We start from the raw sequence: 115,343 nt of genomic DNA, 5'->3' as shown, positions 1-115,343 counted from the left end.
CCTGATTTATTTAAAAATGAAGACGATATAATTAAAGCGTCACTTCTATCAATTGATAGACTCTCAAATATGTTAGAAAATTTAGATTCTTATCCAGATTTAAAGATGAAATACTTATATAGCATATTAATGATAGCTATAGAAAATCTAGAAGATTATAATATGTCAGTAAAATACCTTGTTCAATTAATAAAAATCTCTTCTATTCGAAATCATCTAATAATATACTATCAATCTATTTTTTACAGGGGTTTAGTAAATTATTTAAAAGGTGCACAAGATTTTTATATTGATTTGGACGATTCTCTAATGTATTTTTTCATTTCAGGTAATGACGACTTTTTTAAACATAATACTATGCTTATTAGGAACAAGATAATTAATAATCAATGTACATTTAGTTAATATTATTAATTTAGGGTAATAATATAATTATGACAAAGCTATTTTTAATAAGCTCCACTGCGGGGGCTACTGAATATTATTTTAGTAAAAAACAAATAGAAGACATTTATAAAAAGTATGGCAGAGAAGATGAGATAATTGTCAAGGAGACCAGGTACAGGGGGCATCTTGAAGAAATTGTTAGGTCGTTTTTAGCTTCTTCCTACAAAGATAAGCTTATAATTTGCTTGGGTGGAGATGGAACTATCAACGAAGTTGTCAATATATGCCTAGGTCATGATGTCGCTGTTGGGCTTATACCAACTGGTACTGGCAATGATTTTGCTAAGAATTTTGATTATGAGAATTTTAAGATTGCGGATACTTTTGACATAAGCATTAGACCCATAGATCTGATTAAGGTCAATGGAAAATATTGTGTAAATGTGACTAGTCTTGGCTTTGATACAGAGGTTTTAAAGACTGCTTATGATTATCTTGATAAGGATAAGTCCTTGGGCAAGAGAGCCTATATAAAGGCGGTTGGTGATAGGGTCAAAAACTTGACCTATCAAGATCTTTATATAAATCTGACCTTAGCAAATGACACGACAATTGACTTATCCGATGAGTTTCTTATTTCTGCTATATGTAATGGTGGCTACTATGGGTCTGGTTTTAATCCAGCTCCAGATGCGAAAATTGACGATGGAATTATAAATTTTGTCACAGCCAGGAAGTTTCCAAAATGGCAATTACTTCCCCTAATCTTAAAATATAAGCAAGGCAAACACCAGTCTTCAAAATACCTAGATGAATACCTGATTAAATCTGGTCAAATCAAATCAGCTAAGGATTTCTTGTCAAATATTGACGGTGAAATATTTTCTACCAATAGCCTAGACTTCGAAATAAAAGTCAATGCGATAAATTGGGCATATTTTGAAAAATAAAAGTCTCCCTAGTTAGGGAGGCTATTTTATCTTTTTATGAGAGCTAGTGATTCATAAGGTCTTAGCTTTATTTTTTCTTCTACTTCTACTTCTCCATAATTTCCTAGTAGGTATTCATAGTCTTTTATATCTGTCAGAATTTCAGTTAATGAAAGTTCTACTTCTTTCCCGTAGAAATTGTTGAAGTTGATTAGTTTCTGATTACCATATTCTCTAATATAGGCAAAGATACTTGGATGATCTTCAAGTATTGGCTTATATGATCCATCAGATATGAGTTCCTCGTTTTTTCTAAGGCTTATCAGTTTTTTGTAGTAATAGTATACTGACTTTTGGTCTTCCCTTGCCTTTGCTACATTTACTTTTTTGTAGTTGTCATTGACAGCAATCCAAGGAGTTTCATTAGAAAATCCTGCATTGGCACTATCATCCCATTGCATAGGAGTTCTGGAATTATCTCTTGATTTTTTGGATATTATATTAAATGCATCAGCATCAGATAAGCCTTTTTCCTTTAGCATTTTATATGCATTTTTTGATTCTATATCCCTATAATCATCTATTGATTCATAGCTAGGGTCTGTCATGCCTATTTCTTCACCCATGTAGATATAAGGTGTTCCACGCATCATATGGATAGATTGGGCTAGCATAGTTGCACTTTGATATGGGTAGTTTTTGACATCTCCAAAACGGTTGTTGGCTCTTGGTTGGTCGTGGTTGTTCCAAAATAGAGCATTCCATCCTCCACCTTCTTCCATGCCAACTTGCCAATCATTAAAGATTTCTTTTAATTTCATAAAGTCAAAGCTAGTATCTGTCCACTTATCTCCATTTTCGTAGTCAACCTTTAAGTGGTGGAAGGAAAATACCATAGAAAGTTCTGTGTCATCATTTGACGAATACATTACAGAATTTCTGATATTTGTTGAGCTCATTTCTCCTACTGTGATTATATCACTGTATTTACCAAAAGTATTATTATTTAGCTCTCTAATCCACTTGTGAACCCTTGGTGTGTCAGTATATAGGGCCTTTTCTTCTACAATGTTGCCATTGGAATCCTTTAGGATTTGATCTTTTCCTATGACATTTAGTACATCAAATCTAAAACCCTTGATCCCCCTATCAATCCAATAGTTTACAATCTTAAATAGCTCTTCTCTCACATTTGGATTGTGCCAGTTTAGGTCAGCTTGGGTCTTATCATATAGGCATAGATAATATTTGCCAGTATCTCCAAATGGTGCCCAGGCTTCGCCTCCAAATTTGGACTCCCAATTTGTTGGAAGTGACCCATCTTCTTTCAAATCTCTGATGTAGTAAAAATCTTGGTAATACTTATCACCTGCAAGGGCCTTTTGGAACCATTCGTGGTCTGTGGATGTGTGGTTAAAAACCATATCAAACATGAGGCCCAAACCATTTTCATCGAAAACTTTGATAAGATTATCCAAATCTTCTTCAGACCCAAATTTCTCATCTATGTGATAATAGTCTGCTATATCGTAGCCGTTGTCATTTTGTGGGGAGATAAAAAATGGGTTGAGCCATACCATATCCACCCCAAGCTCTCTAATATAAGAAGCCTTAGAAGCTATGCCCCTAAGGTCTCCTATACCATCATTATTAGTATCCTTGTAAGATCTAGGATATATTTGATAGATTACTTTTTTTCCTAAATTCATTTTTCTTCCTATTTAAAACTTGGTGTTTTGAATTCAATTTTATTTTGGAACATCTTTTTCTTGTTAAATACTACTGTTAGTATAAATGGTACAACTATTGCTATAGCCATGGCAATCAAGAATGTAAGCATTGATTCTGCCTTGATTGATAAGAATCCTGGTATACCTCCAACTCCTATATTATGAGCCATTGTTTTTGTAAGTACAGATAACATTCCTGCAAGCCCAGAGCCAATCATTCCAGCGATAAATGGGAAGCCGTATTTGATATTGATACCAAATAATGCTGGTTCTGTTACACCAAGATAAGCTGAAATCATTGCTGGGATTGAGATTTGCTCCTCAGCTTCGTTACCCTTGTGTAGGTATACTATAGCAAGAACTGCAGAACCTTGGGCTATGTTTGATAGGGCAATCATTGGCCATAGGATTGTTCCACCAAAGTCATTTGCAAGTTGTAGGTCTATAGCATTGGTCATATGGTGAAGACCCGTAATTACTAGTGGCGCATAGAAGAATCCAAATACAGCACCAAATAGCCAGTTAAGACCACTTGTTAGTCCTGCATAAACACCACTTGAAATTGCAGAACCAATCTTCCAACCAATAGGCCCTAGAACTACGTGAGCAAGGATTACTGCTGGAAGTAGTGATAAAAGTGGTACAAAAATCATTGAAACTGATTGATGAATGTGCTTTTTCCAAAATCTTTCAAGATAAACTAGCGAGAATCCTGCAAGCATAGCTGGTATAACTTGGGCTTGGTAACCAATTCTCTCAATTTGGAAAGCTCCAAAATCCCATACTGGAACTTCGCCACCACCTGCAATTGAGTAAGCATTTGCAAGTAGACTTGGTGATACTAAACATATACCTAGTACAATACCAAGAACTTGTGTTGTGCCCATCTTACGAGTAATCGACCAGGTGATATGAACTGGCAAGTAATGGAATATCGCTTCACATATTAGCCATAAGAAGTCATTTGTGCCCGCCCAAAACTTTGAGCTTTCTACTATTGTTTTACCACCTAAACTATCAAATTGAATCTCTCCTAGGATGTTTCTTAAACCTAGTAGAAGACCACCGACAATAATGGCTGGTATAAGTGGGGCAAAGATTTCTGCCAAAACTGATGCAACTTTTTGTAACCAGTTTTGGTTTTTCATAGCATCTTCTTTTACTTCAGCCTTGCTTGCCTCGTGAACGTTTGCAATAGAAATAAAGTCATTATAAAATTGGTCAACATCATTACCTATAATTACTTGAAACTGTCCTGCTTGAGTAAAACTTCCCTTAACAGATGGCAAAGCTTCAATTTTTTCAATATCAGCTTTTTTAGGATCGTTTAGTACAAAACGCATCCTAGTAACACAATGAGTTACAGATGAGATATTGGAATCTCCGCCAACATATTCATGAAGTTTACGAGCATCATCAATATATTTTCCCATAATTCCTCCTATATATTTTAATAATATAATTATATTACATTTTTAAGATATTGACAATATTTATCAATATGTTTTCGTGTTAAATCCATGTAAATTGTTTGATAATGATTATTGGGGCAAATAAATAAGAGAATAGATAATCTATTCTCCTAAATATGTTTGCTATTATTCTTGATTTTCCTGTTCTTCCTCAAGCTCTTTTCTTACATAATCTTCCGCTGCTTGGGTCATTTGTTCATTGTCTATATTTGATCTGTCGATTAATTTGTCTAATCTTTCCTTATCTTCCTTAGAAAAATCTTCATTATCATCCATCTTTTTTCTCATATAATTTCTGATGCCGAGACGTTTGTATTTCTCGTACTTTATAGAAGATTTCTCCCTATACCAGCTTATAAGTAATAAGGCCATCATAAACATTCCTACATAGCCAATGATTGGATAAAATATAGAAACTAGCTTTTTAAATCCTCCAAAGCTTAAAACAAAACCAAGTAGGGTTAATGAAATTAACATAATTCTAAAGCTTTTTTCGCTATCATTTGAAAATCTTCTGGCTAGGGCATAAAAAAGTGAGATTCCAGTATTAAAAATCATTCCAAAGATTACAAGGGCCATCAAAAATCCAAGGACTGGATGGATATCTTTTATTACATAAAGCATTGGAATATCAAGATTTCCAACTTCATCTACACGTATAAAGAGTGTAAATGATATCAAGACTCCTAGTATACCTGCTATGGCTCCACCAAGTAGGCCTCCAATCCCAGCTTCTCTAGGGTCAAGTTCTTCTCCACCAAGGACAAAGCCCATGGAAACCCCACTCATCAAACACATGCCGTAATAATTAAAAATTGCAAAAACTACATTATTAAAATTTGATGGTAAATTTCGAGCAACAGAATCCAAATATGTCCAATCTGGACTATAATTTACAAAAGTATAGATAGAGCCGATCAAGGTAAAGATTAAAATCATTGGGGTAAAAGAACCGATAATTTTTGAAACTTTTTCAAAATCCAACAATCCTACAACTATAATCATACTGGCACAAATAACCTGGCCAATCCATTTTGGAATATCAAAGGCTTGGTTTAAATTTGATCCAGCTCCTGCTATCATTACAAATCCTATGACAAAGCAAGTAAAGATAAGTGCCAAATCCATAAATTTTCCAATAAATTTATTGGTAATTTCTCCAAAGACATCAGAATGGTCTGTAGCCATATAGTGACTTCCTAGTTGGAGAAGTACTCCTCCGAACAATATGTGAAGTAGACCAACTATAGAAATGCCAACCAATCCTGGTATTCCTAGAGAAATAAAATATTGTAGGAGTTCCTGTCCCGAAGCAAGACCTGCACCAGTAACAACCCCTACATAAGCAAACATAATAACTATTGATTTTTTACTCATAAGTCCTCCGAGTATACAATATACTTTAATTATGTCCATACACCAAAGATTGTTAATAAATATATTATAATCTACATATAATCTTCACATACAAAAGAGGCCTTGCTAGTGCAAAAGCCTCTTTTAAGTCAAGTCTTATTTAATTTCTTTGAGCAATTCTCTTAGATACTCGTTGACTCTTTGAACAGATGCGATTTCAACCTTTTCTTCTGGTGAGTGAGCACCTGTTATGTTTGGTCCTATTGAAATTATATCTAGGTTTGGATATTTTTCATAGAAGCAACCACATTCTAGACCAGCGTGGATTACGATAGTTTCGAATTCCTTACCTTCTAGCTTTTTGTAAATTTCTTGAGCTAGTGGTCTAAGTTTTGAATCTTCTTTGTACTCCCAGCTTGGATATTCTGAGTCAATATTATAGGCAAAGTTTGTTTCTTCCAAAACTTTGGCTACTTTCTCTCTCAATTCTTCCAATTTTTCATTGTTAGAAGATCTTAGGGAGATTTCACTTACTAATTTTCCTTCTTTTTCTCTTACTAAGGCAAGGTTGTCAGATGACTCTACAGTTTCATTGTCTTCCATAAGGGAGTTAACTCCTGTAGGCATGTCATTTATCATCTTGATTAGTCTTTGTGATAGATCTTTGGAATAAGATTTGCCTTTTGCCTCAGCAATTTCAACTTCCATGTCACCTAGTAGGTCAGCGTGTTTTTCTAAAATGTCTTTTTTAGCATCTTCTAGAGCTTCTTTGCTTGCTCCATAAACTTTTACGCTTCCTTCTGATGGTATAACATTGTCTAGGTTACCAGAGTTAAATTCACCAATTGTTATATCTTCTTTTATATTTGCTAGTAATTCTCCGATGATTTTTACTGCATTTCCTCTTTTTTCGTGGATTTGCATACCTGAGTGTCCACCTAGAAGTCCTCTTAGTTTGATTTCAAATCCTTCTTTTTCTTCCAAATCTTTTAGTTCTTCTTCTACGAAAAATGTGATTCCACCAGCAGATCCTACTGTAAGGATTCCTTCTTCTTCTGAGTCTATGTTGATTAGGTAGTCACCTTCTAGAACATCGTCAGCTAAGGCTATGGCACCTGACATACTTGTTTCTTCATCTGTTGTTACAAGCAATTCTATTTGTGGTCCTTCGTAGTTTTCATCTTCTAGTAGGGCAAGTCCCATCGCTACTGCTATACCATTGTCAGCACCAAGTGTTGTATCTTTTGCTGATAGATATTCTCCCTCAATTACAGGTATGATAGGGTCTTTTGTAAAGTCGTGGTCAGAGTTTTCTGTCTTTGAGCCAACCATATCCATATGACCTTGAAGTATTACTTTTGGGGCATCTTCATAGCCTGCTGATGCCTTTCTTTTTAATACTACATTTAGTGAGTCATCTTGGTAGGTTTCTAATCCTAGATCTTTGCCAGTAGCTATTAAAAAATCTGACACTTCTTGTTCATGCTTACTTGGTCTTGGAATATCCATTAATTTTTTGAAGTAGTAAAAAACTCTTTGTGGTTGTAAATTTTCCATTATTTTTCTCCTTTGGCATTTGCTAAGATTATGTTCTTGATAACATTGACAGATTTTTCCATTATATCTACAGATACTATTTCGTATCTACCGTGGTAGTTGTATCCACCTGTAAATAGATTTGGTGTTGGAAGTCCCATATATGATAGCCTTGCTCCATCTGTGCCACCTCTGATTGGTTTTACTATTGGAGTGATGCCTTCTTTTTCTATAGCATCTTTCGCAAGATCTATAATTTCCATATGTGGTTCTACTTTTTCCCTCATATTGTAGTAGGAATCTTCTATCTTGATATCGATGATATTACCATATTTTTCATTTAAGAAATCTACTGATTTTTCTAGCATCTCTTTCTTTTGATTAAATGTATCAGTGAAGAAGTCTCTTATTATATAAGCCATATCTACTTCTGCAGATGTACCCTGGATTTCATCTAGCATATAGAAGCCTTCGTAGCCTTCAGTATATTCAGGTCTCTCATTTACTGGTAGCATTTGGTTTAATTCTAATGCTACTAATAGGGCGTTTACCAAAACATTTTTAGCTGAACCTGGGTGTACAGATTTTCCTTCGATATGGATATCAACACTTGCAGCGTTGAAGTTTTCGTATTCTAATTCTCCAACTGGTCCACCGTCTATGGTATAGGCGAAATCAGCACCAAATCTTTCAACATCAAATAGATCAGCTCCCCTACCTATTTCTTCATCTGGGGTAATGCCTATTTTGATATCGCCAAATTTTTGGTCTCTATTTTCCATAAAATATTTGGCAACTGTCATGATGATGGCAATACCTGCCTTATCATCTGCTCCAAGTAGGGTTGTACCATCTGTTGTAACTAATTTGTGACCTACTAGGTCTTTTAAGAATGGGAATTCTTCTTCAGTTAATTTGTACTTATCGTTAAGTACGATGTCACCACCTTCATATTTTTCAACTACTTGTGGATTGACATCTTTGCCTGTTATCTCTAGGGCTGTGTCCATGTGAGAAATAAGTCCTATAGTTGGAGCATCTTTATTGGTTCCCTCTATACTAGCATAAACATAGCCATGCTCATCCATGTGAGCATTGTCTATGCCCATTTCCTTAAGGTCATCAACTAGAACCTTAGCAAGGTCTAGTTGGCCAGGAGTTGATGGACAAGACTCATTCTTATCGTCACTTTGAGTATCGTAACTTACATATTTCAAAAATTTTTCTAACATATATCCTCCATTTCATTAAATCATTGTTTGAACGCCAAGCATCACTACGCTTAGGATTAATATTATACCCATTAATGGCAGTATAAATTTAATCCATTTATTATATGATACGTCAACCATTTCTAGTGTTGCAAGGATTAGTCCTGTTGGAGCAATAATTGCCATCCAACCTTGACCAAAGTTATATGCTGAAACAACTACATCACGACCTATAGAGACTGTATCTGCTAGTGGTGCAATGATTGGCATTGAAAGTGTTGCAAGTCCTGATGATGATGGGATAAATATTCCTAAGAATGAGAATAAAACCATTTGTACTGTTGAGAATAGTACTCCATTCATTCCGCTGATGATATTTGATGCATTGTATAGTAATGTATCAGAAATCATACCATCATCTAGTATTATATTTATCGCTCTTGCCACACCGATGATTAGAGCTACTGAAACTAGGTCTGCTGCACCATCTAAAAATGAGTTTACAGCCTTTTGTTCACCTAGTCCTGATAATATCATAAGTAGTATACCTACAACTAAGAATAGGGTACTCATTTCTTCAAACCACCAATCAAGGTTCATAACACCATAGATCATAACTGGGAAAGCTAGCATAAATACAACCAACATACCAATTCTTTTGAAATTAAATGGAGCTGTATGTTCAGGGTCATAGTTTTCTAGATATTGTTTTCTGATCCTAGGCATTTCTTCAGCTATAATTGACTTAGATGGATCATTTTGAACTTTTTTAGCGTATCTATAGATATAATATAAACTGATAGCTTGGCCAATAAGTAGGGTTATTATTCTTATATTCATACCTTCCTTAAAGCTGATACCAGCAGCATTACTAGCTACAACAACTGAGAAGGCATTTGTTGTTGAAAACATTGTACCTATTGATGAACCCATATATATGGCAGCTATAGTTACCATTGCATCGTAACCTGACGCTAGGAAAATTGGCATAAGTATTGGATAAAAGGCAATAGTTTCTTCTGCCATGCCGAAGGTTGTACCGCCGAGGGCTATCAGTGAAGATATAATAGCTACCATCAAGAACTCTTTACCCTTAGTCTTTCTAGATAGGGCAGCTATACCAGCATCAAAGGTTCCAGTTGTATTAAGAACCCCTATACACCCCCCCAGTAATAGTACAAAGACGATAATACCAATAGAATCTGCTATACCATCTATAGGTGCTCTAGCAACTTCAAAGAAGCCTTGTGGGCTTTGTTCAAGCTTGTGGTATGAACCTGGTATAGCAACAGGTTTTTTGATATCTCCTCTTACAAAGTTTTCAAGTGGTACTGTTACATTTAGTTCATCTAGCACTTCTTGACTAGCTTCTAAGCTTGTTTCTTCGCCATCGCTTCCTATTCTTACAAACTGACTGTTTTCACTATCATATTGCAATCTATCATAGGATCCAGCTGGTATTACATAAGTAAGAACTGCTGCAAGAATTAATACAATAAATAATACCGTAAAAGCAGTAGGAAATTTCCTTTCCTTTTTCTTTTTTTTAGCAACTTCGCTCATAATTGAACCTCCTAAAATTTTATGAAAACGTTAAACGTTACTATTATAGTTTAACATTTATGCAAAGTTTGTCAATTAGTTATTAATATGTAAAAAAATGAATAAATACAAATTGATGATAATGATTGATAAATCTCAGCGAATTTGCTTGAGGTCTTAGAATGAAGATGGATTTATGATAAAAAAAAAGAGCAGACTTAGTGTCCGCTCTTTGCTATTTATTAAATTACTTTATAACCTTTGTTACAACGCCTGATGCTACTGTTCTTCCACCTTCACGTACTGCGAATCTTAGTCCTTCTTCTAGGGCTATTGGTTTTTGTAGGCTGATTTTGAATGTTGCGTTGTCTCCTGGCATTACCATTTCTACGCCTTCTTCTAGTTGGATGTCGCCTGTTACGTCTGTTGTTCTGAAGAAGAATTGTGGTCTGTATCCGCTGAAGAATGGTGTGTGACGTCCACCTTCATCTTTGGTTAGTACGTATACTTGTCCTTCGAATTCTGTGTGTGGGTGTACACTGCCTGGTTTTGCTAGTACTTGGCCTCTTGAGATTTCGTCTCTTTGTACGCCTCTTAGTAGGATTCCTACGTTGTCGCCTGATTCTGCTTGTTCTAGTGATTTGTGGAACATTTCTACGCCTGTTACTACTGCGCTTGAGGTTTTTTCTGTTAGGCCTACGATTTCTACTGTGTCGCCTACTTTTAATGTTCCTCTTTCTACTCTTCCTGTTGCTACTGTTCCACGGCCTGAGATTGTCATTACGTCTTCTACTGGCATTAGGAATGGTTGGTCGTTGTCTCTTTCTGGAATGTCAAAGTAGTTGTCTACTTGTTCCATTAGGTCTAGAATCTTGTCTGTCCAAGGACCTTCTCCGCCTTCTTGTAGAGATTTTAATGCTGAGCCTACTACTACTGGGCAGTTGTCGCCGTCGAATTCGTATTCGTTTAGTAGGTCTCTTACTTCCATTTCTACTAGTTCTAGTAGTTCTTCATCGTCTACTTGGTCTTCTTTGTTTAGGAATACTGCGATTTTTGGTACGCCTACTTGTCTTGCTAGTAGGATGTGTTCTCTTGTTTGTGGCATTGGACCGTCTGCTGCAGATACTACGATGATTGCGCCGTCCATTTGTGCTGCTCCTGTAATCATGTTTTTAACGTAGTCAGCGTGGCCTGGAGCGTCTATATGTGCGTAGTGTCTGTTTGGTGTTTCGTATTCTACTACTGATGTGTTGATTGTAATCCCACGTTCTCTTTCTTCTGGTGCTTTATCAATGTGTTCGTAGTCTACGTATTCACCTGTGCCGTATTTTTTGTTTAGGGCTTGAGTGATTGCTGCTGTTGTTGTTGTTTTACCGTGGTCTACGTGACCGATTGTTCCGATATTAATATGTGGTTTGCTTCTTTCAAATTGTTGTTTAGACATTTTTTTCTCCTCGTATTAATTATTTATTTAGTACTTCTTCTTTTACTGATTCTGGTACTTGAGCATAGTGGTCAAATTGCATTGAATATGTTGCCCTACCTTGTGTTTTGGAACGTAAGTCTGTTGCGTATCCAAACATTTCTGATAGTGGAATGAAGGCATCTAGTACATGGATACCATCTTTTGGATTCATACCATCAATTTTACCACGTCTTGATGAAACGTCACCCATTACATCTCCAAGATACTCATCTGGAGTTGTAATTTCAACTTTTTCAATTGGTTCTAATAGAACTGGTTTTGCTTTTTCTACTGCATTTTTAAGACCCATTGATCCTGCTACGTGGAAGGCTACTTCTGAAGAGTCTACTTCGTGGTAAGAACCATCGTATAGAACAACGTGCATGTCAACCATTGGGTAACCACCAAGGATACCGCTAGCTGCTGCTTCGCGCACACCTTCTTCAACTGGTCTAATGTATTCTTTTGGTACAGAACCACCGACAATTTTAGATTCGAATGTGATTCCAGAGCCTTCTTCTCCTGGAGTAACTCTTAGGTGAACATCACCGTATTGACCAGAACCACCAGATTGTCTTACAAACTTACCTTGTGCTTCTGCTTCAGCTGTGATACCTTCTCTGTAAGCTACTTGTGGGTTACCAATGTTTGCTTCAACTTTGAATTCTCTTAGTAGTCTATCTACGATGATTTCAAGGTGAAGCTCACCCATTCCTGAGATTATTGTTTGGCCTGTTTCTTCATCAGATCTTGTTACGAAGGTTGGATCTTCTTCAGCTAGTTTTTGTAGACCAATAATCATCTTATCTTGAGATGCTCTTGTCTTTGGTTCTATTGCAACTGAGATTACTGGATCTGGGAATTCCATCTTTTCAAGGATAATTTGATTTTCTTGATCACATAGGGAATCACCAGTTGTTGTATCTTTAAGTCCTAGTAATGCTACGATATCTCCTGCGTAACCTACTGGAATTTCCTCTTGTTTGTTAGAGTGCATTTGCATGATACGTCCAACACGTTCTCTCTTACCTTTTGTTGCATTGTAGATGTATGAACCTGATTCTATTGTACCTGAGTAAATTCTTGTATAGATTAACTTACCTACATATGGGTCAGTTACAACTTTAAATGCTAATGCTGCTGTTGGCTCATTATCTCCAGGTTTTCTTTCCATTACTACTTCATCATTTTTAGGATCTGTTCCTGTGATATATGGTACATCTAGTGGAGATGGCATATATTCAATGATTGCATCTAGTAGTGGTTGAACACCCTTGTTTTTGTATGCTGAACCTAGTAAGCATGGGAAAATCTTTTGTTCGATTGTTCCTTTTCTGATAGCAGCTTTTATTTCATCTTCGCTTACTTCTTCTCCTTCAAGATATTTCATCATGATTGTATCATCAACTTCTGATAATTCTTCAAGAAGATTGTTTCTATATTCTTCGGCTGTTTCTTTTAATTCTTCTGGAATTTCTGAATAAACTGGGTGTGCACCAAGGTCTTCAGAGTTATATGTTACAGCTTCCATTGTGATAAGGTCAACAGCACCTTGGAATTGTTGTTCAGCTCCTATTGGAATTTCTAGTGGAACTGCGTTTGCTTTTAGCTTATCTTTAATTGTTTCTACTGCCATGAAGAAATCTGCACCAGTAGCATCCATTTTGTTGATGAAACAAATTCTTGGGATGTGGTATTTGTCAGCTTGTCTCCATACAGTTTCAGATTGTGGTTCTACCCCGCTTTTTGCGTCAAATAAAGCTACCGCACTGTCAAGAACTCTAAGTGATCTTTCTACTTCTACAGTAAAATCCACGTGTCCTGGAGTATCGATAATATTTATTCTATGGTCTTTCCAAAAAGCTGTGGTTGCAGCAGAACCGATTGTAATACCACGTTCCTTTTCTTGGTCCATGGAGTCCATTACTGCTGTACCATCATGAGTATCACCAATTTTATAAATTTTACCAGTATAATATAGGATTCTTTCTGTTGTTGTTGTTTTACCCGCATCGATGTGGGCCATGATTCCTATGTTTCTAGTATCTTTTAGTGCTACTTGTCTAGGCATTTATCCCCCTAAAATTAATATCTGTAGTGTGCAAATGCTTTATTTGCTTCTGCAGCTCTATGCATTTCTTCTTTTCTCTTAACAGCTGCACCAGCGTTGTTAGATGCATCTAAGATTTCTTTAGATAATCTTTCAACCATAGTTTTTTCACCACGAGCTCTTGAAAAGTTTACTAACCATCTTAAAGCTAAAGTTTGTCTTCTTTCTGGTCTAACTTCCATAGGAACTTGGTAGTTAGCACCACCGATTCTACGTGCTTTAACTTCAAGTGTTGGCATAATATTTTCCATAGCTTGGTAGAATACTTCTAGCGCGTCATTGCCTGTTGTTTCTTCAACGATGTCAAAAGCATCGTAAACAATTTTTGTTGCAAGGCCTTTTTTGCCATCTAGCATAACGTTGTTGATAAGTTTTGTTACAACTCTATCGTTATACTTAGCGTCAGGCATTACTTCTCTTTTTGGTATATGTCCCTTTCTTGACACTTTGCTTCCCTCCTTTACCAATTATTAAGTAATATCATTAGTACTCAACTAATCATGTGTTGTTAGTGTGCATGCATATACCGAAATTTATAATCTTTATTTCTATATTATAGGTACATTATGCACTAAGTTTTAGATCCTAGTTTTGGTCTTTTTTAGCACCGTATTTAGATCTACCTTGTTTACGTCCGTTTACTCCTGCAGTATCAAGAGTACCTCTTATGATGTGGTAACGCACACCTGGAAGGTCTTTAACTCTACCACCTCTGATAAGCACAACACTGTGTTCTTGTAAGTTGTGTCCAATACCTGGGATGTAAGAAAGAACTTCAGCACCATTGGTTAGTCTAACTCTGGCTACTTTACGTAAAGCAGAGTTTGGCTTTCTAGGTGTTACTGTTCTAACTGATGTACAAACTCCACGTTTTTGTGGTGATTGGTTAGGAGTTGTTCTACTTTTTAGAGTATTGTAGTTGTAACCCAAAGCTGGAGTGTTTGATTTAGATTTTTCACTTTTTCTGCTTTTTCTAACAAGTTGGTTAATTGTAGGCATAATGCACCTCCTTTTCTTTTAATAATTAATCTTGGCGATTCTCACGCCAATACTTAATAACTTTACTATGTGTAAAGGCCAGTGTCAAATAATTTACTTAATTTATACAAATTTAGGGTAATAATTAGAATAATTAACTTCAAAAATCATAAAGGAGTAAAAATGAACATAGCAGTAGTAGGTTTCGGAGTAGGCGGAGCAAATATTCTAAAAACAATAATCGACCATAAAAACTATAATGACAAGATAAAAATCCATATCTTTGAAAAAAATGAAGAGCTAGGAGTAGGCCTCGCCTACGCAAAGGATACTGACTACAAGCTCTTAAATGTCCATGAAAGATATATGTCCTTAAAAATGGATAATCCTAATCATTTTAAAGACTGGCTTAAGGACAAAAATAAAGATGATAAAAAAATCGAAGGAATGGTCCCTAGAATTGTCTTTGCTTCCTATATAAAAGATACTTTTGGTAAATATATGGAAAATGAAAATGTAATTTTTCACCATGCTAAGGTAAAAGACATATATAAAGAAGGATCCACTTTTAGAATTGTAAGTGATAAAGGAAATTTTAATGAAAAATTTGACTCAGTCTTTCTTTCCATAGGCCAATCTTACTACAAAGATTCCTACAATTTAAAAGACTATAAAAATTATATCCACAATCCTTTCCCATTAAATGAAAAAATAGAGGGAATTAAAGATGGACAAAGTATTGGAATAATAGGAGCAGGACCTACAGCAATTGATATCTATAGGTATCTAAGAAATTTTAAAGATGTAACTTACCCCCTATATTTCTTCACCAAATCAAATGGATTTTCTCCTATAGATATTCCTTATTATGTAGATGATGACATTTGCTCTATCGATGAAAAATGGATAGAAGAAAATAAAGATAATGATGGGATTCTAGAATTAGAAAAAATCAAAAAGCAAATCAAAGACGACTTTGCTAAATACGGCCACGACCTCATAGAAACTTACAATAAATACAAAGATACAGATATCAACGCCTACAATATGGCCCTAAAAGACAATGACCTAGGACTAAGCTTTGCCCAAACATACACCATGCAATTAACAGGCCATGCGGCCCTAATCTATAATAGCTTAAATGGCCTAGATAAGCTAGAAGTTGACAATAATTATCTAGAAATGATTGATTTTATAGTCACAAAAACTCCAACCATCACTATGCAAAATATAGTTGAAGATTATCAAGAAGCGAAGATTAAAGTAATCAAAGGAACTAATGATATAAAAGTAGATTCAGATGGCAAGTTTGTTGTAACAAGTGATAATGAAGAGGAGATAAAGACAGATGTCATTATAAATGCCCAAGGTTTTGAGAAAAACTTATTATCTGCCGTCAACAGCGATATATTATTGGCAAATCTTTACAAAAGAAAATATATAGAAGATGATATTAACGGCAAATTTATAAGAGTGGCCTACACATCATATAAGCTAGTTAATAAAAAATTTGGACTTATGGAAAACTTCTACCTTAACGGCATGTGGGCAGGTGGCACAGACGTTCTAAACAACGACTTAAGATCGATAATAAAATCTGGCCAATTAGCAGCTTGCGATTTTATGGATAAGATATAAATACCACAGCTTTTAGCTGTGGTTTTCTAAAAATGAAATATACTTTAAAATCAAAAAATCATTTACAACATAAAACTGAGCGACTGGGGAAATTTTTGTCCTGCTCTCATATTCAAAGACCTCGTGAGTCACAAAGGGAATGCTGTAGTCAGATATTTGTGATAGTCTATTGTTGGAAAGCTTGGTTACAGATGCTATAATTGGCTTTTCTTTAAGATTATCTATGAAATTTAGTATCTCCTCATTCTCTCCTGATAAGGAGTAGGCAAAGAGTATATCATCCTTTGTTATGAGATCTGTGATAGACTTCGGTGCTGACTTATCAAGCAAAAATACAGCCTTATCTACAGTAAGAAAATTCCTCTTTAGCTCATCAGCCGCATTTCTTTGGGTGTAGCCACTGGCTATGGCAAATATTCTATTAGCCTTATATAATTTCTCATAAAATTCATTCAGATTTAAGGCCATCATCATTGACATAGTGAGATTTATGTCGTTTTTTGTGTATTCTATCTCATTTTCGTCAAAATTGCCCACATTAGAAGTTGACCATTTTACCACATATCTAAGCTCACTAAATCCATCAAGACCGAGTTTCTTAGAAAATCCAACTATAGAAGATGGACTTAAGTCAAGTAGTTCTCCTAGTTCATTTATATTTTTTTCAATAAACCTAGCCTTGTTAATCATAATATATGAATAAATTTTAAGATCGTTTTTATTTAGTTTTTCATAGTTTTCAGTAACTAGTTCAGTTAAAATCATTCTTTACGGCCTCTTGGTATTTTTTAAAAAAATCCTCCAAATGCTTAGTATATAAGCTTAAGAAATTTATTTCAGATTTTGTGTCCCTATAATAGATGCTGTAGTCTGCCTTGTAAGCTTTGGTCTGTGGTAGACCAACATTGATTTTTAGGCAATCTGTATTGGCGATTTGTAGCATTAGTTGCTTGGCCAATGAATCATCAGAAAAATCCACTATAAAAACTCCAGAATCTTCAAGCATTTCCCCAGTAAAGGCAAGAGTCTCTTCCCCACCACTGTATACTTCAGCAAGTATTCCAAGTTCTTCTAGTAAAATTTTGATTGTTTGTTTAATTATATTTTCGTAGCCACCATTTCCATATATCAAAATTTTGTCACAAACATATAATTTTTTAAGAATATTGGCTAAGTCTTCATCTAGACTCTCACCAGGACCGGATTCGTTATTATTATCATTTACAAAGAACTTAAGCTCACTATAGCCAGAAAAACCTAATTTTTTTGAAAATCTCAAAACGCTAGTACGAGATGTATAGCACTTTTTGGCCAATTCATTGATGGACAGGCTATAGTCTATGCCATTATCTAAAATTTCTTTGGCAATTGTAAGATCGGTTGCACTTAACTTGTCTTCATTTTCCTTTATCAAATTTGAAATATCGATACTATCACCCCAAATAAAAAAATCCTATTTGCATATACTATACGCAAATAGGATTTGTGCTTCCATTATTATTAGTTAAGTTCTGGCCAGTATTCTTTGTTTGCTTCTATAAGATCATCTAAGATTGCTTTTGCAACTTTAGCTGATGGAACAGTTTTTGATAAAGTTAGTGCTTGCCATAGTTTTAGGTAAGAACCTTCAATCCAAGCTTCAACAACTAGTTTTTCTACTGATACTTGTTGTTCCATAAGTCCTTTTTGGAATTGTGGGATGTAGCCTTGGTTGATTTTTTCAAATCCATCTTTACCAACTAGGCATGGGATTTCTACCATTGCTGTTGGGTCAAAGTTTGGAACTGCACCATCATTTGGTACTATTAGCAAGAATCTTTCTTTTGTGTTCTCAGCTAATGCGCGTGCTAGGTCTACTATATATGTTGCGTGTGCATCTAGTTCTATTTCAACATCTTTTGCTGTTCCAGCATCGATTATTGATTGGCACATTGAAAATACGTCTTTTTCACGGTGTTCACGTACTTCGTCAACTCTTGTGTGATTTGGATCTGTGTGTTCTAGTACGAAGTCTGGGTAGAAGTAGTATTTCAAATATGTGTTTGGAATTGTTTCTGGGTCAAGGGCATAAACGTCTTTTGCTTTGGTGAATGTTTCCATCCAAGATTCTTCTATGTGTTGGCCGCTTCCTATACCATCAGCAAAGCCTGTTTTACTTACGTGTTCTTTGATTTGTGGTAGTAGGTCATTTCCTTCTTTGTCTTTGATAGCTGTAAACCAACCAAAGTGATTTAGTCCATAGTATGAGAAGTCAAGTTCTTGCCATTCTTTTAGTCCAACCATATCTGCCATCTTGTACATTAGGTCGATTGGCATATCACAGATATTGATTACTTTTGAATCTGGTTTTAGTCTTCTTGTTGCTTCTGCTACTATCGCAGCTGGGTTTGAGTAGTTTAGCATCCATGCATCTGGTGAGTATTCTTCCATGTAGTCGATGATTTCTAATACGCCACCAATTGAACGCATACCGTAAGCTATTCCACCTGGTCCACATGTCTCTTGGCCAAATACTCCATGTTTTAGTGGAATTTTTTCATCCTTGTCACGCATGTCATATTTACCAACTCTAAGTTGTGCTAGGACAAAGTCTACATCTGTAAATCCTTCTTTAGGATCTGTTGTGTATTGGAAATTAATTTCTGGGTGTCTTTCTTTTAGAATAATTTCCATAGCTCCACCAATTTTTGCTTGGCGTTCTTCGTCGTTGTCATATAACTTGATTGATCTGATTGGGAATTTGTCCAAGTTATCTAGTAGCATTCCTATGATTCCTGGTGTAAATGTTGATCCACCACCTGCGATTACGATTGAATATTTATTTGCCATAATTTTCTCCTTTTCTTTTCTACTTATTCGTTTTCTTCTAAATTTTCTCCAAATGCATCTGCAACATATTGGATATCCATTCCTACAATTACATGGACAGAATTACCGTTTTTGGCGGTACCATAAGTTCCAATTTCCTTAAAGTATTCATCACTTTCTACTTTGCTTGGATCTACAACATTGACCCTAAGTCTTGTTACACAATTTGTAAAGTCTTTGATATTATCTGGACCACCAAGACCTATTAATATTTGATCGGCCATGGTTTCAAATTTATCGCCAGTAGCTTTTTTATCAGCTTTGGCCCCATCTTTACTTGTATTGTTTCTTTCTCTGTATTCTTTCTTAGAGTAAAGTTTTGCACTATCCTTATCAGAAGTTCTTCCAGGTGTCTTAAAGTCAAACTTTTCTATAAGGAAAGTAAAGACAAAATACCAAACTGCTATAGCAACTAGGCCTATAACTAGCATGACTAAGTAAGTTTTCCAATGGTTAGCCGCAAGTGGTATCCAGTTTAAGGACGCCATTTCTATAACTCCTCCAGAGTAGATACCGACAACTCCAAAGAGGTTCATTACCATAGATAGTATAGCTGCAAGTACTGCATGGACCACAAACAATTGTGGAGCTATAAATAAGAAGGTGAACTCGATTGGTTCAGTTACACCACTAAGAACTGCAGTTAAGGCTACTGGTATCATAAGACCAGCAATCTTCTTTTTATTCTCTGGAAGAGCCGTCTTATAAAAGGCAAGGGCTACACCTACACAACCAAAGATTTTTGACCAGCCTGTTGCTGTAAGTTGTGCATAAGGAGCAATTTCCTTAAGAGAACCAGTTGCTGCTGCAATCTCTGGTAGATTTTGCGCCCAATAAGCGTAGATGCCACCAGGTACAACCAAGCTATCATAAAACATTGGAGCATATAGTAAATGGTGTAGACCAAAAGGTATTAGTAGTCTTTCTAGTAGAACAAATATACCTACACCAGCTGTTCCAGAGTTTAGTATTACATCTCTAAATACATTCATTCCTGATTGAATCTTAGGCCAGATTAAAACTGCAAGAAAGGCAACAGGAATCATAAGTATAAAGCCAACACCAAGTACAAAAGCTGATCCTTTGAAAACTCCAAGCGCTTCTGGAAGTTTCTTATCAAAGTACCTATTATGTATCCATATAGCTATACCTGAAATAGCTAAAGCTCCCATCATTCCCATATCAAGGGTTTTTATGTTTGCAATCATAGCAAGTCCACTAGCACCACCTACTTCTTGGCTAAAGTCTACACCAAAAGTGCCACCCCAGTGTTTAAGAATTGTAGATACATAGTTTAAGAAAACTAAGTATATTACAAAAGCTTCCATGCTTGCACGAGCATTTTGTTTTCTTGCCAGTCCTATAGGTAGGGCAATAGCAAATAACAATGGCAGTTGATTAAATACAACCCATGCACCTGAGAGAATCATATCCCAGATACCAAACCATATGGTTCCTTCTGAAGCTATAGGTCCCATGATTACTTCTGTTGTAAACAAAGTACCAAAGCCAATTAGTAAAGCTGACACTGCAAAAAGCATTACAGGTGTGAACATCGCTCCACCAAACTTCTGGATTTTCTCCATCATATGTTTTTCCTCCTTTGAAAACGAATTTTATTTACTTATATAATATTATTAGCTTATATAATTGTCAATAAACGTTGATATTTAGGTATTTATGTCCTCATACTCGAAAATATTTTAATTTTGTGAATTTTCACATTAAAAGTATTTTCCTAAATATTTTAAAAATCTGTATATATTTGGGTATAAGTATCAATGGAAACTTTTAGATTAAAGGAGAAGATTAAAAATGGATATAACATTCGCAGGAAACAAAGTAAATTTAATTGGAAACGAAATCAAAGTTGGAGATACAGCTCCAGCATTTAAGGCAACAAAAAACGACCTTTCTGAATGGTCTAGTGAAGACAATGAAGGAAAAGTTGTAGTATACTCAGTTGCTCCATCACTTGATACTAGCGTTTGTGCTTTGCAAGCAAAAAGATTTAACAAAGAAGCAGCAGCTCTAGATGGTGTAAGCGTTGTAACAATCACTGAAGACCTACCATTTGCTCAAGCTAGATTTTGCTCTAACGAAGATATAGAAAATACAATTATGATTTCTGATTACCAAAATCGTGAATTTGGTGAAAAATACGGATTTTTGATGGAAGAAAATAAATTACTTGCTCGTGGAGTTGTAGTAGTTGACAAAGAAGGCAAAGTTGCTTATGTAGAATACGTACCAGAAGTAACAAACGAAGTTGACTTTGGCAAAGCATTAGAAGAAGTTAAAAAACTAATCTAATAAATTATAATAGAGCTTAGGTGTTAAACCATAAGCTCTTTTTTTTATGAAAATCAACAAAAAAGTAATTCCATAAGCTAATCTATATTTGATTTAATTTCCCATCCTTCATCTCATACTGATAGTCAGCCTTTTTTGAAAGGTGTCTATCATGACTTACGATTATTATGATTTTTCCATCTTCTTTAGCAAGCCTATCAAATATGGCATAGATTTCTTCGGAGTTTTTATCGTCTAGATTTCCAGTTGGCTCATCTGCCACTATTATCTTTGAATTTGCCGCAAGAGCTCTAGCTATGGCGACTCTTTGCTTCTCCCCTCCTGATAATTTTTCAGGTAATTTATCAAAGTGGATATCATCAATTGCTACCGATTTTAATTGGTCTTTGGCTTTATCTCTTGCTTCGTTTTTGTTTATTTTATCCAGTAACATTGGATACATCACATTTTCTAAAACTGTTCTTGTAGGAAAAAGCATATAGGACTGGCTAATTGTTGATACTATATTCCTCCTATAGTCCCTCAAATCCTCGACTTCTTTTCCATTATAGGAAATTTTGCCAGCCTTTGGTTTGCTAAAGCCAGATATTATATATAAAAGTGTAGATTTTCCAGCACCAGATTCTCCCACAATAGATGACACAGTCCCCTCTAGAAAACTTGCTGATACATCTCTTAAGATAATTTTGTCAGATTTATTATATACATAGCCAACATTTGATATTTCTAATTTATTCATTTAATCCTCCGTTTTCTGATATAGGATAAAAATATCTTTGTAAATTATTAAAAATAAGCCAGTAATTAATACTATAAGATTTATCAATAGATTTATAGCAAGATCCTTAAGGGAAATATATGATACTCTATTTACAATCATAAAGCTTAATCCATTTATAAGAAGGACTAACAATCCTAGGCTTAAAAAGTATGAAGCAAATACTTTTACTTCACTTTCTCCAAAAATCTTCCTAATCAGTATAGAGATATTCTCCTCCTTGACCTTTAGAACCAATATCAAAGAAGAAAAAATCGCTAGTGCTATTTTTATGATGGAAAGAAGCTTCTCCTCATCTTTTATTTTCTCTTCTAGGGGTTTTACCACGTTATAGAAGTCTTTGGCATTTGTTGGAGCAAGATACTTAGTTCCTAAAATATTATCGATTTTTTCCTTAATTCTTTCATAATCATTATTATATTTAGGATTGATTTTAAAGTTAAAGCCTAAATAAGATCCATAAGCCTCTTTATAAAAGCTATTTCCCATGAGATTATCATCAAACATAGTTTTATTATTTACAATTACAGAATCTAATGCTAGCACCGACTCATTGAGATCTACAAAATCCTTAACCAGTAAATCCATATATAAGTCTTCTTTGCTTTCTATATCCAACTTTAGTCTAAACTTATCATATTTATTTAAAGCGTATTTTTTTGCAAAATCTTCAGATACTAAGGCCTCACCCTTCTCTAACTTTGTATCCCCGTCAAAGAATACAAAATTTCTCTCAATTAGCTTTCCAACATCATTTGATGCGAACACATCTACTCCGCCATCATCTTTAGTATTATTAGTATCCTCGATTTGCTCTTTATCTATAAAACCCTTGGCAAAGGCTCTAGTATAAATTTCTCCAATTTCTTCTTGCAAAAATAAGGGATAAAGATCATAATAATCTAAGCTTACTTCTCCGCCTATACTTGTTGTTTCCTTGACTTGGCCCTTGATTTCAGTATTTTCATAAATGTACTTATACTCGTTTTTATCTGATTTAATATTTTTATTAATCTCAGCCATGCCGTAAAAACCAAGAAATATTAATATTGTATAAAGAATAAGATAAATAGGTTTTCTTAAAAATGTTTTAATCATGATTATTACATCAACTCCACTATGTCTTTTTTCTCTAACTTTTTAATTCTCTTTTGGTTAATAATTAGAGCAATAGCTAGGAATACAAGCCCTGCAAGAAGTAAAATTAAATAGTCAAACTTGTTAAAAATAAGAATCATATCTTTATTAGATAAAAGCTTATCTGCAAAGCCAAAGATTGATCCAAGAGCTATTACAAAACCTATGCAAAGCGCTAATATCAAAGATAGTTTTAAACTTCGATTTATATGGTTTTTATCTCCTGCAAAAATTCTTCTTAGAACATATTCGTTTTTATTTAATGTAGTATTTACAAATACTAAAATAAGTATCCCTACTATGCCAATAGCAAGTCCATAAATAAGATTCTTTACCATGGATTTTTTTATAAGACCAAAGGATGACTCCACCTTAGACCAATTGTTGTCAGCTGACACTAATCTGTAGCCAGCCTTTTCGATTTCTGGTAGGAGTTCTTCTTCAAAACTAGCTATATTGTCCACCCCAATTTTTAAAGACAAGTTATGAGGTGTCACAAAACTTGTGTTTAGCTCTTCCTTAAATTTTGGAATAAATATATCATTTAAGGAAAAAAGCATAGGACTATTTTCTATATTTAAGTCTGTAAAGTCATAGATACCTACTACCTCGAAAGCTCTAGTTTCGTCAAAATCGTAATTACCCTCATCAAGCATAAGTGGAAATGCTGATACATAACCATTATGGCTCTTATATATATCAGAAGATAATTCTATATCTATTTTATCGCCCAGTTTAAAATTGTGTTTTTTCGCTAAATCTCTAGAGATTAAACAAAGGTCTTTACCATAATCATCCTCAGAAATCCATCTACCCTCAAGTAAAAACATATTTTCATTAGCTACTGGCAAGACCATATTCATATCGGAAACAAGCCTTAGAGTATAAAGGTCATCTTGATTTTTGATTTCATTCTTCAAAAAATAAATAAAGTCTTTGTCTAAATCCTCTTCGTCTTCTAAAACACCCTTTGTGTATAAAGATGTAAGCTCTTTTGATTTACCTTCTTCCATCATTAATTTTTCACTAATTCTACTAACCAATAGATACTGACGCATATATCCAAGACTTGTTGGCTCGCAAACACCCATAAACACGTAAGACTTGTCGTTATCAAGCTTAACACGTGCATCCTTGCTCATATTTATAGATAGGCTTACGCTTTCCCCTTCTCTAAGCCAACTATCTTTAGATGCAATTATCTTTTCTATTGTAACGATAGCATTTATGCCTTCTGTTGAACCGAAATCTTGCCTGTCTGTTACTTCTTCAACCTTTCCCTTAAATACCGCTATAGCATTTGTTGCTGCAGCACCAAAGGTAATATTTGCATTATTTGTGCCAGGAATCCTAGCAGCCATAGTATCTCTAATTTCCACCCTATCAACAAGGTCAGACTTATTAATTTCATCAATTAAGTCCTTATCAATCTCTGTATACTCTAAAGGCTTCCCATCTCTACTAGGATTTGCCATAACTATCGTAGAAATTTGAGCATAATTATCTTTCATTCTATCCAAATTATTTCTCGAAGTAAGGAAATTAAAGACCATAAGTAAAAAGGAAAATAGAATTATTGTAGAAATCACTAGCATTATAACAAATTTCCAAGGCTTCCTAAAAATTAATTTAATTTCATCTTTAAAACTCATATCCCCTATCCTTTTGTCTTATTATCGTTGTAGCTATTCTTTCTATTGAATAAAAATCATAATAATCTTCCAACTTTATTATTAGTGAAAAATAATTGCAAAATATTAGATACAATTCAAATATATCATTACCAGACAATCCTATACTAGATCCAGTTAGTGTTAATTTAATATCATTTATTGTTAAGACTTTACCATATTTACTAATAAAATCAATGTATTACTTTATATATGGCTTTATTAAGTAATCTATTAGATCAAAAAATTCTGTTTCTTTAAAAAATAAGCACAGTAATAAATCTTTAAATAGTAGTCATTATTCTTAACATACTATCATCTCCATTTAAATAAATGTTAACATAGAAAAATAATTAAATTAATGTATAATTCCTCTATAGACATTATATTTATTTTTTGTTATAATTATTATTTTGGAGATTTACATGAATAACTCTAATATTATTTTTGGTAAGATATTTAGATATTTTAGATTAAATAATAGACTCACGCAGGAAAAACTATCAGAGTTATCTTATATAAATGTAAAAACTATTTCAGATATTGAAAACGGCAAATACACTATTGATATAGATAAATTAGAAGTTTTTTCTAATATATTAAATGTGGATTTAGTTGAGGAATATTTAAACATATTCTTAGAAGATTCAAAGATAATAGATAAAATTATAGATGATCTTAATGCAAGGGATAATGTAGCAGGTCTTTCTTATGCTAATGAAATAGAAATACTTACGGACATAGAAAACAGTACTTTTAGGAAAATCATCAAAAATAGAGCTAGGAAATTAAGGTTATTTTTCGAAAATATGCAAATTCAAGATGATAAAGCAAAAAGAAAAGCTATCATCATTGAAGCCCTAAATACTGGTAAAACTTTTGATTTTTCTAATCTTGATTCAAATACCTACGATAGTTTAGATTACAGGCTTCTTATGAACTATACACAGGTGATGGATTCGTTCGATGACAAACTTAAAGTATTAATGTTTCTAGAAAATTCAAAGATTAATGACAATAATTTTAATTCTATTTTATTTCATAATATCGCAGTTGCTTATTATAATCTAGATAAGAGTAAAACAGCTCTGGAGTATATAAATAAGGCCATTGAATTAAACTCTAAAGAAAAATCATCTCCAATTATGTTATATATGAAATCCATTATTCTTTATGACCTATCTATAGACTACAAAGAAGTAGCGCAGCTTGCCCTAGAAGAAGCCAAAAAGACTGATAAAAATCTTCATTCATTAATATTGAATAAATACAAAAGAAAATCATACTATCAAAAAAATTTTAAAACGCCATAAAAAAACTCTCCTAAAGTATTGGTTTTATTACAAATTGTTAAGGTAAAAAAATATACCCAAGTACTTTCAATGAGTAGAGTAACTTATCTATGGAAAGTACTTAGATATTTTTTCTAATTTCGAATAATCATTAAATTTTTTATACTAATTCTTTCTTCAAAATTTTCTTGTAAGGTATACCCTAGTTCAAAATTAACTAATCTACTATTGATTTAAATAAAAAATATTTGCACTTAAATTGCAAGATTATTTTATTCTATATCCTGCCATTCTTTCTTACCCATGGCTATGTTCTTGATATAATCAACTATGCCATTATCTTTGATCATATCTCTATCTATGAAGAATACTCCTGCAGCTGCTGCAATCATCTTTATCTGACTTGTGTCATCGTGAGAGTTTGTTGCAACTAACACAGGCTTGGCGTCCATACCAAACTGCTTAGCGTGGTTGTTGATTTCGTATAGGTCTTCATTTCTTATATGTCTTTCAATGGTCGAAATAATTATAGTTGTAAATCCCTTTGTACAAACTATATCTAAGAAGTTTTCAATAGGTAGACTGTCTTCCCTATAATCATCGTAGGCTTTCCATCTTAGGTTTACTCTTAATTTTATCTCGTCAAAGTAATCTGCATATTTTATAAGCTCGAAGTAGGTAAATACTCTAAGTATATTGCCCTTATTGTTATAATTCCTAAAGAATTCTCTGAAAGCTACATCGCCAAATTCGTAGGAAAATACAACAGACTTATCTTTGGCTTGTACATAGGCTTGATCATTTATTCTATTAAATATTCTAACATTACTTAACTCATTTGATAAATCATACTCATCCATTATTTCATTGCTTATCTTGACAAATTCTTTTGGATTTTCCACCTGGTACTCATATTCAAAAGCTAGTTTATCAGATACTACAAAATAGGAGTATTGATAGTTTTTCTTAGCTATTTCTATTTTTACCAGATCAAAGCTTAGATTGTATTCGCATATATTATTAGATATAAATTCTCCCAAGGCCATGGACATCTGATCATTATAAGAATCAATTTTGATCTTGCCTGGATTTATTGGGAATTCATAATTATAAATTATCTCTTCTTTGACCAATTCATCCAATAGATGTTTTAGGGAAAGATATTTGGAAGCGTCGTTTCTTCTAAATTTAAAATCTCCAACTTCTATCAAGGAATGTTCTTCTTCTTTTTCAAATCTATCTAAGTTTAATATATAATCATCTTCGTTATATTTTATTGCCCTAGCAAATTTATCCCAATCATTGGGATCTAATTTTAGATATGTTTGCCAAATCGCATAATAGTGATTAATCAATCTTGTTATATTAGTTAGACTTATATTATCATAGACTTGGGCATTGTTTAGGAAGAAAGTTTCTTCCACAGTAAGAGAAGATCTGCCATTATAAAAGTCCAGAGCCTTATAGCTTCCATTCCATTTGTTTGATCCAATGTATTCTACAAATGGGAGGCCGGCAAATTCAGACCTTTTACCATCTAGGTGGCTATTTAGGGTCAAATCCACTAAAGAATGATTCTTGTTGTAAAGTTTCATTTTACCATAAGGAATCACTTCAATTTTCATAGATTTTTGCAATCTCTTATTTCTCAAAAAGTTTTCTATCCTATTAATCTTGTTGCTATCAACTTTTTCATCTGATAAAAATATGAGTTTTTCTGGGTCAAATTTGATTGCCGCAATGATATTAGCCCACAGATTTTCATCATCATCCAAAAAAGGCTTAAATATAGTCTTTATCTTGTTTGTAGATATAAAAGGTATAGAATCTACTATCATGTAATCTATTGTTCTAGTATCAAATGTTTGATTTCTCTTAATCAGCAAGTTTAAGTCATCTTTAATCTGATAATAATCATTTGTAAGTATGCTCAAATCTGGGTTAGCTTTTTGGAGTATTTCTTCTATTTCATAAGTCAAAATATTTAAAGTATTGTTTGAATAATACTCGTTTTCCATGATGCTATAGGACAATTTTACAAGCTTTACCCACAAGGGTCTGAGCTCTTTTAGATACTGGTTGTCATTCCAGAAAGTATTGTTTAATATATTTAATAGCCTTGATTTTATTTGCTCTTCCTTGTAGATGGTTTTTTCTTGTATCAAATTGTTGATATGAACGGAAATATCAGCTAATTCGTCGTTTTCTCCCTTTTTGACCCTATCTATATGGGTATTGACGATAAGTGGATGGAATTTGTTTTGGAAATCTGCATAGGATTTCTGGTCAACATAGGCATAAGAATTTAGCTCAGCTTCACTTGGAAGCTTAAATCCTTGAGCTATCATAAATCTATTCCAAGAGTGGTGTTCACATTCAGCAAAAATATCTCTAATATTTAATTCATCTTCATCTTGACAAGCCTTTACTACCTTGTTATAAAATAAAGATTCTCTATCATCTGTATTATCTATGCCTGCCATATAAATCAGGTACTCAATTGATAGGGCAACCCTGATGGATGATTTTAAATTGTAGAAATCATCCTTTGAGAAGCTTTCCCATATGCTGTTATAGTCAATCCTCTCACCAAAATTCTCCAAGGCATGCAACCTATATATACTAAATGCCTTGTCTAAAATCTCATCATGGTGATTTTTGTTACTGAAGGTCAATGTTGATGCAAGGTCTAGGTTGTAAAACTCTATGTTTTTTCCATGTCTTATATCCACTTCGTGGTTATTTCTAGAATAGTTTAGGATAATTCTTTTTTGACTGTCATCTTTAAATTCATTGTATATGGCGTCAGCTAAATTGTAATAATCGTAACCAGTCTTATCCAAAATAAGTATGTAAGATTGGTCTATTTTTTCTTTTGATGATAAGAAATTTATATATGCATATGGTTGGTCGGTAATTTTTTCATTAATATTTCTCATGCTTAGCTTGCTATTAAGAGATATTTCTGTAGTTTTGGCCAAGAGTGGGTTTTCTCTTAGCATATCATCATAGAATTTCTTTGGATTCTTGTCATAAAATGATATATTTAAATCTACTCCTTTTACATTTGCAATTGAAAATATAAAAGAAAAGAGAACTCTCGAAATCTCATTGTTGCCAACTATAGCCACATCCATACTTTTCTTGCCGTCTTTGTCGACTATATAATTATATAGTCTCTTATAGTCTAAGAAATATGCAGCTGAAATTATATTAGCAAAATCTTCATTATTCCTAAATCTAAGATTGCTTTCTATATCATCAAGACTATTTTTGAAATCAGATGCACTAATATATCTATGAACTGTCAGTGAGTCTTGCAGTAATTTTATAATGCCATCTGTAGCTTTTGATGTTAGTAGGATTTTGTTTGATTTGTTGCTTAGGGTATCTTCCAGATTTCTCCTCAGATAATCCATATCTTCATTTTCAAGCTCAGTAGGATACCTGCCCATAATCAGTAGGAAAAATGTTACACCCAGCATATAGACGTCAATTTCTTCAGTTATGAAAAAATCTTTTCTATTGGCTATATCTGTTATGAATCTAAGTTCTGGAGGAATAAACGCCCTCTCATTTGGCATAGAAAATTCATTGATATATTCTAGCTCATTAAGGTCAACAGCAGCATCGAAATCAAAAAGTTTCACCTTGCCATTGTTATAGTCATAGAGAATATTGGCTGGTTTCAAATCCATATATATGATGTCTTTGTTGTGGAGGTGAACTAAAATATCGGCAGTCTGTTTTAATATATCTACAATCCTAATCAAATCTAGATTATAATATTTATCAACACTTGTAGCTGTGTCAACTTCATATAGGGAATATAGGTAGGACTTATCAATCTCAACCCTATATGGCCTTACAATTCTGCTTTCCAAATAAGGATCCATATCAAGAATCCTTATATGCTTACTGTAAGCGTCAATAAAAGAATTTCGATCTTTTTTTATCCTCTCTTCGCTTTCAAAATCTACAGAATCAAAATATAATTCCAATCTATTGAGTGGATTTCTTTCTGCAGTTATTTTTTCCTCATCATAATTTGGATAAAACTCTTTCATAATCATCTTCTTTTTTGGTGGGTAAGTATCGTCTACCTCTACCTCATATACTAAAGATGATCCTCCTTGACCGATGAGCTTTTTTACCTCAACCTCATATTTGACCTCACCCATCATGGATATAATATTAAATTTTTCGCCAACAAGCGAAGTTCTTTTACTAGTTTGTTCACTTGTATTAATATTTTCTTGTGAAATCAAAGTGTCCATTTAGAATCCCTCTCATATCTAGGTCGGCAATTTACCCTTTAATTATGAAGTATGTTATAATATAAACATAAGTAAGAATAAATATAGTATTATAACTATTATACAACATTTGACAAATTTAGGATAGGAGGGTACTTTCTTAAGATAAATTATTACTAGGAAAATGTATATTGATTTTTTAGTGAATAATAATTTTCAAAGAGTATAATTAATACAATATATTACTAGGGAGGAAAATATGAAACTAGGGGTCCATGATTTGATGCTCAAATCGCGTGGAATGACCAATCAGGGATTTTTTGATGATACGAGAAAGTTAGTCCACACTTTAGATGAGATGGGATATGAAAGATATTGGTTTGCAGAACACCACGGTTATGAAAGTTTACTTGCTGTAGCTCCAGAAATATTGGCGAGCTACTTTCTATCAGAAACTAAAAATATCCATGTAGGCGCCGGTGGTTGCATGATAATGCATTACTCACCACTTAAGGTAGCAGAAGTTTTTAAAACTATGGCTGAACTAGCACCAGGTAGAGTTGATATCGGTATAGGAAGAGCTCCTGGAACTGGTGTATCAGAATCACGTGCATTAAATCACAAATTCGAAGATAAATCTCCAGAATTATTTGATGAGATTGAAATTATTTTGAATTACCTAGTTGATAAAAAACCAACAGACCCTATCTATAGACACGTAAAAGCTATACCAAACAAAAATGAACAAAAAGTTAATCCTACTATGCTAGGCTCTACTGGTAAGGCTGTGGAAAAAGCCGCAGAATTTGGACTACCATATTCTCACGCAAAATTCTTCTTATTTGAAACTCCAGCTGAAGTTTTCGATACTTACAGGTCAAATTTCAAGGCTTCAGAATTTGCTGATAAACCATATACATCAATGTCCTACAAGATGTTAATCAGTGATGATAAAGATGAACTTGAATACTTAGGAAAATCTTTTGAATACTTCCACATCCAACAAACCAAGGGTGATTGGAGTGGAATCCTCGATCCAGAAGAGCTAAAAGACTACCGCTTTAGCTTAAACGAACAAGCAGTACTAAAAAAAGCCTACGAACAAAGATTCTTACTTAAGGGCAGCAAACAAGAAATAGCTGATATCCTAGAAGATGAAATCGAAACATTCTACCTAGATGAAATCCTATGCTTCGCACCAATCTGGGGCATAGACAACAGAATCGCAACATACAAGGCATTAAAAGAAATATTTGAATAAAATCGAGTAGTGGCTAATTTATATCCCCTCTCACACCACCCGTACGTGCCGTTCGGCATACGGTGGTTCAATATTTTCTTGTATCATATTATTTATTTCTGATGAAACTATTTAACTTTATTCTTTTTGTATTCGAACCTTGAGGAATGAATACGTCATTCCTTGTTTTCCATCAAGTCATAGTGCATCCTTTTCAAATATTACAATGAATATTGTTCCTCCCTTCGCTCCATTTCCATTACAGAAACTTCCTTGCTACTATGGATTCTGCTGACTTCTCATAGTTCGTTGTTACTACTGTGTCGTCTATGAGAACTCACGGGGTTAGTTCTAATACTTTCATCGTTTACTTGCAGAATTTACGCCTTAGGTTTACGGTTACCTTTTGGTTTTTTGCTATCTTTGGCTAGCTTGCCCAACTGTTACGCCTTATATTCTGTTCCTATTCGTCAAGCCACGATTTCGCTACCCGTTCTTCTCTCCTAGATGTTGCCATCTAAAACTTCGGGGGTTGCTATTAGATTCGTTGGTAACTACGCTCTGTAGGGATTTTCACCCCAGCATTAGAACATTCCCGTCATACCAAAAAACCACTGCCAAATTTATTATTAGGCGGTGGTTAAAATATTTTTGAATTTAAATCATATTATTTATCTAATATTTTATAAAATTATTCTTTTCTAAACCATTAAGATATAAGATAAGTCGTTCATATAAAGGTTCTGCTTCATCTTTATATCTACTTTTTAATATTTGTCCAATATCTTTTATAGTATTCTCTCCATCTATAGACTCCCATACTATATTTCCCATGCCTTTAACCTTAACTCGAGTAATTTCTGGTCTATTAAAAAATTTTTGAGCTATCTTATGGTTAAGACCTTTATGGGGCATCAGTATTATATAATTTTTATTATCTTTATCATATTCATAGTCTACATTTTTATTAGGAATTCTATCTAAATCATACATTAACTTTCTCTTTCTTTATAGCTGACTTTGCCTTAGCATAAATTAGTATTGCTAATCCAAAAAATAATACTATAGAAACTTCTTGAGGTAGGCTAAATTTATCAGATATATTTATAGCATCTGCCAAAGTTTTACCATGTGATGGTATAATAGCAAATATTGCAAGTATGATGCCCATTATTCCCTCACCTGCTATAAGACCTGCTGAATATAGCGTTCCTTTTGTTTGTGCATTCTTTTTGCTTTCTTCATCTGCTTTAAATTTATCAACTATTAGTCTAACAGCTCCACCAAACATTATCCCTAGAGAAGTATTAAGTGGTAGATAAAGACCTATAGCAAAAGGTAGAACACTTATTCCTAATAATTCTACCATTATTGCAATCGCAGCTCCTATAAACACTAAGTCCCAAGGAAGATTTCCACTCATTACCCCCTCTACTATCATCTTCATAAGTACAGCTTGAGGAGCTGGTAAATCTTTAGTACCAAAACCTATTGAGGTATTTAATAACCAAAGTATACCACCTATAACTAAAGATGATGCTAGAACGCCTATAATCTCTCCAATCTGTTGGTACTTAGGACTTGCTCCTACAATATAACCTGTCTTTAAGTCTTGAGAGCAGTCTCCTGCTATTGCTGCTATTACGCATATAATAGTTCCTATAGAAATAGCTGCTATCATTCCATCATGGCCAACAAGACCTGTAGCCTTAAGAATAAGTGTTGCTATTAATAAGGTGGCTATTGACATTCCTGAAACTGGGTTATTTGAGGATCCTATAATACCAACCATTCTTGATGATACTGTAGCAAAGAAAAATCCAAATACAACTATAATTATAGCTCCGATAATATTTACAGGAGTAGATGGCATTAAAAATATTAAAATTACAGATACAATTATCAATATCATTGATACCTTAAAGGAAATATCAGTATCTAACCTATCACTACTACTATTATCATCCCTATTTTTTAAATCATTGATTGAATCCTTAAAAGATTTTACAATCATAGGTAAGGATTTCACTAAAGAAATAATTCCACCAGTAGCTACTGCACCAGCTCCTATATATCTTATGTAGTTTGACCATAAATCAGATGGAGCAAGATTTGTAAGTTCTGGACTACCAAAGGCATGAAGAAGTGGCATAAGTACAAACCAAGCAAGCACACCACCTGCTAGCATTATAGCAGAAATATTTGGTCCTACTATGTACCCTACTCCCATCAATGCAGGTAAGGCATCAAAACCTACAGCAGTTCCAGCAAAATTTTTAGCCGATATTTCATAACTAATTTCTTCAGGAAATATTTTTAGTCCATTTGCTAAAAATTTGTAGAGTGATGCAAGTCCTAGTCCTTTAAATACAACACTTGAATCTTGACCACTCTCTTCTCCAGCCTTTAAAACTTCTGCACAAGCTTTTCCCTCAGGATATGGTAGAACACCATCTTCTTTGACTATGAGTGCACGTCTTAGAGGAATCATAAATATTACTCCCAAAACCCCGCCTATCAAAGTTAATAGCAAAATATTTAAGTAAGAAATATAATGGCTATCCCCCCATTCAGTTTCCCATAAAAACGCAGCTGGCAAAGTAAATATAGCACCTGCTGCTAGTGACTCTCCTGCTGAACCTATAGTTTGTACTATGTTATTTTCAAGTATGGAATCACGTTTTAATATCTTTCGAACTATACCCATAGATATAACTGCAGCTGGTATAGATGCAGAAATAGTTAGTCCTACACGTAAACCTAGATAGGCATTAGCAGCTCCAAATACTATAGCAATAAGCATACCTAAGATAACAGCCAATGGCGTAAATTCCCTCAATTCATTTTTTTGGGGTTCATTTTTCATAATAACTCCTTTTCAAGTTTATACAAAATATATAATAAATAATACTTTAATATAGTATACTGCTAAATGCTAAAATTGCTATATTTTAAAATATTTTTTCACACTACATAGGATACATAAAAAGCGGATATAAATTTATACAAATCAGATCAAATTTATTATACGATAGGTTGTAAAATCAAATGCGACACTAGAACAATATAAAAAGCTCATACTAACTTCGTGTAAAATGTTAATAACGACAAAAACACACACGGAGGTCAATATGAGTTATAAACATCTTACCCTAAATGAGAGAAATAAGATAGAGCTACTAAACAAAGAGGGCTATTCTTCTAGAAGAATAGCGATAATTTTAGGTTTCCATCACTCCACAATTTCTAGAGAATTAAAAAGATGTGATAATGAGTATGAAGCTGTCTATGCCCAAAGAGATAAGATAAAAAAATCATCATCTAAAGGAAGAAAATCAAAAGCTGATGATAATGTCACAAAATCCATCTGAAAAACTTCATAAGAAGTGGTCTCCTGAGCAAATAGCAAACACTGTATGCAAAGATATTGTGTGCTTTAAAACAATATATAATTGGATTTATTCAGGGATTATAGACTTTGATATTTCTGAGCTAAGAAGAAAAGTAAAATCAAGAAAGCCAAAAGAAACAAGAGGTAAGTTTAATATTGGTAAATCAATAAACAAAAGACCTAAAGAAGTCAAAAAAAGGAATACTTTCGGTCATTGGGAATTAGATACAGTTGTATCCTCTAGAGGTAAAAGTAAAGGTTGCCTAGCAACATTTGTAGAAAGAAAAACTAGATTTTATATTGCCTTACCCATGGTAGATCGAAGTAAAAATTCGATGTTAGGGGCAATTGATAAGTTAATAAAATCTTTACCAATAGAAACTTTAAAGACATTCACATCTGACAGAGGCAAAGAATTTGCTTGTTATGAAGATGTTGAAAAACGAGGTATAAGTTTTTATTTTGCTGATGCATATTCAGCATGGCAAAGAGGCAGTAACGAAAATTCTAATGGTTTATTAAGAGAATATTATCCTAAGAAAACCGACTTATCTAAAATATCTATTAATGAACTGGTTAAAAACTTAATGGAGCTTAATACCAGACCTAGAAAATGTATAAAATATCAAACCCCATTTGATTTATTTATGCACGAATTTGGTTTGGTTTAGGTGCCGTAATATTATTTGCAATTCATTATCAAAAAGACCCAAAATCGAAAAATTTTGGATCTTTTCATGAAATCATATCTATTTTTGATATTCTTCTTCTGCTTCTCTTTCTTCCAATTCTTTTAGGTTAAGAGCTATGAGTGCATCTTCTGCTTCTTTTGTTTCATAGTCGATTTCTACGTCGTTGTAGCGTTTCATACCAGTTCCTGCTGGTATTAGTTTTCCTATGATTATATTTTCTTTTAGACCCATTAGGTCGTCAACTTTCCCTTTGATGGATGCATCTGTAAGAACTCTTGTTGTTTCTTGGAAGGATGCTGCTGATAACCATGAATCTGTTGCTAGAGATGCCTTTGTTATACCAAGAAGTTCTTGGGTATATTCTGCTGGTTTCTTGCCTTCTTCTATCATTTGATCATTTATCCTATCAACTTCTCTGCGTTCTTGTAGTGAGCCTGGTAGGAATTCTGTATCTCCTGATTCGTCTATTTTTACTTTCTTAAGCATTTGACGGGCAATTACTTCTATGTGTCTGTCGTCGATTTCTACACCTTGGATTCGGTATACTTTTTGTACTTCTTTAGTGATGTAGTTTTGTACACCAATCTTTCCTAGTACATTTAGTACATCGTGTGGATCTAGGGAACCTTCTGTTAGTTGGTCACCTTTTTCTACTACATCTCCATCGTGAACAAGGATTCTTGATCCGAATGGGATGTTGTATTTTTGTGCATATCCATCTTCGGATAGGATTTCAACGTCAGTTTTCTTCTCGTTTTGGATAAGTGTTACTGTACCACTATTTTCTGCAATATAAGCAAGTCCCTTAGGTTTTCTAGCTTCAAATAACTCTTCTACCCTTGGAAGACCTGATGTGATTCCAACACCTGCTATACCACCTGAGTGGAAGGTACGCATGGTTAGCTGGGTACCTGGTTCACCGATTGATTGGGCAGCAATGATTCCCACCGCTTCTCCAATATTTACTGGTTTACCAGTTGCAAGGTTTCTACCATAGCATTTTGCACAAACACCGTGTTCTGCCTTACATTCTAGTACTGAGCGTAGTTTTACTTTTTTAACGCCAGCTGCTACTATTCTATCTGCTGTATCCTCATCGATTAGTTGGTCTTTGTGGGCTAGGATTTCTCCATTTTCATCTTTGACATCTTCAAATGATGTACGTCCAACTATACGAGTGTATAGATTTTCTACTAATTCGTTGCCATCTTTAAATTCATAGGCTTCGACATAGCCATTTGTATGGCAATCATCTTCTGTTACTATAACGTCTTGAGATATGTCTACCATACGACGGGTTAGGTAACCAGAGTCTGCTGTACGTAGGGCTGTATCTGTAAGTCCCTTACGTGAACCGTGTGAAGATATAAAGTACTCTTGTACAGAAAGACCTTCACGGAAGTTTGCCTTTACTGGGATTTCTATTGTCTTACCATCGGCCTGACTCATAAGACCACGCATACCGCCTAGCTGTCTGATTTGGTTGGTTGAACCACGGGCACCAGAGTCGGCAAATATCTTGATGTTATTGTCATCTCTAAGATCTGTTAGTAGAGCATCTGTTACTTTATCAGTTGTAACTCTCCAGATATCGATAACTTTTTCGTATCTTTCATCATCTGTGATAAGACCACGTCTATAAAGTTTTTCATATCTATCAACTTCTGCATCTGCTTCTGCTATTATATCCCATTTTTCTTTTGGAATATTAACGTCAGCCATAGATACTGTAAGTCCTGATAGGGTTGAATATTTATATCCTGTTTGTTTGATGTAGTCTAGAACTTCAGCTGTCTTAATGTTGCCGTGTTTTCTAAAGCACCTATCAACTATGTCTTTTAGGACTCCAGAGTCTGCAACTTGGTTTATTTCAAGTGAGTATGGGTCTTCCTTACGGTTTACATAACCTAAATCTTGTGGAATTCCCTCGTTGTAGATAAACCTACCTACAGAAGATTCTACAATTTTGCCTGGATCTTCATCGTCTTTTTTGATTCTAACGCCAATTTTACTTTGGTATTCTACAACTCCTGCAAGAAGGGCTTTTTTCATCTCATTTGTAGATTCAAAAACCATACCTTCGCCCTTGGCACCTTCTTTGATAGTTGTTAGGTAATATGCACCAAGAACCATATCTTGAGATGGAGTTGTGATTGGTTTACCATCTTTTAGACCCAAGATGTTGTTTGTTGACATCATTAGTAGTCTTGCTTCGATTTGTGCTTCGTTTGATAGTGGCAAGTGGATAGCCATTTGGTCCCCGTCAAAGTCGGCGTTAAATGCGTTACAAGCTAGTGGGTGTAATTTGATAGCCTTACCTTCTACTAGAACTGGTTCAAATGCTTGGATACCAAGTCTGTGAAGTGTAGGGGCACGGTTTAGTAAAACTGGGTGGTCTTTGATTACTTCTTCAAGTACTTCGTATACTCTAGGGTCCTTCTTTTCTACCATTTTTTTGGCAGCTTTAAGATTGTGAGCCATGCCACGATCTACTACCTTGTTCATGATAAATGGTTTAAATAGTTCTAGAGCCATTTCTTGAGGTAGACCACATTGGTTAAACTTAAGGTCTGGGCCTACTACGATTACCGAACGACCAGAATAGTCTACACGTTTACCAAGTAAGTTTTGACGGAAACGTCCAGATTTACCTTTTAGTAGGTCTGATAGAGACTTCATATTTCTGTTTGATGCGCCTGTTACAGCTCGTCCACGACGACCATTGTCAATTAGGGCATCGACAGCTTCTTGGAGCATTCTTTTTTCGTTACGAACGATAATTTCTGGTGCTCCTATATCAAGAAGTCTTTTTAGTCTGTTGTTTCTGTTGATTACACGTCTATAAAGATCGTTAAGGTCACTTGTTGCAAATCTACCACCTTCAAGTTGAACCATTGGTCTAAGTTCTGGTGGCATAACTGGAAGTACATCTAATATCATCCATTCAGGACGGTTGCCACTAGTCATAAAGGCATCAACAACTTCTAGACGTCTAGAAATTCTAACTTTCTTTTGACCTGTAGCATCTTCCAGTTCTTTCATTAGGGTTTCGTATTCTTTTTCTAGGTCAATGTTTGCTAAAAGTTCTTTTACAGCTTCAGCTCCCATTGCAGCCCTAAATTCTGTATCATCTGGGAATTTTTCTAAGGTATCTTGGTATTCACTTTCTGTGATATCTTGTTTTACCATTAGGTCTGTAGAACCAGGGTTGATTACTACATATGATGCAAAATATAGGATTTTTTCTAGTATCCTTGGGCTCATATCCAAGAGTAGACCCATCTTTGATGGAATACCTTTGAAGTACCAAATATGGGAAACTGGAGCAGCAAGTTCGATATGACCCATTCTTTCACGGCGAACTTTTGCCTTGGTTACTTCAACCCCACATTTTTCACAAACTACTCCCTTGTAGCGGATTCTCTTGTATTTACCACAAGAACATTCATAATCTTTTGTTGGTCCAAAGATTTTTTCACAAAATAGACCATCTTTTTCTGGTTTAAGGGTTCTATAATTGATTGTCTCTGGTTTTTTAACTTCACCATGAGACCAGGATCTGATTTTTTCAGGGGATGCGATTTTCATCCTCATCCCATCAAAAGTTTGTAATTCGCTCATAAATCTCCCTATTCTATTTCCTCAATGCTAAATCCTTCGTTTTCAGAATCTTCATATAAATTTTCAAATTCTTTTTCTATTAATAAGTCATCTGAAGATTCAATGTTTTCTTCATCGCTAGCTTTTACAGTATTTTCATTTGTAACTTTTTCAGCGTTTTGACTTAATAATTTACTTTGGGATTTAATCTTTGATGCATCTATTTTATCAACTTGACTAAACCTATCTTGTTCGTCAACATTTTCTTTTATTTCTATAACTGATCCATCATCATCAAGCAATTCAACATCCAAGGCTAGTGATTGTAGCTCTTTTACTAGTACTTTGAATGATTCTGGTGTGCCTGGTTCTGGGATGTTTTCACCTTTTACTATGGCTTCGTAAGTTTTCACACGGCCAGTAACGTCGTCTGATTTAACAGTTAGGATTTCTTGTAGGGTATGGCTTGCACCATAGGCTTCTAGAGCCCACACTTCCATTTCACCAAATCTTTGGCCACCAAATTGTGCCTTACCACCAAGAGGTTGTTGGGTTACTAGTGAGTATGGTCCAATTGATCTAGCGTGGATTTTCTCTTCAACCATGTGGTGAAGTTTTAGCATGTACATGACACCTACAGTTACAGGGTTTTCAAAGGCTTCTCCTGTACGACCATCACGAAGTTCGATTTTGCCTGTTTTGTTGATGTATGGAGCCTTAAGTGCTGCTTCTTCAAGAGCATCTTCTATTTCTGTATCCATTGCCCCATCAAATACTGGTGTTGCAACTTTCCAGCCCATAGTTCTTGCAGCAAGACCCATGTGAACTTCTAGTACTTGTCCAAGGTTCATACGGCTTGGGATACCTAGTGGGTTTAGGCAGATTTGTACTGGTGTACCATCTGGTAAGAAAGGCATATCTTCTCTTGGTAATATACGAGAAACGACACCCTTGTTACCATGGCGGCCGCACATCTTATCCCCTACCATGATCTTACGTTTGGTTGCTACATAAACTCTTATTACTTTGTTAACGCCTGGAGATAGTTCGTCTCCATCTTTTTTGTCATATTCTTTTACATCTACGACAATACCTTGTTCACCATGTGGTACTTTAAGACTGGTATCGCGTACTTCACGAGCCTTTTCTCCAAAGATTGCACGTAGTAGTCTTTCTTCTGGTGAAAGTTCTGTTTCACCTTTTGGTGATACCTTACCAACTAGGATGTCACCAGATGTTACTTCAGCACCGATTCTTATAACCCCGTTTTCGTCAAGGTTTTTCTTCATATCGTCGCCGACATTTGGTATATCTTTGGTAATTTCTTCTGCACCAAGTTTTGTCTCACGAGCTTCACATTCGTGTTCTTCTATGTGAACTGAGGTTAGGACATCATCGATTACAAGCTCTTCGTTAAGAAGCATAGCATCTTCGAAGTTGTAACCTTCCCATGTTGTAAAGGCTATTAGTATATTTTTACCAAGGGCAAGTTCTCCATTTTCTGTTGATGGACCATCTGCAAGGATTTCATTTGCTTCAACGTGGTCATCAAGTTTTACTATTGGTCTTTGGTTGATGGTTGTACCTTGGTTTGCTCTTTCAAATTTTAATAAATTGTATGTTTCTATCTCTCCATCGCTGTCTCTTTTGACTTTGATAGTTTGATCACCTACATAAACAACTTTTCCTGCATTTCTTGAAACCACACAAACACCAGAGTCTTTTGCAGCTCTATGTTCTATACCAGTTGCTATAATTGGAGCTTCTGATTTTAGTAATGGCACTGCCTGACGTTGCATGTTGGCACCCATGAGGGCACGAGTAGAGTCGTCATTTTCCAAGAATGGGATTAGTGATGCTCCTACAGATACAATCTGTTGAGGAGAAACGTCCATGTATTGGATTTTTTCTCTAGGGTAAATATCATTTTCACCATTTAAACCACGACCTGAAACTCTTTCGTTTATAAATCTATCTTCATCATCAAGAGGCTCGTTGGCTTGGGCTATGATATATGAGTCTTCGATATCTGCTGTTAAGTAATCTATCTCATCTGTTACATAACCACCTTCTTTTACAATCCTATATGGTGTTTCTATAAAACCATATTTGTTGATTCTAGCATAGGTTGTAAGAGATGTGATAAGACCGATGTTTGGTCCTTCTGGAGTCTCTATTGGACAAATCCTACCATAGTGGGAATCGTGAACGTCACGGACTTCAACGCCCGCACGGTCTCTAGACAAACCACCTGGTCCAAGAGCTGATAGTCTTCTCTTGTGAGTTAGCTCGCTCATTGGGTTTGTTTGGTCCATGAATTGTGAAAGTTGGGATGAACCAAAGAATTCTTTGATAACTGCTGTAACAGGTTTTATGTTGATAAGTCCTTGAGGTGTAGCAAGATCTGGATCTTGAGTTGTCATTCTCTCACGAACAACTCTTTCCATACGAGCAAGACCTACTCTAAATTGGTTTTGAAGTAGTTCACCAACACCACGAACCCTACGATTTCCTAAGTGGTCGATGTCATCAACTTCACCAATGCCTTCAAATAGGTTGAATTGGTAGTTTACTATGGCAAGAAGATCGCTACGAGTGATATTCTTTGGTGATAATTCTTTCTTTCTCTTAATCATCATGTCAAGAATTTCTTCATTATCACTTGCACTATCAATTATTTCTCTCATAACTGGATAGTATACTTTTTCTGAGAATTCATCTACGTCATAGTCTACATCATGAAGTTCTTCAAAAGAATTTATATCAACAAAGTGGTTGCCCACTATTCTTAAAATTTGGTCTTCGCCATCGTTATTTAATTTTTTGATATCAACTGAATTTATACCAGCATTTTCGATTGCTATAGCAGTAGCTCTGTCGATAGTTTCGCCTTCTTTAACGAAAACTTCTCCAGTTTCACCATCGATTACATCACTTGCTGCAATTCTTCCTTCAATTCTTGGCCACAAAGCTAGTTTTAGGTTGTATTTGTACCTACCAACTTTTGCCAAATCATATCTTCTATCATCAAACAATAGGTTGTTGATGAGATTTTGAGAAGACTCTAAACTTGCAGGATCTCCTGGTTTTAATTTTCTATATATTTCGATTAGCGCTTCTTCGCTAGTCTCAGAATTTTCTTTTTCTAGGGTTGTTCTAAGATGAGGAGTATCGCCAAGGGCTCTTATAATCTCATCATCACTTTCAAATAATAGGGCACGAACTAAAGTAGTTGCTGGAAGCTTTCTTGTTCTATCAAGGCGAACATTTACAGTATGGCTTGCATCTGTATCAAATTCTATCCAAGCACCCCTATTTGGTATAACAGTTGAAGAATAAAGCTTATCACCTGATTTGTCAGTTTCTTCTGCATAATAAACGCCAGGGCTTCTAACAAGTTGGCTAACTATTACCCTTTCAGCACCGTTTATTACAAAAGTTGCTGAATCTGTCATCATTGGGAAATCTCCCATGAAAACTTCTTGTTCCTTAACTTCTTCTGTTTCCTTATTAATAAGTCTAGCTTTAACCTTCAAATCTCTTGAATAAGTTGTATCCTTATACTTTGCTTCTTGGATAGAATATTTTGTTTCATCATCAAATTCATATCCAACAAATTCAAGAATAAGATTGCCATTGTAGTCCTCAATAGGTGAAATATCCTCTAGGATTTCTCCAAGACCTTCTTTAAGGAACCAATCATAGGAATCTTTCTGAACTTTTAGCAAATTAGGTAAATCTAAGACTTGAGGGAATTTAGAAAAACTCACACGCTCAGTTTTTCCAAAATACTCTTTGTGATATTGGGCCATTAATTAAAACTCCTTCACTATAAAAACACAATAAAAACACAAAAGGCTAAGAAAATTAGCCTTTATGAATGAATAAAATCTATATGATTAGATTTCTAGCAATACTTAATTATACCATCTAATCCAGGGTTTTGTCAAATATGATTTGTCAATATCTTATGCTCTTTGCCCTGTAGCAGATCTTGGCTATGGCCAATTATAATACCACTAACTGGATAGTATCCCCTATCTAGCATAAGCTTATCTATGTATTTGGCCTCATTTCCTAGCTTGTTGACTAGGCCTCTGATATAGCAAGATCCTAGGTCTAGGCTAGTTGCTGCAAGACTAATATTTTCCAAAACGCTGCCTGCATCCTCGTACTTGGATGTGTTGTCTTTGTTGGATGAGAAAATTATAAAGACAGGAGCATTATAAAGAGCATCACTATCCTTGCCTGTAAAGTCTTTGTACTCCTGGCTAATCTCTTTGATAAGATCCCTATCCTCTATAACTGTAAGCCTTGAGCTATCGTATTGGCCCATGGCAATAGGGGCTTTGTTTGCAGCATCAAGGAGTATTTTTATATCCTCCTCACTTATTTTTTCATCTGTGAACTTTCTTGTAGAAACACGTTTACTTAATACATCATAAAAATCCATAAATACCTCACTTTACTATTACTATACAAACAAGATCTAGCTTTTCGAGTATAAATTTTAATTATACCACAAATTAATATTTTTACTCTAAATAATTCCTATTTATGTTATAATAAAAGTAACGGAGGACTTATGAAAGAATTAGTTAAATTATTTTCTACTATTACCGGTATTTTTAGATCGGTAGTTACAATTGTTTTTTTGCTAGCCATAGCTTTTGTAGCCCTAGTTGATGTCAACCTTCTGATGGCTGCAGTTGATATAGCAGGATTTCCTAATATAGCAAAAGGACTTATAAAAGCAATATTAATCGGGATTTTTGCGCTTAGTTTTATAATTAATGTCATAATCACAAGACACATCTTTAAGGCAGGGACCACCGGCAAATACCACATATCAAACCTATGCTTCGCCCTTATTTTTATAATAATCGACGCCTTCATATTTGTAATGTTAAGAGATACAAAGACAATCCTTATTTACATTATTATGGCCCTAAACGCACTAATTGTTATAAATTCAATCTTGGGACTTATTGCAAAATCAAGAGGTGCTTATGAAGATGAGCATATCCTAGAAGAAGATGTCAAACCTAAAGAATATATTGAGTTTGAAAATAAAAATGACGTAGTAAAAGCAAATAACGATAAAATAAAAATTGACGATACAAGCAAAATGAAGACAAGTGACTCTAACTACCAACTTTTGGAAAAAGATAAAAAGATGGTTTATGAAAGCAGTCCAAAAACAAATAAAGACCAGGGGCAAACAGTACGAATAGCAAAGAAGAAAGAAAATAATGTAGGAGAAGAACAATAAAATAAAAAAAGGATATAAAAAATAATGTAGGAGAAGAACAATAAAATAAAAAAAGGATATAAAAATGGATGAAAGTTATTACAAATTATTAAAAGAGAACTACAATTCAAAAAGAGAAGTAAGAAACGAACTAATTTCCCTTAGTTCAAAACTATACCTACCAAAAGGAACTGAGTATTTTTTCTCTGACATCCACGGTGAGGCAAGTGCATTTTTGCAACTATTAAAGTCTGCATCAGGCAATATCAGGGAAAAAACATCCATAAACTTTGGCGATACCTTGCTTAAAGAAGAACAAGATAGGCTGACCGAACTTGTTTATAATCCAAAAGAAGTCTTGCACGAATTGGAATTAAAAAACGAGCTTACAGAAGATTTCCTAACTATCAATATCCACAGGCTCATAAGCTTATTTAGATTTGTATCGACCAAGTACGCCAAAGACTATGTAAAGGAAAAATTCGGTGACTTATTCTCACCGATAGTAGATGAGTTGCTCTATACCAACGATTCCGAATACAACAAGAAAACCTACTATGATAAACTCGTAGAAAATGTTGTAAAGTATGGGGCCGGTAAAGATTTTATTATACTAATTTCAACTTTTATCCAAAGAATTAGCGTCGACAAACTACATGTTGTTGGTGATATATTTGATAGAGGACCTGCTCCTCAGGTCATTATAGATGAACTTATAGGGTTCCCAAATATTGATATTCAATGGGGCAACCATGACATAGAATGGATGGGGGCAGTTTGTGGCAATAAGGCTCTAACAGCTGCCTGCCTTGCAAATGCCATCCAATACAGCAACTTTGATATGCTAGAAGATGGTTATGGGATAAATCTTAGACCTTTGTATGAATTCGCTATGACAACATACGGCGATGATCCAGCAGAGATATTCATGCCAAGGGTTTTTGACAAAAACTTATATGACAATATAAACGATGAAGTTGCTGCAAAGATGTTTAAGGCAATTTCTATAATAAGATACAAACTTGACGGCAAACTCCTAGAAAGAAATCCAGAGTTTAATATGGATGATAGGAACTTCCTAAGACATATAGACTACAAAAACATGACCTACAAGGGTGTGGCCCTAAAAGATATAAATCTTCCTACAGTAGATCCAGAGGATCCTCTAAGACTAACAGAAGAGGAAAAATGTGTAATATCTACCCTACAAAAAGATTTTAAACGCAGTGTGAAATTAAACAAGCACATAAAGTTCTTATACGAAAACGGAAGCTTATACAAAGTAGAAAATGGTTCTTTGTTATTCCATGGTTGTATTCCACTAAATGAAGATGGATCTTTCACAGAAATTGAAATAAAGGGCAAAAAATATTGTGGCAAGAGCCTTATGGATAAGCTTGAAAAAATCACTCGTGATGCTTACTACAAAAACGACGAATACTCCATAGACTTTATCTGGTATCTCTTTAATGGCAAATATTCCCCTATTTTTGGCAAATCTCAATTTTCATACTTTGAAAATTTATTTGTAGATGACAAGAAACTAAGAGAAGAAGTCTACAACCCATATTTCTCACTTTGCAACAAGGAAGAAATTGTAGATATGATTTTGGACGAATTTGAAGTCAAAAGTGACAGAAGAAGAATCATAAACGGACACGTCCCTGTAAAAACCAAAAAAGGAGACAGTCCAGTAAAGGCAAAAGGAAAACTATATGTAATAGACGGTGGCATATCCAAACCTTACCAAGCCAAAACCGGCATAGCAGGATACACTTTAGTCTTTAACTCCCACTCAGTTTCCCTGGCAGAGCACAGCAATTACGAATCCATCACAGATGAGGTAAGTTCTTACAAGCCAAATATTAGAGAAGTCGAAGTCCTTCATCCAAGGATGCTAATCAAAGATACTGACGAAGGCAAAACTATCCAAGAAAGAATCAATGTTCTTGAAAAACTATTGGAAAATTACGACAATCTATAGGAGTTAATAATGAAAAGAAAACACTATAACCTAATATCTATAGCCTTGTGGATTGTGGCTTTGATTTTAATTTTCGCCTTTAATAATCCCTTTGCTACAAGTATCACTTGGAATATAGTTCTAGCTATATTACTTGCTGTTGTTGGTATTATATTGTATTTTGCTGCCAATAAGTGTCCATATTGCAATAGTCTAATTAATGATTATTTACTAAAACCAGCTAAATATTGCCCACACTGTGGCAAAGATATTTCTAAATTTTAGATTAATTTTTGATAAAGGAGCTATAAGTGAATTTAAAAAAAGCTAGCCAATTAAATCTAATCTTAGGCTTTATTGGCCTTGCTATTTTAATCTTTGACTTGCTAAACAAGGGAAGGCTATCATGGTATTCAATAATAATTTTTCTAATTATATTTATAATCACAATTATAATTGAGAAAATTTTCTTTAAATGCCCCCACTGCAAGCACCAGATAAAAAGAAATGATTACTTTAGAAAAACTTGCAGAAATTGTGGCAAAGAAATTAATTAAAAAAGACGTTGGTAGAAAATCATCTACCAACGTCTTTTAAATTACATTTTTTCTGGCTCTGGGTAGTTTTCTCCGAAAGTATCAACTGTAACTTTTTTCATTTTTTGTTCTTCTTTTGGTCTATCGGATCTGTCTGTTACAGTTTCTGCAATCTTGTCGACTACTTCCATTCCCTCAATAACTTTACCGAATGCAGCATAGTCACCATCTAGATGTGGACTATCCTTATGCATGATGAAAAATTGGCTACCAGCAGAATTTGGCATCATAGATCTTGCCATTGATACAACTCCAGCGCTATGTTTCAAATTATTTTCAAAACCATTTGACCTAAATTCACCTTTGATAGAATATCCTGGGCCACCCATGCCTGTTCCGTCTGGGTCTCCCCCTTGGATCATAAATCCTTTTATAACCCTATGGAAGATTATCCCATCATAAAATCCCTGATTAACTAAGGATATAAAGTTATTTACTGTATTGGGGGCTATTTCTGGATAAAGTTCAGCTTTTATTATATCGCCATTTTCCATTTCTATTGTAAGTATTGGGTTATTTTGCATATTATCTCTCCTTTAAAGTATTAATTATCAAAGTCTAGATCAGAAAATATGATAGAGCCTGGGTTAAAACCTATGTATTCAGAAATTCCATCCTCAAGTTCTATACGTTTTTTCTCATATATTTTTCTTTGACTTATGCTCTCTGCTACTTGGTTAAACTTCGCTACATCAAAATCTTTGATAATTTCATCTGTCTTGAATTTTTCTTTGAATGAATAATTGTTTTTAATAGTAAATTTATTCTTAGAAGAGTTGTACTTTATAGTTGAACCATTTATGCCCCTGCTGAGAACGAAATGATCATCTTTTTTATTAAAGATTGATTTGTTAATAAGAGATCCTATGAGCTTTTCGTCATAATCATTTTCTTTGATATCTTTTAGGTATTCAATTAGATAATCTTCCAACTTTTTGCTTTCATGATTGTATTCATTTTTTATTTCAGCTTGGAAATTTTCACTAAGTTCTTCAAAATGATCTTCATCTAGTTTATAAACATTAAATAATCTTAGTATTTCGTAGTCTAAGCTTAAAGCTGTTATGGCATCTAGATTTTCTACAGTCTTCTTGCCATTATAGGCTACAATTTTCCTACCTTCTGTATCTACATATACTTCGCGATTTTTATAGTGAAATTTTATCCTAGAACCCTTGTATTCAGCTGTATACAAATCTAGAATAAGGCTAATATCTGTTTCGTCATCAGCTAGTAATTTATTAATTTTTGCATTATCGACTAAATCTCTTAAATAGTAATTAATATCTTGAGACATTCAAAATCCCCCTAATTTTTCATCACTTTGTAACTATTATACTATATATTTGTAAAATCATTGTAAAATCTTTTTTTATTATTAGAATAAGAATCTAAAAGGAAATAATAGAATGACCAATAGTAGAGATATCACTTTCTTAGCTGGGCTAGCTTTTTCATAGGCTTTGCCTGTTGAATTTATGATTTGTCCATCCTTTTTTACAATGCTAGCATCATCTTGGTAATAAGCAAAATCTTTTTTTATAAGCTTGTTAAAGTCTTTTCCATTTATTACTAACATTAGTTCCGTATCAATGTAAACCGACCTCATATCCCAATTAAAACTACCCACAGCTGCAAGATCATCATCAATTGTAAAAGCCTTGCCGTGGTATGAGTTTTCCTTAGAATTCAAAAGTATATTTACACCGAGCGTTTTAAATTTCCTTTTATTGATTAACAAGTCTCCAGTTCCTATCAAATTAGCATTGTTAGCAGCAGAATTGGTAAATAAACTTGTATCAGCGTTATCGGCTATTTGTTCGATTGTTTCATACATTTTTCTATCAGCTATAAAATATGGGCTGTGGATAGTAACATTATCCTTTGCATTTAGCATAAGTTTGCTTATTTCATAAAAAGCCTCTGGCTCCTTGCTATAAAAATCTATAGGGTTTGTTATAAGACTTGCCTTATTAATCTTTACCGCCTTGTCTTTGTAGTTTATTTTTTCGAAATTTCCTGGATTTTGATTTTTATTAGCCTCATATATATGAATTAGTTCCTTTATCAAAGCATCATTGTGCCTATTACTTGCAAATATTGCCACCTGATCTAAATCTTGTCCTTTATTATAAACACTGTAAAAATAATCTGTAAGTTCACTTAATACATCCTTATCTCCAGCTTTTTCCATGTATAATAAAACATCCCAATCATAGCTTTGTTTTTTGTCAGAAATTAAAAATCTATCTTCTAGATTTCTCCCTCCCAAAAATAGAATTTCATCATCCACTATCATGTACTTATCATGCATTCTGCCATTCAAAGACCGTGGTTTTAAGATTCTTATGGGATTATAAATCTTTATATTCACATTATCAAAGCTAGCTAGTGCCTTGTAGTAATTGTTTTTGCCAGCATTGACCCAAAGACTGTTACCATCTAGAATGATGTCTATATCTACTCCTCTTTTAGCAGCTTCTATTAGGCTTGCCATATAGAGCTTGCCAGACTCATCTGACCTTAACCTATATGAGCCTATTATTAACTTATCCTTGGCATTATCAATAGCCCTTATGCGCTCAATTCTAGCCTGGTCATTGTCTCTTATGGGGTAAGCATAGGCAATGGAACTATCATTTTGATAAAATTTACCTATATCAAAGTCTTTTTTATATCCTTCTGATACATCCTTTCGCCATACAAACGGGATAGATGACCCTATTATTATGTATAGGATTATTATTAATATTATCCCGAGTAATTTTTTTCTCATAATTCCTCATTTCTATTTACTATAACTTTACTTTTAATAAATGAAGAAACAAAAAAATCTCCAAACCTATAGGCTTAGAGATTCTAAATTACTTATTTAATTATTAATACCAACCATTAGCTGCCCAGAATTGTTGAGCTGCTTCCCATGATCCGTATCTTTGTGCAACATAGTTATCAGCTGCTGCTTCTTGTTCAGCTGGTGATGCGCCATAGTGAACTAGTGATGGGTTTAATTGGTATCTACCGTAGTAACCACCGTTTGGATTGTAAGCTGTGTATGAACCGTTAGATTCTCTTTGAGCTATCCATTCTTTTGCCCAGCTTGATGATCCTTGGTATGATTGTTGAGATTGTTGTGTTTGTTGTGCTGGTTGTTGGTAAGTTTGTGTTGTTTCTACATATTCATATGTTTGTTTTGGTTGGATAGCTGCTACATTATTATTTGCTTTATTTGTTGTAGCTTGTGTAGCGTATTTGTTTTCGTTAGCTTTTCTAAATGTTTCTAGTAGGTTGTTGTAAACATAACCTTCTTTGTCATTTACTTTTACTTTTACATAACCATTTTCAGCAACTTCTGTAACTTCTACTAGAGTTCCAGCAGGAAGTACGCTTATAACTTCAGAGTCTATTGTTGGTTTGTTTCTAAAGTTTGTATCTGTAATGATTTTATCTTCATCTAATATGTGGAAGAATCTTTTTGCTACATATGCATCCTTACCCTCAAAATCTATATGTAGCCAATCTCCTTCATTAGATTTGATTTCATATGCTTTTTCTTCATTTGAGATAAGGCCTAATACATTATCTCCCATTTTTGCTTGGCTTCTTACATTTACTGCACTTGCTAGTTCTTTGTCGATAATAACCTTAGCTGCATCTGCATCTTTTGCAGAAAATCCAATTACACTTGGAACTATTAATGCTGCTGCTAGGGCGTATTTTTTAAAATTAAACATTTATATTTATATTCCTTTCATAGTCATATTTGACTTACTCTTCTTAATTTCTTACTTTGTAACAAAGGTTACAAAATATTAACAGAATGTTTTTTACAAGAGCTATTATACAGGCTAATTGTGTAGAAATTATGTGGTTTTTAAAAAATGTAGATATTTTGTGAAAAATATTTATTTTATTGTTATTTCAACGTTTTCTCAAGGTGATTTTTTTGAATTTTATGTCATTTATCAGCTATAATACATATTCTTCCACATTTCGGGGCATTATCAGTTTAATATTTTTTGTAACTAGTCAACAAGTTAATTGTTACAATTTGTCTATTTCCAGCTAATTATTTGCCCAGTTTTCTTCAATGTAGTAAAATTTTATATATTAAAGAAGAAAGTGAGATTTATATGATTAATGTCTATTTGCTTTTTGGAGGTCCATCAAGCGAGCACGATATTTCTTTACGAAGTGCCCTAAATATTAGTAAAAACTTAGATAAAAACAAATACAAAGTTAAACTTGTCTATATTGATAAGAAAGGTAATTTTTCTGAATGTTTTTCTTATGTAGATTCAAATGATGAGTTTTCCTTGGTAAAAGAAACAAATGATAACAAAGCAGCTAGCATAGGAGCTTTCCTCCTAGATTTAAAGGAAAATGATCCTGCCAACACCGTAATAATTCCTGCTATCCACGGGACATATGGCGAAGACGGTACAATCCAAGGTTTTTTGGATTGCATAGGCTACCCATATATAGGAAACGGCCTCTTATCTTCTGCTATATGCATGGATAAGGTTACAAGTAATGATATTTTTTACAAAAACGGCTTTAACCAAGCCAAATATCTATACACTTATAAAGAAGGCCTCAATGATGATTTCTTGGAAAAATGTATCAAAGAAATCGGTTTTCCTTTGATTGTAAAGCCATCTGCCAACGGATCTTCTGTCGGCGTAAGCAAGGTTACAAATAAGGATGAGCTAGAAAAAGCAATAAAGCTCGCCTTAGAATATGACGAAAAGGCCTTAGTTGAAGAGCTTATAGAAGGCCAAGAGATAGAAATTGCTGTCATTGCCAATGGGGATAGCATTGACGCATCAAAGCCTGCAGCCTACCTTACAAATCACACTTTCCTAGATTATGATGCCAAATATTTTGACAAGGAAACTGTCGAACAACTTCCATATAAAATGGATAGTGATGATCAAACACGAGCCATTGAATTTGCCAAAAAATGTTATACAGCAGCCGGTTGCCAAGGTTTTGCTAGGGTAGATATCTTTTATAGTAAGGATAAAAACCTATATATAAATGAAATCAACACCTTCCCTGGCTTTACACCTACTTCATTTTTTGCAAGACTTTGTATGCTTATGTATGATGAAAGCTTTTCTCTTATCCTTGATAGGCTAATTGAAGATGGATTAAGGAGATATGATGATAAAAAGAAGACTAGATGAAATTGCTGCCATGGTCGGTGGAGTTCTTTCTGATCCTGACAAAAAAGACCTTATTATAGAAGGAGTTTCCACAGATTCTAGAACTATTGACGAAAATAACTTGTACATCCCTCTGGTTGGAGAAGTTTTTGATGGCAGAATCTTCATCAAGGAATGTGAAGAAAAGGGCGCAAGTGCTTTTTTGATAGATGAGGATTTTAAATTAAATAAAAATATTACTATTCCTTACATAATAGTAGAAGATACCAAAAAAGCCTTAAGAGACTTAGCCAAGGCTTATAGGGACCAGCTTGATATAAAAATCGTTGCTATAACAGGTTCTAATGGCAAGACAAGTACCAAAGACATCCTAGCCCAAGTACTTGCTGAAAAGTACAAAGTTCAAAAGACTATAGGAAACCTAAACAATGACATAGGAGTTCCAAAAACTTTGCTTGAGCTAAATGAAGATACAGAAATTGGTGTAATAGAGCTTGGCACTGACAATTTTGGAGACATATCTCTTACAACAAATCTAGTTTCGCCAGATATTGCAGGCATCCTAAATATAGGCGATAGCCACTTACTTAACTTAAAATCTAAAGAAGGCATAGCAAAGGCAAAGATGGAAATAACAGAAGCCCTAAAAAAAGATGGGGTTTTCATATATAATATAGATGATGAAACTTTAAGAAAAGAAGTTCCAAATTATAAGCTAGACGTAAGAGTTCTTACTTTTGGTATGGATGATAGTGCAGACTACAAGATTGAAAAAGTATCATCTAGCTACCAAGGCATAGAGTTTAGACACGATAGTGATATCTTCTCCTTAAAACTTGTTGGAGACCACCAAATCTATAATGCTGGATTTGCAGCTATGGTAGCTTCATTATTGGGACTAAGTACTGAAGAAATCCAAAAAGGATTTAGAAAATGCCAATCATCAAAAAATAGGGCCGAGCTCATAGAATTAGATGGTTTTGATATCCTAGATGATGCTTATAAATCAAATCCCCAAGCCCTACTAACTGGACTTGATATGACCTATATGCTAAATGGCTACAGCAAAAAAATTGTTGTTTTAGCCGATATGCTTGAACTAGGTGATGATGAAGAAAGTTTACACTTTGAAATAGGAGAAAAAATCAATCCAAACCAAATAGACTACTGCCTATTCTATGGTCCCCTATCCAAACATATGTACGAAGGAGCCTTGCAAAATTTCCCAAAATCTAGAGCCTTTTATTTTGAGGATAAGGAAGATATTTGCAACAAGCTAAAACAATTGATAAGCAAATCTACCCTTGTTTTTGTAAAGGGATCTCACGGTATGCATATGGAAGAAATAATCGAGTGCATCAGAAATCTAAATATATAAGGAGCGACTATGATTTATACTGTAACCCTAAACCCATCAATTGATCTTTTTGTAGAACTTGATGAGCTAACTATGGGTCAAAGAAACAACATATTAGCGGAAAGAACCCTACCAGGTGGAAAAGCCCTAAATGTATCTAGAGTCCTATCTGCCCTTAGAATTCCAACTGTTGCCACTGGTTTTGTCGGTGGTTACCAAGGTGAATTCATCAAACAATGGCTTAGAAACGAAGATATTACCGCTGACTTTGTCGAAACTGAGGCAGAGAACCGTACCAATATCAAAATTTTTAAAAACAAGGAAGAAACTGTAATCAACTACCCTGGTAAGAGAATATCAGCAAAGGAACTAGACGAGCTTCTTTACTACCTATCTAGGGTTAGAGAGGGAGATGTGCTAATCTTTGGTGGTTCTGTACCTCCAATGGAAGAAAGCCAAAGTAGAGACATCTACGATAGACTTGTATCAGTAGCAACATCAAATAAGGCCAAATTTGTTGCAGACGTGCCAAGCCAATATTTGATGAATGTTGTTAAGGCAAAACCTGCTCTAGTAAAACCAAACGGCGAAGATATAGAAAGAATTTTCGGTGTAGAAATCGCAGATAGAAATGATTATATACCTTATGGCAAAAAGCTTAGAGAAATGGGAGCGGAGAATGTAATCATCTCCTACGGAGCCCAAGGCTCTATGCTATTTACCGGAGATAAGGTCTATGGATCAAATGAGATAGACGATGGTAGAGAGATCATAAATACAACAGCTTGTAGAGATTCTATGATTGCTGGTTTCTTGGGATCCAAGGTAAAAGATGGCAGCCCAGTTGAGGCTTACAAGATGTCAATTGCTGCAGCATCTGCTACAGCCCGTGTCCTAGACTTGCCAACTCACGATGAGATTATAGGCATGCTAGATTACGTTAATATTGAAGAAATAGAATAAATTAAAAAATTACTCCTAAGCTTAACTTTGTGCAAAGCTTAGGGGCAAATTTTTGCTAGAATTTTCTCTTATCTTTTTCTATTAGTTTTCTCAAGGCTTCAATGCCTACTTTGATAGCCATTTCTGTGTCATGGACTACTGGATTTTCTAGGCCCTGTTTTTCTCTTTCTTGGTTTGCCACTACTAAAAAGCAGGATCCTGCTCTAACTCTTAGGTAGTTTGCTACTGTAAAAAGGGCTGCAGATTCCATTTCACTTGCAAGAGTTCCCATTTTTACCCAGGCATTCCACTTATTTTCTAGTTCATAGGAAATAGGCATTTTGTCTGGTTCATGTTGGCCATAGAAGCTATCCTTGCATTGAACTACTCCAACATGGCAGGTTTGCTCTAGTGAATTCGCAGCATCTTTTAGTGCACTTGTCACTTCAAAATTACTCACTGCTGGAAACTCTATTGGAGCGTATTCGCGACTAGTACCTTCTGCCCTTATTGCTGCATTGGCTATTACCACATCGCCACTTTTTACCTCTGTTTGCATGCCACCACAGGTTCCAACCCTGATAAAGGTATGGGCTCCTGATTTGACCAACTCTTCCATGGCTATGGCAGCTGATGGTCCACCTATTCCTGTTGATGTTACAGAAACTTTTTGCCCATCAAGATAGCCTGTATAGGTCACATATTCACGTCTGTCAGCAACTAACTTTGGATTGTCAAAATATGCTGCAATTTTTTCACATCTTTTTGGATCTCCTGGCAATATTACATACTCGCCAATCATATCTTCATTTACACCCACATGATATTGGGTATTATCTTCGCTATAATGCATAGTCTCTCCTAATCTAAATCTGGCAGTTCAATCTTTTCATAGCTTATATTATTGCGTTCTAGAAGCTCTATCGCATATTCATCTACCCTGTAAGCCTCTTTATAGTAAATCTGTTTTATTCCTGCTTGGATTAAGCTTTTTGTACAGTTTAGGCAAGGGAAATGAGTCACATAAGCCTTGCAGCCATTTACTGAAATACCCTCCTTGGCACAATACAAAAGTGCGTTCATTTCAGCATGGATGGTTGCTATACAGTGGCCATCACGCATGGTATGTCCTATCTCATCACAATGAGGATTGCCTTTTATAGAGCCATTGTAACCTGTAGTTACTATCCTATTATCTTCATTTACTATAACACAACCTACATAAGCCCTATCACAAGTGCCACGTTCTGACACTGTGATAGCTAGATTCATAAAATATTCATCCCAAGTTAATCGATCTTTTGCCATAAAGTTCTCCTTAAAGTCTAAAATTTAAGTCTTACTTTAAATAGAATATCAAATAGTTTTATACTTATCAAGAGTGCAACTACATATATTATAAGCTCTAGTATCATACTTCCCATGCCACTGATTGGAGCTGAACCTATTAAGTATAAAACTGTTGTAAATGATAATATACCCCAAATCTTGGCAACATATTCAACTGGCTTTGATATTATTAGGTAACCAGATTTTTCTGAAGATGATTTGCTGTTGATTAGATAGGCGAGCAAGGTCCAAAGTCCAGCCACAATTATATAACCTATTATAGTTGGATAATCCATCTTTACGTTGATTAGGGAGAAAAATGGCTTTAATACGCCCGGTAAATTTTCAACAAATTTGGAAAAACTACTATACATGCTGCTCGCAAAATTTGGAGCAAAAATTGTCAAAAATACATTAACTATATATCTTAGTAGTTCTATGGATCCTATGGCAATGATGCCAAGACCTGCATGGCCTAGAAAGTTTCCTGCGATCATACCTGTAGATACAGTGATAAAACTTGTGGCAAATATTAATAGGATTGATTGTAAGATAGGATCTCCTAATTTTGAAAAATCCATCAAAGGTGCAAAATCTGATGAGCTAATCATTGCTATATTTAAAAGCAAATTGATTAAAAACATAGCTAGGCCAATTATAAATACAACTAGAGCCTTCATCCAAACCTCATCTCTTTTCTTCCATGGAAACATCAAGGTGAAATCATAAAAGGACAATGACTGTTCTAGTGAAGTTATAAGCATAGCCAAAATAGCAACTAGAACTACTATACCAAACGCAGTGTCTTCAATATAATAAGTAAAGATATTAGAAACTTCTAAGTTGGATTCTTTGATATTTTGAAAAGTCCTATAATTTGATTCATATTCCCAAAACTTGGACCCATACTTATTTATGGCCTTATCAGAATAATCATTCCAATCTTCATCAGCAAGATTTTTCATTTGATCATCTGTAAGGATTCCATATTTTTCGGCATACTTATCAGCTATAGTAGAAGCCTCATCCAAATACTCTTTTGTTATTTTACCTTCATTATCGATGCTTGTATCCAAATCTTCAGCCATGACATTTACAGAACCCCTTAGATTTTCTGCTTCATTTTTTAGCCTTGCCCTAGATTGTAAACCGTATGTCATGGCAATCATTAAGGATATCAATAATATCCAGATTCCATATCTTTTTACGGTAATCTTAAATAAGTTTTTAAAATCACTCATTTTCTAGCTCCTTCTTCTAGGTAGAAGTAGTCTTCCACCTTTACTTCTAGCTTGTCATATTGGACTATATCAGAATCAGCCAAAAGTTCATCTAAAAATTCGCCCTTAGCATCAATAAGTATGGTATAGACCCTACCAATATTTGATATAATGACCGATTTATTTCTTATATTTTCAGGCAATTTATCCTTTACTACAACTTGTAGCTTATTTAGAGAAAGTTTCTCATCATCATGAGTCTTGTTAAGTACTCCCTCTTTTGATAGGTAGTAAATCTCATCACAAATACCAGATAGATCAGATAGTTCGTGGCTTGATGCAAAGACAGCACAACCCTTGTCCTTAGCATCCAATAAGTATTCGATGATGCGACGTCTATTTAGGATATCCATCCCATCTAAAACCTCATCCACCAAGATGACCTTGGCATTTGATGCAAGGACACAGATAAGACCAAGAAGGTTTTTCTCGCCCTTTGAAAGGTTTCTTATATTTGCCTTAGGATTGTAAGAAAATTTGGCTATTTCGTCATTGAAAAAATCTTTGTCAAAGGTTGGATAAAGTATTTCATAGTATTCTGGAAGCTGATCAATCTTGTAATAATTGAAATAATCAAACCTGTCTGGCAAATATGCCAAATTTTCTATGGTTCTTGGATTGATGTCCAAAGACTTGCCATCTATTTTAATTTTGCCTGAATCTTCTTTGTATATACCTGCTATTATCTTAAGTAGGGTGGTTTTTCCACTACCATTTCTACCAACAAGTCCTGTTATGATTCCCTCTTCTAGACTAAAAGTGACATTGTCCAAAACCTTGTTGTCATCAAAGGACTTATTTACATTGATTGCTTCTACAATCATAAATCTTTACCTGCTCTTTCGTATAATTTTATAACATCATCCAGGGTAATGCCTAGATATTTTGCCTCTATAAAATCATCTGTTAATTTCTTGTTCAAATCATCTATTCTATCTAGGAATTTCGCGTCATCAAAGGATATAAATGTACCTATTCCTGCCTGAGTTTCGATAATTCCTTGCCTATCCAACTCTTTAAATGCCTTGGTAACTGTTGCTTGGTTAACTAATAGTTCTCTCGATAGCTCCCTAACTGATGGGAACCTATCGCCATTTCTAAAATATCCCTTTGCAATAGCTAGCTTTGTTTGATCAACTATCTGCATATAAAGAGGTGTGTCCAAATTTGTATTTAATTCAAACAATTTATCCTCCTTTTGGTGTAGGGTATGTTGCCATACACCTTATAAATAAATTATAGCATCTTTATATCATTTGTCAATTTATCAAAGAAAAAAGAGCACTATAAGTGCTCAATTAAAACAAGGTTGCAAATGGTTTTGCTACATATCCCACTGCCTTAGTTATCAAAGGTCTATTTTGGGCATCTTCTAGACTTATTGGGCTTCCTATAGAGAAAAATACATCAAAGTCTTCTTTGATTTGACCAATAGCAGATGTATCTTTCATCCAAACCCCACACTCAAAGTTTAAGTATAAGGCTCTGTAGTCAAGATTGATGGTGCCGACAAAGGCACTTGAGTCATCAGATAGCCAAACTTTGGAGTGGCAAAAACCAGGCGTATATTCATATATTCTCACGCCATTTGATATCAAATGTACATAGTGACTTTTTGCCAAGGCAAAGGCTATTTTCTTATCCGGTATATGAGGCATACAAATCCTAACATCTACCCCCCTTTTTGTAGCATTAGTGATGGCATTTATTATCTCATCTTCGAGGATTAGATAAGGCGTCATAAAATATACATAGTCTGTGGAATTGTTTAGCATGGTTAGGATGGAATTTTTAGCAAAGTACTCATCATCCATTGGACTATCAGAAAATGGTATGCATAAGCCAGCTCCGTCTGGATCAGATTTTCTTGGCAAGTATCTAGCAAAAGTATCCACTTCTTCAGGAGAATCAGACCACATTTGTAGAAACATCAAGGTGAGAGATTCTACTGCAGCTCCCTTTAGCCTTAGACCACAATCTTTCCAATGGCCAAACCTTTCATATACATTTATATACTCATCAGCCAAGTTTATCCCGCCTGTAAAGGCGTATTCATTATCAATGACAAATATCTTCCTGTGGTCTCTGTTGTTGTAGTAGGTTGATACGATTGGAATCATTGGTGAAAATACCTTGCACTTTATTCCAAGCGAATTCATCTCTTCAACAAAGTTAGACTTAACCCTTACTAGAGAATTGGTCCCATCAAATAAAAGCCTAACTTCTACCCCCTCTTCAACTTTTTTAACTAGTTCTTCAAGGATGGTTCCCCACATATAGCCGTAGGAGATTATAAAAATTTCTATAAAAATGAAGTCTTTGGCTCCTCTTATAGCTTTTATTATATCAGCAAATACATCCTCACCAACTGGATAATATTTTGTGGATGTCTTATCATAGGTCACAAAACCACCCAAATCATAAAAGTAGTTTTGGTAGTTGTATAAGTCTTTGTCGTTTTCTTTTAGTTCATATACCAAAGATAAATCTCTGTTATAAAGTTTCCTAGAAACTTTTTCTAAGTCCAGGACTCTTTTTTGCTCTTTTTTATAACCAACGCTTAAGTGGTCGAGCAAAAACACAGCTGTAGATAAACTTGGAAAGATTGCAATTAGTATAAACCAAGAATTTTTATAAGAAGGGTTTATGGAATCCATATTTAGAATTATAAGCATTATAACTATTCTTAGTACCGTATCTCCTCCTATCAATAAAGATACATCGATATTTATGTAATGGTAGAGGTATATCATAAATCCTATTTGAAGAAGTATCAACAAAATAAATACACCTGCTCTACTAAATACTAGGGAAAGCAAGGATTTTTTTGTTTTTTTAACATACTTATTTCCATTTATTTTTTCCATTATCTTTACATATTCATTATTCATAATAATATTATAGCAAATTTCCCCCTTTAAGTTAAAGAAAAAAATAGGATAATGAATACTATAGAATAAGGAGTAAAAAAATAATGAGTCAAATATTACTTATAAATGATTTCGTATCAAGGGGTAAGATAGCTGGCAATATGGTTGATCCTGTTCTATCCCATGCAGGCCACGATGTTTACTTTCTGCCCACCGCTCTGATTTCACATAACTTTTCTCTGGGCAACGTTGCAGTACTTGATACTAATAAATACATAAAAGATTGCTTAAATGTATGGAAGAAGTTAGATTTTAACTTTGACCTTGTTTTAATTGGATATATAGAAAATATAGAGCAAAAAAATATCATAGTTGATTATCTAAAATCTATACCCGATGAAGTTTTAGTCATCTTGGACCCTATTATGGGTGACGATGGTTCGCTTTATCCAGGACTTGGTGATGAGAAAATACAAATATATAAGGAAATTCTAGCATACGCTGATATTATTCTTCCAAATTATACCGAAGCAAGCCTCTTAGGCTTGAATAATTTTGATGATTTGATAGAAAACGACAAAAAATATGTCATAACAAGTATAGAAGAAGATAATAAATCCTACACTCTAGGCATTTCAGATAAGCTTCATAGGGTTTATTATGAAAAATTAGATGCAAAATACGCTGGAACAGGTGATCTTTTTGATGGCTTGTTTATTAATTATTATCTAGATACTTGCGATTTTAATCTATCAGTAGAAAAAACAGTAGAAGATATGAGCAAGATACTCAGTATACAAAATGAGGACTATAAGGATAATATTTCAATAGCAATTGAAGCAATCCTTCCAAAGATTGGAGGAGCTTGCCATGCTTGATAAAAAATATTACCGAAGAGCCCTATCTATAGCTTGGCCAGCTGTATTTGAATCCTTTTTTATAGCACTAGCAGGTATCATAGATACCTTTATGATTTCTGGCCTTGGACCTTCAGCTGTAGCTGCCATAGGTCTTACAACTCAGCCAAAATTCTTGGCTCTTACTGTATTTTTTGCAATAACTAGTGCAGTATCAGCTCTAGTTGCTAGGCGCCAAGGAGAAGGAAATAGGGAAAAAGCCAACCAAACCCTAGTTACTTCTCTACTCATATCTATGATTTTTGTCATCATAGTGACAGTCGTAATGGTGGCATTTGCCGATCCTATCCTAGAATTTGCAGGATCCACAGAAGAAACCCACGAAATGGCCAAGGAATATTTTGTCATAATAATCCTTGGAACAGTTTTTAATGCTATATGCTGGTGCATAAACTCTGCCCACAGGGGTGCTGGCAACACACAGATTGCCTTTGTAACAAACCTTGTAGCATCAATAGTAAATATTATATTCAACTACCTACTAATCCAAGGAAACTTAGGCTTTCCTGCCCTAGGAACAAAGGGAGCTGCTATAGCTACAGTCCTAGGTACAGTTGTAGAAATGATTATGTGCTTCTACTCCCTAAGTAAGCGCAATTCCTACCTAAACTTTAGAGAGATGAAAAAAGTTCCTATGAAAATTGATAAGACAATTTCTAAGGAAATCTCTAGACTCGGGGTTAATATTTTTATTGAAATTATGTCAATGAGAATTGGATTTTTCGTTACAGCTCTTACAGCAGCAAGGCTAGGAACAGAAAGCTTCGCCCTCCACAATGTAGGCATGAACTTACTAAGCTTATCATTCTCCTTTGGAGATGGAATGAGTGTTGCTGTAATCACCCTCACAGGCAACTCCCTTGGAGCTGGCAATAAAGATGAGGCCATAGTCTACGGCAGGGCCTGCCAGCAAATAGGTCTTATAATGAGTTTAACCATATCTGCCATATTCTTTATATTTGGTAGATCTATATTTGGACTATTCTTTTCCGACCAATCCTTGGCCGACCAAAGTCTTATCATTATAAAATATCTTGGATTCATAGTTATAATGCAAGTACTCCAAGTTATCTTTGGTGGTTCACTAAGGTCAGCAGGAGATGTTAAATACACCTTGGCAGTAGCTATTGTATCTGTATCCATAATCAGAACTGCAGTAACATTGATTACTGTAAATATGTTAAAACTAGGCTTAGACGGAATCTGGATAGGTATTTTATCAGACCAAACCAGTAGATTTATCGGTCTAAGACATAGGTTTAAGCAAGGAAAATGGGTAGACCTAAAAATCTAGAATAAAAAAATGACCTAGTTTAGAGAAGGCAAAATAGGCTCTATGTCAAATAGTGTTGGTAAATAATAATTAACCAAATACTCTTCCATGGATAGGAATTACTATCCATGGAATTTTTTTACATAAGTTTAATAAATGTTTCTCAAATGACCTACTTTTAATCAACTTGCATTAATAAATTTTCTAGTAAGAAATATTTTAATTCTTTAACTAACAAGTAGTCTATAGTCAACAACTACTCTTTTTAATACAATAACATAGTTGTTAATACTTCAAATTAATCCATTTGAGCATTCATAAATAAAAAAAATTAATAAAACCAATATATTTTAAGATGTTTTCAGTAACAAAAAAATCGCATCAGAAGAAGTTTCATAACCTCTTCTAACACGATTTATCGTACAACCCTTTTATATATAATAGACTAAGGTGTTAAATTTTTTTCACGAGCTATACAAAATATATCCTTTATAATATTTTAGTATTTTGAATTATCATAAATAGATTACAAAATGTACTAATACACTATATTATAATTTTATAAACTATTTACTACCATAAAATTCTATAACTCTCCATGTGTATTCATATTTAGTAGATATCCCAATTTTTCAAAAACTTTGTAAGTATTTGAATTAAGTTCTTTGTCTTCTTTAGAAACATACATATCAACATGCCAATATTCAGTCTTTTCAAATTTTTTCATTATTATATCATCATCTAAATTGTACTCATAATAAAAATTTTCTGGCAGTATAGTAATAATATCTTCATTAATTGGGAGCTCTATTAACATCTTATCTGAGGATAGTGTAAAAATATTTTTTAGCGTAATTTTTTTATTATTAATCTTTTCCATAATCATACGATACGTCTGACTTGATTTTGTAGGAGTAGCTATTTTCATATTTTCAAGATCATGCCATTTAATTTTATTATTATTCCCCAAAATATGATTTTTATTCATTATAGCAACATATTCACTCGTAGCTATTCTAATTGAATAGTACTCGGACGAGTCTAATTCATTTAATGAAAGAATTACAATAATATCTATTTTTTTATTCACAAATTCATTAATTAGATACTCTATATCTCCTTCGACAAATTCAATTGATAAATCGTTATTCTCATAAAGCTTATAAATATTGTCTTTCATGAGAATGTCCAAAACCTTTGGTGAAACACCTATTTTTATATCTTTAGAGTATCCCTGTTCTACTTCAGAAACTTGCAATTTTAATAAGTTGTACGAGCTTACTATCTCTTGAAATCTGCTAAAAATTATCTTACCAGTTTCAGTTAATCCTATAAATTTCCCTCTATTTTTTAAAAATATGTCTGTGTTAAATTCATCTTCCATTTGATTAATCATCTTACTAAGTGCTGGTTGTGAGATGTTTACCTTCTCGCTGGTCTTAGTTACGTTATAATCATTTTTACATATTTCTATAAAATTTTTCATGTTTTCTATATCCATATGCTACCCTCTATCTTCATTTATTATATAGTACTTATAATATTATATCCTATAAAAGTAGTTAACAATGTAGAGAATATTATCATCAATACGCCTGAGAAAATAATTAGTTTGCTATTTGAATATTCATGAGAATGTAGCAAAGCAATTGGTGCAAAAGATGATGGTAGTACAAAAGCAAGAGATCCACACATTGTTGTTGTTATAGCCATTGCAACTGGATCTATCGGATTATTACCCATAGATATGGTGACAGCGACAGTAGTCATTACAGTAATTGTAGTAACATTTGATGCAAAATTAGTTAAGATTAAAGTTACAAAAGCTAATAATATTATTATCAAAACTGATGTCGTATTAGCAAGTACTGGATTTAATTTTTCAATGATAAAATCATTCAACCCCACCTCTGGTTTAGATACAATTGATCCCAAAACAACTCCTATTGATATAAACAGTATCACCCCCCACTGGAAATTATTTTCAATTGTTTCTTTTAAATTCAATATTGGTTCATCATTTATTCTAATAATGGCAAATAAAACTACAGCCACCACTGCCCAAAAAGTAATAGAAAACCTGGATAAAAATTCTAAAACCAAATTATCCTTAGGTAAAAATAACGACAAAAATCCAGGAAGTATCCACATAATAACTGTTCCAAAAAATATGACTACAGTTGTTTTTTCAACTAATCCCATTTCTTTTCTATTTTTATCTTTTAGAGATTCAATATCAAAATTTTCAAACTTCGATACGTCTGGCTTTATTATAAACCTAACAGTTAAACACAACATTATAAATAATGCTATCCCAACTGGAACGGCATACATCATGTAAGTTAGTAGGTTAATAGTGTCACCAGTGATTTCTTGAAATATCCCAAGACCCAGCATTACAAGCGAGTGTGAAATTGGAGTCATAGCTCCTCCAATATTTACCGAAAATACAGCACCCATTGTAAGAATATGAGAGTACTTATCATCTTTACAATAACCTATTTTATCTAAAACTTCCTTTGAAAACATCAAAAAAAACGCAGTTGCAGGAACTTGGTCCATAAACATTCCTATTATCATCGCTATCGAATAGAATGAAAATGTAAATATCCAGGGGCTCTTTGCTGCAATTTTCCTTGTCATATAGTACATTGTAAGTCTAGATGTAAATCCTGACTTATTTAATGCTGTAGTCATAATAAAACTGGCAATTACAAACGTTATAATCCAACTACCAAGAGATCCTGCTATTACATCATTTATAGTTACAACTCCAGTTAAAGGTAAGATTGCAAAGCAGAAAAAAACAGGCCATACTATATCCACCATAGATAGTAACAAAACTACACCTATAAATATTCCTATAACTTCCATTCCCGATTTTGTTATTGGTTCTATAGGTGGTAATATCCAAAAAATAGCAATTACAGCAAAACAAAAAATGATCTTTCTTAAGTCTTTTGAATTGTATTTAAATATTTCTTTTTCCATAAAGCAAATCACTCACTCTTATATATCTTAACCAGGAAACTTCCAATTTATAAATCTTAAATATGGTTTCGATACCCTCTTTTCAAAATCTTTTGTAAATTCTTCATCCCAAGTATAAAATCCCTTTCCACTCAATCTTCCAAGTTCATCATTATCTACTAAATCTTTCAAAACTCTAGGTGGCTTATCCTGATTACTTAGGCTAGGAAATATTGTGTTGCACACTTCATAATTTAATATCAATCCTCCATTATCAAAATGTTCAAACATTCCAATCGATGTGTATCGAGGACAAAAACTATATTTTAAACAAATATCAATATCTTCTGGATTAGCAATTCCATTTTGAACCAAGTTCAAAGCCTCTCTATATAGGGCAAATTGTAGCCTATTCCCTATAAATCCTGGCACGGACTTTTTAAGAATCACTACTTTTCTATCCATATCCTCTAGCATTCTCTTTACTTCGTCAATTGTATCTTTATCAGTTGATTTACCATAAGCAATTTCAAAATATGGAACATAATGAGGAGGGAAAAACGGATGTGTAACTAATAATTTTTCTTTGTACTTACTCATTTTTTCGTTTAGTTTATCAACTTCAATTGCAGAAGATACTGAACAAATAGCCTTTAAGTCACTTACATTTTCTTCTATTTTTTGATAAACCTCATGTTTTACATCTAAATTTTCTACTACAGCTTCAAAAATATATTGACAATCTTTTAAATCTTCATATTCGTATGTGTATTCTAAATAATTTTCACATCCTAAAATATTATCTGAATCTATAATATCCTCATTTTTAAGTTTATTTAAAAATTTTTTAAATTGTCCTATGCTTTCGTTTTTTAGTTCCTCGTTTACAGCGAGTACTACTGTTTTTATGGAATGAGATGTCATAAGAACTGCCAAACTTGTCCCTATCATACCTGTTCCAATAATTCCAATTTTTTTCATTTATTCCTCCTAAATTTTTACATCATTCCCGTGATTGAAAAAGCTATCAATAAAAGTATTGCCGATATAAAAGACATAAGTGATACTGTTACAAATATCATTGGATAAGATTTCTTATGAGTTGAATTTGCAGCAGTTATTGCCGTATTTACCACGCCATTTGAAGGCAATGTAAATATCATAGTTGAAAGTGCAAGTATTCTAGTTAAAGCATCTACATTCACTCCCAATGGAATGAAATATTGCTTTATTATCGGAAGCGCCATTGATTCTGCACCTGTTCCTGAACCACATATTCCTGCCAAAACTGAAGTTATTCCTGTTGATGCTATTATAGGATTTGCATTGGTTGCAACTACTAAGTTTATTAAATTTTGAAAAGCTGTGGTCTCCTGTATAACTCCGCCAAATCCAACAACTGCACAAGTCGCCATTAAAGCAGATACTCCTGACATAAATCCTTTTTGTAAATGATCCCACATTCCATCTTTATAGGGTAAATGTCTACTATAGATTATTAATCCTGCTATTATACCTATAAGAAGTCCAAATGCAGGGTGTATATTGAAAAATCCTAATGAAACAATCAATATAACCATTGGCAATATTGCCACAAAAAAGTTTGGATAAATTCTTGATTCATTTTGTTCTAAAATACCTAGTCCTTCTGAACCTTCCCACACAATTCCTTTCTTTTGAGTGTACTTTACATACCAGTTACAGAATAGAATCTCGAGTATTATTTGAATAAATCCTACGACAAATCCTGGCCCAGCTGCTGAAAATGTATTAGTTCCTAAACTCTGTACTGGAATTAGTAACTGAATAGATGGAGAGCCTGGCATCCACACTGAAAAAGAGCCTGCTGCTGCCAAATATAGACCTGGAGCAAGAGTTCTGGAAATATTCGCTTTTTCAAACATAGCGAATATTAAAGGATATAGCGCGAAAATCCCTACGAAAACTGATATTCCACCGTATCCCATAATACCACCAGCAATTATTATGGCTGGAACTATAAATTTTTTGCCAATCTTTGCAACTATATAATCAGCTATTGAATTTGCAGCTCCTGAGAGTTCAACTATTTTCCCAAAAATTGCACCAAAAATAAATATAAAGAAGTTACTTTCTATATATTGAGAGAAAGCTTTGACGTATGTAACAGTAATTCCATCAACAACGTTCATTCCAGAAGTAATTAGTACAAATACACTAGTAATTAAAGCACTGTAAAAAATTGGTACACCTTTAATAGCTAAAACTGTTATTAAAATTACTGCTAGTACTAAAAATAAAGTATCCATAAAGTATTCCTTAATTATATAAATTAGAATCTTAAAAAATAATAAATGTCGAAAAAATGGATTTATAACCCACTTAATTAAATATTTATTAAGTGGGCAAATCAATTATTTATTATAGTATCCATTTTCAAGAAGTAACGCTATTCCTTGTCCTCCACCTATACAAGCAGATGCTATGGCATATCTTATGTCAGGTCTATTCTTGAACTCGTATAAAATAGTAGTAATAATTCTTGCCCCCGTCATTCCTAATGGATGCCCTAAAGCTACAGCTCCACCATGTGGATTAAATTTATATTTATAAAAATCTGAATCAAAGTCAATTCCAAGTTTTATTAAACATCCTACAGTTTGTCCTGCAAACGCTTCATTTATTTCCAACACATCTATATCTTTAAATAGATTAAGTCCATTATTTTTGCAAACATTTTCAATTGCTTCAACTGGACCTAGTCCCATGATTTGAGGTTTAACTCCTGTAATAGAATAGTCTACTAATGTTGCCATAACCTCTAGTCCATGTTCTTTTGCATAAGACTCAGTTGTCATTATTTCAAAAGCTCCACCATCATTTAAACCAGAAGCATTTCCTGCTGTTACTGTCCCATCCTTTTCAAATACAGGTTTTAATATTGCTAAACCTTCTAATGTAGTGTCTGGTCTTGGATGTCCGTCTTTTTCTACGACAATAGTTTTTCCCTTTCTTCCTTTAACCTCTACAGGAACAATCTCTTGGGCAAATCTTCCATTTTCCATAGCTTTCTTTGCTTTCATTTGACTGTCATATGCAAACCTATCTTGATCCTCTCTTGGAATATTTAATAATCTAACTACATTTTCAGCGGTATTTCCCATATGATTTACTCCTGAATCTCTTCCAGAAGCAGTTCTGTGACCTTCATCATTAGCATCAATCAATCTAGAATCTCCCATTCTAAATCCTTGAAATCTCGCTTCTTCTGGCAACATATATGGAGCCCTAGAAAGTGATTCTGCTCCACCTGCCGCTATTACTTTTTTCTTCCCAGCACGAAGTTCCAATGCCGCACTAACTGCTGATTGCATTCCAGATCCACAAATTCTATTTACTGTCATTCCAGTAACAGCATTTTTAAGACCTGTATCAATTGCGATAATTTCACCCAAGTTATTTGTAGTTTGAGAACCTGTTACGTGTCCAACTATTACTTCGTCAATTTCATTTTTATTAATTCCAGCTCTTTTAATAGCTTCTTGCAAAGCTATAACTCCAAGTTCCTGAACTTTTACTGTTTTTAAATCTCCTAAATATGCGCCAACAGGAGTACGTGCTGCGCCTACAAAAACAATTTCTTCATTATTTAATTTGATCATTTCTTCTCCTTATTCTGTTATCATTTGTTTCAAATCATCTGCGACTTTTACATCTGCTTCTACTTCATTAATAATATCTTCAATATCAAATATAGGATTATAATGAGTTAGTAAAAGATACGTTCCCTTAACATCAAAAATTGCCTTTTCAGTAACAATTTGTGTAGCTACATTTTTTGCTGTAAGAGGAATTCTACACTCTTTTAAAATCTTTGGTCTTTCCTTATTTGTGTGAGTTGTAGCTATGATTACATTTCTAGCTCCCACGCATAAATCCATTGCTCCTCCCATTCCAACAACTAACTTTCCTGGAATTGTGTAGTTTGCGATATTTCCATGTTGATCAACCTCCATAGTGCCTAGTACTGTAGCACTTAAATGTCCGCCTCTAATAATTCCGAAAGATAGAGCCGAATCGAAAAATGACGCTCCTTCTTTATAAGTTGTTGGGAATCCTGAAGAACTAATTACATCGGGATCAAATGTCTCACCTTTTTTTACATCTCCAGCAGTGCCAATAAGACCATTTTCGGCATGTAATATAATATTTTGCTCTGGCTTGATATAGTAAGCCACTTCAGTAGGTAGACCTACTCCTAAATTTATATAAGAGTTTGGTTCTAAATTCATCGCGATATTTTTAGCAATGATTGTGTTTTTTTGCTCTCTTGAAAGTTCAGTCATCTTGACCTCCATCTACGATATAATCAACAAATATTCCAGGTACTGTAATTTGGTCTGGATCAAGTTCACCAATTTCTACTATTTCATCTGCTTGAACAATAGATACGTTTGCAGCAGCTAACATAACTTGGGAATGAGCTCTGTCACTTCCATGGAATACAACATTTCCCATCTTATCCGCTTGCCTTACTTTAACTACACATACATCAGCAAAAATTGGTTTTTCAATCAAATATTCTTCTCCATCTATTGTGATTTTATCTTTTCCTTCTTCAATCTCAGTGCCTACTCCAGTTTTTGTAATAGCAGCACCAAGCCCATAACCCGCACATCGTATTCTTTCAACTAGAGTTCCTTGTGGAACAAACTCAACTTCTATTTCACCATTTTGAAATTGTCTGCATGTCTCAGGATTCCTCCCAATGTGTGTCACAATTGCTTTTTTAATTTGATGATTGTCAACTAACACACCCACATGATCGTCTAAAATATAAGTATCCCCAGTATCGTTTCCAATTAATATGAGATCTTTAACGTTCTTTTTTTTTATCTCATGTACTACTTTCATAGGATTTCCACTTCCTGCAAATCCTCCAATCATTATTCGATCACCATTTTTGACAATATCAGCGGCATCTTTCGCAGTTATAATTTTATTTTGCATTTCTTACCTCCTTTATTATTTCTTTGATATCAAATATATAATAAAACGTTTACAATGTAAAATATCGTTTTCTTATCTTGTCTATAACTTAAAGTTATCGACTTTCAAAAAACTATACGCTTTAATTTATTAAAACATTAATTTAAATATTAAAAAATATCTTAATGAATTCACGATATCAACGATAAATAACAAAATAAATGTATTTAATTAATACATATATTTAATCTATCTTCGACTAATGTATATTTATAAAGATTATAAAACAGAATAAAAACCTTAAAATATATAAATTTAGCAATTCTAAACGTTAATAATTTCAAAAAAATCATTAACAATTCTAATAAAATAGGAGCTAAACAGTAGCTCTTTTACACCATCATATTTATAGTCTGGCATATTGTGATTTAATTCAAATAATAATCCTTATAGAGGTACTGAAATAGTTTGTGTATAGAACATACTGATTAGGATACAATAAATAGTACAATTTATACTGAAAAGATATAAGAAATACAATAAGTATGGTCACAGATATAATTGGCAAGACATTATAAAAAGTTTTTAAAAAAACAAAATGGATGCTACTTACAGAGTGTAAGTTAGCATCCACTACAACTATTTGATCAAATATTGTACTCCGTTTTACTGATACACAGCATATCAGGATTAAGGCTGATACACAGAATTATTTACAGCGCAACGTAAAATAAATATTGCTTTTCCTAGCAAGGATCATTTTTGTTTGCTATTAATCTTCCATTCTGATTAGAACTGCATCACCTTGAGCTCCACCAGAGCATATTGCTGCAACTCCTAATTTAGCATTTCTTTGCTTCATAGCGCTTACTAATTGCATTATAATTCTACCACCTGTAGCTCCTATTGGGTGACCAAAAGCAATAGCTCCACCATTTACATTTAGTTTATCATCTGGAATTGCAACGATTTGTTGAGTTCTGTTTACAACCGCTGCAAAGGCTTCGTTTACTTCAAATACATCAATATCATCTACAGTAAGGTCATTAGCTTCTAGAAGTTTCTTGATTGATTCTCCTGGTACATCTACTATATATGGTGAATCTTTTGATACCCAAGCTGTATCTACAATTGTTGCAAGAGGTTTGATTCCAAGTTCTTCTGCCTTGTCTCTGCTTGCTATAACTAGGGCTGATGCACCGTCATTTGTTGCTGGAGCATTGCCAGCTGTTACTGTGTTTTCTTTGAAAAATAAGCCAGATAGTTTTGCTAGAGTTTCTTCTGTTACACCTTTTCTAGGTTGTTCATCCTTGTCAACTATGATTGGATTGCCTTTTCTTTGTGGAACTTCAACTGGAACTATATCTTCATCTAGACGACCAGCTTCCATAGCTTCCTCAGCTCTTTGTTGGCTTATTGCAGCCCATCTATCTTGTTCTTGTCTGCTTATCTTGTACCCAGCTGCTGTTTTACCTGCAGAAGATCCCATGTGTTGGTCATACCAAGGGTCCCAAAGTCCATCTGTTACCATAAGGTCCTTGAATTCTGCATTAAACATTCTATGACCCCATCTCATATCCTTACTTGCAAATGGTGCATTGGACATCGATTCCATACCACCCGCAATTGCAAGGTCGATATTACCAGCACGAATCATCATATCAGCAAGTGTTACTGCTGTAAAACTTGATGCACAAACCTTATTGATTGTTTGTGAAGGTACAGACCAATCGATGCCTGCAGCTCTTGTAGCTTGACGGGATGGTATTTGTCCCTCACCAGCTTGCAAAACATTGCCCATAAGCACATAGTCTATATCGCTATCCTTAATACCAGCTCTATCAATAGCTCCACGGATTGCAATACCACCAAGTTCTGTAGCTTCTAGTGGCCTTAATGCTCCCCCAAATTTACCAAATGGAGTTCTCGCATAGGCAAGTATAACACTTTCTCTTTTTTCCATAATTCTTAAGCCTTCCTTATATTTTAAAATTTTTATACAATTAATTAACTAGACAGTTACACTATATTACTAAAATAGTTTTTTGCAAACATTTTCACTTAATAATGAATATTCATAAAATTATGGTGACCTTGTTTATTATCTAACATTATTTAAAGATAAAATAACAATATAAATTCATATAAAAATAGCGAAGTGCATCATATACACTCCGCCATTTGTTAGTTTATTTTATTTATTTGAAAGTCTCCAAATACCAAGTTTTTCAGCTTCTTTTATTAGTTCATCTCTATTATCTGGGTGAGCCAATTCTATTAGAGCTTCTGCTGCTTGCCATGTTGATAGGCCTTTGAAGTTTTTGATACCTTGTTCTGTAGCTATATAGTGGGTGTTACTTCTAACTGCAGTTGCTTGGGTACCTGGCTTAAAGGTAGGAACGATATTTGAAATTCTCTTGCCTTCTTTATCAACTCTAGAAGATTTAAGGGCAACTATTGAACGACCACCCTTAGATCTATAAGCACCTAGGATAAAGTCAAGAGCTCCACCTGCTCCAGAAATATGTCTTGTTCCAACTGTTTCAGAAGAAATTTGTCCCCATAAATCTACTTCCATAGCAGTATTTATAGATACAAAGTTATCTAAGGATGCTATGGCATCTATATCGTTGGCATAATCTACTGGAACTGCCATAAGTTCTTCGTTGCCATCTATATAGTCATAAAGTTCTTGGCTACCTGCTGCAAAAGCATATGTTTGACGTCCTATATCGTGATTTTTCTTTCTACCTGTAATTTTGCCAGCCATTGCCATATCTACAAAGGAATCCACATACATTTCAGTATGAACACCTAGGTCTTTTAGGTCTGATTTAGCAATTTCTGAACCTATAGCATTTGGAAGTCCACCTATCCCAATTTGTAGGCAGTCGCCATCTCTTAGAAGTCCCACAACGTGTTCAGCAACTTGTAGTTCTTCTTCACCAAATTTTGCCTTGCCAAGGGTTAACATATCACTATTTGCTTCATAAACATAGTCAACATCTTTGATATTGATATAGTTTTGATATCCACCTAGAGCAACTGGAACATTTTCATTTACTTCAAGTATAATTTTATCAGCCATTTCAAAAGTAGCCATTGCGTGACTTGCAGATAAACCGAAGTTGAAGTTACCGTGTTTATCCATTGGCGCAACTTGGGTTACAGCGACATTTAGTCTTCCAGCATTTTCCCTTACATATCTTGGAAGTTCACTGTATTTGATAGGAATGAAGAAAGCGCCATATTTGTTATTGTTTATTAGGTTTCTCTCAGTTCCTGATGAGTGCCAAGAATGGTAGATGAAGTGTTCACCTGTTTGATCAGCCTCACCTATAGCAAGTTTATAAGGAACAACTCCGCCTTTTATCTTGACATCGTGAAGTTCATCCACTCTCTTTGCCAAAGCTTCATCAAAAGCTTTTGCTGTTAGAGAGCACCAACCTATATCTACCCAGTCGCCATCTTTAACCATTCCAGCAGCTTTATCTGCTGTAATTAGCTTCTCTTCATACATTTTTTTATAGTCCATAATACTTCTCCTCAATTTAAAATCGTTTTCTTATATTTAAATTATATCAAATTGATATTAAATATCAACAAAATACAATTTGTAACAAAGTTTTATATAGAAATAGATACTTTGGCCATCAAGTGTAAAAACTTTTCACACCTTGTTTTCTCTTGCTGTGGCCTAATAGAAAATAAAGTAATTTGTTCGTTCTATACTTATTACTTCATCTCAGATATGACAGGTTATAAATCGGCCACCCAAAATGCTCGTCCTCTCGATGGCCACTGCGTGGCTTCCACTAAAACTCGATTCTACGAATCTTTTTCGCGCTTTCGCACTAGTTTTTGGCATAAATGTCCGTTTATAGGACATTTATGTGCTTAGTTCTGCGGATTCAAAACTAGCCTGTCCGGCTAAGTGAGGACCCTCCACGGAGTGGTCGAAGGGCGTAGGCCCGAGAATAGCCCGTCCGGCTCGGGGAGAACCTACGCTTCTACGTTCGTCTCGAAAATGAAAAATGGTCCAGGAGATCGGACACACCTTGCAGTTTCCACCCAAGATGCTAGAGTCCTCTCGAAAACCCTCTTGGGGTTTTCTCGCTTAGTTCTGCGGATTCGCATCTAGCCCGTCCGGCTCGAGGAGGACCTTCGCAACTTCGCTTATCTCGCAGATGAAAAATGCTTCGCATTTTCCACCCATGAGCGTGGGACTACTTATGATACGGATGTCCATTTATTATCCTGTAGGCTCTGTATATTTGTTCTGTTAGTATTACTCTCATTAGTTGGTGGGGGTAGGTCATTTTTCCGAAGGATAGTTTTTTGTTTGATCTTTGGCTTACTTCTTTTGCTAGGCCGTTGGAGCCTCCTATTATAAATACTAGGTTTCTGCCGAATCCTTCGGCCATTTCGTTTTCTATGAATTTGGCAAATTCTATGCTGTCCATTTGCTTGCCTGGGATTTCTAGGCTTACTACATAGTCTTCTTTGCTTATTTTGCCTAGTATTCGTTCTCCTTCTTTTTCCTTTACTTGTTCTAGTTCTTTTTCTGATAGGGTTTCTGCTGCCATTTCGTCTGCTACTTCGATTATTTCTAGCCTGTTGTAAGCTTGCATTCTTTTTAAGTATTCGTCTATGGCTTCTTTGTAAAATTTCTCTTTAATTTTTCCTACTGCTATGATTTTTATATCCATTTTTGCCCTTAGTTCTAGTTGTATTGATTTTGTACGTAGTGGACGTAGGAATCATAAATTTGACTGTAGCCTTCGTTTACTAAGGCATTTTTGACATATTCTTTGATTTCATCTGTTCTAAATACTTTTCTATTTCTTTCTTTCATGCTTTTTTCAACGTCTTTTATCAATATTTCAATGTCTGATGTGTTTAGTTGTTGCTTGTTTTCATCTGCAGCATTTTTTATGGACCTTATTAGCTTATCAAATGAATATTCTTCTATGTTGCCACTTCTTTTGATTACAAATGTCTTATCACTTGTTGAATTGTCTAGATAGTTTTTTATTGCATCAATTTTTAGCTTGTCCATCTCTTCTGCTAATTGATCTATGTTGTAGTTTTTGTCTTTTAGGTATTCGTTTACAATATTACTTAATTCGCTCATTTTGATCCTTCCTTTGTCTTTGTTATTACTTTGCTTTGGCGATTTTCTGCTATTTCTTCTGCTCGTTTTTTGGCCGTTTGCTTTTTATCGTAATAGCCTTCTACTTGGTCTGCTCCCTTTGATTTGACTTGCCACTTTTCCTTATCGTGGTTGTAGGAAACTTCTATGTCTGCATCTTGGAGTCTTGCTCCGCTTTTGCCTTCAGATTTCTTGTGATCTTTCAAATCTTTTTTTCGTATTTGCTCTTTTTCAGATTTGCTGGCATCACTTGCCCAGTCTTTGGCTTGGGCTATGGCTATGGGTATGGCATTGTCTTCGTCGTAGCCATCTTCTAGCATAGCATTGGCAATATCTATTGCCTTATCTCTTATGATCTTGTCCAAGTTTTTCATCGAGTTTGGATAATTTCTTCTGTCAAATACCATCATCTCACCTCTTTTGTTTGCTTTATATATTTCTACCCATTTACATATTATAATGTCTATTTGGTAGGGTTACTATTTCTGTCATATCACTTGGAAGCCCTATATCTTTCTTGAGAGCTGCAAAAGTTATAGAATTTTTGCCGTATTTTTTTCTAATCTTATACAAGCAAGTGTCAACATCTTCACTTTTTTGAAACTTCTCATGGTTTAAAAAAACGTCCATTTGACTGCCTCCGCCCTGACTTCTAAGGTTGATGGCACGAATACCCACTGCCCTGACCGGAAAGGCCCAACGGTATTTTTCTTTGAAAATTTCCATGGCTTCTCTTACTAAAATTATTGATGATTGGCTTGCCATATTTATCTTTTTTGAAAAATTGAAACTTTGAAGCTCGCTATTTCTTACAAACACTTCTACTCCCATGGCCTCAAGTTCTGCCTCTCTAAGCCTTCTTGAAACAGAAAATGAAAGTTCTTGGAGGACGTTGAAGACTTCCTCATCACTATTTAAATCTCTCCTTGTTGTAGAACTATTGCCTATGGATTTGATGGCTTCTTTGTGGTCACGGTCAACAACTGGCCTTATGTCCATACCATTGCAATACTGCCATAGGTAAACACCGTTTATGCCAAGCAAATTTTTCATAAGTTTAATCGGCGTCTGGCTAATATCACCCAGAGTAAAGATGCCAATCTTATTTAATTTTCTCTCTGTGGCAGGACCTATACCTACCAAGTCACGAACAGGAAGTGGCCAGACTTTTTCTCTAAAATTTTCCTCGCTTATTACAGTGGTGGCGTCAGGCTTTTTCATATCGCTGCCTAGTTTTGCAAAAATTTTACAAAAACTTACCCCAACACTTACACTTATGCCTATTTCTTCTTTCATTCTTTTTCTAATCTCTTCTGCTATCTCTTATCCAGATCCAAATAGGTGGACAGATCCTGTCACATCCAAATAGCATTCATCAAGACCAAAGGGCTCTACCTGGTTGGTGTACTCGTAGTAAAGGGCTCTAGCCATCTTTGAGTGTCTCAAATACTCCTCATAATGAGGTGGAACTATGGTAAGGTCTGGACACTTGCTCATAGCCTGCCAAATAGGCTCTCCTGTCTTTACTCCCATCTTTTTTGCCTTCTCACTTTTGGCAAGTATTATCCCATGGCGATTTGCTGGATTTCCTGCTACGGCCATTGGAATTCCCTTAAGATCTGGATTTAGCTTTGCTTCTATGAATGCATAGCAAGCGTTCATATCTGAATGTAAAATTACTCTATTCATTAAAAACTCCTATTGATATTCTTAGACTTTGAATGTATAATATAGACAACAAGCGACTTTCGAGACTATTGTAAGACATTTAGAGTCTTATGTCAACAGGAAATTTTTAGTCATTAAACGACCATAAGGAGAAACAATGCCATTTGCAAAAAAATTAAAAGAATTAAGAGAAAGCAAAAATATGACTCAGGAAGAATTGGCGAATTATTGCCAGGTCTCCCTCAAAACTATATCAAGATACGAATCTGGCCAAAGCAAGCCAAGATATAGGAAGACTTACGATGCCCTAGCAGAAGCCTTGGATACTACCCACGATTATTTGGTGACAGATGAGGAAGACTTCATCCTATCAGCTAGAGAACGCTATGGCAGTGTAGGTGCAAAAGATGCAGAGGAAATGGTAAGGGGAGTAATAGGCCTTATGGCAGGTGGCGAAGTCCCAGAAAAGGACAAAAAGGCAATACTAGATGCCATAAGCGAAGCCTACTATATAGCCAAGACAGAAAACAAAAAATATTCACCAAACAAGGGAAAATAAATGCCTGTATCATATGATAAAATTTATTTGGATACAAAAAACTTAATAAAAAAACACAAAAGTCGAGATCCCAAAGAAATCCTAGAAGATCGCGGAGTATTTCTCTTGCCCTTTTCTACTAGGACAAAGCTTTTGGGCATGTATAAGATTATCAAGAGAAACCGCTTTGTCTTCTACAATCCCTATGTAGGAGATCCAATCATAAATATGGTTTTGGCCCACGAGCTAGGCCACGACTTCTACCACAGGGATGAAGTCAAAGACGGCCTTGCAGAATATCAACTTTTTGATATAAAGACTGATATGGAGATAGAAGCAAATATCTTTGCAGCCCACCTACTTATAAACGAAGATTCCCTCATAGATGATATAAAACAAGGATATACCTACAATGAATTGGCAAGTCTTTATGATGTAAACGTCAATCTCATGATTTTTAAGCTCAATGAAATGCATAGGATGGGTATGCCTATTGTAAAAAATGAAGCAGACTCAAAGTTTTTTACTCAGATTGATGGAAACAATGAAAATTTTGGTAATTACTAATGATTGAAAAAACTACAGAACTTGTAAAAGAAATTATAAAAAGAGAAAAAAATATCAATATTGCTGTAGATATGACAGCTGGCAATGGTTATGATAGTAAGTTTATTTTGGAAAATCTTAATCCAAAAATCCTCTATGCCTTTGATATCCAAAAAGAAGCCAAGGAAAATACAGAAGCTTTCATAGGAAATAGAGATGATTTTAAATTTATCCTAGATAGCCATGCCAATATTGATAAATACATAAGCGAAGAGATTGATTTAGCTGTCTATAACCTAGGTTATCTGCCAAGGGGAGATAAAAATATCACCACAAAAGAAGCTTCTACCCTAGAAAGTTTAGAAAATGTCCTAAATTTACTGGCCAAAAATGGCAAGGTCCTCATTACGGTCTACCCAGGCCACAAGGAGGGTTTCTTGGAAAGTCAAAGCCTAGAAAAATATTTAGGAAATTTAGATCAAAAAGATTTTGTAGTCCTTGAACTCTCCTACAAAAACCAAAAAAATACGCCTCCATATCTATACATGGTAGGCAAAAAATAAGCATATAAAAAGGTTAGCTACATAAATTGCAGGCTAACCTTATTTTTTAGTCATTTACAACCCTATACTTACCATCAATCTCTCTAATAACAGATTTCTTAAGTCCAGTATTTATAGTTGAATTTCCCTTTGGTCTATTGATATCCTCGTCTATACTTCTTGAAGCTTCCATTTCTCTGTCGCTTTTTAGGAAGTAATCATATATTACAAAATCTTCTATATTTTCAACATAGCCATCAGAGAATGTTATGGTTGGATCATCCCATGTTGTATCTATGTTAAACCAATATCCATCTATCTTGACCATATTCCAAATATGAGCTTCTCCAGTTTTCTTAGAAAAACCAGTCGCATAGCGGACGTCAAGCCCTGCCTTGGTTCCTAGCTTGTCAAATAAAGTCGCATAGGCATTGCAAACGCCACCATTGCCAAATAAGATACTTGATGGATGGTGGATAGAATATCCCCCACTCATATCATTGCTATCTCCCCTATTGTAAAAGTTCCTTTTTACAATAAAGTCGTGGATTTTGAGTGCTTTTTGATAGTCGCTGTCACTTGGGCTGATATTTTCGCTGACCCATTGGTTGGCAAAATCTTCAACCATTCTCTCTGATTCATTGCCTTCTCTGTAGATTACAGAATAGGTTGCTGAGTCTACATAAACCTTGCCAGCCTTGGACTTGTTTGGATTGTACTTGGTGGATACATTTGCCTTGTCATACATACTATAGTAAAAATACCAGTCTTCTTTGGCAGTTTCCAAGAACCAGTCTGTTAATTGTTTATTATTTGAGTAAGAGTTGACATTTACGACAAATTTTTCATTTCTCTTGTCAAGATTTGCCTTGATTTGATTCTTTACCCTTATATTTGTATTGTCCTTTGGTCCGTACTTGCTCTTAAATTCGTATACTTCTTTTAAGATTTCTTCGGATTCGGCAAGTAGCCTTTGTATCTTGACCCTAGTTTGTCCGGAAACAGTACGAGGGAAATTTTTGAGCAGGTATTTTGCTGCCGCAACTTGATATTCTAATGGTGAAGGATCAAGATTCTCTGCTAGTTCTTCATTTGATATAGCATAGGCAGGATTTATATTAATTGAACACCAGCCAAAAGCCATGGCCAGGGATAGGGATAAAGTTAAAAGCTTTCTTTTCATATACTTCCTCACTAAATTGTTAATTTTACATCATTATATTAAGTATACAATTTTTGTAAGATTTATAAAGGCTTATCAATAAAAAATCCCCTTAAAAGGGGACTTTTCATGCTAAATTAATTATTTTTTAAGCTCGCTTAGAACTATTTCAGATTCTTTGATAAGTTCTTTGGATTCTTTAATCATTGTTTTTAACTTTTCAGCAACATTTTTTACTGTTTTAGGATAATTTTTTAGTAGGTTTTCTGCAACTTGGATTTGCATTTTATTTTTTTCAATTGAGTTTTCGAGGTCAATGATACGAGCCTTTCTGTTACTTTCTTTTACAAAAGTATCAGCTGCATCTTTAAGATTTACGCTAGCTTCCTTTATCTCAGCATCTGTTGCGTCATCATTATTATAAACATTTAATGCCTTTGCATAAGCCTTACTTAGATTATCATATTCTTTTTGATTGTATTCGCCTACATCAGACTTATAAATAAGGTCTTTAGCTGGGTACATTTGAAGTTTTAGGCTAACTCTTAGTTTTCCTCTTTCTTCTAATGGATTTGTAGTGTCTTCTATTTGATTTCTAGCTTCAAATACTTCTTGAGCTGCAGCTTTAAATTGTTCTTCTGTTGTAGACTCATTTTCTAATAATTCTTTTGCATAACCAATGCTTACTCTGTAGACAGTTTTTTCTCCATCATTAGCATTTTTGTAGGCATCACTTTCTCTAAAAGTACTATCTTCTCTAACAAATCTGCTTATGGTATTTCTATAAGAAAGCTCTCCTTGTGATGCATAGCTAACATTGTCTAAAGAATTGCTAGTAACACCTCCTAGAAAAGAAAATGTTACAACTAATGCTATAGGCAATACTTTTTTTATATTTTTCATATTTATCTCCTTTTATTATAAAGTTTTTAATAAAGCTTGCGCTTCTTTTACAATGGCATTTGACTCTTCTATCATCTTTAAAAGTTGTGGTCTAACCCTTTGTATTGTCTTAGGATAATTTTTTATAAGCGAGTTTACTACTTGCACTTGTAATTGGTTATCGCTTATTGCTTTTTCCAAATCTTTTTTAACTTTGATTTTTTGGGCTATACCTTCTGCTTCTTTATAGATAGCATCTACTGCATCGTTAATCCTCTTTGTCGCTAGCCTTAGATCCTCATATGTGGCATCTTGGCGTGATAGTTGAAGTTCCCCATCAGAAATGGCAGCCTCATATTCACTCTTTAGCCCCTGGCTAGCATAAGAAAAGTAAACTTCAGAATTTACAATCTTTACAGAAGCATCTACTGCCTTTTGTAGTTCTGCTCTTTGGTTTTCTATGGTATTTACAGTTTCTTCTGCAGCATAGGATACGCTGTTAGCATTAAAGCTTGTGGCAGCTGGCACTAAAATAAGCGCCAAAGCCAGACTTAGTATTTTGTTTTTTAATTTCACATTAAACTCCTATCTTAAGTTAATCTTAGGATATTAACCTTGAACATTTTCAACTTCATCAAGGAATTGTTGAGTTTCTTTTACCAAAGCATCAGATTCTTTTAGTAATTGTTCTAATTTAGGTTTTACACTTTGGATTGTCTTTGGTTTTGTTTCTAGTAGATAGCGTAGAGCTTGTGCTTGAATCTTGTGTTGCTCTAGAGATTTCTTAAGTTCAACTATGAGAGCCTTAAGCTCTTTATCCTTTTCGCTATCAACTTTAACTAATGAATCCTTGGCAGCTTTTAGAGCGTCAAGGCTTGTTTGATATTGTTCTTTTGTAGAATTTGTAGAATTTGCTGTAGTTTGTGCTGCAACTAGGGCTTTTTTAAATACTAGGTAAGATTTCTCTGTATATGAAGCCTTGTCAACTTTGTAAGCTTCTTTGATTTCTGCTTCTAGTGCTTCTTTTGCATTGTTGATTCTTTCTGATTCTGCCTTTTCTATTTTATTATAAATATTATTAAGCGCATGGAAAGCTTGGTCGCATTCTTCTTGGGTAACACGTACACTATTTTCCAATATATTTTCAGCATTGGCATAGGCTTCATCAAAAGCATCTCTTTGGCTTTGGCTGGCATTTTTGTAAGCAAAGCTTGCTGTAAAATTACTAGTGTCATTGACTAGACTATTTAACTTTGAAGTATCTGCTGCTACTCCGCTTAGGTCCTTATATTTAGCTTCTGCATATGTCAAGTCTGATCTAATTTTTCTTATAGCTGTTTGATATTCATTTTCCAAAACAAAAGAATTAACATTTCCTGGACTATAGGAATCTAAAGTTTCCTTTAGGATAGTAAGACTTTTATCAAATAAGTACTTCTTGTCAGGATCTTTTTCATTAATATATTTTGGATCATATTTTGCTTTTAATAAGTTCCCATATTTTTCTTTAGTTGCAATGTAAACTGATTCGTATTCTTTCTTAATAGTTTCAAGTTCATTTTCGCTAACACTTGTATCAGCTGCAAATGAAGTTTTCACGCTTGGTGTAACTACTGATAAAGCAAGAGCTAGGGCAAGTGTAGGTTTTAATAATTTATTTTTCATATTCTTCTCCTTTTTAATTAAGAGCTTCTTATAATTTGCTAGCATTATACCTTTTGCTAGCCTAAATGAAAAGATTTTAGTATCTTATCAAATGAGTATACGCTTGTGGTATACGTGGTGGATTTACTTGTAATTTCTCCCCAGTCAAGGAGTAAATCAAATCAGCCGCTTGTAATTTTAGTTCGTGAGATTCTATCAAAAGATTGACCAATTTTTCTTCTTTGCCCTTGATAGTTTTTGGATATTTTTCTAGTATTTCTTCAATAGATTTTACACTTATGTCATTTCTATTAAAAGATTCTTTAAGTTCTGTTATATAAGCAGCTTCTTTTTGAGTTTCTTTTTTGTCTTTAGTTTTGTCTTCACTTGGCAAAACTTCATTTCCTTTACTGTCAGATTTTTCAAGACCAGTAAGCTCACTAATTTGATCCATTTGCTCATGAAGTTGATTTAATAACTTAAGAGCCTCTGTCTCTGAGGCAAAAGAAGTAGATGGGCTTAACATTGCTAGAGATATGGCACAAGCTCCCACTAGTTTTACTGTATTTTTAAAGTTTTTCATAAATTTCCCGCTCCTTAAAATTATATAGATTTCTATTAAAATATTACCCATTATAGTAGCTTTGAAACTTAGAAAACAAAAAAGACCCCAACATTGAGGTCTATCTTTATCTAGGCTATATCTATATCTTCTTTATTGACTGTTTCTATTTGAGCCTTAGTTTTTCCAGCTATTGGACCGTTTTTGGTCACTAGAACTTTTGAATTTACAATCTTATCCATGGCAGTTTTCACTTCTTCATTTGCGTATTCTTCCTTTGGATAATCTATTGTAAGGGATTTGGCGTTTGCTAGGTCGTCTTTGAAATATAATTTTAACTTTCTACTTGTCATCTATATCCTCCTTATAGTCTTTCTTCCTTGATGAGATAAGCTTCATGTTCATTGCCATTATTTAGGCTAGCAAAGGCTTGGGCAAATTCTCTTAGCTGTTCACTTGTAGCTTCTTCATTAATCTTTGAAAATGTCTTTGATACTTTTCTATCAGTATTATCAGCATCTGTTACTTTAAATCTGATTTGTAATTTCATTTCTTCCTCCTAATTTTTTTGTAAGTTGCCTTACACTTATATATAGAATATGAGAAAGAAAATTCCCGATTTATATAAGGAGTTTATTATTTGTAATAAAAAATCTGACCCTCAAATACGCTCGCTAATCAAAGCATTAAAGGATCAGATTTAATTATTTAGAATATAAGCAAATCTTTATGCGATTGTTCTTTTTGAAGCCACTTGGGTTACTGCTTTGACTCTAGGATCACTTAGTTTTTGGTCTCTTGGTAAAAATAAAAACTGTCCAATACTTAGATAGCCATTATAAGCTTTTGCTAATGTTCTTTGTTCTAATACCTATTTTTGTGTATTAGCCCAGCTTAATGTTTCTTTTATAGTTGCTTCTATATCTTCTTCTCTTACCCTAAGTTCATCAAAAGCTACGTCTGTTGGTAGTCTAAATTCCATAGAGTTTGCCCTTAGCATATTCACTTGGCGAATGCCGTGTTCTACGCCCTTTTTATCTGTAAGTTCTTGATCTTCTTTGTAGGCTTCTTCCAATTCTTCAAAGCTCATAATTTGAAGCTTTGTTTTTTCTTCTTGGCCTAGTTCTTCTACAATCTTTTTGTAAAAATCTTCATATGAAATATATCCAGTTGCAAGTGGGTATGTTCTCCTGTGTTGTCCGTTTTCTAGGGCAGATATGGCAGCTTGGCCTACTTGGTTAGCTGTAACTGTAGCAGCTCCACCACTGGTTACAGGCATAAAGTCTTGGCCACGGAGCATATCAACAAACATTGACCATAGAGGAATCTTGCCTTCCATATTTCCAAATATATATGGCAGTCTTAGAACGGATACATTCATTGATCCTTCTCCCCCATACATGGCAAGTTTTTCTTGTAGAAGTCTTGTTTCTACATAAGGTTCTTTGTGGTAGTTATGCTCGCGAAGTTCTGCATTATTTTCGCCAAACTCAGCTGTGTAGGAACCAAATACAACAAAGTTTTTGACTCCAGCTTCTTTAGCAAGACGGGCAAGTCTTTGAGTTGGCAAGACGTTTTTTTCGTAGAAAAACTTACGAGCTGGTTTTTCAGGTACTATCCTCTCGTCAACGCCACCTGCATAAACAAATCCATCGCAGTCTTTTAACATGGCGATAATCTCTTGATCAGAAAGATTGAAGAAGTTTGTAACGATAAATTCAACCTTATCTTCTTCTTTAAATTTCAAATTCTCTGGCAGTTCCACTATATCAACTGTCTTTACGCTATATCCCCTATTTACTGCTTCTTTTAAAGTATGATAGCCCAGAAATCCTGCTCCACCAAGAATGAAAATTTTATTTAATTCTTCCATAAATCCTCCTAGTTATTATTCATATAATCATAGATTATATTATAATAAGCTTCCACAGCTTCTTGTTGAGTGCCCTTTTTTAGTTCTTCTACTGATTCTTTGCCTTTTAAAATCTCAACTAGTCTCATCGCAAGATATACCGTGGTGGCTGCACCTCTACTAGTTGTGATATTGCCATCAGTAACTACGATTTGGTCATCAATATAGGCTCCGACATTATCAATATCTTCTTTCATAGTCGGAAAAGATGTTGCTTTCTTATCTGCCAAAACTCCAGCACGGTTTAAAACTATAGGACCCGCACAAATTGCAGCTATTACTTTGTTCTTTTGATCGAATTCTTTGATAATATCAATTACACGATCGTCATCACGCAAGCTTTCGGCGCCCTTTGTACCACCTGGTATATATAAACCTAGGTAATCATCTGGATTGATATCAGAAATGTGCTTATCAGCGCTTATTTTTATGTTTGACTTTGTTCTAACCGTTAGATCATCCATAACAGAAACAGTATCGACATTGACACCAGCCCTGCGTAAGTAGTCGACAACCGTTAATCCTTCTACATCTTCAAAGCCATCAGCAAGAAAAACAATAAATTTATCCATAGTTATCCTTTCCATTATTTTACATTCTTTTAAGATATATACCCCTTTTGAAATGAAGCTATATATCCTAGCAATAAACTTTAAAGTTTATTAATCGATTGTATTGATTCACATTAAAAGAGCCCCTGCAATCATGCAAGGACCCTCTTACTAACGATAATACTTATTTTCTATCTTTTTAAGGATGATTTAGAATCTTTATTATATATTCCTTTTGTTTTTTCTGTACCTTCTATCCTTCTTTCTGCAAGTCTATTTGCAGCAATGTTTGTTGGAATATCTTCATTTTTGGCAATTTCAAATACTTTTAGGATTTGTTCTCCAATTTTATCAATTTTCTTGTTGGCTCTTTGTCTATTGAAACCACCGTATAGTTCATCGTGGCAATTGATTACTCCACCCGCGTTTACTATGAAGTCTGGAGCATATAGGATACCCGCATCTTTTAACATTTGACCATGGCGTTCTTCTTTAAGTTGGTTGTTGGCAGAACCACATATTATATCAAATTTCATCTTATCAATTGTTTGATCATTTACTGTGGCGCCTAGGGCACATGGACAATATATATCTCCTTGCCAATCCCACATTTTATCAGGGTCAACTATAGTAAATCCTTCTTTTTTTGCATTTTCAATCAATTCTTGGTTGATGTCGCATACGGACACATCAGCGCCTTCTTCTTTCAAAAAATTAGCAATTTCACTACCTACATGGCCAAAACCTTGGATTAAGATTTTCTTATCTTTTAACGAGTCATCGCCGTATTTTTCTTTAGCTGATGCCTTAATAGACATATAAACTCCGCGAGCTGTGGATGGAGATGGGTTGCCACTAGTACCTGGCTTCATGCTTGTTCCAAGTACATAGTTTGTTTCCTGGTATACATAGTCCATATCTTCTTCGCTTGATCCTACGTCTTCAGCTGTGATATATCTGCCTTCAAGAGAATCTATATATCGACCAAGAGATCTGAGCATAGCTTCTGATTTTGGATGTTCTTTATCCACCATTACAACTGTTTTGGCACCACCTGCCCAAATACCACAAGCGGCATTTTTGTAGGTCATGCCACGAGCTAGTCTCATGGCATCTTCAATAGCATCTTCTTCTGAGTCATATTCCCAAATTCTCATTCCACCTATAGCTGGACCTAGAACTGTATTGTGTATGCAGGTAACTGCACGCAAGCCTGTTTGTACGTCATTCATGAATATTAGTTGTTCATAATCATGCTCTTGCATTTTATTAAATATATTTGCCATAGTATACCTTCTTTTTTATTTAATTGTCGCTATTTTCTATTCTTTAGAAAGCTGAATGCGATTGATCAGCCCACCATTGTTCTTGGTGTAGTTTTGTGTGTTCGTCAAATTGATCAAAGTGCATTTTTTCCCATTTAATCAACTCAGTATACAATTTCTTTGATTTTTCTTCTTCTACTTTTTCGCTAGCTTTCTTGTAAAAGTCTAGTTCGTTATATTCTATATACAAAGCATTCTTAAGGGCAGATATGATTAGTTCGCCTTCAAAGTCATCAGCCTTTGAGTCTTCAAATATAGCTGTTGTTTGGTAAGCATCATAATTTTGTTCTAGCTTATCACTGCCTTCTTCCAAAGAAGCTAGTAAATCTTTGATATAGCTTACGTGTTCTTCTTCTTGGATAGCTATTGATTCAAATATTGCCTTATAATCTCCATCTAGTTTTTCGTTAAGTGACCTATAATAATCAATGGCATTTTGTTCAAATTCCAATGCGTATCTTGCAGTTGTAATTGGATCATCGAATATAGACTCATCATATTTGAATTTTGCTTCAAATTCTTTATTTGCAGCAAGGGCAAATGATTTAGGTGTTTTTCTATATTGATCTTTTTGATCTTCATTGCCAGTTTCATTATTTTTTATTAAATTCATTCCTTCATCTAGGGCCTTTTGGTTTGCTGGAATCAAGTGTTTTTTCTTATCTCCAAAAACTTTTGTGAAAGCTTCGATGATTGAATCTAGTTTGAGTAAGTTGGTAACTTCAAGAAAAGAACCAAGCATTACCATATTTGCCATTTTTATATTGCCAAGTTCTTGGGCTTTTCCACTTACAGGAACTTCGTAGATATTGATTTTGTCGTTTTCATAACCTTTTGTATCAATTAGTGAAGTGTTGATAAATAGATTGCCACCTTCTGATACCTTATCTTTAAATTTGTCAAAAGAAGGTTGGTTCATAACTATCATATCAGTTGCAATATCAACGTTTGGAGCTCCAACTGGATCATCTGATATTACTACAGAACAGTTTGCTGATCCACCTCTCATTTCTGGTCCATAGGATGGATACCAAGAAACTTCCTTGCCTTCTACCATACCTGCATAGGTTATCATTTGACCCATTGCAAGTACACCTTGACCACCAAATCCTGCACATAAAATACGTCTTTGCATACTATTACTCCTTTATTCTTCCTAATGGATAGTAAGGGATCATGTTGTCATCAACCCATTTCATGGCTTCTACTGGTGTCATACCCCAGTTGGTAGAACATGTTGAAAGTACTTCAACTATTCCAAATCCCTTGCCTTCTATTTGATATTCAAAGCATTTTTTTATGGCTGCCTTTGCTTTTCTAATTCCTGCTGGAGAGTTTACTGCAACTCTTTCAACAAATTTTGCTCCGTCGATTGTAGCAAGCATTTCTGAAACTTTTATAGGTTTACCTGACCAAGCTTCATCACGGCCTTTTGGAGATGTTGTTGTAACTTGGCCTACTAGTGTTGTAGGTGCCATTTGTCCACCAGTCATACCGTATATAGCGTTGTTGATAAATATTACTGAGATATTTTCGCCTCTGTGAGCTGCATGGACTATTTCGTTGGTACCGATTGATGCTAGGTCTCCATCACCTTGGTATGTAAATACAAATTTATCTGGTTCTACTCTTTTGATGCCTGTAGCAAGGGCTGGTGCTCTACCGTGATCTGCTAGAGTCATATCGAAATTCCAATATGCTGTAGATGGAGCTGCACAACCTACTGGAGCAACACCAACAGTTTTACCATCAACACCAAGTTCTACAAGGCATTCAGCTACTAGTTTGTGAACTATACCGTGGGTACATCCTGGGCAAAAGTGAAGGGGTGTATCTGTTAATGCAGTTGATTTTTCATAAACCACTTTTTCTTTTACTTCAGTCATTATTTGCCTCCCAATATTTCCATTGCTTTGTCTACTATTTCATTTGCAGTAGGAATCATGCCACCAAGTCTATTATAGAAGTGAATATTTGCTTTTCCTTCTGCCGCTATTTTTACATCTTCTATCATTTGACCATTGTTTAATTCTACAACAAGTATGTCTTCACATGGTAAGTTTTTGTAAGAATCAAATGGGAATGGCCATACTGATATTGGTCTAACAAGTCCAACCTTGTAACCATTTTCTCTTAGGATGTGGATGGCAGTTTTTACAATCCTAGCTGTTGATCCATAAGCTGTCAAAACAAGATCGCAGTCTTTGATACCATCTGTTTCTACTACAACTTCTTTTTCCATAACTTCTAGGTATTTTTCGTATCTTTTTCTATTTATCTTCTCAAGTTCTGGAGTTGATAGTTCTAGAGATGTCAAGACATTTCTATGTCCTCTTTGGCCACTATTACCATCTGTAACCCAAGGTTTATTGGCTTTGTTTAAAGCTTCTTCATTAGGCTCTGGGAATTCTACTGGTTCCATCATTTGGCCAAGCATACCATCTGCCATTATGAAAGCTGGCATTCTCCACTCATCAGCTTTGTCAAAGGCCTTGATAGTGTAGTCAACAAGTTCTTGGACATTGCTTGGAGCATAGGCTAATACTCTATAGTCACCATTTCCACCGCCTCTAGTTGTTTGGAAGTAGTCTGTTTGAGAAGGTTGGATTGAACCAAGTCCTGGGCCACCACGCATCATATTTACTATAACCATTGGCAAATCAGATCCTGCTGCAGAAGATATACCTTCTTGCATTAATGATATACCAGGGCCTGAAGATGATGTCATTGTCCTATGTCCTGCAGCAGCTGCTCCATAAAGCATATATATAGAAGCAACTTCACTTTCAGCTTGAAGGAAAACTCCTCCTACTTCTGGCAATTTTCTAGCAAAATATTCTGGAACTTCTGATTGTGGTGTGATTGGGTAACCAAAATAACTTCTACAACCAGCTCTAATTGCAGCTTCTGCTAATGCTTCATTGCCTTTCATTAAAACTTTTGTCATAGTTTCCTCCTATACTAATTTATAAACTGAAATAACTGAGTCAGGGCAAGTTATAGCACAGTTTCCACAAGCTATACAATCATCAGCTCTTACAGCGCTTGATGGTGAATAACCCTTTGCATTGATAGTATTTAGGTCAAGCTCTAATACATTTTTAGGGCATACACTAACACAAAGACCGCAGCCCTTACATTGGTCTTTTTCTATTACTACCTTTCCTAATCTTTTTTTGTTTCTGTCATATTTCCTCCTTAGCTCATCCAATCTGATCTGAAGTACAAATCGATAGGAAATAATTTATCTTTAACTTCATTAGAAACATTCGGATCAGATCTCATAGCCTCCGCTAGATCTCTTTTACATACATTGTATCTAAATTCTATGCCAACTCTTTCAGAAATTTCTTTAACAATGGAATATCCCTTAAGAACATCTTCCATTGATGTATCTTTTAACATATGAGTATTATTTATCAGTGTATTTGCCTTTATACCACCCATCCCTTCTATTTGGTTCATATAAGCTATAATAGCATCTGGATTGCTAGTTTCTGGTCTATTGGTATTAATTACAAAAATATTGTCAGTATCTACTAAATATGGACTATAGGTGCGCAGAATCAAGGCTCCTTTTGGATCTCCTCCTACATCCAAGATTGCCTGGTAATCCTTGTTTTGGATAGGCTTTAGGATACTTGCATCCAAGGCTGGCACGTCCAAAACATCTTGGTGGCCCCTGGATGATGAATAAACCTCTATACCTTGAGTAGCCAAAAAGTCCGTTTTTTCGCGCGACCTAAAATACATATTAATAATATCTAAATCGCAGATAGCAACATTTTCGTATTGCTCTTTCAAATAAAGAGCGTAGTTAATGGAAAATTCAGTCTTGCCACTACCAAAATGGCCAAAAACGATATGAATTCTATTTTCCACTTATAACTCCTTTTTAGATATTGGAATCAACTATTTTTTCTTTAAGTATAAGTAATTATAGTGAAAACGTTATTTATATGCTCAAAAAAATAAGTCAAAAACTTTTATATGATATACAAATAATCACAATAATTAAGTTTAACAATGCAAGCTTACAAGCATTAAGATATTTACCGGCAGATTTTATATGTACTCTCTTTAATGATTTTAATCACCAAGATTAGATTTATTAAGTATTTATAAGCCCTAGATATCCTACTAGTAATCTATAGCATGCTAAGCAAAATATTCTTAAAGATATTCATAGAAAAATAGTTCAAATTCCTTTTAGCAGTTCTCCACTTTCTAATATTTGTGTAGAGATTGATAAAATATATAGGTAAACATACAAACGTTTTTATATATCTTATCAATAATATAATAACACTTTAAAAACTAATTTACAATAATTAGTGAATAAAAGATAAAAAAAATACAAAGTTGACTACGCTTATGAAAGTTCAGCAAAGGTCATAAGACCAATGCTTTTAGAACTTTAAATGGATAAGGTGAAAAATAAATTATTAATAATAAGATGAATTATTCCAATAAAACCGCATAAAATATAAATCTAGCAATCAGTAAGGTAAATAATTGAACCAAGGTCTACTAGGGGCAAATCTGCATACATGAGTTTTATATTAGATTTCTTAGCCTCATTTTTTATAATCTCATAATTAGGAGAATTTTCTATATTTCCATTAAAAATCAAAGTATCTCCTATTAGGCCGCAAGTCCCGCCAATAAAACCATTTGGAAAGCCGTCTAGGGGAATGTGCTCTTCTTTTAGTAAAATTACATTAATATGATTTTTTAATGACTTATAAACCCCATAATCGGAAGTAAGAATCTTTTCCCCCATAGGAATGATAGAACACCTACTATAGCCTTGCTTGGTGTAAAAATGGGTATAAGAATTACTTTTCATATAAGCTTTTATATGGGATTCTGTTATATCATTATGGATATAACAGTTGGCATATTGGTAAATATTATAGATAGAGTCATTAGGATAAGAGTAAGAAACTTCATCGCCATCTATGATGTTTTTAAATTTGATATGTTTTTTATAATAAGAGCTCACGTTTTTATCAATGACAAGATTATTATCATCCAAGACAAAGATAGATAAGTCCGGATGGTCAGCTATGCGAGGATCAAGGCTTGGGTTGTCAATAGTTTCAATAAAAGAAAAATTATTATCGCAAAGAAACTTTTTAAATTCTTCTGATGACTTGTGAGAAATGATAAGCATAAAAACTCCTAACAAAAAAAGCTCTCAAAATGAGAGCAAATTGGAGGCGCCACCCAGATTTGAACTGGGGGTAAAGGTGTTGCAGACCTCTGCCTTACCACTTGGCTATGGCGCCAAAATGAGCCCGTCTGGCTAAAGAAGGACCCTCCATAGAATGGTCGTGCATGGCACGAAAAAAGCCCTTTTGGGCTTTTCTTATATGGAGCGGATGACGAGATTCGAACTCGCGACCCTCGCCTTGGCAAGGCGATGCTCTACCACTGAGCCACATCCGCATGAATTAGGTTACTAATATAGTATACCATAATGTGTTTTGTTTTTCAAATGTTTTTTTGTCTCGGCAATACTTTCTATTATTTTCAATTATAACCGAAAAATGTACATAATGTTCGGCAGCTTGACAAATCAAAGATTTGAAACGCTGCGAACTCTGACCTACCATCCATTTCGCTACGCGAAACGGGGTTATCCGCACGGGCTTTTCTCGGGCTTCGCCCTGCGACCACTCCGTGGATGGTCCTCTCAGGACGCCGGACAGGCGTGCTTTTGGTGCCCAGAGGCGGAATCGAACCACCGACACGAGGATTTTCAGTCCTCTGCTCTACCGACTGAGCTATCTGGGCTTATTTACAATTACTTTACCTATTTTAAACTTAATTTTAATATTTGTCAAATATTTATTACTTTTCAGTGCTTATTGTCTTTTATTACATTTTGCTATAGACTATAATATAGTTACATAAATTATTTTAGAAGGGAAATGCTATGTTTGAATTTCATAACGTCGAGTTTGAAGACATTTTAAATATTGACAATCTTACTATTAATAGCAATGAAATCACTTGTATTATCGGTCCTAGTGGGTCTGGCAAGTCTACTTTATTAAGACTTATTAATAAGCTCATTTCTCCTACCAAGGGATATATTTCTCTTGATGGTGAGGATATTGCAAGTATTGATTCTACTATATATCGCAGGCGTGTGCCTATGCTTTCTCAAAATCCTGTGACTTTTCCTGGGACTGTTAGAGATAATCTATTGATGGGAAGGAAGTTTCAAGAAAAGGACCTGCTTTCAGATGAGATTTTAAATAAAGCTTTAGAGTCTGTAAAGCTTGATAAATCACTAGGAGAAGATATTGATAATCTTTCTGGTGGCGAGGCCCAAAGGCTTGCTATAGCCAGGCTTATGCTTTGCGATTCTGATATTTATCTCCTCGATGAGCCTTCATCTGCCCTTGATGATCTGACAGAAGATTTCGTCATCAAAACCATGGTAGATATGGCTAGAGAAAAGAACAAAACTATTATCTACATAACTCATTCCAATGCGATGGCAGATAAGTATTCTGACAGAGTAATTAAGATTGTAGATGGGAGGATAAGTAATGAATGAATCAGTTATGAATATTTCAAATAGCAAGCTTATGCTAACCTATCTTTTTGCTCTTATTGCTATGTTAATCACATCATTTAATGGCATCAATCACAACAAGGACATAGTCGTTGGCACTCTCAGGATGACCGTTCAACTTTTCATAGCTGGTTTCATCCTTGTTTACATATTCGACAGCGCATCTTTTATCCTTTCAGCGCTCATGATTGCCGTTATGGAGTTTTTTGCAATTTTTAATATTGTTACCAATAAGAAAGGTAAATTAAATAGCGGACTTAAAAAGACTCTAATTCTTGCCCAAGTTATTGGAACTGTTTTTACCCTAGCATTTTTCCTTATAATAGTTGTAAGGCCAGATCCAATCTACAATCCCCAATACCTCATTCCTCTAGGAGGCATGATTATTGGAAATTCTATGACTGGTATAAACCTTGCACTAAACCAAATGCTAAATTCAATTGAAAACAATAGATCTACTATAGAAGGGTCTTTGATGCTTGGTACAAGCTCTAGAATGGCCATGGATAAGATTATCCAAAACGCCTTTGACACAGCCATCACGCCAACCTTAAATTCCATCAAAAATATGGGTATCATCTCCCTACCTGGTATGATGACAGGTCAAATCCTTGGAGGGGTTTCCCCACTTATAGCTATCAGATATCAAATAGCGATTATGACAGCAATAATGAGTTCAGTTGCCATTTGTGTCTTCATATTTTTGCACTTGGGTTACAAGAATTTCTTCAATGACCAAAAACAATTAGTAAAAGCTCAATAAAAAAGCACCTGACCAGGTGCCTTTTTTATGTAAGTCATAGGGTAGCGAAATGTCTTGTCCTTACATTATCTATATATCCGAAATAATCTCTTATTAGTAAAATTATAGTAAAAGTTTTTTAAAATATATGTAAAAACCACTCTCCCCGTATTTGGGAAAGTGGTTTTTTCTTTAGTCTAATTCTAAGGCTCCAGTGTAAAGTTGGTAGTAGGTTCCGTGTTTTTCCATAAGTTCTTGGTGGTTACCACGTTCTATTATCCTACCATCATCCATTACCATTATGACATCAGCATTTTGGATTGTTGAAAGTCTATGGGCTATAACTATAGAAGTCGACCCCTCCATAAGCTTATCCATTGCCTTTGTAACTTTGATTTCTGTTGATGTATCTATTGAGCTTGTCGCCTCGTCTAGTATTAACATAGGTGGATTGGCAACAGCTGCTCTTGATATTGATATAAGTTGGTTTTGTCCATCTGAAAGTGATGACCCATCTCCATGGATTTCTGTTTGATATCCGTCTGGAAGTCTTGTTATAAAAGAATTTGCGCCAGCTAGTTTTGCTGCATCTTTTACTTCTTCCTCACTTGCAGAAAGTTTGCCATACTTGATATTTTCTTCTACTGGTTCAGTAAATAAGTTTACATCTTGAAGTACCATACCAAAGGCTTTTCTTAGGTGGTCTTTTTTGATATCTCTTGTATCTATACCATCAATTTTGATAGATCCACTGTCAATTTCATAAAATCTTGTGATTACATTGGTAACAGTAGTCTTACCCGCCCCTGTCGCTCCAACAAGGGCAATCTTTTCACCTGGATTTGCATAAAATGTCACATCTTTTAGGATCTTATCTGAATCATCATAAGAAAAGTCAACGTGTTCAAAGTCTATGCGACCTTCTAGCTCCTTATATACTTCCTTGCCATTTTCATCTGTCCATTTCCAGGAATAGCATCTTTCCCCAAGCTTACAAGGCATTGGATTTCCATTTTCATCAACTCTTACATTGGCAAGTTCTATATAACCACTATCTTTTTCAATTGGCATATCTATAATTTCAAAGATACGGCTAGCTCCTGCCATAGCAGAAAATACTGCATTTGCTTGTTGGGAAATATTTGCAATTGGATTTTGTAGACTCCTAGCATTGGTCAAAAATGTGGCTAGAACACCCACCGTGAGATTACCATTTATAGTCATAATGACTCCAAAAATCGCTAGTATTGCATACATTATATTAATTGAGTTTACCAAAAATGGCATCATACGTCCTGCATTTACCATGGCTTCAGCCATAGTTGATCGCAAATTTTCGCTTTTTTCCTCAAATTTTTCTATAGTGTCGCTCTCTTTGTTAAAAACTTTTATTACTTTCTGCCCCGAAAGCATCTCTTCGTCAAAACCGTGCAAGATTGACACATTTTTCTGTGCATCTTTAAAGAGTTTACCGGTCTTTTTCACTATATTTTTTAGGATTAAAATCATAACAATTAGGCCAATAAGCATCACTAAAGTAAGTTCCCGCGATAGACCTATCATAACTATTAGAGTTCCTACAAGCATCAACAATGACCTTACTAGGGTTGGTAATGTTGATGATAGGGATTGAGAAAGGGTGTCAGTATCATTGGTAAATCTAGACATTATTTGTCCGTGCTGGTTATTATCAAAAAAGTTTATAGGCATTTGTTGGATTTTTGTAAATAGGTCATTTCTTATGTTTCTAATTGATCTTTCACCTATTCTAATCATTAGCCTAGTATAAACAAATGTAGTGATTATAGAAGTTAGGTAAATCAATCCCATCTTTATTACTCCAGACTTTAGCCCTGATATATCTGATTTTAGGATGTAATTATCTATGATTGGTTGAAGCATGGATATGCCCCACACTTGGGTTAAAGAAGATATTACTACACATATAAGCACAAGTATTAGTTGCCACTTTTGTTTAAAAAGATAGGAGAAAAGTTCTCTTATAGCATGTGAATCTACGTTACGACTATGCTTGTTATCAGATATTTGAATTTCTTCAGTTTTTACACCATCTTTCTTATCTGTCATCTTCCCCTCCTTTGTTTTGTATGTCGTAGGTTGTCCTATACATTTCATTTCTTTGGTAAAGTTCTTCGCCTGTACCAATGTCAGCAATTTCTCCATCGTCTAAGATGACAATCCTATCAGCATTTTCAAATGATGATAGCCTTTGAGATATGATTATTTGAGTCATATCCTTATCTAATTTGTTAAATCCATCTAAAAGTTTTGCTTCAGTTTTGGTATCTACTGCTGATGTTGAGTTATCTAGGATTAAGATTTTTGGTTTCTTTAGTAAAGACCTTGCTATAGTAAGTCTTTGTTTTTGGCCGCCAGATACCCCAGAACCACCTTGACCAAGTTCTGAATCGTATCCATCATTTCTTTCACTTACAAATTCGTCTGCTTGAGCGAGTTTTGCCATTGCTATTACTTCATCATCAGATGCATCCTCACCACCCCATCTGAGATTGTCTATAATCTTACCAGAAAATAAAGTGTTTTTCTGTAATACTATAGATACTCCATCTCTAAGAGTTGTAAGGTCATAATCTTTTATATCGTGTCCGCCGACTTTTAAACTTCCTTCTGTTATATCATAAAGTCTTGGAATAAGTTGTACAAGGGTGGATTTTGATGAGCCAGTTGGTCCAAGTATACCAATTACTTCTCCGGACTTGATATGAAGGTCTATATTCTTTAGTTGATAATTATCGCTATCCAAATCGTATTTGAAGCTTACATTATCAAAATCAATCGATCCATCTTCTAAGTCTAGACCATCTATCTTATCGTCATTATCCATAGAAATTTCTCGTGTCAAAACTTCTTTAACCCTAGTAACTGATGGAGAAGAAGCCATAAGCATAGTTAGTACCATTGATAGGCCTATAAGGCTTCCAAGAAGCATCATAGCATACATATTAAAACTAACAAGATCTCCAACGCCCATATTGCCTTTTATAATTTCATTACCACCAAACCATGCTATTGCAATAAATGTAGCATACAATATAGCATTTGCTGTTGGAAATACATAACTTATTGTTCCTTGGGATCCATCTGATAGCCTAAACATTTCCTCATTAGCCATAGAAAATTTATCTATCTCATATTTCTTTCTTACAAAGGCTTTAACAACCCTCATATTATTAAGATTTTCTTCAATAATAAGATTCAATTTATCATATTGTTTACGAGTTTGTCTAAATTTTGGAATAGCCGATGACGTTATTGTCAATAAAATCAATAATAAGATTGGCATAAGTATCAAAAATATTATTGAAAGCTTCCTACTGGTATTAAAAGCTAGGAAAAAAGCAACTACAGCCATTACAAGAGTTTTTATAATAAATCTTGTTGTCATAAATGTCGATTGGGCCAATGCCTGCATATCACTGGTTAACCTTGTCAGTAGTGACGGTACTCCAAAATACTCAAAGTCTTCAAAAGAATAATCTTGAATCTTCCTAAATTGTTCCTTCCTAACATTATCTGTAAGTCCTGTTGATGTAATACCAGCATTTTTTGAAGCCTGAGTTCCAGTAAACATTGATAAAAGTGAAATCACAATTATAAGTCCACCGTATTTTAAAGCCTGGCTTGTATCTTTTTGATAAATTACTTCATTTAAGATAATGCCCATAACAGCAGGAATCAAAAGTTCAAATATTGTTTCTAGCACAGTCATAAGCATAGATATACTTCTATTTTTCTTATACTGATTTAAGTATTGCTTTAAGTATGAAAAAGCGTGGTTAAATTCTTTTAAGCTATTCATTATCCTCCCCCTTCATAATATTTTCTAAAACGTCAATTATTTGATCGAAATCATCTTTAATAGAATTTATTTTCTCTTCACCTAGTTGATCATAGATTTCTTTGTTGGATGCCTTAAGTGAATCAGTTATTTTCTTTACTTCATTTGCACCTTTTTCTGTAAGGACTAGGGTTTTGACTCTCTTATCTTTCTTAGATGCTTGCATGTAAATAAAGTCATTTTCTTTTAAATTCAGTATTATAGAGTTTATTGTTTGCTTTGGCATTTGAAGTTTCTTTACCAAATCTTTTTGGGTAAGATTTTCTATCTTGTCTATATGAAATAGGATGATCGACTCCAAATTATTTAAGCCAAAACTCTCGACTCTCTGTTTATTTAGTCCATTTAGTTTTCTTAACATTGAAAATATAATAAAAATTTCATATGATTTATCGTCCAATTTCAGACCTCCTTTTAGACATGAATATAATATAGTCTATAAATGGACTTTGTCAAGTGTAAAAAATAATTTTTAATCGTATAATATTTAGGCTAAAGGAGTAATGATGAGACAATATTTAGAAAAACAAAATGTTGATAAAAACTTAATAGATCAACTTGAAATATACAGGAAAGAAAACGGACTCTTTGATGATCCAAGAGTCGTTGAGCCAGAATTCAAATACTATGGCAAAGAAGTATTAGAACAAGCAATATCTGCCATTCTTGCTGGTAAGAACTTGCTTTTAACCGGCCCAAAGGCTACAGGCAAAAACGTACTTTCATCAAATCTTTCCTACCTATTTGCTAGACCTTCATGGAATGTTTCCTTCCATGTGAATACTGATTACAACTCCCTTATCGGTGCAGATACCTTTAAAGATGGAGAAGTTGTTTTTAGAAAAGGACCTATATACGAGGCTGCCCTAAGGGGTGGTTTTGCAGTACTTGATGAAATCAATATGGCAAAAAACGAAGCAATTTCTGTTCTTCACGCAAGTCTTGACCACAGAAGAATCATAGATATAGCTGGATATGAGAAGATTAATCTTGATCCAAACACCAGATTTATTGCAACTATGAACTACGGCTATGTAGGAACTCGTGAAGTGAACGAAGCCTTGGCTTCTAGGTTTATGATTATAAATATGCCAAATATTACTAGAGAAAACTTAGATCAGCTTTTGGCTGACACTTTCCCAAGTCTTAAGGAAAAATACCGCAAGGCTTTCATAGATATGTTCATTTCCCTACAATTTAAATCTGAGAACAATGAAATTTCAACCAAATCGGTCGACCTAAGGGGACTAATATCTGCTATAGATACTATGAAAGTTGGCCTAAATCCCTATAATGCCATACTAATGGGTATTGCTAACAAGTCCTTTGATGAATTTGAACGCGAGATTGTAATTGACACCATTAAGAGTAAGATTCCACAAAATATAGAAGAGAGCATATTCGATGACTGAATCATTGGATAAAATCCGTGAATATAATATTATTTGGGATTTTAGTGAAAACTACAAATTCACTCCCAAAAAAACTTATCCCATGGATGAAGTTTTCAAAAATATTGTAGCGGGTTTTACAATTAAAACTTTTGACACAAAAATGCTCGATTCCTTCTTTGCCTATCTCTACGAAAATAATCCTTTTTATGAGGACTTCAAATTTATGACAAATCTTTTGATAGAAGACATTTGTGTTAAAGAGCTTAGAAAAGATAATCTTGTCATAGAAGATTTGCAAAGAAAATACGCCAAAAAATCACATAGCAAATACAGCCACCACAATCCAGACAATCTAAGAGAGCAAGTGGAAAAAGCATACTATGGACAGATCCTTGGTAAACCTATCATAGAAGGAGCTATTTTTAGAAATATTTACAAGGCCGTTTTTGCCATATACACCACTGATACCAGCACCTTGATTGACAAGCTAAATGAAGTCTTCAAAACTTACTTTAGATTCGATAGAACAAAGGAAGATGAAGAACTATTTGAAGATATGGTTAAGGATAAGGAAGCCAAAGAATTCAAAAATAGTGAAGAAAAGCCATCAGAATATTCTGATGAGAATATAGACCAACAATTTGCCATAGGTTCAGCCGAATTTACCGGCAATATTTACTACGCTGATAAGAAAGAGGACCTAAACAAGAACTTGCTCTTCTTAAACTCTAGCCAAGATGACTACCACTCCTCAGATGAATTTATAGAAGACTTTTTTGGCAAGTCAATTCTTTCTAAAAACATTGTGGAAAATATTGAAAAAGAAGTTGCCAGAGGTATCCACCAAAACAAGAAGCTTTATTTTACAAAAGGCATATATTCAAACAAAGCCAATGCCAGGTTTTATGAAAAAAAGCGCAAGGAACAATCTGATAAAAATAAAAATTATATAGAAAAAAATTACGCAATAAACCACAGAAATATCAACCAGCTAAGCCTTGCCATCAAAAATTCTCTAGCAAGCTATGAAGATTATGAAGACAGGATCAAAAACTACGGTGCCATAGATTCAACCAAGGTATGGCGAGCGCCAATAATCCACGATTACAATGTCTTTAACAACATGGAAAATGACGATGCGAAAAAGTTTAAGGTGGACCTTATCCTGGATTCTTCAGCAAGCCAAATCTACAGGCAGCATATAGTGGCAAATCAAGCATATATAATAGCAAAATCTATGGACTTGGTAGACATACCTATAAGAATCACAGGTTTTTCTACCTTACGTGAACACACGGTTTTTACTGTATATAGGGACTACACAGAAAAAAATAAAAACAAAGAGCTTTATAATTTCTTTGCGGCTGGATCAAACAGGGACGGCCTTGCCTTTAAAACCCTCCACCACATCATAGACACCAAAGATGATAGCAAACACATCATAATAGTACTATCCGATGGCAAGCCAAATGACGAGAGAGCCAATATCAACACAGCCAGACTAAAAGATAAGGACCAATACACAAGCAAAATCGCAATTGATGATACAGCCTTTGAGATAAGAAACCTCCGCAATGACAACGTATCAGTCCTTGGAGTCTTTACAGGTGAAGATGAAGACGTTGAAAACGCAAAGCTAATATACAACAAAGACTTCGTAAGAATAACAAACTTGGAAAACTTCTCCAAGATAGTATCAATATTTATGAAAAATCAAATACTAATGTAAAAAAGCAGGCCCCTCAAGGCCTGCTTTTCTTATCGTCTTTTTCTGGATTCATATTTTCTTGTATTTTCTATTTTCCTTCTATTTTGTTTTGGAAGTTCTATATGTTCGCTTTTATTAGTATTGATGTGCTTTTGAGCTTTTCTTTTTCTAAAATGCTTATGGTAAACGGCATTTATTAGTTCCATTACTTCTGGGATTCTTACTAGTAATATCAAAAATCCATAGACAAGGGCTGCTAATAATATTGCTAGAAGAACCGCCAATATATGTGGAAGATTATCTGCTGTTATAGCATAGATTTTTCCTGCGACAAACGCCATTATTCCTGTTATTATAAGAATCTTCAATATGGATATTAGAGTATTTTTAAATTTGAAACTGCCAAAATTATCTCTAAATTTATAGATCATAAGGCTAGATCCTATGATAGTTGAAATTACTGTTGCATAGGCTATACCATTAAGGCCATAGAATTTGATTAAGATGGCATTTAATATCACATTTATTAATTGTTGGATAACAACGATTATTACTGGGGTTTTGGAATCTCCAACTGCATAGAATCCTCGATCTACTACATCTGTTATAGATTGAAAGATAATAAAAGGTGCATAGGATACCATCATACTTGCAACGGCTATTGTGTCTTCGCTGGTGAAGGCATTTCTTTGATAAACCAATTCTATTACAGGATTTGACAAAACCATCAAGCCAATTGTAGCAGGTATTACCAATAGCATTGTTGTTACTACAGAGGAACTGATTGAGCTTTTCATTTCTTCAATCTTGCCACTTTGACCAAATTCAGCAATTTTGGGGAAAAGAGCTGTGGTTACTGACACCGTGATAACTCCTGTGATTAGTGTTAGCATTGTTTTTGCATAAAATAATACTGCTATACTTTCTTCGCCAAAAAAGGCAGAAGCCATTGAGTTATCAACTATTATGGAAATTTCTCCAGCAGCTGATGATACAATTACCGGTAGGGCGATTATCATCAGCTGTTTTACATATTTATTTGAAAAATCAATTATCTTATTGTGCCTATAGCCAGCTTTTCTTGTGGCTCTTGGAAATAGGATGTATTGTAAAACATTACCCAAAAGGGCACCAATTATTAGAAAGTATGGATTTCCAGTCTTTCCAGTTATAACCGTGAATATTATGATGATAATATTCATTATTATTCCAGTTATGGCTGGATTGAAGAAATCTCCTTTAATGTTTAAGTATCCCCTAAATACGGCAGAATATAGGTAAGCAAATACTGCAAACATCATTATTCTAGTATAATTTGTAGCTAAGTCTAGCAATTCTCCCTCAAGAGATGGAGATAAAATCTTAGAGAATGGTCTGGCAAAGATAAAGCCAATCACTAGAGCTATGGCTCCAAAAACCATCAAGATATTAAATATATTTGAAGTGAATTTCTCTGCTTCTTTGATTCCTTCTTCATTTTTCGCCCTATTGTATATGGGGATAAAGCCTGAAACAATACCAACAGCTACAAAGTTTGCTACTACTACAGGAAGTGTATTTGCAGTTGTATATATTGATTTTATGCCACCTGCCCCAATATAGGATGCCATCACCGCTTCTCTTATAAAACCAAAAATTTTGGAAATTATAGTTATAAGCATAAGCATAAATGTAGTTTGACCCATAATTACCTCACTTATAAGTATCGTCTTAATATTATATCTATATTCATTTTTATTTACAAGTTATAAATAAAAGACATTTTCCAAAGGAATATCAAATTTTGCCATATCATCCTTATCATGAGAAACCAAGATAATAGTTTTTTCCGCAAATTTCTCATTGATAAGATCTATGGCTATATTTTTATTCTCTTCATCAATACCGGCAAAGGGTTCATCCATTATCAAAATATCACCATCAAAGATAAGAGCCCTAGCTATAGCAACTCGTCTTTTCATACCGCCAGAAAATTTAGCTATTGGAGTTTTTAGATTTTCTATATTTAAAATCCCTAAAGTTTCTTCAATCAGTTTAGAATTATCATTAACAATCTTCAAATTATCAAAAGCTGAAATCTCATCAATCAGCCTATCTTCTTGAAAGATGACTGAAGCTTTAGAAAAGTCTTTATAGATATTGCCAGAATCTTCCTTTTCTAAGCCCAAGATTAGATTGATCAAAGTAGTTTTTCCTATGCCAGAGATACCAAATATCCCAAAACGCTCGTCATTTTTTATTTCAAATGACAAATCATCTATGACCTTGTGTTCAAAGGATTTAGTAACATTTTCAAATCTAATCATCATCTTTCTCCAAAATCTTTCTAAGGGAGTATTCAAATATAAAGGATAGCAGAAGGATTGCCAGAGTCCATGCAAGAAGACTTGGCATATCTAGGTATATTTTTGTGTTGTAAAGATTTTTACCTATTGAATTATCTGGAAGTCCTATAACTTCTCCTGCAATACCTGCCTTTAGGACTAGACCCGATACAGATATAATACTTGATTTTATAAAGGACTTGGCCTTGATAAGGTATATATATTTTAACTTATCCAGTTCTTTAACTTCATATATCCTAGCCATTTGCAATAGCTTTTTATCAATTGACTTTAGACCTACATAGGTATTTGTGTAGATAATTGGCATGGCCATGATAAAAGAAACAATGATAGAAAGATTTTTAGTATTAATCCAGAAAAGCAAGAATATCACAAGGCTTGCCAATGGTATTGACCTAAATATTACTATGATTGGGTTGATAAATTCGCAAAACAAATCATTTTTGTAGGAAAAGTAGGCTAGTATTAAGCCAAAAACAATGGAAAGTACAAAGCCTATGAAAATTTTACCAAAGGATGATAATATTGTTATATAAAATTCTTTGGTTATAATAAGGTCAAAAAACCTTTGTAATACAAGAAAAGGAGATGGTAATAGTATCTCCTCTCCTATCAAACTTGCCATTATTTGCCAAATTACTAACCAAACAAGGGCAATTATTATTTTTCTTTTCTTATTTTGTAAAGTAGAAATCATCTTCTGGTATAGATCCGCCTATTAATTGTGGATTAGTATTGTTCAAATCTTCTAGGTGTTTTGCCATCATATCTTTTAGCTTATCACCATCTATATATTCCAAAGCGAGATTTGGAATTGCTTTTTTTGCAACAGGTGCTGGCATTATATCGTATTTTTCTAGCAAAGTTGCTGTTTGGTCTGGATTAGCCTTTGCCTTTTCGATAGAATTTTTAAATGTCTCTAGAAGTTTATCCACATCTATTGTATCAAGATATTCACTTCTGCCAACTAGTACTGATGAAATTAGTGGATAGCCTGCGGCTTTTTCGTAAAGTTCATTTAAGTCAATGGCAACTTTGGCATCTTCTGCCTTTATTAGTACGCTTGATACCATTGGTTCAGGAAGAATTGCAACTTTTGCCTCACCTGCTATTAGTTTTTGAGCTGCTTCATTTGCTTGGGCAAGGTAGTTGATATTTAAATCCTCAGAACTATAGCCATTTGCTTCTAAGATTTTGTTTATTGCAATTTCTGGAGTTGCTCCCTTGCCTGATGCTAGGATTTCTTCACCAGAATTTACTAAATCTTCTAATGAATTTATTTCAACATCGCCATTTGTTACAACATACAAAACTCCAAGGGAATTTGTTGCAAGGACTTTTACTTTGCCCTCTGTTTTGTTATACAAAGTAGCTGCAAGGTTTGCTGGTATGATGGCAAGGTCAGCTTGGCCAGATACTAATTTTGGTACAAGGGCATCTGGAGCTCCATCTACGCTTTCATTTATGGTAAAGTTTGACTCGCCATTTTTTGATTCTTCTACCATATTTATGGCACCAACACTTGTTGGACCAGCAAGCATAGAAAGATTTGCCTCGTAATGCTTAGCATCCTCTTCTTTAGAATCTTCTACTTTTTCTTCTTCTTTTTTATCTTCATCTTCTTTTACATTTGTAGTTTCTTTTGCTTCTTCTTTGCTTTCTTTGTTTTCAACTACAGCTGTATCTGAAGATTTTGTTTGATTTTGGTTTCCACATCCTACTAGGGCCAAGGCTAGTAGGAGGACTAGTGACTTATTCTTTATTTTCATTATTATTCCTATTCTTCGCTAACTTTTAACTTTTCATCATCAGGTCTGTCTTCTGCTGGGATTTTGTCGTTATCTGCTGGGGATCTGTAGATAGATTCCTTGGCAAAGGCGCGAACAGCCTTACCTGTCTTAGTATCGGCAACTACAGTTCCAGGTCCTCCAACACATCCTCCAAAGCAAGCCATACCTTCTATTAGTTTGCCATCCATTTTGCCTAGTTTTGCTAGTTGAGCAAGTTTAACACAGTTTGACAAACCATCTGCACCTTCTACATCAACTTCAATACCTGGTCTGATCTCTTTGGCACGTTTTACTACTGCTTCTGCTACTCCGCCTTTTACAGCGTAGTTTCTACCAGTTTCTGATGCATCCATCATCTCTTCTTCTACTTCTATTTCTGATGGCTCAACTCCCTTGGCCAGGAACATTCCTAAAAGCTCTTCAAAGGTTATTACAAAGTCTATAACTTCAGCTACTTCTTCTTCCAAGGCTTCTAGTTTCTTAGATATACATGGGCCAACAAATACAACCTTACTATCTGGGTCGCGTTTTTTCATTTGTAAACCTGTATAAATCATAGGTGTTGATGATTCTGAAATATAATCATTGATTTCTGGGAATTGGTTTCTAACCATCATCTTCCATGAGAAACAACAGCTGGTTCCCATAAATGGAAATTCTCCTGTAGGAACTTTTTCAAGGTATTCGTGAGCCTCATTCATAGTTGTTAAGTCAGCTCCAAGGCCTACTTCTATTACATCAGTAAATCCAAGTGCTTTTATAGCTTCTCTGATTTGTTTTGGGCTGACATTTGGACCAAATTGGCCTACAAATGATGGTGCAAGGATTGCATACACTTTTTTGTCAGCTTGGATAGCTTTTATAAGTTGGTAGATTTCTGACTTATCAGATATAGCTCCAAATGGACAAGTAGATATACATCTACCGCAAGCAACACACTTGTCAGAATCTATTTGCGCTCTACCAAGTTCATCAGAATGTATAGCCTTAACTCCACAACTTTCTGCACATGGACGTTTTTGGTGGTTGATGGCATTATATGGGCAGACATCGACACACTTACCACATTTGATACACTTATCTTGGTCTATGATTGAACCTTCTGATGTAAATGTTATAGCATTTTTTGGGCAAACATTGACACATGGGTGGCCAATACATGCCTTACATTGGTCAGTAACAGTAACTTTATTTTCTGGACAAGCCTCACAAGCTATCTTTATAACACTAACCAAAGGTGGATGGTAGATTCTCTCTTTGACATCCATTTGATCTAGGCCTTCTGTTATGGCATCTGTCTTATCAGCAGTTCTTGCATCTAGACCTATACCCATACGAAGTCTTTCGCCCATTACAGCTCTTTCACGGAAGATATTTTCCCTATATGTGGCTGATTCTCCTGGCAATATGTCATAAACTTCAAGTCCTATGTCTGTAATTGGCCTATTTTCATATGCAATCTTTGCAATATGCTCAAAGGCCATTCTTCTGATATGTAATATATCTATGTAAGATTCTTTCATCTATTCTCTCCACGTTTTCTTGGATGAAACTGATCAAAAATGTATTCCATCAATACTTCTGGCTTAGCATTTTTGAAATATTTGTCATCGATCTTTGCAAATGGTGCCGATTTTTCTGGTTTGTCAGCCTCATTCATAATATTTTCGTAAACTACTTCAAGTTCTGGTAGTGGACCTAAGTTTTCTATATCATAGGCAACTTCTAAGTCTTTTTTGATTAGATTTGCATAATCATATAGGAACTCATTTCCAGCAGCTGTGCACCTTGCACATGAACAAATTGTAACTTTCATATTTGTCTCCTATCTCTCAATCTCTATATAAATTGTAACAGATAAATAGCTTACAGGCAATGATAAAAATTTATCATCATCTATAAGCTATATTTCCCTATCAAGTTCTAGGGGTATCTCTATAATAAACTTGCTTCCTTGGTTAAGCTTGGATTCAACTTTGATGTCATAAGATAAATATGAACAAATATGTTTTACTATAGATAAACCAAGTCCGGTTGATTTTTGATTTCTTTTCCTGGACTTATCCACCACATAAAACCTCTCAAAAACTCTCTTTTGATCAACTGGACTCATACCTATACCTGTATCTTCGATAATAAGAAAATATGAATTCTCTCCTAGGTCGTAATCCACTATGATGCTACCAGAGACCTTGTTGTACTTTATGGCATTATCAAAAAGATTTGAAACCAAGTCATAAAATAAAGATTTCGAAGTAAAAATTCTATATGGTTTAATCTTATTTGTAACAGTCAAATCTTTGCTAGAAGCTATGCGATCGTACTTTTCTATAGTTGCTGTGACAACATCGTAGATATCGACTTCTACAAAGGATCTCTCAAAATTTTGCTCATCAAGTCTTGAAATCTTAAGGATATCATCTATGATTTCAAGTAGCCTATTGCCCTCTTTGTAGATAATTTGGCCAAATTTTTGGATGTCATTTTCTTTTGCAATACCTGTTGCAATTAGCTCTGCATAGCCATTTATAGACGTGAGGGGACTTTTTAGCTCATGGGTTACATTTGCAGAAAATTCCCTTCTCATTTGTTCAGCTCTTTTTTCTTCTGTATTATCTATAATTATCATGGCAAAGGCTTTTTTTGAATAAGTTGAAAGCGGGTCTATAAATATACGCAAATTATAGCCATTTAGGTTGATATCCAAATCTTTACTGCGTTTTAATATTGCCGCTTCCCTAAGGGCCAGGCTATACTCCCTGTCATCTATTAGATTAGTAATCTTTACAGTGTTGTCTACTCCTAGGTAAGTTTTTGCTGAATCGTTAATTAGCTCGACATTGCCCAAGCCATCAAATAATATAAAACCTTCCTTCATATTTGAAGTAATAGATGTAAACTCCTTAAGCTTAGATGAAAGAGTGTAGTTTTCATCATCTAGCCTATCAATTCTATCAATATAGGCAAGTAATATTTCAGAAAATTCCTCATAATCCTTACTTTTTAGTAGATGGTCTACATATTTTATCTTAAGCCTTGATGTATAAGAATCAATCTCCTTAGCTTGTTTTTTATCAATATATAGATAAACCATTAGACCTAGTAATAAGTGGCCAAGAAGTAAAGGAAATGATAGGTAAAAGCCAATATTATTTCTGGTACTTAAGGCAAGAAGCTTATCAGTATATGACACAAAACTTAACCTATAGCCCAAAAATCCATCGTCAACCTTTATGATATTTGTGGGAGTCTTGGCAAGCTTGGCCTTAGATTTGATCCTACCTGCATTTAAATTGCTAGGATTGTAGTAAATATCATTATCGCCATCTACAAATACTACAGATATCTGAGGGTGTGTATTATTAAATTGTTCTAATGTATGCAAAAAGTCAGCTTCATTTTCCTTAAGTAAAAGAAAGCTCAAAGCATTTTCGTAAAAATTACTTTGAGCATCCTTTTTGTTTTTTATGGAAAAAAAATTGCTGATTAAAAAGCTAGCCAGTATAAGGACTAAGGCTAGACTTTTCATCTTTTTTAAGGCAAGATTTTTCATATGTCTCCAAATTTGTATCCAAGATTTCGAACTGTTTTTATATGCTTGCCACCTGCTAGTAGCTTGTTTCTAAGAGAAGCTATATGTACATCCACTGTACGAGTTTCTCCTTCATAATCATAACCCCAAATCTTTAGCAAGAAGTCTTCACGAGTAATGACATTGCCCATATTATTCATAAATAATAATAGCATTTCAAACTCTTTGAAGGTCAAATCTATAGGTTGGCCATCAACTTTTACAGTTCTTTTTCTAGTGTTGATAGTAATATTATCGTAGTTTACATGATCATTATCTTTTTTGCTAGATCTTCTCAAAATTGCCTTGACCCTTGAAATGAGTTCAAGGATGGAAAAAGGTTTTGTAATATAATCATCAGCTCCAGACTCAAGGCCCAATACCTTGTCAAATTCATCCGTTCTTGCTGTAAGAAGGATTATAGGTATATCAGAAAATTCTCGGATTTCTTCTAGAATTTCTATCCCATCCTTGCCTGGTAGCATGATGTCTAGGATTAAAAGCTCTCCACCATCTTTTTTGATTAGCTCTACAATATCTAAACCGTCTTCAAAAGTCTTTATTTGGTAGCCTTTTTCTGATAGAGCATAATCAACTAGATTTCGTATAGATTTATCATCTTCAACTACATAAATCATCCTACAACCTCGTTGCTAGATCGCCTACTCTTGCTAATCTATCTCCAAGTCGTTCAAAGTACTTATATAATAACACTTTTTCGGATAATTCCATAGGGCCAATTGCATTTTTCTTATTTTGATCAGCTATATAAGATATTGCCTCTTCAAATAAACTGTTGTTTACTTCATCATCTTCGATAGTTTTTAAACCAAGATCATTGTCGTTGTTTACAAAGCTTTCGATACTATTTGTAGCCATTTGTTTTTCATTTGTTATAAATCTTTTTACAAAATCAATCTCTTCATCTGTTAGGCTGTATTCTAATAAAATCATAGCAGCTTGGGCTAGGTGGCTGGAAATCCTTTTATAGGTACTTGCAAGTTTTATACTCATTTGCAAAAATCTAAGGTCTCTGGCTACTGGTTGTTGCAAAGCCAGTAGCTCAAAGCAAAATCTTTCTATATCAGCTGCATTTCTTCTGATATCATCGTTTAATTCAACGACTTCTTCAAGATTTTTTTTATTTTGGTTTTCTAAGTATAAATCAATCTTATCGTAGCAAAGGATGACCAATTCCATTAGTTCATTTGCCATGGATCTAACAGAATCTAGATCTTGTCTATATCTAGTTCTCATGCTGATTAACCAAACCTTCCTGTAATGTAGTCTTCTGTTCTTCTATCTCTTGGATCTTCAAAGATAGTCTTTGTATCATCCATTTCTATAACTTCCCCTGTTAAGAAGAAGGCTGTTTGATCTGAGATACGAGCAGCTTGTTGCATATTGTGTGTTACTATTACTATTGTATACTTCTCTTTCAAATCTTCCATCAAATCTTCAATAGCTGCTGTAGAAATTGGGTCAAGAGCACTTGTTGGCTCGTCCATTAGGATGATTTCTGGTTTTACTGATAGGGTTCTTGCTATACAAATCCTTTGTTGTTGACCACCAGAAAAAGAAAGGGCATTTTGGTCTAGCTTATCTTTTACTTCATCCCAAATAGAAGCTTGTTTTAATGAGGTTTCTACTATTTCATCAAGGGTATCCTTATCTTTTATGCCCCCAATTTTTGGTCCGTAGGTTAGATTGTCATAAACTGATTTTGAAAATGGGTTTGGACTTTGAAATACCATTCCTACATTACGACGCAATTCTACCACATTGACATTTGGTTGATATATATCTTGATTATTAATTTTTATAAGACCTTCTACCTTACAAGAATCAATTAAATCATTCATTCTGTTGAAGCATTTTAAGGTTGTTGATTTACCACATCCTGATGGTCCTATAAATGCTGTTACTTGACCTTTTTTAATATCCATATTGACACCCTTAAGGGCTTGGAAATCACCATAATATAGGTCAAGGTCTTTTACCAAAATAGCTGTTTCCAAATCAGAAAACCTATTTTTGTAATCTAGGGTATGAACCTTTTTTGTCTCATCTCCATCCTTGTTTTCAATATTAATATCTGATGCACTCTTATTAGAAGAAGTACCAGCATTATCTAATATTTCTTTTGACTTTCCCTTATTATCAGATGTAGATGAAGATTCAAATGTTTGCTTATCCATTTACTTCTCCTCTTATTTTACTAATTCTTTTGTAATTCTACTTGATATCCAGTTGATTACAATTACGAATATTAATAGTAATACTGCTGTTGCGTAAGCTTCTTTTACGTGGAATCCTTCTGATGAAAGCATATACATGTGTATAGCTAATGTTCTACCAGAGTTTTTGAGGCTGGTTGGTACAGAAGGTTGGGTTCCCATGGTGTAAATAAGGGCTGCTGATTCGCCTACAATCCTACCTGTTGCAAGGAATATACCACCCAAGATACCATCCATAGCCTCTGGTATTACTACTTTAAAAATTGTTTGAATTTTAGTAGCTCCTAGGGCAAGAGATGCGTGAGCTTGCAAAGGGTTTACTGTATTAATTGCTTCTTCTGTAGTTCTAATAATAGTAGGTAAGATCATTATTGCAATTGTTAAGCAACCTGCAATCAACGAATATCCCATTCCAAGTCCCATGTTTACTCCACTTACAAAGAATAAGTAACCGAAAAGACCATAAACAATTGATGGGATTGATGATAAGATTTCTGTAGAAAATCTTACAGCTTTTATAAAGCGCTTGTTTTTTGCATAATTTGATAGGTATACTGCTGTAAATATACCCATTGGTAATGTGATTAATAATGTTAAAATTATCGTAAATAATGTTGTTACTAATGCTGGCATAATGGAAACATTTTTTGATGTATATTGCCATTCAAATAATCCAGGCGATATATTTGGAATACCTTGGATTAAAATATAAGCTATGATTATTCCACTAAAAGCATACGCCAAAAAAGTAAATAACATTACAAAAATTTTATATGGTTTTGTCATATTTTACTCCTTAGTTTCATAATTATAGCTTACTTTCATTCTTATCTCTGATAATATTAAATAAGATATTTATTATTAATATGAAGAAGAATAGCACCATGCCTGTAGCAATTAGTGATTCTCTGTGCATTCCTGATGCATAACCCATTTCCAAAACTATGTTTGTTGTAAGAGTTCTTGCTCCCTTTAAAATGGAACCTGGCATCCTTGGTTGGTTACCTATTACTAGATATACAGCCATTGTTTCACCTATAGCTCGTCCTATAGCAAGGATTATTGAAGAGAAAATACCACTTTTTGCATATGGAATCATAACTTTGTGGATAGTTTCTTCTTTTGTTGCTCCCAGTGCTAGGGAACCTGTATAAAAAGTTTTTGGTACTTGACGAAGAGAGTTCTCTGAAATATTTACCATTGTAGGCAAAATCATAATACTAAGTAGTATAGATGCTGTAAGCATATTGTACTGTGGTGCACGGAATAACTTTCCTATAATTGGTGCAAGCACAACCATGGCAAAGAAACCATATACTACTGAAGGGATAGCTGCCATTAAATTGATTAGTGATTTTAGAAATCCATAACTTTTACCAGCATAATATGCCATATATATAGAAACAGCTAGGCCAAAAGGAAGGGCTATAAGAGTTGACACTAGCGTTACTATAATAGAGCCTACTATCATAGGAAATATTCCAAAGCTAGCAGGCTTTGCTGTTGGGGCCCATTTAGAACCCGTTATAAATGGAACAAGTCCGTATTTACTTACGAATTTTATTCCTGATCTAAAGATAAAGAATATAATCAATAGTATAAGTATTACGGACATTGCTGCTGATATAAGGAATATGATTTCTCCAAATCTTTCCTTAAAATTTTTCATTTATTATTTTAAATCTCCAGTATTTGTAATTTCACCTGAGAAGATTTGTCTTAGTTGTTCAACTGTTAGGTCTTCAACTTTACTTTCATTATTAACAACTACTGCAATACCGTCTGTTGCAATAACTTCTGGTGTAAGTTGTTCTTTTTCTTCATCTTTAAGTTCTCTTGAAGCCATAGCAATGTCTGCTGATTCGTCTATTGTTGCTTCAATACCTGAAGATGATCCTGTAGATTGTAGGTCGATTTGTACATCTGGGTTAAGTTCTTTGTAAGCTTCGATGAATTTTTCCATTAATGGAGTAACTGATGTAGAACCAGCAACTGTGATGCTACCGCTTAAACCCTCAGCTCCTTCATAAGCTTTTGTATCGCTTAGAGGTACATAACCTTCTTCTTTAACAATTTCTTGAGCTTCTGTTGATAGGCAGTAAGCTAAGAAGTCTTTTGAAATATCGTTTAGTTTGTCTTCTTTGTAAGCAAGGTTAAATGGTCTAGAAATTTTGTATGAACCATTTACAATGTTTTCTTCTGTTGCTTCAACGCCTTCTACTTTTACAGCTTTAACTGTATCGTTAAGTGAACCAAGAGAAATATAGCCGATAGCATTTGGATCTTGAGCTACTGATGTCATTACACCGTTTGTAGAGTTTTGAACTACAGCATCAACTGTTGTTTTGTCTTCTTTTGTGCCATCTGCTGCTTCTTCTTCAAGACCAACAAGTTCGATGAAAGCTCCTCTTGTACCTGAACCTTCTTCTCTTGAGATTACTGAGAAGTCATAGTCTGCTTGGTCAGCAGTATCTTTTGTTTCCTCTTCTTTTTTGTCTTCTTCAGCAGGTTCTTCTGTTTTTGTTTCTTCAGTTTTATCAGCTTCTTTATTTTCTTCTGTTGTTGCAGCTGGCTCTTCTGTTTTGTTTTCAGCTGCGTTGTTACCACATGCAGACAATACTAATCCTAGGGATAAAGCTGCTGCAATTATTTTTGAATTTTTAAGTGTCATGAAAAATCTCCTTATAGTTTGTATAATTTTGTTTTCTTAAGTAGTGTACAGGAAGATAATTAAGATTAGTTAAAGCCTTTGTAAAATTTATGTAAAATCATAAATTTATGGCTAAATATCATATATTCCAAACTACATTAGTACTTTACCCACTTCTAATAGCAATAAACTCTTTATCACACTAATTACCCAAGCTTGACATAGGCTCATATAAAATTATAATTTATAAATAATGAATAATTAGATAAGAGGCAATGATGACACAAGTAATTTTCCCGGAAGGATATAAATCAAACAAAGATTTGTATACCACCCAACTATTAATAAAAGAAATAAAAGATTATTTCCAAATAAACTTAGCAAACAATTTGAACCTTAAGAGGGTCAGTGCTCCACTTTTTGTATCAACAGAATCTGGATTAAATGACAACCTAAATGGCCACGAAGGTCCAGTAATCTTTGATGTACCAAATGCTGACAAGGAAGAGCTAGAGATAGTCCACTCCCTTGCCAAGTGGAAAAGATATGCCCTCAAAAAATATGACTTTAAAGTTCACGAAGGCTTATACACAGATATGAACGCCATCAGGCGTTGCGAAGTTCCTGACAATACCCACTCTTTTTATGTAGACCAATGGGACTGGGAGCTTATAATAGATAAAGAAGACAGAAACGAAAAATACTTAAAAGAAATAGTGGAAGTAATATATAGAACCCTAAAATCTCTTGACGAATACCTATCTACACTTATTCCAGATAGGCACAAGCTTTTAAAGGATCAAATAACCTTCATAACTACAGAAGAGTTACTACAAAAATATCCTGAAATCGAGGATGCAACTGAAAGAGAAAAACTTGCTGCCAAAGAATACGGGGCAATATTTTTAATGCAAATAGGTGGCAAGCTATCAAATGGTAAAAAACACGATAACCGTGCCCCAGACTATGACGACTGGTTACTAAACGGAGATATAATAGTATATAACCCAGTTCTAGATGACCAACTAGAGCTATCATCAATGGGTATCAGAGTAGATCCACACAGGCTAAACGAACAATTAAAACTATCAAATAACCTAGAAAGACTAAAATACGAATACCACAGAATGCTAATAGAAGGAAAGCTACCACTTACTGTAGGTGGAGGTATAGGCCAATCTAGGCTATGTATGTTCTTCCTACAAAAAGCCCACATAGGAGAAGTCCAAGTTTCCTACTGGCCAGATCAACACAGAAAGGCTCTGGAAAACAAGGGCATATACTTACTTTAAAATACAAGACAAAGATACCAGGATTAGTTTTATACTTTTTCTGGTTTTTCTTATGTAAAAATACAATCAGAACTACCAGCTTAGCTGGTAGTTTCCACAGCGCCTAGAAGGCGCGAATACCGGCACGCCCCTATTGGGGCTCCGAGTATTATCTCCACATGCACCACTTTCTCAGCTTCTGCTTAA

At 34.4% G+C, this 115,343-nt stretch carries 102 protein-coding genes, 3 tRNA genes and 1 pseudogene (1 of these 106 running past the window's edge); 24 read left to right on the top strand and 82 right to left on the bottom strand.

The window, feature by feature from the left end:
• Positions 1–405, top strand: partial view of a helix-turn-helix transcriptional regulator gene (locus tag BN38_RS10845; protein ID WP_049944504.1) — the 3' portion only. 522 nt of this gene lie to the left of the window's left edge; the window shows 405 of its 927 coding nt (coding positions 523–927); the start codon falls outside the window, past its left edge; its stop codon occupies positions 403–405.
• Positions 406–434: 29 nt separating this feature from the next.
• The gene (locus BN38_RS10640; protein ID WP_044567755.1) at positions 435–1,337 is read left to right on the top strand and encodes a diacylglycerol/lipid kinase family protein; all 903 of its coding nucleotides are present in this window, start codon (positions 435–437) and stop codon (positions 1,335–1,337) included.
• Between the two features lie 26 nt (positions 1,338–1,363).
• On the opposite strand, the gene treC is transcribed toward BN38_RS10640, so the two are convergent.
• The 10 genes from treC to rpsL all read right to left on the bottom strand — a co-directional run bounded on the left by treC (position 1,364) and on the right by rpsL (position 14,737).
• Positions 1,364–3,025, bottom strand: coding sequence for an alpha,alpha-phosphotrehalase (gene treC / locus BN38_RS10635; RefSeq protein WP_044567753.1), 1,662 nt, complete (start codon positions 3,023–3,025; stop codon positions 1,364–1,366).
• Between the two features lie 8 nt (positions 3,026–3,033).
• On the bottom strand, positions 3,034–4,479 hold the full coding sequence (treP, locus tag BN38_RS10630; RefSeq protein WP_044567751.1) for a PTS system trehalose-specific EIIBC component: 1,446 nt from the start codon (positions 4,477–4,479) through the stop codon (positions 3,034–3,036).
• Between the two features lie 165 nt (positions 4,480–4,644).
• Positions 4,645–5,895, bottom strand: a complete 1,251-nt coding sequence (locus tag BN38_RS10625) for a YkvI family membrane protein (RefSeq protein WP_044567749.1) — start codon at positions 5,893–5,895, stop codon at positions 4,645–4,647.
• A gap of 135 nt (positions 5,896–6,030) precedes the next feature.
• A complete protein-coding gene (gene pepD / locus BN38_RS10620) occupies positions 6,031–7,431 on the bottom strand; it encodes a beta-Ala-His dipeptidase (RefSeq protein ID WP_044567746.1) in 1,401 nt (466 codons plus the stop codon).
• On the bottom strand, positions 7,431–8,642 hold the full coding sequence (pepT, locus tag BN38_RS10615) for a peptidase T (protein ID WP_044567744.1): 1,212 nt from the start codon (positions 8,640–8,642) through the stop codon (positions 7,431–7,433). The genes pepD and pepT overlap by 1 nt, the downstream gene beginning before the upstream one ends.
• Positions 8,643–8,657: 15 nt before the next feature.
• Positions 8,658–10,184, bottom strand: coding sequence for a YfcC family protein (locus BN38_RS10610; protein WP_044567742.1), 1,527 nt, complete (start codon positions 10,182–10,184; stop codon positions 8,658–8,660).
• 226 nt (positions 10,185–10,410) lie between these two features.
• Positions 10,411–11,607, bottom strand: a complete 1,197-nt coding sequence (gene tuf / locus BN38_RS10605) for an elongation factor Tu (RefSeq protein ID WP_044567740.1) — start codon at positions 11,605–11,607, stop codon at positions 10,411–10,413.
• A 19-nt stretch (positions 11,608–11,626) separates the two neighbouring features.
• On the bottom strand, positions 11,627–13,699 hold the full coding sequence (gene fusA / locus BN38_RS10600) for an elongation factor G (RefSeq protein WP_044567737.1): 2,073 nt from the start codon (positions 13,697–13,699) through the stop codon (positions 11,627–11,629).
• A gap of 14 nt (positions 13,700–13,713) precedes the next feature.
• Positions 13,714–14,184, bottom strand: a complete 471-nt coding sequence (gene rpsG, locus BN38_RS10595; protein WP_044567735.1) for a 30S ribosomal protein S7 — start codon at positions 14,182–14,184, stop codon at positions 13,714–13,716.
• 139 nt (positions 14,185–14,323) lie between these two features.
• On the bottom strand, positions 14,324–14,737 hold the full coding sequence (gene rpsL / locus BN38_RS10590) for a 30S ribosomal protein S12 (protein ID WP_044567733.1): 414 nt from the start codon (positions 14,735–14,737) through the stop codon (positions 14,324–14,326).
• Positions 14,738–14,899: 162 nt separating this feature from the next.
• Here rpsL and BN38_RS10585 point away from each other — a divergent pair, with 162 nt between their 5' ends.
• Positions 14,900–16,354 carry an FAD/NAD(P)-binding protein gene (locus tag BN38_RS10585; protein ID WP_044567731.1) on the top strand — a complete coding sequence of 485 codons (1,455 nt, stop codon included), beginning with the start codon at positions 14,900–14,902 and terminating at the stop codon, positions 16,352–16,354.
• A gap of 12 nt (positions 16,355–16,366) precedes the next feature.
• Here BN38_RS10585 and BN38_RS10580 read toward each other — a convergent pair whose 3' ends face one another.
• The 4 genes from BN38_RS10580 to BN38_RS10565 all read right to left on the bottom strand — a co-directional run bounded on the left by BN38_RS10580 (position 16,367) and on the right by BN38_RS10565 (position 20,811).
• The gene (locus BN38_RS10580; protein WP_044567730.1) at positions 16,367–17,119 is read right to left on the bottom strand and encodes a MurR/RpiR family transcriptional regulator; all 753 of its coding nucleotides are present in this window, start codon (positions 17,117–17,119) and stop codon (positions 16,367–16,369) included.
• Entirely contained in the window at positions 17,106–17,768 is a 663-nt protein-coding gene (locus tag BN38_RS10575; protein WP_049944503.1) for a MurR/RpiR family transcriptional regulator, read from the bottom strand. The genes BN38_RS10580 and BN38_RS10575 overlap by 14 nt, the downstream gene beginning before the upstream one ends.
• 86 nt (positions 17,769–17,854) lie before the next feature.
• Positions 17,855–19,183 carry a 6-phospho-alpha-glucosidase gene (locus BN38_RS10570; RefSeq protein WP_044567726.1) on the bottom strand — a complete coding sequence of 443 codons (1,329 nt, stop codon included), beginning with the start codon at positions 19,181–19,183 and terminating at the stop codon, positions 17,855–17,857.
• Positions 19,184–19,206: 23 nt separating this feature from the next.
• Positions 19,207–20,811 (bottom strand): alpha-glucoside-specific PTS transporter subunit IIBC, encoded by a 1,605-nt coding sequence (locus BN38_RS10565; RefSeq protein ID WP_044567724.1) that lies wholly within the window; start codon positions 20,809–20,811, stop codon positions 19,207–19,209.
• A 226-nt stretch (positions 20,812–21,037) separates the two neighbouring features.
• Here BN38_RS10565 and tpx point away from each other — a divergent pair, with 226 nt between their 5' ends.
• Positions 21,038–21,535 carry a thiol peroxidase gene (gene tpx, locus BN38_RS10560; protein ID WP_044567721.1) on the top strand — a complete coding sequence of 166 codons (498 nt, stop codon included), beginning with the start codon at positions 21,038–21,040 and terminating at the stop codon, positions 21,533–21,535.
• An 82-nt stretch (positions 21,536–21,617) separates the two neighbouring features.
• Here the strand turns inward: tpx and BN38_RS10555 are convergent, their stop codons facing one another.
• From BN38_RS10555 to BN38_RS10545, 3 genes are read right to left on the bottom strand one after another with little or no spacing between them, the layout of a single operon-like run.
• Complete coding sequence (locus tag BN38_RS10555) at positions 21,618–22,274, bottom strand: ABC transporter ATP-binding protein (RefSeq protein WP_044567719.1); 657 nt, start codon at positions 22,272–22,274, stop codon at positions 21,618–21,620.
• A complete protein-coding gene (locus tag BN38_RS10550) occupies positions 22,275–23,411 on the bottom strand; it encodes a hypothetical protein (protein ID WP_044567717.1) in 1,137 nt (378 codons plus the stop codon).
• A 5-nt stretch (positions 23,412–23,416) separates the two neighbouring features.
• Positions 23,417–25,102, bottom strand: coding sequence for a hypothetical protein (locus BN38_RS10545; RefSeq protein ID WP_044567715.1), 1,686 nt, complete (start codon positions 25,100–25,102; stop codon positions 23,417–23,419).
• 443 nt (positions 25,103–25,545) lie between these two features.
• Between BN38_RS10545 and BN38_RS10540 the strand changes: the two genes are divergently transcribed.
• On the top strand, positions 25,546–26,433 hold the full coding sequence (locus BN38_RS10540) for a helix-turn-helix domain-containing protein (RefSeq protein WP_044567713.1): 888 nt from the start codon (positions 25,546–25,548) through the stop codon (positions 26,431–26,433).
• A gap of 251 nt (positions 26,434–26,684) precedes the next feature.
• Here BN38_RS10540 and BN38_RS10535 read toward each other — a convergent pair whose 3' ends face one another.
• Complete coding sequence (locus BN38_RS10535; protein WP_044567711.1) at positions 26,685–30,689, bottom strand: protein kinase domain-containing protein; 4,005 nt, start codon at positions 30,687–30,689, stop codon at positions 26,685–26,687.
• A 238-nt stretch (positions 30,690–30,927) separates the two neighbouring features.
• Between BN38_RS10535 and BN38_RS10530 the strand changes: the two genes are divergently transcribed.
• A complete protein-coding gene (locus BN38_RS10530; RefSeq protein WP_044567709.1) occupies positions 30,928–31,929 on the top strand; it encodes an MsnO8 family LLM class oxidoreductase in 1,002 nt (333 codons plus the stop codon).
• A gap of 654 nt (positions 31,930–32,583) precedes the next feature.
• Here the strand turns inward: BN38_RS10530 and BN38_RS10525 are convergent.
• Positions 32,584–32,901 carry a PqqD family protein gene (locus tag BN38_RS10525; protein ID WP_044567707.1) on the bottom strand — a complete coding sequence of 106 codons (318 nt, stop codon included), beginning with the start codon at positions 32,899–32,901 and terminating at the stop codon, positions 32,584–32,586.
• Positions 32,894–34,774 carry an OPT family oligopeptide transporter gene (locus BN38_RS10520; RefSeq protein WP_044567706.1) on the bottom strand — a complete coding sequence of 627 codons (1,881 nt, stop codon included), beginning with the start codon at positions 34,772–34,774 and terminating at the stop codon, positions 32,894–32,896. The genes BN38_RS10525 and BN38_RS10520 overlap by 8 nt, the downstream gene beginning before the upstream one ends.
• 265 nt (positions 34,775–35,039) lie before the next feature.
• On the opposite strand from BN38_RS10520, the pseudogene BN38_RS10515 reads away from it, so the two are divergent.
• Positions 35,040–35,970: pseudogene (locus tag BN38_RS10515) on the top strand (IS30 family transposase).
• Positions 35,971–36,048: 78 nt separating this feature from the next.
• Here the strand turns inward: BN38_RS10515 and rpoC are convergent.
• From rpoC to BN38_RS10500, 3 genes are all read right to left on the bottom strand, one after another.
• On the bottom strand, positions 36,049–39,612 hold the full coding sequence (gene rpoC, locus BN38_RS10510) for a DNA-directed RNA polymerase subunit beta' (protein ID WP_044567704.1): 3,564 nt from the start codon (positions 39,610–39,612) through the stop codon (positions 36,049–36,051).
• Positions 39,613–39,620: 8 nt separating this feature from the next.
• Entirely contained in the window at positions 39,621–43,403 is a 3,783-nt protein-coding gene (rpoB, locus tag BN38_RS10505) for a DNA-directed RNA polymerase subunit beta (RefSeq protein ID WP_044567702.1), read from the bottom strand.
• A 134-nt stretch (positions 43,404–43,537) separates the two neighbouring features.
• Positions 43,538–44,044 carry a nitroreductase family protein gene (locus BN38_RS10500; RefSeq protein WP_044567700.1) on the bottom strand — a complete coding sequence of 169 codons (507 nt, stop codon included), beginning with the start codon at positions 44,042–44,044 and terminating at the stop codon, positions 43,538–43,540.
• A gap of 132 nt (positions 44,045–44,176) precedes the next feature.
• Here BN38_RS10500 and BN38_RS10495 point away from each other — a divergent pair, with 132 nt between their 5' ends.
• The 4 genes from BN38_RS10495 to BN38_RS10480 all read left to right on the top strand — a co-directional run bounded on the left by BN38_RS10495 (position 44,177) and on the right by BN38_RS10480 (position 47,362).
• Entirely contained in the window at positions 44,177–44,863 is a 687-nt protein-coding gene (locus BN38_RS10495; protein ID WP_044567698.1) for a hypothetical protein, read from the top strand.
• A gap of 64 nt (positions 44,864–44,927) precedes the next feature.
• The gene (locus BN38_RS10490; protein ID WP_044567696.1) at positions 44,928–46,826 is read left to right on the top strand and encodes a fructose-bisphosphatase class III; all 1,899 of its coding nucleotides are present in this window, start codon (positions 44,928–44,930) and stop codon (positions 46,824–46,826) included.
• A gap of 9 nt (positions 46,827–46,835) precedes the next feature.
• The gene (locus tag BN38_RS10485) at positions 46,836–47,090 is read left to right on the top strand and encodes a zinc ribbon domain-containing protein (RefSeq protein ID WP_044567694.1); all 255 of its coding nucleotides are present in this window, start codon (positions 46,836–46,838) and stop codon (positions 47,088–47,090) included.
• Positions 47,091–47,116: 26 nt separating this feature from the next.
• Positions 47,117–47,362: a hypothetical protein gene (locus BN38_RS10480; RefSeq protein ID WP_044567691.1), complete on the top strand. Its 246-nt coding sequence runs from the start codon at positions 47,117–47,119 to the stop codon at positions 47,360–47,362.
• A 41-nt stretch (positions 47,363–47,403) separates the two neighbouring features.
• Here BN38_RS10480 and BN38_RS10475 read toward each other — a convergent pair whose 3' ends face one another.
• The 4 genes from BN38_RS10475 to BN38_RS10460 form a co-directional block, all read right to left on the bottom strand.
• Positions 47,404–47,925 (bottom strand): peptidylprolyl isomerase, encoded by a 522-nt coding sequence (locus BN38_RS10475; protein ID WP_044567688.1) that lies wholly within the window; start codon positions 47,923–47,925, stop codon positions 47,404–47,406.
• A 20-nt stretch (positions 47,926–47,945) separates the two neighbouring features.
• The gene (locus tag BN38_RS10470) at positions 47,946–48,698 is read right to left on the bottom strand and encodes a hypothetical protein (RefSeq protein WP_044567686.1); all 753 of its coding nucleotides are present in this window, start codon (positions 48,696–48,698) and stop codon (positions 47,946–47,948) included.
• 81 nt (positions 48,699–48,779) lie between these two features.
• Complete coding sequence (locus tag BN38_RS10465; RefSeq protein WP_044567684.1) at positions 48,780–50,177, bottom strand: phospholipase D-like domain-containing protein; 1,398 nt, start codon at positions 50,175–50,177, stop codon at positions 48,780–48,782.
• Between the two features lie 103 nt (positions 50,178–50,280).
• On the bottom strand, positions 50,281–51,135 hold the full coding sequence (locus tag BN38_RS10460) for an aggregation-promoting factor C-terminal-like domain-containing protein (RefSeq protein ID WP_044567682.1): 855 nt from the start codon (positions 51,133–51,135) through the stop codon (positions 50,281–50,283).
• A gap of 399 nt (positions 51,136–51,534) precedes the next feature.
• Here BN38_RS10460 and BN38_RS10455 point away from each other — a divergent pair, with 399 nt between their 5' ends.
• From BN38_RS10455 to BN38_RS10445, 3 genes are read left to right on the top strand one after another with little or no spacing between them, the layout of a single operon-like run.
• Positions 51,535–52,590 (top strand): D-alanine--D-alanine ligase family protein, encoded by a 1,056-nt coding sequence (locus tag BN38_RS10455; RefSeq protein ID WP_044567680.1) that lies wholly within the window; start codon positions 51,535–51,537, stop codon positions 52,588–52,590.
• Positions 52,568–53,947: a UDP-N-acetylmuramoyl-tripeptide--D-alanyl-D-alanine ligase gene (locus BN38_RS10450; RefSeq protein ID WP_044567677.1), complete on the top strand. Its 1,380-nt coding sequence runs from the start codon at positions 52,568–52,570 to the stop codon at positions 53,945–53,947. The genes BN38_RS10455 and BN38_RS10450 overlap by 23 nt, the downstream gene beginning before the upstream one ends.
• A gap of 9 nt (positions 53,948–53,956) precedes the next feature.
• Positions 53,957–54,889, top strand: coding sequence for a 1-phosphofructokinase family hexose kinase (locus tag BN38_RS10445; RefSeq protein ID WP_044567675.1), 933 nt, complete (start codon positions 53,957–53,959; stop codon positions 54,887–54,889).
• A 55-nt stretch (positions 54,890–54,944) separates the two neighbouring features.
• Here BN38_RS10445 and udp read toward each other — a convergent pair whose 3' ends face one another.
• The 6 genes from udp to cls form a co-directional block, all read right to left on the bottom strand.
• The gene (gene udp, locus BN38_RS10440; RefSeq protein ID WP_044567673.1) at positions 54,945–55,721 is read right to left on the bottom strand and encodes a uridine phosphorylase; all 777 of its coding nucleotides are present in this window, start codon (positions 55,719–55,721) and stop codon (positions 54,945–54,947) included.
• 8 nt (positions 55,722–55,729) lie between these two features.
• A complete protein-coding gene (locus BN38_RS10435) occupies positions 55,730–56,176 on the bottom strand; it encodes a deoxycytidylate deaminase (protein ID WP_044567671.1) in 447 nt (148 codons plus the stop codon).
• A 17-nt stretch (positions 56,177–56,193) separates the two neighbouring features.
• On the bottom strand, positions 56,194–57,438 hold the full coding sequence (locus BN38_RS10430) for an ABC transporter permease (RefSeq protein WP_044567669.1): 1,245 nt from the start codon (positions 57,436–57,438) through the stop codon (positions 56,194–56,196).
• Positions 57,435–58,301, bottom strand: a complete 867-nt coding sequence (locus BN38_RS10425) for an ATP-binding cassette domain-containing protein (protein ID WP_044567668.1) — start codon at positions 58,299–58,301, stop codon at positions 57,435–57,437. Before BN38_RS10425 ends, BN38_RS10430 begins: the two co-directional genes overlap by 4 nt.
• Positions 58,298–58,663: a GntR family transcriptional regulator gene (locus BN38_RS10420; protein ID WP_044567665.1), complete on the bottom strand. Its 366-nt coding sequence runs from the start codon at positions 58,661–58,663 to the stop codon at positions 58,298–58,300. Before BN38_RS10420 ends, BN38_RS10425 begins: the two co-directional genes overlap by 4 nt.
• A 112-nt stretch (positions 58,664–58,775) precedes the next feature.
• A complete protein-coding gene (gene cls / locus BN38_RS10415; protein WP_049944502.1) occupies positions 58,776–60,368 on the bottom strand; it encodes a cardiolipin synthase in 1,593 nt (530 codons plus the stop codon).
• Positions 60,369–60,451: 83 nt separating this feature from the next.
• Between cls and BN38_RS10410 the strand changes: the two genes are divergently transcribed.
• Positions 60,452–61,225 carry a bifunctional hydroxymethylpyrimidine kinase/phosphomethylpyrimidine kinase gene (locus BN38_RS10410; protein ID WP_044567664.1) on the top strand — a complete coding sequence of 258 codons (774 nt, stop codon included), beginning with the start codon at positions 60,452–60,454 and terminating at the stop codon, positions 61,223–61,225.
• Entirely contained in the window at positions 61,218–62,558 is a 1,341-nt protein-coding gene (locus tag BN38_RS10405; protein ID WP_044567663.1) for an MATE family efflux transporter, read from the top strand. Before BN38_RS10410 ends, BN38_RS10405 begins: the two co-directional genes overlap by 8 nt.
• A gap of 565 nt (positions 62,559–63,123) precedes the next feature.
• On the opposite strand, the gene BN38_RS10400 is transcribed toward BN38_RS10405, so the two are convergent.
• The 14 genes from BN38_RS10400 to BN38_RS11480 all read right to left on the bottom strand — a co-directional run bounded on the left by BN38_RS10400 (position 63,124) and on the right by BN38_RS11480 (position 77,316).
• Entirely contained in the window at positions 63,124–64,038 is a 915-nt protein-coding gene (locus tag BN38_RS10400; protein ID WP_044567662.1) for a LysR family transcriptional regulator, read from the bottom strand.
• A gap of 23 nt (positions 64,039–64,061) precedes the next feature.
• Positions 64,062–65,528, bottom strand: a complete 1,467-nt coding sequence (locus tag BN38_RS10395; RefSeq protein WP_044567661.1) for an SLC13 family permease — start codon at positions 65,526–65,528, stop codon at positions 64,062–64,064.
• Positions 65,529–65,555: 27 nt separating this feature from the next.
• Positions 65,556–66,488, bottom strand: a complete 933-nt coding sequence (locus BN38_RS10390) for a 3-hydroxyacyl-CoA dehydrogenase family protein (RefSeq protein WP_044567660.1) — start codon at positions 66,486–66,488, stop codon at positions 65,556–65,558.
• Positions 66,489–66,505: 17 nt separating this feature from the next.
• On the bottom strand, positions 66,506–67,795 hold the full coding sequence (locus BN38_RS10385) for a GntP family permease (RefSeq protein WP_044567655.1): 1,290 nt from the start codon (positions 67,793–67,795) through the stop codon (positions 66,506–66,508).
• A gap of 105 nt (positions 67,796–67,900) precedes the next feature.
• Entirely contained in the window at positions 67,901–69,148 is a 1,248-nt protein-coding gene (locus BN38_RS10380; protein ID WP_044567654.1) for a thiolase family protein, read from the bottom strand.
• Positions 69,149–69,157: 9 nt separating this feature from the next.
• Entirely contained in the window at positions 69,158–69,832 is a 675-nt protein-coding gene (locus tag BN38_RS10375; protein WP_094777106.1) for a CoA-transferase, read from the bottom strand.
• The gene (locus BN38_RS10370; protein WP_044567652.1) at positions 69,825–70,496 is read right to left on the bottom strand and encodes a CoA transferase subunit A; all 672 of its coding nucleotides are present in this window, start codon (positions 70,494–70,496) and stop codon (positions 69,825–69,827) included. Before BN38_RS10370 ends, BN38_RS10375 begins: the two co-directional genes overlap by 8 nt.
• A 751-nt stretch (positions 70,497–71,247) precedes the next feature.
• Complete coding sequence (locus BN38_RS10365; protein ID WP_044567651.1) at positions 71,248–72,438, bottom strand: acetyl-CoA C-acetyltransferase; 1,191 nt, start codon at positions 72,436–72,438, stop codon at positions 71,248–71,250.
• A gap of 231 nt (positions 72,439–72,669) precedes the next feature.
• The gene (locus BN38_RS10360; RefSeq protein WP_044567650.1) at positions 72,670–74,010 is read right to left on the bottom strand and encodes an acetyl-CoA hydrolase/transferase C-terminal domain-containing protein; all 1,341 of its coding nucleotides are present in this window, start codon (positions 74,008–74,010) and stop codon (positions 72,670–72,672) included.
• 691 nt (positions 74,011–74,701) lie between these two features.
• Positions 74,702–75,184 carry a 23S rRNA (pseudouridine(1915)-N(3))-methyltransferase RlmH gene (rlmH, locus tag BN38_RS10355; protein WP_044567648.1) on the bottom strand — a complete coding sequence of 161 codons (483 nt, stop codon included), beginning with the start codon at positions 75,182–75,184 and terminating at the stop codon, positions 74,702–74,704.
• Between the two features lie 14 nt (positions 75,185–75,198).
• Positions 75,199–75,609: an ATP cone domain-containing protein gene (locus tag BN38_RS10350; RefSeq protein WP_044567647.1), complete on the bottom strand. Its 411-nt coding sequence runs from the start codon at positions 75,607–75,609 to the stop codon at positions 75,199–75,201.
• A complete protein-coding gene (locus BN38_RS10345) occupies positions 75,606–76,037 on the bottom strand; it encodes a DUF2188 domain-containing protein (protein WP_049944501.1) in 432 nt (143 codons plus the stop codon). Before BN38_RS10345 ends, BN38_RS10350 begins: the two co-directional genes overlap by 4 nt.
• 37 nt (positions 76,038–76,074) lie before the next feature.
• A complete protein-coding gene (locus BN38_RS10340; protein ID WP_230197787.1) occupies positions 76,075–76,923 on the bottom strand; it encodes a DNA polymerase Y family protein in 849 nt (282 codons plus the stop codon).
• Positions 76,924–76,950: 27 nt separating this feature from the next.
• Positions 76,951–77,316 (bottom strand): DNA polymerase Y family protein, encoded by a 366-nt coding sequence (locus BN38_RS11480; RefSeq protein WP_230197786.1) that lies wholly within the window; start codon positions 77,314–77,316, stop codon positions 76,951–76,953.
• Positions 77,317–77,452: 136 nt separating this feature from the next.
• On the opposite strand from BN38_RS11480, the gene BN38_RS10335 reads away from it, so the two are divergent.
• The 3 genes from BN38_RS10335 to BN38_RS10325 are packed head-to-tail and all read left to right on the top strand — an operon-like array spanning position 77,453 to position 78,942.
• On the top strand, positions 77,453–77,854 hold the full coding sequence (locus BN38_RS10335) for a helix-turn-helix domain-containing protein (protein ID WP_044567645.1): 402 nt from the start codon (positions 77,453–77,455) through the stop codon (positions 77,852–77,854).
• Positions 77,855–78,400, top strand: a complete 546-nt coding sequence (locus BN38_RS10330; RefSeq protein WP_044567643.1) for an ImmA/IrrE family metallo-endopeptidase — start codon at positions 77,855–77,857, stop codon at positions 78,398–78,400. It abuts the gene before it with no gap.
• The gene (locus tag BN38_RS10325) at positions 78,400–78,942 is read left to right on the top strand and encodes a tRNA (mnm(5)s(2)U34)-methyltransferase (RefSeq protein ID WP_044567642.1); all 543 of its coding nucleotides are present in this window, start codon (positions 78,400–78,402) and stop codon (positions 78,940–78,942) included. Before BN38_RS10330 ends, BN38_RS10325 begins: the two co-directional genes overlap by 1 nt.
• Before the next feature lie 46 nt (positions 78,943–78,988).
• Here the strand turns inward: BN38_RS10325 and BN38_RS10320 are convergent, their stop codons facing one another.
• From BN38_RS10320 to BN38_RS10230, 19 genes are all read right to left on the bottom strand, one after another.
• A complete protein-coding gene (locus BN38_RS10320; protein ID WP_044567641.1) occupies positions 78,989–80,104 on the bottom strand; it encodes a transglutaminase domain-containing protein in 1,116 nt (371 codons plus the stop codon).
• A 120-nt stretch (positions 80,105–80,224) separates the two neighbouring features.
• Positions 80,225–80,986 (bottom strand): FIVAR domain-containing protein, encoded by a 762-nt coding sequence (locus BN38_RS10315; protein WP_044567639.1) that lies wholly within the window; start codon positions 80,984–80,986, stop codon positions 80,225–80,227.
• A 15-nt stretch (positions 80,987–81,001) separates the two neighbouring features.
• Positions 81,002–81,541 (bottom strand): hypothetical protein, encoded by a 540-nt coding sequence (locus tag BN38_RS10310; protein WP_044567637.1) that lies wholly within the window; start codon positions 81,539–81,541, stop codon positions 81,002–81,004.
• 33 nt (positions 81,542–81,574) lie between these two features.
• The gene (locus tag BN38_RS10305) at positions 81,575–82,630 is read right to left on the bottom strand and encodes an FIVAR domain-containing protein (protein WP_044567635.1); all 1,056 of its coding nucleotides are present in this window, start codon (positions 82,628–82,630) and stop codon (positions 81,575–81,577) included.
• Positions 82,631–82,706: 76 nt separating this feature from the next.
• Positions 82,707–83,192, bottom strand: a complete 486-nt coding sequence (locus BN38_RS10300; protein ID WP_044567633.1) for a hypothetical protein — start codon at positions 83,190–83,192, stop codon at positions 82,707–82,709.
• 110 nt (positions 83,193–83,302) lie between these two features.
• The gene (locus BN38_RS10295; protein ID WP_044567631.1) at positions 83,303–83,524 is read right to left on the bottom strand and encodes a DUF2922 domain-containing protein; all 222 of its coding nucleotides are present in this window, start codon (positions 83,522–83,524) and stop codon (positions 83,303–83,305) included.
• An 11-nt stretch (positions 83,525–83,535) separates the two neighbouring features.
• The gene (locus BN38_RS10290; RefSeq protein WP_044567629.1) at positions 83,536–83,721 is read right to left on the bottom strand and encodes a DUF1659 domain-containing protein; all 186 of its coding nucleotides are present in this window, start codon (positions 83,719–83,721) and stop codon (positions 83,536–83,538) included.
• Positions 83,722–84,042: 321 nt separating this feature from the next.
• A complete protein-coding gene (locus BN38_RS10285; RefSeq protein ID WP_044567627.1) occupies positions 84,043–85,044 on the bottom strand; it encodes an NAD-dependent epimerase/dehydratase family protein in 1,002 nt (333 codons plus the stop codon).
• An 8-nt stretch (positions 85,045–85,052) separates the two neighbouring features.
• Positions 85,053–85,655: a DJ-1 family glyoxalase III gene (locus tag BN38_RS10280; protein WP_044567790.1), complete on the bottom strand. Its 603-nt coding sequence runs from the start codon at positions 85,653–85,655 to the stop codon at positions 85,053–85,055.
• Positions 85,656–85,825: 170 nt separating this feature from the next.
• Positions 85,826–86,920 carry a Leu/Phe/Val dehydrogenase gene (locus tag BN38_RS10275; RefSeq protein ID WP_044567625.1) on the bottom strand — a complete coding sequence of 365 codons (1,095 nt, stop codon included), beginning with the start codon at positions 86,918–86,920 and terminating at the stop codon, positions 85,826–85,828.
• 43 nt (positions 86,921–86,963) lie between these two features.
• Complete coding sequence (locus tag BN38_RS11195; RefSeq protein ID WP_044567624.1) at positions 86,964–88,094, bottom strand: 2-oxoacid:acceptor oxidoreductase family protein; 1,131 nt, start codon at positions 88,092–88,094, stop codon at positions 86,964–86,966.
• A 4-nt stretch (positions 88,095–88,098) separates the two neighbouring features.
• Positions 88,099–88,845, bottom strand: coding sequence for a thiamine pyrophosphate-dependent enzyme (locus BN38_RS10265; RefSeq protein ID WP_044567622.1), 747 nt, complete (start codon positions 88,843–88,845; stop codon positions 88,099–88,101).
• Positions 88,845–89,906 (bottom strand): 3-methyl-2-oxobutanoate dehydrogenase subunit VorB, encoded by a 1,062-nt coding sequence (gene vorB, locus BN38_RS10260; protein ID WP_044567620.1) that lies wholly within the window; start codon positions 89,904–89,906, stop codon positions 88,845–88,847. Before vorB ends, BN38_RS10265 begins: the two co-directional genes overlap by 1 nt.
• A gap of 9 nt (positions 89,907–89,915) precedes the next feature.
• On the bottom strand, positions 89,916–90,170 hold the full coding sequence (locus tag BN38_RS10255) for a 4Fe-4S dicluster domain-containing protein (RefSeq protein WP_044567618.1): 255 nt from the start codon (positions 90,168–90,170) through the stop codon (positions 89,916–89,918).
• Positions 90,158–90,841: an ATP-binding protein gene (locus tag BN38_RS10250; RefSeq protein WP_044567616.1), complete on the bottom strand. Its 684-nt coding sequence runs from the start codon at positions 90,839–90,841 to the stop codon at positions 90,158–90,160. Before BN38_RS10250 ends, BN38_RS10255 begins: the two co-directional genes overlap by 13 nt.
• A 610-nt stretch (positions 90,842–91,451) precedes the next feature.
• Positions 91,452–92,135, bottom strand: a complete 684-nt coding sequence (locus BN38_RS10245; protein WP_044567615.1) for a DUF6873 family GME fold protein — start codon at positions 92,133–92,135, stop codon at positions 91,452–91,454.
• 41 nt (positions 92,136–92,176) lie between these two features.
• Positions 92,177–92,250: transfer RNA gene (locus tag BN38_RS10240), tRNA-Cys, on the bottom strand.
• Positions 92,251–92,335: 85 nt separating this feature from the next.
• A tRNA-Gly gene (locus BN38_RS10235) sits at positions 92,336–92,410 on the bottom strand.
• Between the two features lie 272 nt (positions 92,411–92,682).
• Positions 92,683–92,758 (bottom strand) — tRNA-Phe (locus BN38_RS10230).
• A gap of 142 nt (positions 92,759–92,900) precedes the next feature.
• On the opposite strand from BN38_RS10230, the gene BN38_RS10225 reads away from it, so the two are divergent.
• On the top strand, positions 92,901–93,530 hold the full coding sequence (locus BN38_RS10225; RefSeq protein ID WP_044567613.1) for an ABC transporter ATP-binding protein: 630 nt from the start codon (positions 92,901–92,903) through the stop codon (positions 93,528–93,530).
• Complete coding sequence (locus BN38_RS10220) at positions 93,523–94,311, top strand: ABC transporter permease (protein ID WP_044567611.1); 789 nt, start codon at positions 93,523–93,525, stop codon at positions 94,309–94,311. Before BN38_RS10225 ends, BN38_RS10220 begins: the two co-directional genes overlap by 8 nt.
• A 171-nt stretch (positions 94,312–94,482) precedes the next feature.
• Here BN38_RS10220 and BN38_RS10215 read toward each other — a convergent pair whose 3' ends face one another.
• The 3 genes from BN38_RS10215 to BN38_RS10205 are packed head-to-tail and all read right to left on the bottom strand — an operon-like array spanning position 94,483 to position 98,570.
• Positions 94,483–96,378, bottom strand: a complete 1,896-nt coding sequence (locus BN38_RS10215) for an ABC transporter ATP-binding protein (RefSeq protein ID WP_230197785.1) — start codon at positions 96,376–96,378, stop codon at positions 94,483–94,485.
• On the bottom strand, positions 96,368–98,131 hold the full coding sequence (locus tag BN38_RS10210; protein ID WP_044567609.1) for an ABC transporter ATP-binding protein: 1,764 nt from the start codon (positions 98,129–98,131) through the stop codon (positions 96,368–96,370). The genes BN38_RS10215 and BN38_RS10210 overlap by 11 nt, the downstream gene beginning before the upstream one ends.
• Positions 98,124–98,570, bottom strand: coding sequence for a MarR family winged helix-turn-helix transcriptional regulator (locus BN38_RS10205; RefSeq protein ID WP_044567606.1), 447 nt, complete (start codon positions 98,568–98,570; stop codon positions 98,124–98,126). The genes BN38_RS10210 and BN38_RS10205 overlap by 8 nt, the downstream gene beginning before the upstream one ends.
• Before the next feature lie 106 nt (positions 98,571–98,676).
• On the opposite strand from BN38_RS10205, the gene BN38_RS10200 reads away from it, so the two are divergent.
• Complete coding sequence (locus BN38_RS10200; protein WP_044567602.1) at positions 98,677–99,582, top strand: AAA family ATPase; 906 nt, start codon at positions 98,677–98,679, stop codon at positions 99,580–99,582.
• Positions 99,575–101,293, top strand: a complete 1,719-nt coding sequence (locus BN38_RS10195; RefSeq protein ID WP_044567599.1) for a vWA domain-containing protein — start codon at positions 99,575–99,577, stop codon at positions 101,291–101,293. The genes BN38_RS10200 and BN38_RS10195 overlap by 8 nt, the downstream gene beginning before the upstream one ends.
• Positions 101,294–101,322: 29 nt before the next feature.
• Here the strand turns inward: BN38_RS10195 and murJ are convergent, their stop codons facing one another.
• From murJ to BN38_RS10130, 13 genes are all read right to left on the bottom strand, one after another.
• The gene (murJ, locus tag BN38_RS10190) at positions 101,323–102,957 is read right to left on the bottom strand and encodes a murein biosynthesis integral membrane protein MurJ (RefSeq protein WP_084593794.1); all 1,635 of its coding nucleotides are present in this window, start codon (positions 102,955–102,957) and stop codon (positions 101,323–101,325) included.
• A 60-nt stretch (positions 102,958–103,017) separates the two neighbouring features.
• Positions 103,018–103,578, bottom strand: a complete 561-nt coding sequence (locus BN38_RS10185) for an ATP-binding cassette domain-containing protein (protein ID WP_049944500.1) — start codon at positions 103,576–103,578, stop codon at positions 103,018–103,020.
• Positions 103,571–104,314, bottom strand: coding sequence for an ABC transporter permease (locus BN38_RS10180; RefSeq protein WP_044567594.1), 744 nt, complete (start codon positions 104,312–104,314; stop codon positions 103,571–103,573). The genes BN38_RS10185 and BN38_RS10180 overlap by 8 nt, the downstream gene beginning before the upstream one ends.
• Complete coding sequence (locus tag BN38_RS10175) at positions 104,292–105,386, bottom strand: ABC transporter substrate-binding protein (protein WP_049944499.1); 1,095 nt, start codon at positions 105,384–105,386, stop codon at positions 104,292–104,294. Before BN38_RS10175 ends, BN38_RS10180 begins: the two co-directional genes overlap by 23 nt.
• An 8-nt stretch (positions 105,387–105,394) precedes the next feature.
• Positions 105,395–106,930: a 4Fe-4S dicluster domain-containing protein gene (locus tag BN38_RS10170; RefSeq protein WP_044567592.1), complete on the bottom strand. Its 1,536-nt coding sequence runs from the start codon at positions 106,928–106,930 to the stop codon at positions 105,395–105,397.
• Positions 106,927–107,223, bottom strand: a complete 297-nt coding sequence (locus tag BN38_RS10165) for a hypothetical protein (RefSeq protein WP_044567590.1) — start codon at positions 107,221–107,223, stop codon at positions 106,927–106,929. Before BN38_RS10165 ends, BN38_RS10170 begins: the two co-directional genes overlap by 4 nt.
• A gap of 87 nt (positions 107,224–107,310) precedes the next feature.
• Positions 107,311–108,960 carry a sensor histidine kinase gene (locus BN38_RS10160; RefSeq protein ID WP_044567588.1) on the bottom strand — a complete coding sequence of 550 codons (1,650 nt, stop codon included), beginning with the start codon at positions 108,958–108,960 and terminating at the stop codon, positions 107,311–107,313.
• A complete protein-coding gene (locus tag BN38_RS10155; protein WP_044567586.1) occupies positions 108,957–109,616 on the bottom strand; it encodes a response regulator transcription factor in 660 nt (219 codons plus the stop codon). The genes BN38_RS10160 and BN38_RS10155 overlap by 4 nt, the downstream gene beginning before the upstream one ends.
• A gap of 1 nt (position 109,617) precedes the next feature.
• Positions 109,618–110,235 carry a phosphate signaling complex PhoU family protein gene (locus tag BN38_RS10150; protein WP_044567585.1) on the bottom strand — a complete coding sequence of 206 codons (618 nt, stop codon included), beginning with the start codon at positions 110,233–110,235 and terminating at the stop codon, positions 109,618–109,620.
• 5 nt (positions 110,236–110,240) lie between these two features.
• Positions 110,241–110,996, bottom strand: coding sequence for a phosphate ABC transporter ATP-binding protein PstB (pstB, locus tag BN38_RS10145; RefSeq protein ID WP_230197788.1), 756 nt, complete (start codon positions 110,994–110,996; stop codon positions 110,241–110,243).
• Between the two features lie 192 nt (positions 110,997–111,188).
• Positions 111,189–112,001 (bottom strand): phosphate ABC transporter permease PstA, encoded by an 813-nt coding sequence (gene pstA, locus BN38_RS10140; RefSeq protein WP_044567582.1) that lies wholly within the window; start codon positions 111,999–112,001, stop codon positions 111,189–111,191.
• Positions 112,002–112,023: 22 nt separating this feature from the next.
• On the bottom strand, positions 112,024–112,884 hold the full coding sequence (gene pstC, locus BN38_RS10135; protein ID WP_044567580.1) for a phosphate ABC transporter permease subunit PstC: 861 nt from the start codon (positions 112,882–112,884) through the stop codon (positions 112,024–112,026).
• A 3-nt stretch (positions 112,885–112,887) separates the two neighbouring features.
• Positions 112,888–113,886, bottom strand: a complete 999-nt coding sequence (locus BN38_RS10130) for a substrate-binding domain-containing protein (RefSeq protein WP_044567579.1) — start codon at positions 113,884–113,886, stop codon at positions 112,888–112,890.
• 257 nt (positions 113,887–114,143) lie between these two features.
• On the opposite strand from BN38_RS10130, the gene asnA reads away from it, so the two are divergent.
• Complete coding sequence (gene asnA, locus BN38_RS10125; protein ID WP_044567577.1) at positions 114,144–115,157, top strand: aspartate--ammonia ligase; 1,014 nt, start codon at positions 114,144–114,146, stop codon at positions 115,155–115,157.
• Positions 115,158–115,343: the final 186 nt, after the last annotated feature.

It is taken from the genome of Anaerococcus provencensis (genome assembly GCF_000312365.2).
Lineage (GTDB): Bacteria > Bacillota > Clostridia > Tissierellales > Peptoniphilaceae > Anaerococcus > Anaerococcus provencensis.
This window is presented reverse-complemented; position numbering and strand designations above follow the sequence as displayed.

Bases quoted from the DNA above. Each gene is read 5' to 3' on its own strand.
- rpoB (WP_044567702.1), bottom strand. From the start codon at position 43,403: ATGGCCCAATATCACAAAGAGTATTTTGGAAAAACTGAGCGTGTGAGT.
- BN38_RS10490 (WP_044567696.1), top strand. From the start codon at position 44,928: ATGGATGAAAGTTATTACAAATTATTAAAAGAGAACTACAATTCAAAA.
- BN38_RS10165 (WP_044567590.1), bottom strand. From the start codon at position 107,223: ATGAAAGTTACAATTTGTTCATGTGCAAGGTGCACAGCTGCTGGAAAT.
- BN38_RS10565 (WP_044567724.1), bottom strand. From the start codon at position 20,811: ATGATGGAGAAAATCCAGAAGTTTGGTGGAGCGATGTTCACACCTGTA.
- BN38_RS10225 (WP_044567613.1), top strand. From the start codon at position 92,901: ATGTTTGAATTTCATAACGTCGAGTTTGAAGACATTTTAAATATTGAC.
- BN38_RS10315 (WP_044567639.1), bottom strand. From the start codon at position 80,986: ATGAAAAATATAAAAAAAGTATTGCCTATAGCATTAGTTGTAACATTT.
- BN38_RS10360 (WP_044567650.1), bottom strand. From the start codon at position 74,010: ATGGACTATAAAAAAATGTATGAAGAGAAGCTAATTACAGCAGATAAA.
- BN38_RS10495 (WP_044567698.1), top strand. From the start codon at position 44,177: ATGAAAGAATTAGTTAAATTATTTTCTACTATTACCGGTATTTTTAGA.
- asnA (WP_044567577.1), top strand. From the start codon at position 114,144: ATGACACAAGTAATTTTCCCGGAAGGATATAAATCAAACAAAGATTTG.
- BN38_RS10435 (WP_044567671.1), bottom strand. From the start codon at position 56,176: ATGGCAAAAGATCGATTAACTTGGGATGAATATTTTATGAATCTAGCT.
- BN38_RS10450 (WP_044567677.1), top strand. From the start codon at position 52,568: ATGATAAAAAGAAGACTAGATGAAATTGCTGCCATGGTCGGTGGAGTT.
- BN38_RS10580 (WP_044567730.1), bottom strand. From the start codon at position 17,119: ATGATTTTAACTGAACTAGTTACTGAAAACTATGAAAAACTAAATAAA.
- BN38_RS10175 (WP_049944499.1), bottom strand. From the start codon at position 105,386: ATGAAAATAAAGAATAAGTCACTAGTCCTCCTACTAGCCTTGGCCCTA.
- udp (WP_044567673.1), bottom strand. From the start codon at position 55,721: ATGCATTATAGCGAAGATAATACCCAATATCATGTGGGTGTAAATGAA.
- BN38_RS10465 (WP_044567684.1), bottom strand. From the start codon at position 50,177: ATGAGAAAAAAATTACTCGGGATAATATTAATAATAATCCTATACATA.
- treC (WP_044567753.1), bottom strand. From the start codon at position 3,025: ATGAATTTAGGAAAAAAAGTAATCTATCAAATATATCCTAGATCTTAC.
- BN38_RS10520 (WP_044567706.1), bottom strand. From the start codon at position 34,774: ATGAAAAATGAACCCCAAAAAAATGAATTGAGGGAATTTACGCCATTG.
- BN38_RS10320 (WP_044567641.1), bottom strand. From the start codon at position 80,104: ATGAAAAGAAAGCTTTTAACTTTATCCCTATCCCTGGCCATGGCTTTT.
- BN38_RS10535 (WP_044567711.1), bottom strand. From the start codon at position 30,689: ATGGACACTTTGATTTCACAAGAAAATATTAATACAAGTGAACAAACT.
- rpsL (WP_044567733.1), bottom strand. From the start codon at position 14,737: ATGCCTACAATTAACCAACTTGTTAGAAAAAGCAGAAAAAGTGAAAAA.
- BN38_RS10220 (WP_044567611.1), top strand. From the start codon at position 93,523: ATGAATGAATCAGTTATGAATATTTCAAATAGCAAGCTTATGCTAACC.
- BN38_RS10325 (WP_044567642.1), top strand. From the start codon at position 78,400: ATGATTGAAAAAACTACAGAACTTGTAAAAGAAATTATAAAAAGAGAA.
- BN38_RS10585 (WP_044567731.1), top strand. From the start codon at position 14,900: ATGAACATAGCAGTAGTAGGTTTCGGAGTAGGCGGAGCAAATATTCTA.
- BN38_RS10485 (WP_044567694.1), top strand. From the start codon at position 46,836: ATGAAAAGAAAACACTATAACCTAATATCTATAGCCTTGTGGATTGTG.
- BN38_RS10200 (WP_044567602.1), top strand. From the start codon at position 98,677: ATGAGACAATATTTAGAAAAACAAAATGTTGATAAAAACTTAATAGAT.
- BN38_RS10330 (WP_044567643.1), top strand. From the start codon at position 77,855: ATGCCTGTATCATATGATAAAATTTATTTGGATACAAAAAACTTAATA.
- BN38_RS10385 (WP_044567655.1), bottom strand. From the start codon at position 67,795: ATGGATACTTTATTTTTAGTACTAGCAGTAATTTTAATAACAGTTTTA.
- rpoC (WP_044567704.1), bottom strand. From the start codon at position 39,612: ATGAGCGAATTACAAACTTTTGATGGGATGAGGATGAAAATCGCATCC.
- BN38_RS10530 (WP_044567709.1), top strand. From the start codon at position 30,928: ATGAAACTAGGGGTCCATGATTTGATGCTCAAATCGCGTGGAATGACC.
- BN38_RS10155 (WP_044567586.1), bottom strand. From the start codon at position 109,616: ATGATTTATGTAGTTGAAGATGATAAATCTATACGAAATCTAGTTGAT.
- BN38_RS10215 (WP_230197785.1), bottom strand. From the start codon at position 96,378: ATGACAGATAAGAAAGATGGTGTAAAAACTGAAGAAATTCAAATATCT.
- BN38_RS10460 (WP_044567682.1), bottom strand. From the start codon at position 51,135: ATGTTTAATTTTAAAAAATACGCCCTAGCAGCAGCATTAATAGTTCCA.
- rlmH (WP_044567648.1), bottom strand. From the start codon at position 75,184: ATGGATATAAAAATCATAGCAGTAGGAAAAATTAAAGAGAAATTTTAC.
- BN38_RS10380 (WP_044567654.1), bottom strand. From the start codon at position 69,148: ATGATCAAATTAAATAATGAAGAAATTGTTTTTGTAGGCGCAGCACGT.
- BN38_RS10500 (WP_044567700.1), bottom strand. From the start codon at position 44,044: ATGGATTTTTATGATGTATTAAGTAAACGTGTTTCTACAAGAAAGTTC.
- BN38_RS10265 (WP_044567622.1), bottom strand. From the start codon at position 88,845: ATGACTGAAGTAAAAGAAAAAGTGGTTTATGAAAAATCAACTGCATTA.
- BN38_RS10210 (WP_044567609.1), bottom strand. From the start codon at position 98,131: ATGAATAGCTTAAAAGAATTTAACCACGCTTTTTCATACTTAAAGCAA.
- BN38_RS10390 (WP_044567660.1), bottom strand. From the start codon at position 66,488: ATGAAAAAAATTGGAATTATTGGAACAGGTATGATAGGGACAAGTTTG.
- BN38_RS11195 (WP_044567624.1), bottom strand. From the start codon at position 88,094: ATGCAAAGACGTATTTTATGTGCAGGATTTGGTGGTCAAGGTGTACTT.
- BN38_RS10625 (WP_044567749.1), bottom strand. From the start codon at position 5,895: ATGAGTAAAAAATCAATAGTTATTATGTTTGCTTATGTAGGGGTTGTT.
- BN38_RS10405 (WP_044567663.1), top strand. From the start codon at position 61,218: ATGCTTGATAAAAAATATTACCGAAGAGCCCTATCTATAGCTTGGCCA.
- murJ (WP_084593794.1), bottom strand. From the start codon at position 102,957: ATGGGTCAAACTACATTTATGCTTATGCTTATAACTATAATTTCCAAA.
- tpx (WP_044567721.1), top strand. From the start codon at position 21,038: ATGGATATAACATTCGCAGGAAACAAAGTAAATTTAATTGGAAACGAA.
- BN38_RS10545 (WP_044567715.1), bottom strand. From the start codon at position 25,102: ATGAGTTTTAAAGATGAAATTAAATTAATTTTTAGGAAGCCTTGGAAA.
- BN38_RS10445 (WP_044567675.1), top strand. From the start codon at position 53,957: ATGATTTATACTGTAACCCTAAACCCATCAATTGATCTTTTTGTAGAA.
- tuf (WP_044567740.1), bottom strand. From the start codon at position 11,607: ATGTCTAAACAACAATTTGAAAGAAGCAAACCACATATTAATATCGGA.
- BN38_RS10160 (WP_044567588.1), bottom strand. From the start codon at position 108,960: ATGAAAAATCTTGCCTTAAAAAAGATGAAAAGTCTAGCCTTAGTCCTT.
- BN38_RS10375 (WP_094777106.1), bottom strand. From the start codon at position 69,832: ATGACTGAACTTTCAAGAGAGCAAAAAAACACAATCATTGCTAAAAAT.
- pstC (WP_044567580.1), bottom strand. From the start codon at position 112,884: ATGAAAAATTTTAAGGAAAGATTTGGAGAAATCATATTCCTTATATCA.
- BN38_RS10345 (WP_049944501.1), bottom strand. From the start codon at position 76,037: ATGATGGTATTTGACAGAAGAAATTATCCAAACTCGATGAAAAACTTG.
- BN38_RS10305 (WP_044567635.1), bottom strand. From the start codon at position 82,630: ATGAAAAATAAATTATTAAAACCTACACTTGCCCTAGCTCTTGCTTTA.
- pstA (WP_044567582.1), bottom strand. From the start codon at position 112,001: ATGACAAAACCATATAAAATTTTTGTAATGTTATTTACTTTTTTGGCG.
- BN38_RS10335 (WP_044567645.1), top strand. From the start codon at position 77,453: ATGCCATTTGCAAAAAAATTAAAAGAATTAAGAGAAAGCAAAAATATG.
- fusA (WP_044567737.1), bottom strand. From the start codon at position 13,699: ATGCCTAGACAAGTAGCACTAAAAGATACTAGAAACATAGGAATCATG.
- BN38_RS10365 (WP_044567651.1), bottom strand. From the start codon at position 72,438: ATGGAAAAAAGAGAAAGTGTTATACTTGCCTATGCGAGAACTCCATTT.
- BN38_RS10540 (WP_044567713.1), top strand. From the start codon at position 25,546: ATGAATAACTCTAATATTATTTTTGGTAAGATATTTAGATATTTTAGA.
- BN38_RS11480 (WP_230197786.1), bottom strand. From the start codon at position 77,316: ATGAATAGAGTAATTTTACATTCAGATATGAACGCTTGCTATGCATTC.
- BN38_RS10350 (WP_044567647.1), bottom strand. From the start codon at position 75,609: ATGAGCGAATTAAGTAATATTGTAAACGAATACCTAAAAGACAAAAAC.
- BN38_RS10570 (WP_044567726.1), bottom strand. From the start codon at position 19,183: ATGGCAAATAAATATTCAATCGTAATCGCAGGTGGTGGATCAACATTT.
- BN38_RS10300 (WP_044567633.1), bottom strand. From the start codon at position 83,192: ATGAAAAACTTTAAAAATACAGTAAAACTAGTGGGAGCTTGTGCCATA.
- BN38_RS10640 (WP_044567755.1), top strand. From the start codon at position 435: ATGACAAAGCTATTTTTAATAAGCTCCACTGCGGGGGCTACTGAATAT.
- BN38_RS10180 (WP_044567594.1), bottom strand. From the start codon at position 104,314: ATGATTTCTACTTTACAAAATAAGAAAAGAAAAATAATAATTGCCCTT.
- treP (WP_044567751.1), bottom strand. From the start codon at position 4,479: ATGGGAAAATATATTGATGATGCTCGTAAACTTCATGAATATGTTGGC.
- BN38_RS10275 (WP_044567625.1), bottom strand. From the start codon at position 86,920: ATGGCAAATATATTTAATAAAATGCAAGAGCATGATTATGAACAACTA.
- BN38_RS10400 (WP_044567662.1), bottom strand. From the start codon at position 64,038: ATGGATATAGAAAACATGAAAAATTTTATAGAAATATGTAAAAATGAT.
- BN38_RS10470 (WP_044567686.1), bottom strand. From the start codon at position 48,698: ATGTCTCAAGATATTAATTACTATTTAAGAGATTTAGTCGATAATGCA.
- BN38_RS10410 (WP_044567664.1), top strand. From the start codon at position 60,452: ATGAGTCAAATATTACTTATAAATGATTTCGTATCAAGGGGTAAGATA.
- BN38_RS10550 (WP_044567717.1), bottom strand. From the start codon at position 23,411: ATGATTAAAACATTTTTAAGAAAACCTATTTATCTTATTCTTTATACA.
- BN38_RS10425 (WP_044567668.1), bottom strand. From the start codon at position 58,301: ATGATTGTAGAAGCAATCAATGTAAATAAGTCCTTTGATGACAACAAG.
- BN38_RS10555 (WP_044567719.1), bottom strand. From the start codon at position 22,274: ATGAATAAATTAGAAATATCAAATGTTGGCTATGTATATAATAAATCT.
- BN38_RS10185 (WP_049944500.1), bottom strand. From the start codon at position 103,578: ATGATTAGATTTGAAAATGTTACTAAATCCTTTGAACACAAGGTCATA.
- BN38_RS10455 (WP_044567680.1), top strand. From the start codon at position 51,535: ATGATTAATGTCTATTTGCTTTTTGGAGGTCCATCAAGCGAGCACGAT.
- BN38_RS10245 (WP_044567615.1), bottom strand. From the start codon at position 92,135: ATGCTTATCATTTCTCACAAGTCATCAGAAGAATTTAAAAAGTTTCTT.
- BN38_RS10130 (WP_044567579.1), bottom strand. From the start codon at position 113,886: ATGACACTTAAAAATTCAAAAATAATTGCAGCAGCTTTATCCCTAGGA.
- pepT (WP_044567744.1), bottom strand. From the start codon at position 8,642: ATGTTAGAAAAATTTTTGAAATATGTAAGTTACGATACTCAAAGTGAC.
- BN38_RS10290 (WP_044567629.1), bottom strand. From the start codon at position 83,721: ATGAAATTACAAATCAGATTTAAAGTAACAGATGCTGATAATACTGAT.
- BN38_RS10370 (WP_044567652.1), bottom strand. From the start codon at position 70,496: ATGCAAAATAAAATTATAACTGCGAAAGATGCCGCTGATATTGTCAAA.
- BN38_RS10340 (WP_230197787.1), bottom strand. From the start codon at position 76,923: ATGAAAGAAGAAATAGGCATAAGTGTAAGTGTTGGGGTAAGTTTTTGT.
- BN38_RS10195 (WP_044567599.1), top strand. From the start codon at position 99,575: ATGACTGAATCATTGGATAAAATCCGTGAATATAATATTATTTGGGAT.
- BN38_RS10475 (WP_044567688.1), bottom strand. From the start codon at position 47,925: ATGCAAAATAACCCAATACTTACAATAGAAATGGAAAATGGCGATATA.
- BN38_RS10170 (WP_044567592.1), bottom strand. From the start codon at position 106,930: ATGAAAGAATCTTACATAGATATATTACATATCAGAAGAATGGCCTTT.
- BN38_RS10610 (WP_044567742.1), bottom strand. From the start codon at position 10,184: ATGAGCGAAGTTGCTAAAAAAAAGAAAAAGGAAAGGAAATTTCCTACT.
- BN38_RS10395 (WP_044567661.1), bottom strand. From the start codon at position 65,528: ATGGAAAAAGAAATATTTAAATACAATTCAAAAGACTTAAGAAAGATC.
- BN38_RS10280 (WP_044567790.1), bottom strand. From the start codon at position 85,655: ATGGATAAATTTATTGTTTTTCTTGCTGATGGCTTTGAAGATGTAGAA.
- BN38_RS10285 (WP_044567627.1), bottom strand. From the start codon at position 85,044: ATGGAAGAATTAAATAAAATTTTCATTCTTGGTGGAGCAGGATTTCTG.
- cls (WP_049944502.1), bottom strand. From the start codon at position 60,368: ATGAATAATGAATATGTAAAGATAATGGAAAAAATAAATGGAAATAAG.
- BN38_RS10525 (WP_044567707.1), bottom strand. From the start codon at position 32,901: ATGTATGATTTAGATAGAATTCCTAATAAAAATGTAGACTATGAATAT.
- vorB (WP_044567620.1), bottom strand. From the start codon at position 89,906: ATGACAAAAGTTTTAATGAAAGGCAATGAAGCATTAGCAGAAGCTGCA.
- BN38_RS10295 (WP_044567631.1), bottom strand. From the start codon at position 83,524: ATGACAAGTAGAAAGTTAAAATTATATTTCAAAGACGACCTAGCAAAC.
- BN38_RS10430 (WP_044567669.1), bottom strand. From the start codon at position 57,438: ATGAGTGATTTTAAAAACTTATTTAAGATTACCGTAAAAAGATATGGA.
- BN38_RS10150 (WP_044567585.1), bottom strand. From the start codon at position 110,235: ATGAGAACTAGATATAGACAAGATCTAGATTCTGTTAGATCCATGGCA.
- pepD (WP_044567746.1), bottom strand. From the start codon at position 7,431: ATGGAAAATTTACAACCACAAAGAGTTTTTTACTACTTCAAAAAATTA.